This is a genomic window from Alteromonas sp. 4NH20-0104, assembly GCF_057547795.1.
On record NZ_BAAJLP010000001.1, the window covers coordinates 115,343 to 230,685 of the forward strand.

Annotated in this window: 113 protein-coding genes (2 of these 113 running past the window's edge); 41 read left to right on the top strand and 72 right to left on the bottom strand. The window is 48.8% G+C overall.

Going from position 1 to position 115,343, the window contains the following annotated elements:
• Nucleotides 1–90: the end of a hypothetical protein gene (locus AC27IB_RS00535; RefSeq protein WP_123324291.1), read on the top strand. It extends 144 nt beyond the left edge of the window; 90 of the gene's 234 nt are visible here — the last part of the coding sequence; its start codon lies beyond the left edge, outside the window; its stop codon occupies nucleotides 88–90.
• Between the two features lie 224 nt (nucleotides 91–314).
• Nucleotides 315–815: a prepilin-type N-terminal cleavage/methylation domain-containing protein gene (locus AC27IB_RS00540; protein WP_296044805.1), complete on the top strand. Its 501-nt coding sequence runs from the start codon at nucleotides 315–317 to the stop codon at nucleotides 813–815.
• 14 nt (nucleotides 816–829) lie between these two features.
• Here the strand turns inward: AC27IB_RS00540 and AC27IB_RS00545 are convergent, their stop codons facing one another.
• A complete protein-coding gene (locus tag AC27IB_RS00545; protein ID WP_487118467.1) occupies nucleotides 830–2,770 on the bottom strand; it encodes a cation:proton antiporter domain-containing protein in 1,941 nt (646 codons plus the stop codon).
• A 193-nt stretch (nucleotides 2,771–2,963) separates the two neighbouring features.
• Here AC27IB_RS00545 and AC27IB_RS00550 point away from each other — a divergent pair, with 193 nt between their 5' ends.
• Nucleotides 2,964–3,863, top strand: coding sequence for a GGDEF domain-containing protein (locus AC27IB_RS00550; RefSeq protein ID WP_487118157.1), 900 nt, complete (start codon nucleotides 2,964–2,966; stop codon nucleotides 3,861–3,863).
• 33 nt (nucleotides 3,864–3,896) lie between these two features.
• Here AC27IB_RS00550 and tilS read toward each other — a convergent pair whose 3' ends face one another.
• From tilS to rpsB, 17 genes are all read right to left on the bottom strand, one after another.
• Nucleotides 3,897–5,243: a tRNA lysidine(34) synthetase TilS gene (tilS, locus tag AC27IB_RS00555; RefSeq protein ID WP_487118159.1), complete on the bottom strand. Its 1,347-nt coding sequence runs from the start codon at nucleotides 5,241–5,243 to the stop codon at nucleotides 3,897–3,899.
• Between the two features lie 79 nt (nucleotides 5,244–5,322).
• Nucleotides 5,323–6,279 (bottom strand): acetyl-CoA carboxylase carboxyl transferase subunit alpha, encoded by a 957-nt coding sequence (gene accA, locus AC27IB_RS00560; RefSeq protein ID WP_296044796.1) that lies wholly within the window; start codon nucleotides 6,277–6,279, stop codon nucleotides 5,323–5,325.
• Nucleotides 6,280–6,323: 44 nt separating this feature from the next.
• Nucleotides 6,324–9,788: a DNA polymerase III subunit alpha gene (gene dnaE / locus AC27IB_RS00565; protein WP_487118161.1), complete on the bottom strand. Its 3,465-nt coding sequence runs from the start codon at nucleotides 9,786–9,788 to the stop codon at nucleotides 6,324–6,326.
• Nucleotides 9,789–9,794: 6 nt separating this feature from the next.
• Complete coding sequence (rnhB, locus tag AC27IB_RS00570) at nucleotides 9,795–10,394, bottom strand: ribonuclease HII (protein ID WP_487118163.1); 600 nt, start codon at nucleotides 10,392–10,394, stop codon at nucleotides 9,795–9,797.
• The gene (lpxB, locus tag AC27IB_RS00575) at nucleotides 10,387–11,541 is read right to left on the bottom strand and encodes a lipid-A-disaccharide synthase (RefSeq protein WP_487118165.1); all 1,155 of its coding nucleotides are present in this window, start codon (nucleotides 11,539–11,541) and stop codon (nucleotides 10,387–10,389) included. Before lpxB ends, rnhB begins: the two co-directional genes overlap by 8 nt.
• Nucleotides 11,542–11,544: 3 nt before the next feature.
• Nucleotides 11,545–12,315 carry an acyl-ACP--UDP-N-acetylglucosamine O-acyltransferase gene (gene lpxA / locus AC27IB_RS00580; protein ID WP_487118167.1) on the bottom strand — a complete coding sequence of 257 codons (771 nt, stop codon included), beginning with the start codon at nucleotides 12,313–12,315 and terminating at the stop codon, nucleotides 11,545–11,547.
• A 1-nt stretch (nucleotide 12,316) separates the two neighbouring features.
• Complete coding sequence (fabZ, locus tag AC27IB_RS00585) at nucleotides 12,317–12,766, bottom strand: 3-hydroxyacyl-ACP dehydratase FabZ (protein WP_105935054.1); 450 nt, start codon at nucleotides 12,764–12,766, stop codon at nucleotides 12,317–12,319.
• A gap of 226 nt (nucleotides 12,767–12,992) precedes the next feature.
• Nucleotides 12,993–13,508, bottom strand: a complete 516-nt coding sequence (locus AC27IB_RS00590) for an OmpH family outer membrane protein (protein WP_487118169.1) — start codon at nucleotides 13,506–13,508, stop codon at nucleotides 12,993–12,995.
• A 39-nt stretch (nucleotides 13,509–13,547) separates the two neighbouring features.
• Nucleotides 13,548–16,022, bottom strand: a complete 2,475-nt coding sequence (bamA, locus tag AC27IB_RS00595) for an outer membrane protein assembly factor BamA (protein ID WP_487118171.1) — start codon at nucleotides 16,020–16,022, stop codon at nucleotides 13,548–13,550.
• 52 nt (nucleotides 16,023–16,074) lie between these two features.
• Nucleotides 16,075–17,427, bottom strand: a complete 1,353-nt coding sequence (rseP, locus tag AC27IB_RS00600; RefSeq protein ID WP_487118173.1) for a sigma E protease regulator RseP — start codon at nucleotides 17,425–17,427, stop codon at nucleotides 16,075–16,077.
• Between the two features lie 3 nt (nucleotides 17,428–17,430).
• Nucleotides 17,431–18,609: a 1-deoxy-D-xylulose-5-phosphate reductoisomerase gene (gene ispC / locus AC27IB_RS00605; protein WP_487118175.1), complete on the bottom strand. Its 1,179-nt coding sequence runs from the start codon at nucleotides 18,607–18,609 to the stop codon at nucleotides 17,431–17,433.
• On the bottom strand, nucleotides 18,609–19,472 hold the full coding sequence (locus AC27IB_RS00610) for a phosphatidate cytidylyltransferase (RefSeq protein WP_487118177.1): 864 nt from the start codon (nucleotides 19,470–19,472) through the stop codon (nucleotides 18,609–18,611). The genes ispC and AC27IB_RS00610 overlap by 1 nt, the downstream gene beginning before the upstream one ends.
• A 43-nt stretch (nucleotides 19,473–19,515) precedes the next feature.
• The gene (gene uppS / locus AC27IB_RS00615; protein WP_487118179.1) at nucleotides 19,516–20,301 is read right to left on the bottom strand and encodes a polyprenyl diphosphate synthase; all 786 of its coding nucleotides are present in this window, start codon (nucleotides 20,299–20,301) and stop codon (nucleotides 19,516–19,518) included.
• A gap of 8 nt (nucleotides 20,302–20,309) precedes the next feature.
• Complete coding sequence (gene frr / locus AC27IB_RS00620; protein WP_487118181.1) at nucleotides 20,310–20,867, bottom strand: ribosome recycling factor; 558 nt, start codon at nucleotides 20,865–20,867, stop codon at nucleotides 20,310–20,312.
• A 20-nt stretch (nucleotides 20,868–20,887) separates the two neighbouring features.
• Complete coding sequence (gene pyrH / locus AC27IB_RS00625; protein ID WP_487118183.1) at nucleotides 20,888–21,631, bottom strand: UMP kinase; 744 nt, start codon at nucleotides 21,629–21,631, stop codon at nucleotides 20,888–20,890.
• A 184-nt stretch (nucleotides 21,632–21,815) separates the two neighbouring features.
• Nucleotides 21,816–22,688, bottom strand: a complete 873-nt coding sequence (gene tsf / locus AC27IB_RS00630; RefSeq protein WP_487118185.1) for a translation elongation factor Ts — start codon at nucleotides 22,686–22,688, stop codon at nucleotides 21,816–21,818.
• A gap of 135 nt (nucleotides 22,689–22,823) precedes the next feature.
• Entirely contained in the window at nucleotides 22,824–23,552 is a 729-nt protein-coding gene (rpsB, locus tag AC27IB_RS00635; RefSeq protein WP_105935044.1) for a 30S ribosomal protein S2, read from the bottom strand.
• A gap of 402 nt (nucleotides 23,553–23,954) precedes the next feature.
• On the opposite strand from rpsB, the gene map reads away from it, so the two are divergent.
• The 3 genes from map (at nucleotide 23,955) to dapD (ending at nucleotide 28,326) form a co-directional block, all read left to right on the top strand.
• Complete coding sequence (gene map / locus AC27IB_RS00640) at nucleotides 23,955–24,749, top strand: type I methionyl aminopeptidase (RefSeq protein ID WP_296048779.1); 795 nt, start codon at nucleotides 23,955–23,957, stop codon at nucleotides 24,747–24,749.
• 110 nt (nucleotides 24,750–24,859) lie between these two features.
• Complete coding sequence (gene glnD / locus AC27IB_RS00645) at nucleotides 24,860–27,505, top strand: [protein-PII] uridylyltransferase (protein ID WP_296048782.1); 2,646 nt, start codon at nucleotides 24,860–24,862, stop codon at nucleotides 27,503–27,505.
• Complete coding sequence (gene dapD, locus AC27IB_RS00650) at nucleotides 27,502–28,326, top strand: 2,3,4,5-tetrahydropyridine-2,6-dicarboxylate N-succinyltransferase (protein ID WP_296048784.1); 825 nt, start codon at nucleotides 27,502–27,504, stop codon at nucleotides 28,324–28,326. Before glnD ends, dapD begins: the two co-directional genes overlap by 4 nt.
• A 52-nt stretch (nucleotides 28,327–28,378) precedes the next feature.
• On the opposite strand, the gene AC27IB_RS00655 is transcribed toward dapD, so the two are convergent.
• A complete protein-coding gene (locus tag AC27IB_RS00655; RefSeq protein WP_487118188.1) occupies nucleotides 28,379–30,862 on the bottom strand; it encodes a PilZ domain-containing protein in 2,484 nt (827 codons plus the stop codon).
• A 441-nt stretch (nucleotides 30,863–31,303) separates the two neighbouring features.
• Between AC27IB_RS00655 and AC27IB_RS00660 the strand changes: the two genes are divergently transcribed.
• Nucleotides 31,304–32,221 (top strand): tetratricopeptide repeat protein, encoded by a 918-nt coding sequence (locus AC27IB_RS00660; RefSeq protein ID WP_487118190.1) that lies wholly within the window; start codon nucleotides 31,304–31,306, stop codon nucleotides 32,219–32,221.
• Between the two features lie 92 nt (nucleotides 32,222–32,313).
• Here AC27IB_RS00660 and AC27IB_RS00665 read toward each other — a convergent pair whose 3' ends face one another.
• The 4 genes from AC27IB_RS00665 to AC27IB_RS00680 form a co-directional block, all read right to left on the bottom strand.
• A complete protein-coding gene (locus tag AC27IB_RS00665) occupies nucleotides 32,314–32,922 on the bottom strand; it encodes a mechanosensitive ion channel domain-containing protein (RefSeq protein ID WP_296048788.1) in 609 nt (202 codons plus the stop codon).
• A gap of 85 nt (nucleotides 32,923–33,007) precedes the next feature.
• Complete coding sequence (locus AC27IB_RS00670; RefSeq protein ID WP_296048789.1) at nucleotides 33,008–33,457, bottom strand: flavodoxin domain-containing protein; 450 nt, start codon at nucleotides 33,455–33,457, stop codon at nucleotides 33,008–33,010.
• 4 nt (nucleotides 33,458–33,461) lie between these two features.
• Complete coding sequence (locus tag AC27IB_RS00675) at nucleotides 33,462–34,211, bottom strand: pseudouridine synthase (RefSeq protein ID WP_296048790.1); 750 nt, start codon at nucleotides 34,209–34,211, stop codon at nucleotides 33,462–33,464.
• On the bottom strand, nucleotides 34,204–34,533 hold the full coding sequence (locus tag AC27IB_RS00680; protein ID WP_487118193.1) for a YqcC family protein: 330 nt from the start codon (nucleotides 34,531–34,533) through the stop codon (nucleotides 34,204–34,206). The genes AC27IB_RS00675 and AC27IB_RS00680 overlap by 8 nt, the downstream gene beginning before the upstream one ends.
• Nucleotides 34,534–34,593: 60 nt before the next feature.
• Here AC27IB_RS00680 and AC27IB_RS00685 point away from each other — a divergent pair, with 60 nt between their 5' ends.
• Complete coding sequence (locus AC27IB_RS00685; RefSeq protein ID WP_296048794.1) at nucleotides 34,594–35,640, top strand: DUF3549 family protein; 1,047 nt, start codon at nucleotides 34,594–34,596, stop codon at nucleotides 35,638–35,640.
• Nucleotides 35,641–35,642: 2 nt separating this feature from the next.
• Nucleotides 35,643–35,954, top strand: a complete 312-nt coding sequence (locus AC27IB_RS00690) for a DUF3301 domain-containing protein (protein ID WP_296048796.1) — start codon at nucleotides 35,643–35,645, stop codon at nucleotides 35,952–35,954.
• 645 nt (nucleotides 35,955–36,599) lie between these two features.
• Here AC27IB_RS00690 and AC27IB_RS00695 read toward each other — a convergent pair.
• Nucleotides 36,600–37,301 carry an SDR family oxidoreductase gene (locus AC27IB_RS00695; protein WP_296048799.1) on the bottom strand — a complete coding sequence of 234 codons (702 nt, stop codon included), beginning with the start codon at nucleotides 37,299–37,301 and terminating at the stop codon, nucleotides 36,600–36,602.
• 25 nt (nucleotides 37,302–37,326) lie between these two features.
• Nucleotides 37,327–37,878 (bottom strand): type 1 glutamine amidotransferase domain-containing protein, encoded by a 552-nt coding sequence (locus AC27IB_RS00700; protein WP_296048801.1) that lies wholly within the window; start codon nucleotides 37,876–37,878, stop codon nucleotides 37,327–37,329.
• A 311-nt stretch (nucleotides 37,879–38,189) separates the two neighbouring features.
• Between AC27IB_RS00700 and AC27IB_RS00705 the strand changes: the two genes are divergently transcribed.
• Nucleotides 38,190–38,729 carry a cytochrome b gene (locus AC27IB_RS00705; protein WP_487118196.1) on the top strand — a complete coding sequence of 180 codons (540 nt, stop codon included), beginning with the start codon at nucleotides 38,190–38,192 and terminating at the stop codon, nucleotides 38,727–38,729.
• Between the two features lie 61 nt (nucleotides 38,730–38,790).
• Here the strand turns inward: AC27IB_RS00705 and AC27IB_RS00710 are convergent, their stop codons facing one another.
• The gene (locus AC27IB_RS00710) at nucleotides 38,791–39,534 is read right to left on the bottom strand and encodes an SDR family NAD(P)-dependent oxidoreductase (RefSeq protein ID WP_296048805.1); all 744 of its coding nucleotides are present in this window, start codon (nucleotides 39,532–39,534) and stop codon (nucleotides 38,791–38,793) included.
• Nucleotides 39,535–39,682: 148 nt separating this feature from the next.
• Nucleotides 39,683–40,519 carry a PhzF family phenazine biosynthesis protein gene (locus AC27IB_RS00715; RefSeq protein ID WP_487118198.1) on the bottom strand — a complete coding sequence of 279 codons (837 nt, stop codon included), beginning with the start codon at nucleotides 40,517–40,519 and terminating at the stop codon, nucleotides 39,683–39,685.
• Nucleotides 40,520–40,674: 155 nt separating this feature from the next.
• Between AC27IB_RS00715 and AC27IB_RS00720 the strand changes: the two genes are divergently transcribed.
• Entirely contained in the window at nucleotides 40,675–41,139 is a 465-nt protein-coding gene (locus tag AC27IB_RS00720) for an Lrp/AsnC family transcriptional regulator (RefSeq protein WP_296048810.1), read from the top strand.
• Here AC27IB_RS00720 and AC27IB_RS00725 read toward each other — a convergent pair.
• The 3 genes from AC27IB_RS00725 to AC27IB_RS00735 all read right to left on the bottom strand — a co-directional run bounded on the left by AC27IB_RS00725 (nucleotide 41,136) and on the right by AC27IB_RS00735 (nucleotide 43,078).
• Nucleotides 41,136–41,540, bottom strand: a complete 405-nt coding sequence (locus AC27IB_RS00725) for a ribbon-helix-helix domain-containing protein (protein WP_296048813.1) — start codon at nucleotides 41,538–41,540, stop codon at nucleotides 41,136–41,138. The two genes, AC27IB_RS00720 and AC27IB_RS00725, sit on opposite strands and share 4 nt — an antisense overlap.
• Before the next feature lie 21 nt (nucleotides 41,541–41,561).
• On the bottom strand, nucleotides 41,562–42,119 hold the full coding sequence (locus AC27IB_RS00730) for a DJ-1/PfpI family protein (protein WP_487118201.1): 558 nt from the start codon (nucleotides 42,117–42,119) through the stop codon (nucleotides 41,562–41,564).
• Between the two features lie 149 nt (nucleotides 42,120–42,268).
• Nucleotides 42,269–43,078, bottom strand: coding sequence for an oxalate:formate antiporter (locus tag AC27IB_RS00735; protein WP_487118203.1), 810 nt, complete (start codon nucleotides 43,076–43,078; stop codon nucleotides 42,269–42,271).
• Between the two features lie 231 nt (nucleotides 43,079–43,309).
• On the opposite strand from AC27IB_RS00735, the gene AC27IB_RS00740 reads away from it, so the two are divergent.
• The 3 genes from AC27IB_RS00740 (at nucleotide 43,310) to AC27IB_RS00750 (ending at nucleotide 47,621) form a co-directional block, all read left to right on the top strand.
• Nucleotides 43,310–44,317 (top strand): LLM class flavin-dependent oxidoreductase, encoded by a 1,008-nt coding sequence (locus tag AC27IB_RS00740; RefSeq protein ID WP_487118205.1) that lies wholly within the window; start codon nucleotides 43,310–43,312, stop codon nucleotides 44,315–44,317.
• 146 nt (nucleotides 44,318–44,463) lie between these two features.
• Nucleotides 44,464–45,114: a hypothetical protein gene (locus tag AC27IB_RS00745; protein WP_296048821.1), complete on the top strand. Its 651-nt coding sequence runs from the start codon at nucleotides 44,464–44,466 to the stop codon at nucleotides 45,112–45,114.
• Nucleotides 45,115–45,302: 188 nt separating this feature from the next.
• Complete coding sequence (locus AC27IB_RS00750) at nucleotides 45,303–47,621, top strand: FdhF/YdeP family oxidoreductase (protein ID WP_487118207.1); 2,319 nt, start codon at nucleotides 45,303–45,305, stop codon at nucleotides 47,619–47,621.
• Here the strand turns inward: AC27IB_RS00750 and fdhD are convergent.
• A complete protein-coding gene (gene fdhD / locus AC27IB_RS00755) occupies nucleotides 47,618–48,424 on the bottom strand; it encodes a formate dehydrogenase accessory sulfurtransferase FdhD (protein WP_487118209.1) in 807 nt (268 codons plus the stop codon). The two genes, AC27IB_RS00750 and fdhD, sit on opposite strands and share 4 nt — an antisense overlap.
• A gap of 867 nt (nucleotides 48,425–49,291) precedes the next feature.
• On the opposite strand from fdhD, the gene AC27IB_RS00760 reads away from it, so the two are divergent.
• On the top strand, nucleotides 49,292–49,711 hold the full coding sequence (locus AC27IB_RS00760; RefSeq protein WP_487118211.1) for a hypothetical protein: 420 nt from the start codon (nucleotides 49,292–49,294) through the stop codon (nucleotides 49,709–49,711).
• A gap of 302 nt (nucleotides 49,712–50,013) precedes the next feature.
• Complete coding sequence (locus AC27IB_RS00765) at nucleotides 50,014–50,595, top strand: HupE/UreJ family protein (RefSeq protein ID WP_487118213.1); 582 nt, start codon at nucleotides 50,014–50,016, stop codon at nucleotides 50,593–50,595.
• Nucleotides 50,596–50,670: 75 nt separating this feature from the next.
• On the opposite strand, the gene hypE is transcribed toward AC27IB_RS00765, so the two are convergent.
• The 24 genes from hypE to AC27IB_RS00885 all read right to left on the bottom strand — a co-directional run bounded on the left by hypE (nucleotide 50,671) and on the right by AC27IB_RS00885 (nucleotide 73,095).
• Nucleotides 50,671–51,717, bottom strand: a complete 1,047-nt coding sequence (gene hypE / locus AC27IB_RS00770) for a hydrogenase expression/formation protein HypE (RefSeq protein ID WP_487118215.1) — start codon at nucleotides 51,715–51,717, stop codon at nucleotides 50,671–50,673.
• A 17-nt stretch (nucleotides 51,718–51,734) separates the two neighbouring features.
• Entirely contained in the window at nucleotides 51,735–52,862 is a 1,128-nt protein-coding gene (gene hypD / locus AC27IB_RS00775) for a hydrogenase formation protein HypD (protein WP_296050881.1), read from the bottom strand.
• Nucleotides 52,862–53,566, bottom strand: a complete 705-nt coding sequence (locus tag AC27IB_RS00780; RefSeq protein WP_487118218.1) for a D-sedoheptulose-7-phosphate isomerase — start codon at nucleotides 53,564–53,566, stop codon at nucleotides 52,862–52,864. Before AC27IB_RS00780 ends, hypD begins: the two co-directional genes overlap by 1 nt.
• 5 nt (nucleotides 53,567–53,571) lie before the next feature.
• Complete coding sequence (locus tag AC27IB_RS00785; RefSeq protein WP_296050887.1) at nucleotides 53,572–53,853, bottom strand: HypC/HybG/HupF family hydrogenase formation chaperone; 282 nt, start codon at nucleotides 53,851–53,853, stop codon at nucleotides 53,572–53,574.
• A gap of 14 nt (nucleotides 53,854–53,867) precedes the next feature.
• Nucleotides 53,868–55,343 (bottom strand): sigma-54-dependent transcriptional regulator, encoded by a 1,476-nt coding sequence (locus AC27IB_RS00790; RefSeq protein ID WP_296050889.1) that lies wholly within the window; start codon nucleotides 55,341–55,343, stop codon nucleotides 53,868–53,870.
• A complete protein-coding gene (gene hypB, locus AC27IB_RS00795) occupies nucleotides 55,343–56,344 on the bottom strand; it encodes a hydrogenase nickel incorporation protein HypB (RefSeq protein ID WP_487118221.1) in 1,002 nt (333 codons plus the stop codon). Before hypB ends, AC27IB_RS00790 begins: the two co-directional genes overlap by 1 nt.
• 2 nt (nucleotides 56,345–56,346) lie before the next feature.
• Nucleotides 56,347–56,688, bottom strand: a complete 342-nt coding sequence (hypA, locus tag AC27IB_RS00800) for a hydrogenase maturation nickel metallochaperone HypA (protein ID WP_296050895.1) — start codon at nucleotides 56,686–56,688, stop codon at nucleotides 56,347–56,349.
• Nucleotides 56,681–57,829 (bottom strand): nickel-dependent hydrogenase large subunit, encoded by a 1,149-nt coding sequence (locus AC27IB_RS00805; RefSeq protein ID WP_487118223.1) that lies wholly within the window; start codon nucleotides 57,827–57,829, stop codon nucleotides 56,681–56,683. The genes hypA and AC27IB_RS00805 overlap by 8 nt, the downstream gene beginning before the upstream one ends.
• On the bottom strand, nucleotides 57,826–58,398 hold the full coding sequence (gene hybE, locus AC27IB_RS00810; protein WP_296050921.1) for a [NiFe]-hydrogenase assembly chaperone HybE: 573 nt from the start codon (nucleotides 58,396–58,398) through the stop codon (nucleotides 57,826–57,828). The genes AC27IB_RS00805 and hybE overlap by 4 nt, the downstream gene beginning before the upstream one ends.
• 2 nt (nucleotides 58,399–58,400) lie before the next feature.
• A complete protein-coding gene (locus AC27IB_RS00815) occupies nucleotides 58,401–58,622 on the bottom strand; it encodes a rubredoxin (protein WP_487118226.1) in 222 nt (73 codons plus the stop codon).
• A 9-nt stretch (nucleotides 58,623–58,631) separates the two neighbouring features.
• A complete protein-coding gene (locus AC27IB_RS00820; RefSeq protein ID WP_487118228.1) occupies nucleotides 58,632–59,495 on the bottom strand; it encodes a hydrogenase expression/formation protein in 864 nt (287 codons plus the stop codon).
• A gap of 9 nt (nucleotides 59,496–59,504) precedes the next feature.
• Nucleotides 59,505–59,936 carry a thioredoxin domain-containing protein gene (locus tag AC27IB_RS00825; protein WP_296050928.1) on the bottom strand — a complete coding sequence of 144 codons (432 nt, stop codon included), beginning with the start codon at nucleotides 59,934–59,936 and terminating at the stop codon, nucleotides 59,505–59,507.
• A 19-nt stretch (nucleotides 59,937–59,955) separates the two neighbouring features.
• Nucleotides 59,956–60,264 carry a HypC/HybG/HupF family hydrogenase formation chaperone gene (locus AC27IB_RS00830; RefSeq protein WP_487118230.1) on the bottom strand — a complete coding sequence of 103 codons (309 nt, stop codon included), beginning with the start codon at nucleotides 60,262–60,264 and terminating at the stop codon, nucleotides 59,956–59,958.
• The gene (locus tag AC27IB_RS00835) at nucleotides 60,264–60,893 is read right to left on the bottom strand and encodes a HyaD/HybD family hydrogenase maturation endopeptidase (RefSeq protein ID WP_487118232.1); all 630 of its coding nucleotides are present in this window, start codon (nucleotides 60,891–60,893) and stop codon (nucleotides 60,264–60,266) included. The genes AC27IB_RS00830 and AC27IB_RS00835 overlap by 1 nt, the downstream gene beginning before the upstream one ends.
• Nucleotides 60,894–61,089: 196 nt before the next feature.
• The gene (locus AC27IB_RS00840) at nucleotides 61,090–61,398 is read right to left on the bottom strand and encodes a HigA family addiction module antitoxin (RefSeq protein ID WP_487118234.1); all 309 of its coding nucleotides are present in this window, start codon (nucleotides 61,396–61,398) and stop codon (nucleotides 61,090–61,092) included.
• Nucleotides 61,399–61,487: 89 nt separating this feature from the next.
• On the bottom strand, nucleotides 61,488–62,246 hold the full coding sequence (cybH, locus tag AC27IB_RS00845; protein ID WP_296050939.1) for a Ni/Fe-hydrogenase, b-type cytochrome subunit: 759 nt from the start codon (nucleotides 62,244–62,246) through the stop codon (nucleotides 61,488–61,490).
• 35 nt (nucleotides 62,247–62,281) lie between these two features.
• Nucleotides 62,282–64,090, bottom strand: coding sequence for a nickel-dependent hydrogenase large subunit (locus tag AC27IB_RS00850; protein WP_487118236.1), 1,809 nt, complete (start codon nucleotides 64,088–64,090; stop codon nucleotides 62,282–62,284).
• Nucleotides 64,090–65,166: a hydrogenase small subunit gene (locus tag AC27IB_RS00855; protein ID WP_020745478.1), complete on the bottom strand. Its 1,077-nt coding sequence runs from the start codon at nucleotides 65,164–65,166 to the stop codon at nucleotides 64,090–64,092. Before AC27IB_RS00855 ends, AC27IB_RS00850 begins: the two co-directional genes overlap by 1 nt.
• 343 nt (nucleotides 65,167–65,509) lie before the next feature.
• Entirely contained in the window at nucleotides 65,510–67,816 is a 2,307-nt protein-coding gene (gene hypF, locus AC27IB_RS00860) for a carbamoyltransferase HypF (protein WP_487118239.1), read from the bottom strand.
• On the bottom strand, nucleotides 67,816–69,267 hold the full coding sequence (locus AC27IB_RS00865; RefSeq protein ID WP_487118241.1) for a nickel-dependent hydrogenase large subunit: 1,452 nt from the start codon (nucleotides 69,265–69,267) through the stop codon (nucleotides 67,816–67,818). The genes hypF and AC27IB_RS00865 overlap by 1 nt, the downstream gene beginning before the upstream one ends.
• A 32-nt stretch (nucleotides 69,268–69,299) precedes the next feature.
• The gene (locus tag AC27IB_RS00870) at nucleotides 69,300–70,295 is read right to left on the bottom strand and encodes an NADH-quinone oxidoreductase subunit B family protein (protein WP_487118243.1); all 996 of its coding nucleotides are present in this window, start codon (nucleotides 70,293–70,295) and stop codon (nucleotides 69,300–69,302) included.
• Nucleotides 70,288–71,616, bottom strand: a complete 1,329-nt coding sequence (locus tag AC27IB_RS00875) for a sensor histidine kinase (RefSeq protein WP_487118245.1) — start codon at nucleotides 71,614–71,616, stop codon at nucleotides 70,288–70,290. Before AC27IB_RS00875 ends, AC27IB_RS00870 begins: the two co-directional genes overlap by 8 nt.
• Nucleotides 71,617–71,744: 128 nt before the next feature.
• Nucleotides 71,745–72,383: a GNAT family N-acetyltransferase gene (locus AC27IB_RS00880; RefSeq protein WP_487118247.1), complete on the bottom strand. Its 639-nt coding sequence runs from the start codon at nucleotides 72,381–72,383 to the stop codon at nucleotides 71,745–71,747.
• A 349-nt stretch (nucleotides 72,384–72,732) separates the two neighbouring features.
• On the bottom strand, nucleotides 72,733–73,095 hold the full coding sequence (locus AC27IB_RS00885) for a DUF3192 domain-containing protein (protein ID WP_296049070.1): 363 nt from the start codon (nucleotides 73,093–73,095) through the stop codon (nucleotides 72,733–72,735).
• Nucleotides 73,096–73,309: 214 nt separating this feature from the next.
• Here AC27IB_RS00885 and AC27IB_RS00890 point away from each other — a divergent pair, with 214 nt between their 5' ends.
• On the top strand, nucleotides 73,310–73,594 hold the full coding sequence (locus AC27IB_RS00890; protein WP_296049068.1) for a hypothetical protein: 285 nt from the start codon (nucleotides 73,310–73,312) through the stop codon (nucleotides 73,592–73,594).
• Nucleotide 73,595: 1 nt separating this feature from the next.
• Here the strand turns inward: AC27IB_RS00890 and syd are convergent, their stop codons facing one another.
• Nucleotides 73,596–74,144, bottom strand: coding sequence for a SecY-interacting protein (gene syd, locus AC27IB_RS00895; protein ID WP_296049066.1), 549 nt, complete (start codon nucleotides 74,142–74,144; stop codon nucleotides 73,596–73,598).
• A gap of 125 nt (nucleotides 74,145–74,269) precedes the next feature.
• Between syd and queF the strand changes: the two genes are divergently transcribed.
• The 8 genes from queF to AC27IB_RS00935 all read left to right on the top strand — a co-directional run bounded on the left by queF (nucleotide 74,270) and on the right by AC27IB_RS00935 (nucleotide 82,167).
• Entirely contained in the window at nucleotides 74,270–75,112 is an 843-nt protein-coding gene (queF, locus tag AC27IB_RS00900) for an NADPH-dependent 7-cyano-7-deazaguanine reductase QueF (protein WP_487118250.1), read from the top strand.
• Nucleotides 75,113–75,155: 43 nt separating this feature from the next.
• Nucleotides 75,156–76,658 carry a GGDEF domain-containing protein gene (locus tag AC27IB_RS00905; RefSeq protein WP_487118252.1) on the top strand — a complete coding sequence of 501 codons (1,503 nt, stop codon included), beginning with the start codon at nucleotides 75,156–75,158 and terminating at the stop codon, nucleotides 76,656–76,658.
• A complete protein-coding gene (gene ppnN / locus AC27IB_RS00910; RefSeq protein WP_487118254.1) occupies nucleotides 76,655–78,019 on the top strand; it encodes a nucleotide 5'-monophosphate nucleosidase PpnN in 1,365 nt (454 codons plus the stop codon). The genes AC27IB_RS00905 and ppnN overlap by 4 nt, the downstream gene beginning before the upstream one ends.
• 106 nt (nucleotides 78,020–78,125) lie before the next feature.
• On the top strand, nucleotides 78,126–78,500 hold the full coding sequence (locus AC27IB_RS00915) for a DUF3192 domain-containing protein (RefSeq protein WP_296049061.1): 375 nt from the start codon (nucleotides 78,126–78,128) through the stop codon (nucleotides 78,498–78,500).
• Nucleotides 78,501–78,505: 5 nt separating this feature from the next.
• Complete coding sequence (locus AC27IB_RS00920) at nucleotides 78,506–80,128, top strand: hypothetical protein (protein WP_487118257.1); 1,623 nt, start codon at nucleotides 78,506–78,508, stop codon at nucleotides 80,126–80,128.
• A gap of 216 nt (nucleotides 80,129–80,344) precedes the next feature.
• Nucleotides 80,345–81,352, top strand: a complete 1,008-nt coding sequence (locus AC27IB_RS00925) for an isocitrate dehydrogenase (RefSeq protein ID WP_296049058.1) — start codon at nucleotides 80,345–80,347, stop codon at nucleotides 81,350–81,352.
• 120 nt (nucleotides 81,353–81,472) lie between these two features.
• Nucleotides 81,473–81,685, top strand: coding sequence for a hypothetical protein (locus AC27IB_RS00930; RefSeq protein ID WP_487118259.1), 213 nt, complete (start codon nucleotides 81,473–81,475; stop codon nucleotides 81,683–81,685).
• A gap of 62 nt (nucleotides 81,686–81,747) precedes the next feature.
• Nucleotides 81,748–82,167 (top strand): Dabb family protein, encoded by a 420-nt coding sequence (locus tag AC27IB_RS00935; RefSeq protein ID WP_296049056.1) that lies wholly within the window; start codon nucleotides 81,748–81,750, stop codon nucleotides 82,165–82,167.
• A gap of 48 nt (nucleotides 82,168–82,215) precedes the next feature.
• Here the strand turns inward: AC27IB_RS00935 and AC27IB_RS00940 are convergent, their stop codons facing one another.
• The 3 genes from AC27IB_RS00940 to AC27IB_RS00950 are packed head-to-tail and all read right to left on the bottom strand — an operon-like array spanning nucleotide 82,216 to nucleotide 86,767.
• Entirely contained in the window at nucleotides 82,216–83,532 is a 1,317-nt protein-coding gene (locus tag AC27IB_RS00940; protein ID WP_487118261.1) for a sensor histidine kinase, read from the bottom strand.
• Nucleotides 83,533–83,546: 14 nt separating this feature from the next.
• Nucleotides 83,547–85,097, bottom strand: coding sequence for a DUF3369 domain-containing protein (locus AC27IB_RS00945; RefSeq protein ID WP_296049054.1), 1,551 nt, complete (start codon nucleotides 85,095–85,097; stop codon nucleotides 83,547–83,549).
• An 8-nt stretch (nucleotides 85,098–85,105) separates the two neighbouring features.
• Nucleotides 85,106–86,767: a sensor histidine kinase gene (locus AC27IB_RS00950; RefSeq protein ID WP_487118264.1), complete on the bottom strand. Its 1,662-nt coding sequence runs from the start codon at nucleotides 86,765–86,767 to the stop codon at nucleotides 85,106–85,108.
• Between the two features lie 453 nt (nucleotides 86,768–87,220).
• Between AC27IB_RS00950 and AC27IB_RS00955 the strand changes: the two genes are divergently transcribed.
• On the top strand, nucleotides 87,221–87,535 hold the full coding sequence (locus AC27IB_RS00955; RefSeq protein ID WP_296049050.1) for a ComEA family DNA-binding protein: 315 nt from the start codon (nucleotides 87,221–87,223) through the stop codon (nucleotides 87,533–87,535).
• 96 nt (nucleotides 87,536–87,631) lie between these two features.
• On the opposite strand, the gene secF is transcribed toward AC27IB_RS00955, so the two are convergent.
• From secF to AC27IB_RS00985, 6 genes are all read right to left on the bottom strand, one after another.
• A complete protein-coding gene (gene secF, locus AC27IB_RS00960) occupies nucleotides 87,632–88,573 on the bottom strand; it encodes a protein translocase subunit SecF (RefSeq protein ID WP_296049049.1) in 942 nt (313 codons plus the stop codon).
• Nucleotides 88,574–88,584: 11 nt separating this feature from the next.
• Complete coding sequence (gene secD, locus AC27IB_RS00965; RefSeq protein WP_487118266.1) at nucleotides 88,585–90,426, bottom strand: protein translocase subunit SecD; 1,842 nt, start codon at nucleotides 90,424–90,426, stop codon at nucleotides 88,585–88,587.
• Between the two features lie 54 nt (nucleotides 90,427–90,480).
• Nucleotides 90,481–90,819, bottom strand: a complete 339-nt coding sequence (gene yajC, locus AC27IB_RS00970) for a preprotein translocase subunit YajC (protein ID WP_296049046.1) — start codon at nucleotides 90,817–90,819, stop codon at nucleotides 90,481–90,483.
• Nucleotides 90,820–90,840: 21 nt separating this feature from the next.
• Nucleotides 90,841–91,953 carry a tRNA guanosine(34) transglycosylase Tgt gene (gene tgt, locus AC27IB_RS00975; RefSeq protein WP_296049044.1) on the bottom strand — a complete coding sequence of 371 codons (1,113 nt, stop codon included), beginning with the start codon at nucleotides 91,951–91,953 and terminating at the stop codon, nucleotides 90,841–90,843.
• A gap of 95 nt (nucleotides 91,954–92,048) precedes the next feature.
• Entirely contained in the window at nucleotides 92,049–93,095 is a 1,047-nt protein-coding gene (gene queA, locus AC27IB_RS00980) for a tRNA preQ1(34) S-adenosylmethionine ribosyltransferase-isomerase QueA (RefSeq protein ID WP_487118269.1), read from the bottom strand.
• A gap of 464 nt (nucleotides 93,096–93,559) precedes the next feature.
• Nucleotides 93,560–93,796, bottom strand: a complete 237-nt coding sequence (locus tag AC27IB_RS00985) for a DUF6471 domain-containing protein (RefSeq protein ID WP_296049077.1) — start codon at nucleotides 93,794–93,796, stop codon at nucleotides 93,560–93,562.
• A 306-nt stretch (nucleotides 93,797–94,102) separates the two neighbouring features.
• Here AC27IB_RS00985 and AC27IB_RS00990 point away from each other — a divergent pair, with 306 nt between their 5' ends.
• The 9 genes from AC27IB_RS00990 to AC27IB_RS01030 all read left to right on the top strand — a co-directional run bounded on the left by AC27IB_RS00990 (nucleotide 94,103) and on the right by AC27IB_RS01030 (nucleotide 100,531).
• Nucleotides 94,103–94,492, top strand: a complete 390-nt coding sequence (locus tag AC27IB_RS00990) for a DUF2170 family protein (protein WP_296049042.1) — start codon at nucleotides 94,103–94,105, stop codon at nucleotides 94,490–94,492.
• 15 nt (nucleotides 94,493–94,507) lie between these two features.
• Nucleotides 94,508–95,188, top strand: coding sequence for a PspA/IM30 family protein (locus AC27IB_RS00995; protein ID WP_296049040.1), 681 nt, complete (start codon nucleotides 94,508–94,510; stop codon nucleotides 95,186–95,188).
• A gap of 113 nt (nucleotides 95,189–95,301) precedes the next feature.
• Nucleotides 95,302–96,354: a potassium channel family protein gene (locus tag AC27IB_RS01000; protein WP_296049038.1), complete on the top strand. Its 1,053-nt coding sequence runs from the start codon at nucleotides 95,302–95,304 to the stop codon at nucleotides 96,352–96,354.
• Between the two features lies 1 nt (nucleotide 96,355).
• A complete protein-coding gene (locus tag AC27IB_RS01005; protein ID WP_487118272.1) occupies nucleotides 96,356–97,000 on the top strand; it encodes a YjfK family protein in 645 nt (214 codons plus the stop codon).
• A 15-nt stretch (nucleotides 97,001–97,015) separates the two neighbouring features.
• Nucleotides 97,016–97,432, top strand: coding sequence for a DUF350 domain-containing protein (locus AC27IB_RS01010; RefSeq protein WP_296052875.1), 417 nt, complete (start codon nucleotides 97,016–97,018; stop codon nucleotides 97,430–97,432).
• A gap of 10 nt (nucleotides 97,433–97,442) precedes the next feature.
• On the top strand, nucleotides 97,443–98,063 hold the full coding sequence (locus AC27IB_RS01015) for a DUF1190 domain-containing protein (RefSeq protein WP_296052873.1): 621 nt from the start codon (nucleotides 97,443–97,445) through the stop codon (nucleotides 98,061–98,063).
• A 1-nt stretch (nucleotide 98,064) separates the two neighbouring features.
• Nucleotides 98,065–99,231, top strand: coding sequence for a glutathionylspermidine synthase family protein (locus AC27IB_RS01020; RefSeq protein ID WP_487118275.1), 1,167 nt, complete (start codon nucleotides 98,065–98,067; stop codon nucleotides 99,229–99,231).
• Nucleotides 99,228–99,779 (top strand): rhomboid family intramembrane serine protease, encoded by a 552-nt coding sequence (locus AC27IB_RS01025; protein WP_487118277.1) that lies wholly within the window; start codon nucleotides 99,228–99,230, stop codon nucleotides 99,777–99,779. The genes AC27IB_RS01020 and AC27IB_RS01025 overlap by 4 nt, the downstream gene beginning before the upstream one ends.
• Before the next feature lie 44 nt (nucleotides 99,780–99,823).
• Nucleotides 99,824–100,531 (top strand): VC0807 family protein, encoded by a 708-nt coding sequence (locus AC27IB_RS01030; RefSeq protein ID WP_296052867.1) that lies wholly within the window; start codon nucleotides 99,824–99,826, stop codon nucleotides 100,529–100,531.
• Between the two features lie 103 nt (nucleotides 100,532–100,634).
• Here the strand turns inward: AC27IB_RS01030 and AC27IB_RS01035 are convergent, their stop codons facing one another.
• A complete protein-coding gene (locus AC27IB_RS01035; RefSeq protein WP_487118279.1) occupies nucleotides 100,635–101,291 on the bottom strand; it encodes a spondin domain-containing protein in 657 nt (218 codons plus the stop codon).
• 362 nt (nucleotides 101,292–101,653) lie between these two features.
• On the opposite strand from AC27IB_RS01035, the gene AC27IB_RS01040 reads away from it, so the two are divergent.
• Both AC27IB_RS01040 and AC27IB_RS01045 read left to right on the top strand, forming a co-directional pair.
• Nucleotides 101,654–102,193 carry a helix-turn-helix domain-containing protein gene (locus AC27IB_RS01040; protein ID WP_296052863.1) on the top strand — a complete coding sequence of 180 codons (540 nt, stop codon included), beginning with the start codon at nucleotides 101,654–101,656 and terminating at the stop codon, nucleotides 102,191–102,193.
• 59 nt (nucleotides 102,194–102,252) lie between these two features.
• Nucleotides 102,253–102,699, top strand: coding sequence for a hypothetical protein (locus AC27IB_RS01045; RefSeq protein WP_487118281.1), 447 nt, complete (start codon nucleotides 102,253–102,255; stop codon nucleotides 102,697–102,699).
• 75 nt (nucleotides 102,700–102,774) lie between these two features.
• Here the strand turns inward: AC27IB_RS01045 and AC27IB_RS01050 are convergent, their stop codons facing one another.
• On the bottom strand, nucleotides 102,775–104,202 hold the full coding sequence (locus AC27IB_RS01050; protein WP_487118469.1) for an alkaline phosphatase: 1,428 nt from the start codon (nucleotides 104,200–104,202) through the stop codon (nucleotides 102,775–102,777).
• A 152-nt stretch (nucleotides 104,203–104,354) separates the two neighbouring features.
• The gene (locus AC27IB_RS01055; protein ID WP_487118283.1) at nucleotides 104,355–105,302 is read right to left on the bottom strand and encodes a chemotaxis protein CheV; all 948 of its coding nucleotides are present in this window, start codon (nucleotides 105,300–105,302) and stop codon (nucleotides 104,355–104,357) included.
• Between the two features lie 245 nt (nucleotides 105,303–105,547).
• On the opposite strand from AC27IB_RS01055, the gene AC27IB_RS01060 reads away from it, so the two are divergent.
• The 4 genes from AC27IB_RS01060 to AC27IB_RS01075 all read left to right on the top strand — a co-directional run bounded on the left by AC27IB_RS01060 (nucleotide 105,548) and on the right by AC27IB_RS01075 (nucleotide 111,738).
• Complete coding sequence (locus AC27IB_RS01060; protein WP_296052857.1) at nucleotides 105,548–107,140, top strand: isocitrate lyase; 1,593 nt, start codon at nucleotides 105,548–105,550, stop codon at nucleotides 107,138–107,140.
• A gap of 297 nt (nucleotides 107,141–107,437) precedes the next feature.
• On the top strand, nucleotides 107,438–108,376 hold the full coding sequence (locus tag AC27IB_RS01065) for a LysR family transcriptional regulator (RefSeq protein WP_487118286.1): 939 nt from the start codon (nucleotides 107,438–107,440) through the stop codon (nucleotides 108,374–108,376).
• A gap of 172 nt (nucleotides 108,377–108,548) precedes the next feature.
• Entirely contained in the window at nucleotides 108,549–110,723 is a 2,175-nt protein-coding gene (locus AC27IB_RS01070) for a malate synthase G (protein WP_487118288.1), read from the top strand.
• 166 nt (nucleotides 110,724–110,889) lie between these two features.
• Nucleotides 110,890–111,738, top strand: coding sequence for a patatin-like phospholipase family protein (locus tag AC27IB_RS01075; RefSeq protein ID WP_487118290.1), 849 nt, complete (start codon nucleotides 110,890–110,892; stop codon nucleotides 111,736–111,738).
• 13 nt (nucleotides 111,739–111,751) lie between these two features.
• Here AC27IB_RS01075 and AC27IB_RS01080 read toward each other — a convergent pair whose 3' ends face one another.
• The 4 genes from AC27IB_RS01080 to AC27IB_RS01095 form a co-directional block, all read right to left on the bottom strand.
• Nucleotides 111,752–112,768: an NAD-dependent epimerase gene (locus AC27IB_RS01080; protein WP_487118292.1), complete on the bottom strand. Its 1,017-nt coding sequence runs from the start codon at nucleotides 112,766–112,768 to the stop codon at nucleotides 111,752–111,754.
• Between the two features lie 30 nt (nucleotides 112,769–112,798).
• Nucleotides 112,799–113,923: a nucleotidyltransferase domain-containing protein gene (locus AC27IB_RS01085; protein WP_487118294.1), complete on the bottom strand. Its 1,125-nt coding sequence runs from the start codon at nucleotides 113,921–113,923 to the stop codon at nucleotides 112,799–112,801.
• On the bottom strand, nucleotides 113,913–114,776 hold the full coding sequence (locus AC27IB_RS01090; protein WP_487118296.1) for an HprK-related kinase A: 864 nt from the start codon (nucleotides 114,774–114,776) through the stop codon (nucleotides 113,913–113,915). The genes AC27IB_RS01085 and AC27IB_RS01090 overlap by 11 nt, the downstream gene beginning before the upstream one ends.
• A gap of 229 nt (nucleotides 114,777–115,005) precedes the next feature.
• Nucleotides 115,006–115,343, bottom strand: the 3' end of a protein-coding gene (locus tag AC27IB_RS01095) for a hypothetical protein (protein ID WP_487118298.1). The gene runs 466 nt beyond the window's last position; 338 of the gene's 804 nt are visible here — the last part of the coding sequence; the start codon falls outside the window, past its right edge — the gene reads right to left on this strand; the stop codon is at nucleotides 115,006–115,008.

A 115,343-nucleotide genomic window follows, 5' to 3' on the forward strand; every position in this document is an offset into this window, starting at 1 on the left:
CGTATTGTCACCCTGGAAAAAATTGTGACGGACCCTGGCTACGACCTGAAAAAGCAATTTAAAGATCTGGAAGACGACCGGGTTGCGTGATTGCCCATCAAAAAACTAACACCAGCAGTAAAATGCTGGTGTTTGATTATTAGCACGCCAAAATCACTCACACCATACCTGTTGTACCTGACTATCAGAGAAACTCCGTAACTCAACGCTAAACCTCCCGAATAATAGGCCATTATTCTTGCCAACAGCGGAGCTATAGAATATCTTTGCTAGCGGGTTTTATCGCGTTGCAAGCTGTTACATGGAGTTGTTGTATGCGTCAGTCATCAGGTTTTACGTTAATCGAACTGATTATTGTTATCGTACTAATTGGCGTATTGTCGGTAGTGGCCCTGCCAAAGTTTATTGATTTTTCCGGTGATGCCAGCCAGGCGACATTTCGTTCAACCGCCAGCGCGTTTAAGTCCGGGGTCGACTTCATTCACCTCAAGTGGCAGGTGGCGGGAAACAACGAAGCTCAGCAGGATTTTATTGCCATCGCCGATCCGGCGGTAGGTGGCGACCTTAGTGTAAATGCCAATGGCTTTCCTGCTGATACCCGAGGCTCCAGCCTAACGCTCAATAGCGACAACGATTGTCTGGATGTATGGCGAGCGGTTCTGAATAACCGTGATGCAAGCGTTGCAACCAACGACAGCGCGCTGTACGAGGCGCAGTACAATAACAACTTCACCTGCACCTACTCATTGGTAAGCAATCCGTCATTAACGGTTGATTATGATTCCACCACCGGTGATGTGACTATTAATTTCTAACCGGTTAACGTATTTCAGTAACCATCCAGAAGGTACCGCTCAGCACGTTCGATACGTCTCGGCTTGCCTGCAATCACCAGAATATCCCCCGGCGTTAAACGCTCATGAAAATCCTCGGCAGTAAATTCCTGACCGGCGCGCCGCACCGATTTAATCTTAACCTTATCAATCATTGCAGTCAGTTCATGCAGTTGCTTATCTACTGCAAACGCGTCGGTGCCCAGCGCTATGGCATGAATAAACTCCAGTTTATCTGCCGTGTTGTAGCTGATTTCTGTCGTTTCTCCGGGATAAAACCCATGCAGGTGATCGTAGCGGCCCTTACGCTCCTCGCGTACGCGCTTAAGAATTTTCGACATGGGCACCCCGGCATAATGCATCACCTGCGAGATAAGCATCAGGCTGCCCTCCTGAAGTTCCGGCACGACTTGACTTGCCCCGGCGCTGTAGAGCGCTTCCAGTTCCACATCGCGTGGGGTTCTGACCATCACCTCTACATCATCCTTTACCTGGCGTGCAGCGCTGATCACCAGCTTGGCCTTGTCAGCCTCGGCAAAGGTCACTAACACCAGCTTTGCCTGTTCCAATCTGGCACTGTGGAGTAAGTCTTTCTGGGTGGCGTCACCATAAATTACGTGTTCGCCGGCGCTGCGACTCTCAAACACCCTTATCGGGTCGACATCAATCACCAGGTACGGCACGTCTTCCATACTGAGCATTCTGGCAACCGATTGCCCTACCCGGCCAAAGCCACAAATAACCACATGATCGCGCATACCACTTACGTCGATAACCGGGACTTCAGGCTCAATATGATTGTGTGCGGCCGGGCTTAATTTCTGAGCCAGCTCAAGGCTGTGTTCTACTAACCAGGGAGTTAAAGCCATGCTAATCACCCCCATGGAGATCAAAATAGAAGATTGTACCGGGGTGATAACGTCGTGACTGCTGGCCAGTGAGGCAATAACAAAACTGAACTCTCCCACCTGACACAGTTTAAGTCCCGCCGACCAGCCATCAATGGAAGAAATGGCGAAAACACTGGCCGCCAGACGCACGAGTATGACTTTAGTGATCATTAATAAAACAACGCCCAGCACAATCCAATGGCCGTAGCTCATGAGCACTGACAACTCCAGCTGCATCCCCACAGTAACAAAAAACAGGCCCATCAGAATATCGCGGAAGGGGCGGATATCGGCTTCTAATTGATACTTATACTGGCTTTCACCAAGCATCATCCCCGCCAGGAAAGCGCCCAACGCCATCGACAAACCAAATGCGTAGGTTATTCCGCCCGCCAGCAAAGCGACTAATATAGTGGTAAGAACAAACAATTCGTCGGTGCGGGTTCGCGCCACTTCCCGAAAGACCCAGGGTAAAACCCATTTACCGGCCGACATTAACATACCTACAACCAGTATGCCTTTTACCAGTGCCAGGGTCAGCGCCATGGCCAGACTGGTATCACTCTGGCCGGATAGCAGCGGAATGACTATCAAAAATGGCACTACAGCCAGATCCTGAAACAACAGAATACTGACCGCCAACTGGGTACGGACATTGTTTAAAATGCCCATTTCGGTGACCTGCTTGATCACAATAGCGGTTGAGCTAAGCGCCAGCATACCGCCAATAACAATTGCTGCAGAGAGGGTCGTCTCCACCAGTACCCACACTGCCAGTGAGCCCAGTACGGTGGTCAGCACCATTTGCATCAGCCCGGCGCCGAACACCAGCGATCGCATTGCCATCAGTTTGGGTAATGAAAATTCAAGACCGAGAGAAAACAACAAGAAAACAATCCCCACCTCAGCGGCCAGATGCATGTCCTCCGGATGAGAGTAGAGAGCAAAACCACTGGGACCGGCAATAATCCCGGCAAACAAATAAGCGAGAATGGGCGGCAAATGAATGCGCTTAAACAAAGCCACACTGACCACTGCAATAAGCATCAGCAGTACAATTTGAACGAAACCGTGCTCTACCACTTAAATTCCCCGTAATGCATTTTGGGCATGTGTTTTGCTTTATAAATGGAAACGATACTATTAAGTCTAATCAAAGCACACATTTTCACAAGAAACGACATTTTTTTGTCATCCTTAAAGTGAAGTGAGTGTAAGACGTTGAGTCAAGGGGCAGCACTTGGATATATCAATGATTCAATTTGAGCAAGCTACAGCAGAAAGCAGCTTTCTTGGCACCATAGAGCCTGAAGTGCTGACCAGTGAGCAGGTCAATACTGTGCTAAACCAACTGACCTCGACGATTGAAATTTATACACTCGTCTCGCTCTATTTTACACAGGTAAACAGATATTTACCCTTGGTAGGTATCGATATGTCAGAGTTTGATGAGCAATTAAATGCCGGCTTACTACACAGCCACTCCGCGGTTAGTCTACCGGTTAGCGCTGTGCGTCTGGAGCAGGGTAAGCATGCCGCGTTTGTGCGTTATATTTTTGACGAAAACCTGTCGCCCTCTCAGCGTCGTGTACTGGCAACTCTGCATCAGCTGTTTACCCGCCCCTTAACTCACGCGATGGAATTCCAGCGTTTACGGTTGATGGCCACTAAGGATCCACTTACCAACCTGGGGAACCGAAATGGCTTTAATGAAGCGGCCCAGCGCCTGATAAACCGAAATACGCGCAACGGCCAGACCTTCGGACTTCTGGTGGTAGATTTAGATAACTTTAAACAGGTCAATGACAAGCACGGTCACCAGCAAGGTGATGTGGTGTTAGAAACCACCGCGTCAATCCTGACCGACACCATTCGTGGCCACGAAGAGGCCTATCGCTTCGGCGGCGATGAATTCTGCTGCTTACTGGATGTCAGTTGTCCACAAGAATTATCGGCCATTGCAGGCCGGATCCACGACGCCATGCATACCCACCCTCTGCTAAAAGCGCATCATGTCACTTGTAGCATAGGCGGTTCACTGCTGCGCGAGAACGACAGTATGGGCGACCTGTTCGACCGTGCTGACAAAGCGCTTTACGAAGCCAAGGAAGACGGCAAAGATACCTATCAGGCAGCCTGAAGCGGCAACGAATTGCCTCTGGCAAAGCGGGAATTAGAGTGGTCTCAGCTGGATATACAATGAATACTGCCCCGTGTTAGACAGCGGTATTACCTTTTCTTTGCTTATTAGTACCAGTGGCTGCTGTGCAGCGCTGAGTAATAACCACTCACTTCGTTCCCAAGGCGGAATATTCCACTGCTTTAACCACTGCTTCAAAGGCTTATGGTGTGCTGCACCGGCAGGCTTGAGTGCCACCGATAACACCGGCCTTTGCAATAGAAACTCGCTATGGGAGACAGCAGTATTCAGCACGAGCGTGGCGTCATTCGCCTGATGGCGGATGGATAAGCGCTGACCGACCGGGGCAATCCTAACGTCTTCCCCCACGTTAAATTCAAGGGACTCAAAAGACCAGTCACTTACCCGTTTGTGCAGGCAATACAATTCATTCTGGTAACGTCGTAACTCAACACGCCCAAGCACCAGATGTGGTTGAGCATCCGGCTTAGCCCTGAGCATGTGCTGAATTTGTTCGAGTTGCTTTGTCCCCGGCATGGCCACCTGATTACGCTCAAGCCAGCGGCGTAATAAGGCCCGTTGCCAGCGCGCCGAAAAGCTTTTGAGCTGCGTCACACTGATACGATCAGGTTGATAACACAAACCGTTGTTCAGGTGATCGTCACAAACCTCATCTAATAGTGCCTGCTGTTCGGCACATAAACCGGCACTGCGAGACACCGTCTGACCCACCGCTGGCCAACGGGCACTCAGCGAAGGGATAATTTGCTGACGCAGAAAATTACGGTCAAAACTGTCGTCCATATTGGACTCATCTTCAATCCAACGTAATGAGTGCTGTCTGGCGTAGGCAACAATTTGTTCTCGGCTAATCGCCAGTAACGGCCGGCTCAATATCACCGAATGCATCGTGCTGATAGCCGGTATTCCGGACAGCCCTTTCGGACCCGCGCCACGTTTTAACTGTAACAGCACCGTTTCCAGTTGATCATCCTGATGGTGGGCGGTCAGGATAGCGCCATTTGCTGACTTAGCATGCCGGGTTAATGCCGCATAACGTTGCTCTCTGGCGCAGGCTTCCAGGCTCTCCCGAGGCCCGGGTGAAACGTCCACCGGGTATGCGGTAAAAGGGACTCGTACTGACTCACAAAAAGTCGAACAAAACTGCTGCCACAGATCAGCATTAGGACTTAATCCGTGATTGATATAAACGGCGGAAATTTCAGGCATGTTCGGTTCGCAGCGCTGCACCACACTCAGTGCATGTAATAACACCACCGAATCAACACCACCACTTAACCCCACGATCAGGCATTGCGGAAGATGCTCCTGCACAACCGTGGCCAAATGCGTTTTGAGTGCGTGATAAATGGGATCCATAAAGGCGCTGTAACCTGATTAAAACAGAATAAAAAAGGGCCGATACGGCCCTTTAGTAAAGTAATCGATTTAATGTGGCCTAGCAATAACCAAATGACATCAGGCGCTCATAGCGCTCATCCATCAGTTTATCCACTGGCAACGATTGTAACTGGCTTAATTGCTGTTTCAGCGTGGCTTTCAGATTAGCTGCCATACTGTCGTGATCACGGTGCGCACCGCCTAATGGCTCTTCAACGATAGCATTGATTAGCCCCAGTTCTTTAATTTGCTGCGCGCTAACCCCCATGGCTTCGGCCGCCTGTGGCGCTTTATCGGCGCTCTTCCACAGAATCGACGCGCAACCTTCCGGCGAAATCACCGAGTAAGTACTGTATTGCAGCATATTCACGCGATCACCTACGCCAATGGCCAGGGCACCGCCAGAACCACCTTCACCAATAACGGTACAGATGATAGGCACTTTCAGCTCGGCCATTTCTTTCAGGTTACGGGCGATAGCTTCACTCTGGCCACGCTCTTCTGCGCCAACACCAGGATACGCCCCGGGGGTGTCGATTAAGGTAATAATGGGCAAATTAAAGCGCTCTGCCATTTTCATCAGACGCAACGCTTTACGATAACCTTCCGGTTTTGGCATCCCGAAGTTACGTTTAATCTTCTCCGGTACATCACGGCCTTTCTGATGACCGATAATCATTACCGGCTGGTCGTCTAATTTCGCCAGGCCGCCTACAATCGCCTTGTCATCCGCATACGCGCGATCGCCGGCCAGTTCGTCAAATTCCTGAAACGTGCGGCCAAGATAATCCAGCGTATAAGGACGCATGGGATGGCGCGCTAACTGAGAAATCTGCCAGGCACCAAGATTCGAAAATATCTTGCCGGTTAACTCAGCACTTTTCGTGCGCAGACGGGTGATCTCTTCTTCGATCCCCACATCAAACTCACCGCCCTGATTTACCAACCGCAGCTCTTCAATTTTTGCTTCTAGTTCGGCTATTGGTTGTTCAAAATCCAAAAACTGTATACTCATTACGTGTCCTACTTTTACTCCCCGATTAGCCCGACTTTCATCGACTAATGAAAGGTTAGCTTAACCGACTGCTCACCCAGGCACTGTTTTAAATCGTGCAATAATTGATCTTCGGGTGTAATAAACCAGTGCGCGTCACATTTTAATGAAACCGCCACATCCGGATGTAAAATATCTAACTGAACCGGGCAACTACCGCCCGCATAATTACGTAAAATCGACTGCAACGATGATAACTTATCTGGTTTACACCATTGTGTGTCGACTTGCAACGCCAGAGAACGCGCATTTTTCTCACGCGCCTGCACTATATCCATAGCATCCCGGGCGGTGATTGTATTGCCACCCGAGAAATCATCAAAGCTGACCTGTCCTTTGATGACCAAAATACGATCAGGTTCGAGCACTGATTCAAAAGTTTCATACATTTCAGGGAAGAACCTGACGTCCATTCTAGCACTTTTATCGTCAAGTGTAACAATTGCCCAGCGCCGGCCTTTCTTATTGGTCATTACCCGTACACCCAGCACCAGACCAACTGCCGTAGCCATTTGATCTTTACCGGTCGGACGCAGATCAACCAACCTTCCATCTACATAGTTACGAACTTCTTCGGCATATTGATTAATAGGATGGCCGGTTAAATATAACCCTAAGGTTTCTTTCTCACCATCGAGCCAGACTTTTTCCGGCCACTGTGGCACTTCAGCAAACGCCTGGCGTACCTGCTCAGGTTCAGTCGTCAATAATCCGAACATATCTGACTGACCGAAAGACTCGGCTTTCGCATGCTGATCGGCCGCTGCTATGGCTTCTGGCAACGACGCCATAATGGCCGCACGATGCGGGCCAAGGTTATCCATTGCGCCCGCCAGTACCAGCTTTTCCAATACCCGCTTATTCACACGCTTAAGATCAACTTTGGCACAAAAATCAAACAGGTCAGAAAATTCCCCCTGATTCTCACGGGCTTCAATAATCGCTTCAATAGGACCTTCGCCCACGCCCTTAATAGCACCGATACCATAAACAATCCGACCTTCGGTATCGACAGTAAACTTATAACGACCTTTATTCAGATCCGGCGGAAGTATCTTCAGGCCCATACGGCCCACTTCATCCACCAGGGTAACAATTTTATCCGTGTTATCCATATCGGCAGACATAACCGCCGCCATAAATTCAGCAGGATAATGCACTTTCAGCCACAGCGTTTGGTAAGACACCAACGCATAGGCAGCAGAGTGAGATTTGTTGAACCCGTAACCGGCAAATTTTTCTACCAGGTCAAAGATTTTCATGGCCAGATCCGGGTCAATATTGTTGTTTTTTGACCCTTCGGCAAACACCGCCCGTTGCTTTTCCATTTCTTCGGGCTTTTTCTTACCCATGGCCCGACGAAGTAAGTCTGCTCCACCCAGCGAGTAGCCTGCCATTTCCTGGGCAATCTGCATTACCTGCTCCTGATAGAGGATAATGCCGTAGGTGGGTTCAAGGATTTCCTGTAAGCACTCGTGCTGATAATCGGCATCCGGATAGGAGATATCCTCACGGCCGTGCTTACGGTCAATAAAGTTATCTACCATGCCCGACTGCAAAGGCCCGGGACGGAACAAGGCCACCAGAGCGATAATGTCTTCAAAACAGTCCGGCTTAAGGCGCTTAATCAACTCTTTCATGCCGCGGGATTCAAGCTGGAATACCGCGGTGGTTTCGGCCGCCTGTAAGGAGCGAAAGCTTTTCTTGTCTTCCAGCGGAATGGCAGCAATGTCGACGTCTTTGCCCTGCCCTTCCTTAACCATATCCAGGGCCCACTGAATAATAGTCAGGGTCCGTAAACCCAGGAAGTCGAACTTAACCAAACCGGCGGTTTCAACATCGTTTTTATCAAATTGTGTAACCGGGTTTTTACCCTCGTCATCACAATACAGAGGCGCGAAATCGGTAATTTTGGTGGGGGCTATAACCACCCCTCCGGCGTGCTTACCGGCATTACGGGTGACCCCTTCGAGGATCCGCGCCATATCAATCAGGTCGCGAACTTCTTCATCCTGATCATAAAGTTCAGGTAGTCGCGGTTCCGCTTCAAAAGCCTTGGCCAGGGTCATGCCCGGATCGGGCGGGATGAGTTTTGAAATGCGATCAACAAAGCCGTAAGGGTGACCCAGTACCCGCCCCACGTCACGCACCACCGCTTTGGCCGCCATGGTACCGAAAGTAATAATCTGCGATACCGCATCCCGGCCATAGAGTTCGGCAACGTGGTCAATAACCTCATCGCGCCGATCCATACAAAAGTCAACGTCGAAGTCGGGCATGGAAACCCGTTCCGGGTTAAGGAAACGTTCGAAAAGCAGGTCGAACTCCAGCGGATCCAGGTCGGTGATCTTAAGCGCATAAGCCACTAATGAACCGGCACCGGAACCCCGTCCGGGACCTACCGGTATATCGTTATCCTTACTCCACTGGATAAACTCCATTACAATAAGGAAGTAACCAGGGAAGCCCATCTGGTTAATAACACCGAGTTCAATTTCAAGACGTTCGTCGTAGGCGGGTCGCTTTTCCCGGCGCTCATTTTCATCGGGAAATAAGAACGCCAGACGCTCCTCAAGTCCCTCTTCTGAAACCTTCACCAGAAAGTCTTCGGTAGTCATTCCGCCGGTAGGAAACTGCGGCAGAAAATACTCGCCCAGACGAACCGTTACATTGCAGCGTTTAGCAATCTCTACGGTGTTTTCAATAGCCTCGGGAATGTCCTCGAACAAGGCCACCATCTCATCGCTACTGCGCAAATACTGCTGTTCACTGTAGTGTTTGGGCCGGCGTTTATCATCCAGCGTATAGCCATCGTGAATACAAACACGAATCTCATGAGCGTCGAATTTTTCGCGATCGATAAAGCACACTTCATTGGTGGCAACCACGGGCAACCCGTGTTCCTGCGCCAGAGCAAAAGCTGCATGATTATAGTCTTCTTCGCCCCGCCGCCCCGTACGTACCATTTCCAGGTAAAAACGATCGGCAAAATGATGCGCGTAAAATGCCAGGTTATCCTGCAGCATTTTGGGATTGTTCTTTCCCAGTAACTGGCCAATGTCCCCTTTTGTTCCCCCCGAGAGAACAATTACGCCTTCGGCATGCTCGGCCAGCCATTGTTTGTCGATGACCACCCGATGGTGAACGTGGCCACGCAAATAGGCTTTAGAAATCAATAAGGTAATATTTTTATAACCTTCATTGTTCATAGCCAGCAGCGTAAGGCGGAAGGGGTCATCCTCAAAGTCTTCGCTTTGCACCCAGAAATCGGTGCCAATAATGGGTTTAATTCCACGGGAGTGGGCTTCTGAGTAATATTTTACCAGGCCACACATATTCATCTGATCGGTGATGGCCACCGCTGGCATCCCCAGCTCTTCCACTTTGGCAAGAATAGGCTTGACCTTGTTCAGGCCATCCATCATGGAATAGTCACTGTGTACCCGTAAATGAACAAAGTTCGCTGACATTTTTTATTAACCTTTAGTTGTCACCGATGGTTCTGCAGCAGACAGTACTGCCTGAACCGGTTTAAAACTTTTTCGATAGCACGATAATACACCGTTGTCGGCCAACGCTGCAAAGTGTGCTTTGGTGGGATAGCCTTTATGTGCCGCAAACCCGTAAGCCGGGTATTGCCGGTCGAGTTCAATCATATCATTATCCCGTTCGACCTTGGCCAGAATTGACGCAGCGGAGATCTCAGGGTGCAGACTGTCGCCTTTCACAACGGCTTCAGCGGCATAAGACCAGGGCGGTAAACGGTTGCCATCGACCAATACAAATTCAGGAGTAAGCAACAAATTATCCACGGCTCTGGTCATGGCCAGCATCGTGGCATGCAAAATATTCAGTTTGTCGATTTCTGCCGGCGTAGCGCGTCCAATGGCCCACGCTAATGCTTTTTGTTTTATCTCAGCCGACAGTAAATTGCGCTTTTTTTCGCTTAACTTTTTAGAGTCAGTCAGTCCCTCAATGGGATTGTTGGGGTCAAGAATAACCGCTGCGGTTACCACGTCGCCGACCAATGGGCCGCGACCCACTTCATCAACACCGGCAATATATTTACTACTCATTGATTACTTCCAGCACGGCGTCGGCCGCTCGCTCATCAGCATTTTGTTTTAATGATTGGTGCAGCTCAACAAAGCGCGCTGTTAACTCTGTGGTGTCAGTGTCAAACAGGGCTAGTAATTCGCTGCTCAGTCGTTGTGGGTTGACCTCTTCCTGCAGCAGCTCAGGGATTAGCGGCTCATTCGCCAGAATGTTCGGCAGTGAAAAGTAAGCGGGTTTGTACAATCGCATCATCATTTTATGCGTTAACCAGGATAGCAGGTATGCCGACACCATCGGCCGCTTACAAAGCATGGCTTCCAGGGTGGCGGTACCGGATGCCAGTAAAATAACGTCACTGGCGATCATTGCCTCACGGGACTGTCCTTGCAACAACAGCACCCGTTCATCGGTTAGCCAGGCGGGGTTATGCTCAGCCAGGTAGTGTTTTATTTGCGCATAGCGACGTTCATTTGCCGCCGGTATGACAATCTGACACCGGGCTTTTTGTTGCCAGAGGCGTTCAACCGTTGCGATAAATACCGGTAGAAGCTTAGCTACTTCACCACCGCGGCTTCCCGGCAACATCGCCAGACAAGCAGATTGGCTAGTCAGGCCCAGTGTTTCTCTGGCGGCAGCCTGGTCAGGGACGAGGGGTATAATATCGGCCATGGTGTGGCCAACAAAGGTATAGGGTACCTGATATTTATCGTAGACATCCTGTTCAAAAGGAAATATACCCAGCACCCTGTTTGTCGCCTTGGCAATTTTGAAAATTCGTTTCTCGCGCCATGCCCACACCGTTGGACTAACATAATGCACGGTCTTGATACCCTGTTGTTTCAGGGCGGTTTCTACACGTAAGTTAAAATCCGGAGCGTCCACGCCGATATACACATCGGGAGGATGCTTAATGAAATGAGCGACGAGTGCGTTTTTAACTTTAAGAATGGGACGGATGCTGGATAAAACTTCAACTAACCCCATAACCGAGAGGGTTTCAATGTCGAACAGGCTGGTGCAGCCGGCAGCCTGCATATTCGGGCCGGCAATGCCTTCAAATACCACGTCAGGATAGCGCCTTTTCAGCGCACTGATTAATCCGGCGGCGAGAACGTCGCCGGAAGCTTCACCGGCAACCACGGCAATGCGTAGCGGTTTACCCGTCATGGGTTAACGCACGATGCCGCGTTCTGAACCTGCCAGAAACGTAATTAACATGCCAACTTCAGGATGGCCTTCAGCCATTTCAGTCAGTTTTTTAATCGCTTCTTCAACCGTATTATTATCACGGTATATCACTTTGTAGGCGCGTTTAATCGCCATGATAGTTTCTTTACCAAAACCGCGACGACGCAAGCCTTCAGAGTTAATTCCCTGAGGCACGTGTTTGGTGCCACTTATCATGACAAATGGCGGAATATCACGCAGTACAATAGCACCGCCACCGGTAAACGCGTGTTTACCTATTTTACAAAACTGATGAACCGCTGTAGTACCGCCCAGAATAGCGTAATCGCCTATTTCTACGTGACCGGCTACCGCAACATTGTTAGCCAGGATAGTGCCGTTACCAATCACACAATCGTGCGCAATGTGGGCATTTACCATCACCAGGTTGTCATTACCAATACGAGTTACGCTCTGGTCCTGAATCGTTCCACGGTGCACCGTTACGCCCTCGCGAAACACGTTATTGTCACCAATAACGAGTTCAGTACGCTCACCGGCATACTTTTTGTCCTGGCAATCTTCACCGATAGACGTGAACTGGTAAAAATGATTTTTGCGGCCAATGCGGGATGGCCCTTTAATGACAACGTGTGACTCTACCCGGCAGTCATCGCCAAGTACTACGTCATCACCAATCACCGAAAATGGGCCAACTGTGACATTTTTACCAAGTTTGGCATTGGGGGAAATCACAGCAGTTTCATGAATCACGTTAATCTTTCTCTCTCATTGCACACATAAATTCTGCGCAGCAGGCTTCTTCACCGTCGACGCTTGCAACGCCTTTAAATTTCCAGATACCACGACGCTCTTTAACAATACAGACGTCAAAATCCAGTCTGTCACCGGGCGTTACCGGGCGCTTAAAGCGCGCGTTATCAATACCGGCATATAAGTATAGCTTATCGTTCTTACCTATTGTCTTAAAGCCTAAAACGCCGGCGGCCTGCGCCATTGCTTCAAGAATCAACACCCCAGGGAAAATAGGATAATCAGGAAAATGCCCGGTAAAACAAGGTTCGTTCAGGGTAATATTTTTATACGCTTTGATGCTAACGCCCAGCTCGTAATCTGTCACTCTGTCTATAAGCAGAAACGGATACCGATGAGGCAGCAAATCCATAATTTCACGGATTTCTATAGTGTTAAGTGGGTTGGCCAAAAATTATCTCCTTCGACACGGTACAAGCAGACAACTCCCTTTATGGTGACTTTGTCGCTATAACTTCATATGGGCCGCAACCTTACGCGTTAATCACTTAAAAACAAATCAGACCAACACACTGCGCTGGCCTGATTGATTACGATTAGATACTAGTTGTTGCTGTAAGTACCTGCTGACTTACAGAGCAGTATTGAGATACTGCTCTGTATCAGGTCGCTGCAAATTAGTTTAACTTGCTAAGCTGGTCCAGAACTTTTTGTGACAGGTCGTTGCTTTCGTCAGCGTAAACGACAGCCGGTGCATCAAGCACCAGATCATAGTCGTTATCAGCCGCTACAGAGTCAATCGCCTGCTTGATTAGCGCTAAGATTTTGTTGCGCTCTTCATTCTGACGACGCTGAATGTTTTGCTGTAGTGGCTGTACTTTCTGCGAAAGTTGCTCACGAACAGTCAGGATTTTGTCTTCCAGTTCTTTCTTTTCGGTTGCGCTCATGGTCGCCGCGTCACGCTGCAATTTCTCAGCATATAACTGGCCGTCACGCTGTAACATGTTAACTTCGTCAACCTGCTCTTTGAATTCCATTGAAATGGCATTCTGGATTTCAGCCGCCTGAGGCAGCGCCTGAAAGATACCCTGCACGTTTACCACGCCGATTTTTTGCTCTGCCATAGCAGCAGAACTGAACATCGCACTACCTAGCATTGCCGATGCAATTGCGTATTTTGCCAATTGTTTCAAAAGGTGCTCCTTTTATTTTCTGGTCTGTGCCAGCTAATATTAAAATGTTTGACCAATATTAAATGTAAAGAATTTCGCATCATCGCCTTCACGTTCTTTAAGTGCCCGCGAGAAGCTGAAGACCATAGGGCCCATAGGTGAAATCCATTGTACAGAAATACCTGCTGAACTGCGAAATAATGTCGGATCAGAATAATCCAACAGTTCGTCACGACCTCTGTTATCTAACTGCAGATATTCGTTATAGTCAAACTCTGTATCCCAAACGTTACCCACGTCAACGAACACACTGGTACGAACAGAGTTAGACGCATCTTCTTCGACGAACGGTGTAGGGGTAATCAGCTCAAGGCTACCAAGCGCCATGGCATTACCACCTAAACTACGACGAGACAGCACATAGGAATCGCCCGTTGGACTACCAGGAATAACTGTACCATCCGGTAAAGTTACCGAGTTTGAACCACTTACACGCTGTATACCACGCGGGCCTACCGTGTTGTTTTCAAAACCACGAAGGGTGTCCGCACCACCCGCTGTGAAGTTCTCAGTAAACGGCAGAATTTGATCTTCACCGCTAATATCACCATAACCATTACCATAGCCCAGTCTTACTTTAGTCAGTACTGACCAGCGCTGATCGCGGCTCAACGGGAAGTAAAAACGGCCATCATAAATGGTTTTGAAGAAGTTCACGTCTGAATTCGGCGTTGTTATGCTGAATGAAGCACGCTGTGATGAACCAGCAGTTGGGAACAAACCTCGGTTTAAGGTGCTACGACTCCAGGATACCGAGCTTTGCAGGCTGGTATAGTTAATTGGCGCATCCGGATTTTGATCATCAGTAAACTGACCGTAGAAACGGTTAGTTTGCTCATAGTAACCCCGGTTAGACAATTCTACATCAGAGTAAGTCAGGCCAAAGTTAATACGGTTAAATTCGTCAATGGGATAACCAATGTTAGCGCCTACAGACCAACGCTTTGAGTTATATTGAATAACGTTAAAGCTGGAACCATCAAATTCACTGAACGACACTGTTCCACCCAGACTGATCCCGTCAATGGTGAAGAACGGGTCAGTATAAGACAACTGTGCCGACTTCTGGTACGAAACAGTACTCACATTAACGCCGATACGCTTACCGGTGCCCAGGAAGTTATCCTGTTGAATACCCGCCTGTAAGCCAAGCTTGGTTTGGTCACCGTAGCTGATGCCGGCATTGAAAGAGCCCGACGGCTGTTCTTTTACTTTAAACTGCACATCGACCTGATCGTCTTTACCAGGAATACGCACCGTTTCAAATTCAACTTCTTCCATGTAGGTTAAACGCGACATGGCATTTTTCGAGCTTTCCAGCAGATCGTTGGAGAGCCAGGTACCTTCCATTTGCACTACGTTCTGACGTAACACTTCATCGGCGGTAATGGTGTTACCGTTAAAGTTAACCCGACGAACATAAATACGTTTACCCGGATCCACCCGCAGGGTCAGCTTAACGGTTTTATCTTCATCGTTAATCTCCGGCACGGTAGTAACCGTAGGATAAGCATAACCAAAGCGGCCAAGGTACTTACTGATAAACTCTTCGGTATAGGTCACTTCTGCCTGGTTGTATAACTCACCCGGGGTTAAGGGCAATACCCGCTCGATGTAGTTTTCATGACCCAGCATCTCACCTACCAGCTCTACTTCAGAGATGGTGTACTGCTCGCCTTCGCTAACATTTAATGAAATGTAGATACCGTCTTTCTCAGGCGTCATGGCCACCTGGGTAGAATCCACGTTGAAACGCAGGTAACCGCGGTCCATGTAGAAGTTCCTCAGGGTTTCCATATCGCCTTGCAGCGTTTGCTGCTGGTAACGGGTTTCAGACAGAAAGTCATACCACGCAGTATTAAACTGCAGCTCAAAATCTTCCAGCAATTCCTGGTCTGAGAACAGCTCGTTACCCACGATGTTGATTTGCTTGATATCGGCGGCATCGCCCTCTTCAAACAATAGCTTTAAATCAACGCGGTTACGTGGCAGTGGCGTGATAATCGCTGTGACATCAGCGTTGTACTTACCAATACTGTAAAAGAAATCCTTCAGGCCGTTTTCTATAGAGGTCAGCACGGTTTTATCCAGTGGTTCACCCACCCGAATGTTGCTGCCGTCCAGGCTTTCCTGAAGCTGTTCGTCTTTTATGTCGTCGTTGCCGTCGAAAATAATGTTACTGATAGTCGGACGTTCGGCCACTTTAATGACCAGCGTGTTACCGTCGCGCAATACCTGAATATTTTCAAAGTGTGTTGACGAATACAGCGAGCGAATCAACTGTGTAATTCGAAATGAATTGACTTCGTCACCTTTTTGCACCGGGATATAGGTTAGCGCGGCGCCCAAAGCAACTCGCTGCAGGCCTTCAACCCGGATATCTTCTACGACAAACTCACTGTTGCCTGAAGCAGCGTTGGCTAAGCTAGCACTGGAGCATAACAATCCGGCTACTACTAACTGATTAAACTTCATCTATTCTTTTTCTTCCTGCTGCGTTCGCTTATTCTTGCTGACGTCTGCATTCTTACGACAAACGTGTAATATCATTAAATATGGCAATGCTCATTATGGTAAATAACAGCATGGCACCAATTCTAAATCCCCATTCCTGAACTTCCTCAGGTACCGGGCGGCCGGTAATCCACTCAATGGTAAAGTACATCAGGTGACCACCATCTAACATGGGCAGGGGCAATAGATTAACTATCCCCAAATTCACACTGATTAGCGCCAGAAAACTCAAAAAGTAAACCAGGCCATATCCTGCACTGTTACCCGCGCCCTGCGCGATAGCAATCGGGCCGCTCAGGTTTTTAACTGATACATCACCGGTAATCAGTTTCCCTATCATTTCGACACTTAAGGTCATTAAGCGCCAGGTCTTATCGACCGCTTTGCCCACCGCTTCCAGCACTCCGTACTGGTGGGTAAACACATAACCTTCCGGCCATGGTTCGGCAAAAGGACTGACTCCCAGGTAGCCGTCCTGCCCCTCAGGGGTATCACGGCGCCCAATTGTGGCAGAAAGGTCATAGGTTTGACCAGCCCTGTTTACCTGAATCTCTACCTGTTCGCCCGGGCGGTTCTTAATTTCTGCCACCAGATCAGCCCACGCAGTAACCGGTTTGCCGTCCAGCGCCACAATGACATCGTTTTGCTGAAGACCGGCGGCACTCGCTGCTGTCTGTTCGGCTACGTAAGCAACGGTTAACGTTGCTCCTGGCCTGAATGGCGAAATTCCCAGACTGCGTAAAGGAGACTCCGAATCCGGATCAAAGTTCCATCCGGCAATATCTAAAACGCGTTGTCGGGCGCTTTCGTCTTCTGAAACGACGGTAATCGCCATAGTGTCCTGGCCAATGTGCGACATCAGCTCCAGGTTAACTGCTTCCCAGTCCTGAGTAGCTCGTGTGCCCACCGCGGTAATTTCCGTGTTGCCGGTTAAGCCCGCTCTGGCGGCGATACTGTCAGGCGTCACCTCACCAATCACCGGCTTAATCGTACTTATGCCAATTAAAAACATGGCGTACAGAGCAATGGCGGCGAAAATAAAGTTTACGCCGGGGCCGGCCGCAATAATAGCCATGCGCTTACCCACCGACTTATTATTAAAAGCCTGCGAGGCCATTTCGGGAGGCACTTCGTCAATCCGCTCATCCAGCATTCGCACGTAGCCACCGAGTGGAATAGAAGCCAGGGCGAACTCTGTGCCATGCTTATCGACTCGGCTCCAGATGGGTTTACCAAAGCCAATTGAAAAACGTTTTACGTGCACTCCACATAAACGCGCTATGTAGTAATGCCCCCACTCATGTACGGCAACCAAAATACCTAAAGCAATAATAAAAGCACCGGCATTTCGTAAAAATTCAAACACGCTCTAACCTTCCTCTACCATTGCTAATGCAGCCAGTCTTGCCTGTTTGTCTAATTCAAGCACTTGTTGGATGGACGAAACCGCGGTTGGTTCAAAACGATTTAGAATTTCCTCGTTTATTTGTGCTATTTGATTAAAGCTTATGCGATTGTCTAAAAAGGCGGCTACTGCAATTTCGTTAGCGGCATTTAAACGCGTGGTAGCGGCCTGGCCACTTCGACAGGCTTCGATAGCCAGGTACAGGTTGGGAAACCGCTGTTTATCGGGGGTTGCAAAACTTAAATCACTCAGGGTAGCAAAATCCAGTGGCTTCACGCCGGCTTCAATGCGCTTTGGATAACCTAATCCATAAGCAATTGGCGTGCGCATATCCGGATTACCCAGTTGCGCAACCACGGATCCGTCAATGTACTGCACCATGGAATGGATGGTACTTTGAGGATGCAGGACTACCTGAATGTCGTCTGGCTGCAGGCCAAAGAGCCAACAGGCTTCAATAAACTCCAGGCCTTTATTCATCATAGTGGCTGAGTCTACCGATATTTTCCGCCCCATATCCCAGTTGGGGTGGGCACAAGCTTGCTCTGGTGTAATGTTGGCAAAAGTCGCCGGATCACGTTCTCTGAACGGACCACCGGAACCGGTCAGTAAAATTTTACTGATCCCTGACGCAGCTAATTCGCCGTAGGCAAAATCTGCAGGTAAACATTGGAATATGGCGTTGTGTTCGCTGTCGATGGGCAGGATTTCAGCCTTGAACTGGCTGGCGGCATCGATAAATAATGCGCCCGACATCACCAGCGACTCTTTATTCGCCAGCAAAACCCGTTTACCAGCTTTAACCGCAGCAAGTGTCGGTTCAAGACCGGCAGCGCCAACAATGGCGGCCATTACTGAATCGACTTCAGGCGCAGAGGCAACCTCTTCCAGCGCTCGTTTACCACTTAACACTTCGGAAGACAGTTCGTAATCCTGAGCCAGTTTAATGGCCTGCTCGTAATCGGCATCGCTGGCAACCACCAGAAACCTGGCATGACAAGCCTTCGCCTGCTGGACCAGTTTTTCAATCTGGCGGTGGCCCGTGACCGCAAACACCCGGTATAAATCCGGGTGTCGGCTGATAACATCCAGTGTACTTTGACCGATGGAACCGGTCGCACCAAGAATCGTAACCGTTTGCATTATGCCATCCAGGTGACGTAGCAATAGGCAAATACGGGAAAGGCGGCCGTTAGGCTATCAATACGATCCATCAGCCCACCATGACCGGGCAAAATACGCCCGCTGTCCTTGATGCCAGCGCAACGCTTGAACATACTTTCGTTGAGGTCGCCCAGCGCGGATACGCCAACCGTTAAGCCACCAATCAATAAGTGCAGCCAGATACGTGAGGATTCCACCTGATAATGCAGCGCGGCAAAGGCAATAATAGCAAAAGACGCCATGATGCCACCGAACAAGCCTTCAAAGGTTTTCCCCGGCGACACATTTGGGCGTAATTTGTGGCGGCCAAATTTTACGCCAACAAAGAAAGCGCCGATATCGGCTGCCCAGACAATCCCCAGCACATAAAATATCAGTGACGCGCCATAGAAGGTGTCTACGTCATATAAACTGGAACGCAGGGCGATTACAGCAACCCAGGTAGGAATAAGGGTTAACAGGCCAAACAAACAGCGAATTATCCAGCTTTGACGCCAGAATGCAGAATACCGCGGATACGCCAGAATCATAAAGAAAGAAGCCAGCCACCAGACTGCCGCAACCGACAGGATCCAGTGATAAAACTCATTAAGCGCGCCCTGAGACCAGATCAAGTTAACATCCACAATGCTAATCAGGGTGAGACAACAAGCGAGCAGAATCAGTCCAAAGGCAACCTTATAAGGTCGGCCTGTAATGCCCGACATATTTGCCCATTCATAACCGCCCAGTGCAACCACACCGGCAATAACATACTGAAAGATGTTCATGGGCAAAAACAAGATAGCCATAATGGCCAGTGGCGCCAGAATCAGCGCCGTGATAATTCGTTGCTTTAACATGCGATGGGTCTTTTATAGGCAAATTGCTGGCAGCAGGCGGTCATTAGGAGTTTGCAACCTCGGTGGTATCAACTTGTTCGCCAATAAGACCAAAGCGGCGCTGACGCTCACTGTAATCCTTAACGGCCAGATAAAAGGCTTCTTCATTGAAATCAGGCCACAGCACATCGGTAAAATACAACTCGGCGTAGGCACATTGCCACAACAGGAAGTTGCTAATGCGATGCTCGCCACCGGTTCGTATCAACAAATCCAGTTCGGGTAAGCCCTGGGTAGACATGTGCTGATCAAAAACAGTTTCATCAATCTGCCCGGCGGTAAGACTACCATCCTGTACTTTATCAGCCAGTTGTCGGGCGGCATTAACGATATCCCAACGGCCGCCGTAGTTGGCCGCAATGTTAAGAACCAACTCCTGATTATCGGCGGTCATGGCTTCCGCTTTGTTGATTTTATCAACCAGCTTGCGGTCAAAGCGTGAGGTATCACCCAGCACCTTTAATCGCACGCCGTTTTTATTTAATCGTTTGGCTTCACTGTTTAACACCAGGTTAAACAGGTCCATTAAAACACTGACTTCTTCTTCCGGACGTTTCCAGTTCTCGCTGCTAAAAGCAAACAACGTGAGTGACTGGATGGCATTTTTGCGTGCAAAGCGCACAGCAGCGCGCACTGATTCCACACCAGCACGGTGCCCGAAAGTACGAATCTTCCCTTTCTTTTTGGCCCAGCGGCCGTTGCCATCCATAATGATGGCAACATGCTTGGGCATATTCAGCAACGCCAGTCTTTCGTCCAGCGTTGCTTCGTCAGTCTGCGATCGCGACATGATCTTATTTATACTTCCATTAACTCAGTTTCTTTATCAGACAGCATGTTATCAACTTTTTTGATAAATTCATTGGTTAGTGTCTGGATATTTTCTTCACCGGCGCGACTTTCGTCTTCGCTGATTTCTTTTTCTTTGAGTAATTCTTTGATGTCGCTGTTGGCATCACGACGGATATTACGAATAGCAACCCGCCCCTGCTCGGCTTCGTTTCGCACCACACGAATAAGGTCTTTACGACGTTCTTCCGTTAATGGTGGCAGTGGAATACGGATTGTGGTGCCGGCACTCATCGGGTTCAAGCCCAGATCGGCCTGCATAATGGCCTTCTCAACCGCTTGAATTGAGCTCTTATCAAAGACGGTTAACGCTAACGTGCGGCTGTCTTCGGTAATAACGTTTGCTAACTGACGCAGCGGCGTGTCAGCACCGTAATAAGACACCTGAATACCATCGAGTAAGCTGGGATGCGCACGACCGGTACGGATTTTACTCAGTTGGCCTTTTAACGCAGTGATACTTTTTTCCATGCGCTCTTGCGCATCTAATTCGATTTCATCAATCACGGTAATATCTTCCTGTATTTTTATTCGGTTACGCTTTCGACGTGGTCGATCAAAGTGCCTTCAGGTTCGCCCATGACGACCCGCTTCAGGCAACCAGGTTTGTTCATATTGTACACACGGATAGGTAAGCTGTGATCCCTCGCCAGCGTAAAGGCTGACAGGTCCATTACTTTTAATTCTTTTTCCAGCACGTCCTGATAAGACAGCTGCGAGTACAGCTTTGCTTCGGGGTTTTTCACCGGGTCATCACTGTAAACACCGTCAACTTTAGTGCCTTTTAAAACAGCGTCGGCCTCAATTTCGATGCCGCGTAAGCATGCTGCTGAGTCAGTCGTAAAGAAAGGATTGCCGGTACCGGCAGAGAAAATGACCACGCGGCCAGACTTCAGTAGGCTAATCGCTTCTGCCCAGTTGTAGGCATCACAAACGCCATTAAGAGGAATGGCAGACATCAGACGCGCATTAACAAAGGCGCGATGCAGGGCGTCTCGCATAGCCAGCCCGTTCATCACGGTTGCCAGCATACCCATGTGGTCACCCACCACCCGATTCATACCCGCTTTGGCGAGTCCTTCACCACGAAACAGGTTACCACCGCCGATAACCAGTCCAACCTGAACACCCAATTCTACCAGTTCTTTGATTTCCTGGGCCATGCGGTCGAGCACTTTGGGATCAATACCAAAGCCTTCATTCCCCATTAACGCTTCGCCGCTAAGTTTAAGCAGGATGCGACGGTAGGCGGATTTTGGTGCGATGCTCATTGTTGTTTTTTCCTCTTGATTCGGCTTGGGTCATATTTTGTACACAAACTATGAGCCAAACCGACTTAATCGGTCGTCATCTTTGGATATCACTGATTCAGCCTTTTCAGCTATAAAAAAGCACCTCCGAAGAGGTGCTCGTAGTGTATCCGACATTGGCCGAATGCAAAAGTCAAACCGCTAATTATTTCTTAGCAGCTGCCATTTGCGCAGCAACTTCGGCTGCGAAGTCTTCAGACTTCTTCTCGATACCTTCACCTACTTCAAAGCGAACAAAGTTAACGACGTCAGCGCCGTTAGACTTCAGTAATTCGCCTACTGATACAGAAGGATCTTTAACGAAAGGCTGGCCAGTCAGGCTGATTTCGCCAGTGAATTTCTTCATGCGGCCAACAACCATCTTCTCAGCGATTTCAGCTGGCTTACCAGACTGCATCGCGATTTCGATTTGGATAGCTTTTTCTTTCTCTACTACTTCAGCAGGAACCTGTTCAGGCTTAACAAACTGCGGGCTTGAAGCCGCAACGTGCATTGCTACGTCTTTTGCCAGATCTTCTTCACCACCGGTTAAGATAGCTACTACGCCAATACGGCCACCGTGCACGTAGGCGCCTAAGTTGTCACCTTCAACAGTCAGTACACGACGTGGAGAGATGTTTTCACCGATTTTAGCAACCAGTGCGTCACGTACGTCGCTAACAACGCCGCCTTCGATTTCAGAAGCGTTCAGCTCTTCGATGTCGTTCAGGCCTTTTTCGAAAGCAACGTCCAGCAGTTTGTTACCAAACGCCAGGAAGCCTTCATCACGTGCTACGAAGTCTGTTTCACAGTTAACTTCAAGCATGGTCGCTTTGCCTGCTTCAACTTTAGTCAGGATTACACCTTCAGCTGCAATACGACCGGCTTTTTTAGCGGCTTTCGCCTGACCAGACTTACGCATGTTTTCGATGGCCAGTTCGATGTCACCATCAGTTTCAACTAACGCTTTTTTGCAATCCAGCATGCCGGCGCCAGTACGCTCACGCAATTCTTTTACGAGTGCTGCAGTCACTGCCATTTTCAATTCCTCAGCAATATTTAAATTCAGAGTAAAAGGGGCGAACGCCCCTCTTAATTAATTCTTAATCATCGATCAGATTCGATCGGTACAACTAATCTGAGGCTCAGATGAGCCTCAGATTAAGCAAGCAGATTACTCAGCTGCTTCAACAAACTCGTCTTCAGCTTGTACTTCCAGGTTGCTGTTGCGACCTGCGCTTACTGCGTCAGCAGCAGCGTTTAAGTACAGTTGAACGGCACGAATTGCATCGTCGTTACCAGGGATGATGTAATCAACACCATCTGGGTTTGAGTTAGTATCAACAACAGATACAACCGGGATACCCAGGTTACGGGCTTCAGTTACCGCGATGTGCTCGTGATCGGCATCGATTACGAACAATACGTCAGGCAGACCGCCCATGTCTTTGATACCACCCAGGCTGCTTTCCAGCTTGTCCATTTCACGCTGAAGCATCAGCGCTTCTTTTTTGGTCAGCTTTTCGAAAGTACCGTCCTGGCTTTGCTGCTCAAGGTCTTTAAGACGCTTGATTGACTGACGAACAGTTTTCCAGTTAGTCAGCATACCGCCCAACCAACGCTTGTTCACATAGAATTGGTCACATTTCTGTGCTGCTTCTTTTACTGCATCACCGGCTGCACGCTTAGTACCAACGAACAGAACTTTACCTTTCTTGGCAGAAACGCCAGACAGGAAGTTAAGAGCTTCGTTGAATAAAGGAACAGTTTTTTCCAGATTGATGATATGAACTTTGTTACGAGCGCCAAAGATGTAAGGTTTCATCTTAGGGTTCCAGTAACGGGTTTGGTGACCGAAATGCACGCCGGCTTTCAGCATGTCACGCATAGAAACGTTTGCCATGTTTAATTCCTCAATTGGGGTTAGGCCTCCATACACCCTTTGTATCGATCCGCTGTCACCGGCTAGGTAACGCAGACACCCCGACACGCAGTCACAGTGTATGTGTGTTTTAATTTAAGTAATGTACTTATATAAAGTAACCACAGCCATTTATATGGACAAAATCCACAGTAATGACACGGTTAATTCAAAAAGCGCGCGCTTTATACCATGTAGCGCCCGCCATCTCAAGTTAAAGTTAGGTTTCAAGGCGCTGAACACACCATTTTAAGCACGCTAAACCCCACAGGCGCTATACACAAGCAGCGGTATTCGCTAACATACAGCCTTTTGAAAATGACGAACGAGTAGCAAGTCTTTATTCCGTCATTTATTCAACCGTCTAAAATAAAGAGGACTCAGGTGGCAGCAATAATTAAAACCGCTGAAGAAATCGAAAAAATGCGCGTAGCCGGAAAGCTGGCTGCAGAAGTATTAATGATGCTTGGCGAACACGTTAAAAAAGGCGTGACAACCGAAGAGCTTAATACTATTTGTCACGATTACATTGTTAACCAGCAACAAGCGATTCCAGCGCCACTTAATTACGGACACCCGCCGTTCCCTAAATCGATCTGTACTTCGGTGAACCATGTTATCTGCCACGGTATTCCCGCTGATAAAAAGCTCAAGGACGGCGACATTGTTAATGTCGATGTTACTGTGATCAAAGACGGCTATCACGGCGACACGTCAAAAATGTTTATGGTAGGTAAGCCCAGCATTATGGCCGACCGTTTGGTGAGAGTGACTCAGGAATGTCTTTATAAGGCTATCAAGGAAGTCAAACCCGGCATGCGCCTGGGCGATATTGGCCATATTTGTCAGACTCACGCTGAAGCGCACAATTATTCGATTGTTCGCGAGTACTGCGGACACGGCATTGGAGCAGGCTTTCACGAAGAGCCGCAAATCGTTCATTACGGCCGTCCAGGTACCGGTGACGAACTGGTCCCCGGCATGTGCTTTACCATTGAACCCATGGTGAATGCCGGTAAGCGCTATTCGAAAATACTGCCCGACCAGTGGACAGTAGTCACCAAAGACCGCAGCCTCAGTGCACAATGGGAACATACCCTGCTGGTCACCGAGGATGGTGTTGAAGTGCTGACCCTTCGGGACGATGAAGATCTCGAGAGAGTTTATCACCACAGTTAATTGCTAATGCCGCCTCAGGGCGGCATTCGCTTGCTTAAGCGGCAAAAAGTGCCGGGTTAATCCCTGCGGATTAATTCACAGAGTGTTCTGAAGTATTCATTGGGTGAGTTGTGAAATTAAAATCGTTATGTGAAGAAATCGCTACCATCGACGCTGTCGACGACATCAAATCGATCAAACATCTGGTGTCACAAAGTTACAAGTGGTTAGAATCAGCCTTTACACTGCAGCCCATCGACGAACTGGTGACCGGTCGCGCGATATTTATCGACACCCTGCTGCAGCGCCTTTGGTCACTGTTTGGTCTGGCCAATGAAAAAGGCCTGACCCTGTGCGCCGTAGGCGGTTATGGTCGTGGGCACTTGCAGCCCTATTCAGATATCGATTTGCTGATTGTCAGCAAAAAACCTCTCAAGCGGGATGTACAGGAAAAAGTCGGCCAGTTTATTACCCTGCTGTGGGATATTAAGCTCGATGTCGGGCAGTCGGTGCGCACCATAAAAGAAACGGTAAAACTGGCCAAGGAAGATATCTCCATTGCGACCAATCTGGTGGAAAGTCGTATGCTCAGTGGCTGCGACCAAACCTTTGTGGACATGTGGCACGCCGTAAACGAAAAAGATACCTGCTGGACCAGCAAGGCCTTCTTTGCCGCCAAATACGACGAACAAAAAGCCCGCCACGCGAAGTTCAATGGAACTTCATACAATCTTGAACCCAATATTAAGGAAAATCCCGGTTGTTTACGGGACATTCAGTCGATTGGCTGGGTCGCTAAGAAGCATTTCAAAGAATACGATGGCAAAGGCCTGGTGGGGCATGGCTACTTCACCAAAGACGAGCTCGATGAGTTAGTCGAATGTCGCATGTCCCTCTGGCGCATTCGCTTTGCCCTGCATCTGGTCGCCGGACGCAGCGAAAACCGCTTATTGTTCGACTATCAGCCGGATGTAGCCGCCATGATGGGTTACGGTGACGACAGTAAAACCGCGGTTGAAAAAATGATGCGGGCCTTTTTCCGCACTGTACGTCGCATCAGCGAACTTAACCAAATGCTGCTACAGCGTTTTCGCTATGACATGCTGAATCAGACTATTCAGAGTCGCAAAACCATCAACGACGATTTTTGTTTGATCGACGGCAATATTTCACCCACGCATAATAATGTGTTTGAATCGCCCGAAGCGATTCTTCAGTTTCTGAAAACTATTGCGGATACACCAGAGACGCAGGGCCTCGATACCAATTGTATCCGCCAGTTACGGAATGCCCGCCGCCGCTTTCAATCGGCCTATTATGTAGAGCGACCAGCTTGCCGAACGCTTATTCTGGAACTCTTCAAGCACCCGCACTTTTTTGATTTCGCCTGGGACATTATGCATCAGTACGGCATTTTGCAGGCCTACCTGCCTGAGTGGGATCACATTGTGGGCATGATGCAGTTTGATTTGTTCCACGCCTACACGGTGGATGAGCATACGCATCGCCTGGTAAAGCATGTTAATCACTATTTTCAACCACACAATACGGAGTTCCCTCGCTGTGGCCGCATAGTACGGAATTTCGACAAGCCTGAGTTGATTTATATTGCCGCAATCTTTCATGATATTGCTAAAGGCCGCAATGGCGATCATTCTACGCTGGGTGCGAAGGACGTCGCGATTTTCTGCGAAGCCCACGGTATTGAAAAAGCCGATGCTGAACTGATTGCCTGGCTAGTGGAAAACCACCTGCTGATGTCGGTGGTGGCGCAGCGCCGTGACATTTACGATCCGGATGTCGTTAACGACTTTGCAATGGCCGTGCGCAGTCATGCTCACCTTAATCTGCTGTATGTACTTACTCTGGCGGATATTCGTGCAACTAACGATAACCTGTGGAACGACTGGAAAGCATCGCTTTTAAGAGAGCTTTACAGTATGACCCAAAAAGCGTTGGATAATGGCCTGCAATGCGGTGTTACGATGCGCGAGCGGGTTGATTCACACAAATCAAAAGCCCTTAAAATGCTGACGGCCGCCAAAGCAGACCCGGCTGGCCTGGATACCTTATGGTCGCGCTTTGAAGACGACTATTTCGCGCGCTTCAAGCCCGAACAAATCAGTTGGCACACCCAGGAAATTCTGGCTTTTGAGCTCGACCACGAAGCTGGCGAGATGCTGATCAAAACCAACAATGACCTGGCCAAAGGCGGCACAGAGCTATTGTTATACGGCGAAGACCGCCCGGCCCTGTTCGCTCAGATTGCTTCAGTGCTCGATAGCCGCAATTGCTCTATTCACGATGCCCATATCGCAGTTACCCGCGATGGTCACGTGTTTGACAGCATTCTTATTTTAGAAAACGACGGTTCGCGCATTGAGGGCGAATCACGACTACGCTCCATAGAACAGGCCATTGACGAGCAATTGTCTAAGCCCGGACGCAGTCATAACAATACCCGCAAGCTTTCCCGCCAGCACAAGCAACTGGATGTGCCGGTTAAAGTGCGCTTCTATTCTTCACAGGATGATGCCACATTAATTGAGCTGGAAGCATTGGACGCGCCGGGAATTCTTGCTAAAGTCGGTCACGCATTCGTAGACTGCAATCTCACATTAAAATTAGCCAAAATTGCCACAATCGGTGAACGCGCGGAAGACGTGTTTATCGTATCGAATGAGCATGGCAAAGCCCTGACGCCGGAAGAACAGACGACGCTTAAAAAGCGGATATTGTTTAAACTCGATCAACTTGAAGATATCAACATACCATGACTGAATTAAAAGCCATTATTGAAGCGGCCTTCGAAGACCGCGCAAGTATTACACCTTCCGCTGCACCTGCTGAAGTTAAACAAGCGGTAAGCGATGCCATTGCCTTACTCAACAGCGGCGAAGCACGTGTGGCCGAAAAAATTGCCGGTGAATGGGTTGTCCACCAGTGGCTGAAAAAAGCAGTATTGCTGTTTTTCCGCCTGCACAATAATGACGTAATGGAAGGCGCAGAAAGCCGCTTCTACGACAAAGTGCCACTAAAATATGCCGATTACACTGCCGAGCAGTTTGCTGCTGACGGCGTTCGTATTGTGCCACCAGCGGCAGTACGTACCGGCTCTTTCGTAGGCAAAAACGTAGTGGTCATGCCGTCTTATGTCAACATCGGCGCATACGTTGGTGAAGGTAGCATGGTTGATACCTGGGCCACGGTTGGGTCTTGTGCACAAATTGGTAAAAACGTACACCTTTCTGGTGGCGTTGGCATTGGCGGTGTACTAGAACCCCTCCAGGCTAACCCGACCATCATCGAAGACAACTGCTTCATCGGTGCCCGTTCTGAAATTGTAGAAGGCGTTATCGTTGAAGAAGGTGCGGTGATTTCAATGGGCGTTTACATCGGCCAGTCTACCCGTATTTATGACCGTGAAACCGGTGAAGTCCACTATGGCCGTGTTCCTGCTGGTGCGGTTGTTGTGCCAGGTAACCTGCCAAGCAAAGACGGCAAATACAGCCTGTATGCTGCCATCATCGTGAAAAAGGTGGATGCAAAAACCCGCGCTAAAGTAGGGATCAACGCCCTGCTGCGTGGCGCTGAATAAGCATTTAGCGGTTACGGTAAAAAGGCGCCTGACGGCGCCTTTTTACTTTTATTTAAACAGCGGTACTAACCGGTTGTACTGATTTATTCTTGTAGCCAAATCGCAAGAGTACTTCGCCGGTTACATCTACAACATGCGCCGTTGCCGCAATACTCCAGATTTGTTCCTCTATGGCCTTGGCCTTATGCAATGCATACAGGCTAACGTATTTTAGTTCTGCACTGATTAACGTCATGTCGGGCTTAGTTGTCGGCGTCAGGTATATTTCTACCGCCATAAACTCGCCACGGTACATAGCTTCTTCAATAAAACGCTGGCAACTTTGCGCGTCATTAAAGCTATTGGCCAAACGGGCAATTATCGCCTTCTTCCCCTGCTTGGCAGTGGAGTCATAGCTCAGCATCACTAATTCCCGCATTGGCAAAGCCACTGATTTAATAGAGTTTAAAGTACAACTTTGCAGGATGCTGTCGCCACTACTATCCCGGAACAAAAACTCAATATTGGCACAATTGTTTTCACCGTTATGGCAAACCAATTGATTTAACTGAATATCACTATCGCTTAATATTGCCTGCGAGGGCACTAACCTGACCCCCTGGGCTGACAGTAAAAATGCAAAGTTCGGATTATTACGGGCATTGATACAGCGCAATGTCAGTGTAATGCCTGGCACGTCCTCTTCTGTTATATAAGAATCCAGACTATGAGCCTGACGTTCAATGACTTTATCGGCAAACTGCCGGGCGGTTTCGCCCAAGACACCTTCTGGAGGGCTCAGGTTCAATAATTTTTGCTCTGCATTGATAGCCTTAATTTCAAAGATCAAGGCGGCACTTTCTGTTGTACCCTGCAAGCTGACGGATTTTGGGCACATCAGCCTGACCCGATCGCCAACATTACCGCCATAAGTCGAGGTTAACTCCATGGTGATGTGGTCAACTGAGACCTCATTAATTAGGCCTTTGGCTAACTCATCTTCACTCTCAGCAACCAGTTTGGAAGGCGCTCGTAGCAAATAAGCGGTCTTCTTTTTGTGCTCGTACAGTCGGTATGGATAAACATTAACGGGATGAAGCGGTTGATTCCCTTTACCTGAAAATACTTTCAATTCTGCAAGCCTGCTCCTATCAATCACGTGGGTAGCATAATGCTCCTGAGCAGATTGTGAAGTGACATCCGTGATATGAACCGTATATCGCAACTGTTTTAAATGAGACTGTAATCTGGCAGACGGCGCAATATTCAGGCCTTTCACCTTGTCGTTAAAGCTGCCCGGAATCGAGGAAACGATGTTAGCCTGACTAAGGTTAATTTCGGTCATGCTCAGCTTAAAGACCCTCCAACTGACCTTTCTGGCACCAAACCCCAAAAACAGGGACTTTAACTGGCTATCCCTGGCAAGTTCGGTATCCGATGCCGAATAATACTGAATGGCGCCAGCATTAAAATGGATAAACGAATACACAAAGAGTGGTTTGGATTCACTTAAGGTTATTTTGAGTTGGGAAAGACGACTTGCGGTGAGCAAATAGCTTATCTTTAAATCATGATTTTCATCTTGCCAGTAATCCAGAACGCCCCGATTGATACCATTTACGAGAATATAACGGGGTATCAGCGATTGTTGCGTCTCATCAATGAAAACAGGTAACGTAGGTGTATCAGAAGAGATATACTGCTCTGCTGATTTATTATTAATCGCCTCAGTAGTGTTAGCCAGGTTTACCTTATAGCGCCGCTTATTCCCATGAATAAACTGCTCCAGAAACTTATCAAACGATGGCGAAGATAAACTGTTCTCTCGATGCAGGATCAAATAATGCGTGTCGTTTTCAACTCGACTGGTAATTACTGAATAAGCGATACCATTTTGCTTATCCATTGCAAACTCGTCTTCCAGCCCTCGAAAGAAAATCATTAATCGTTGCTGTGGCTGAAACTTGAGTCCGTTGGGAATTTTAAGGCGCAGGGCAACCTGCGAAATATCAATACTGGTGACATGAAAGCTATTCTCGGATTCATCCTGAATCTCAATAGCTACAGCAAAATTCATCCGTTCATGACTACGATTTGCATAATTAAGCAGTTCAATAAGCGGAATATCGAAAGGTCTCAGTAACGCGCTGTCGGCGTTTTGTAATGACGCATTTTCTTCCTCTTTAGCCTGCTGCTCAGATACCCTGCGCATAACTTTAAAATTATTTTCGGTTTCCATTACCGCTTCATAGACACCAAAACAATACAGGCCGTAGATTTTCAGTTTTGCATGAAATTCAGCTTCACCAACAGGATCTAAATAGTGTTTTCGGCCTTCGTGTTCAAAGAGTCGGCACTCTCCGTCAACCAACCCGCGTAAATCTATATTTCGGGTACAGGGTTTGGCTAATCGTTTGAGCTCCATCTTAATCAGGAAGCGTTTACCCGGTGGAATATCTTGGGTCAACTTTTTGAAAATTGCGTCAAATTCCACAGTATTTACCAGTGGTTTCAACTTATTGAAAATATCCTTGTATTCGATGAGTTCCTGATCCATTTCACTTCTTATACTGCGATTGCAGTGTTGTAGAACAATGCTCATTTATGCCGGATGCATAATGCAATTAGTACAAATTCAAATCTACTATTGCTATTGAACCAATTGCAATACACAATTCGTATAATTCCTATAAGTTATCAAACAACACAACGGATTGATGTTGCCCTAACCGCCCAATATCCAGCTTAAAAACTCTTCAATTATTGTTCATATTTGGTTGCCCATTTTCTCGTGCTAACGATAGTGTAGATTTTCGAATCACGCGAATTATTTGCGTGGCGTTATCAAAAATATATAAGGCTACCCGGAACGGGCGCAATTTGCTCAATTCATGCACAGTGCTAGTATAAAGTTCTTGTTATTGCATGTTTCATGAAGTATAGTGGAACAAGGATTACTGCGTAACATCAGTCTAAAACTAAAATTAAGGATGATAGTATGCGATTACCTCAAATCGTCAGCGCCACATCATTAGCGCTGCTACTGGCATTTAGTCAGGACGCTAGCGCATTTTCTGGTACGACTGAAACCACGAAGTACTGTGTTGACGAAGACTGCAAAACACAGTTGCGTAACTTGGTACAACTGGCCAGAAATGGCAGTGGTCGGGCAGCCGCCATTGTTGCCATGGCTTATGCCTCCGGCGATGGCTTTGAGAAAAACCTCGATAAAGCCGAACACTATATAATTCTTGGCGCACGCTTTCGCGATCCGGTAGCCGCTTATCTCATGGCGGATTGGTTGCGCAATGGTTTTGTACTCGATCAGGACATTGCCAAAGCCGATGAAATGCTCGATCTTTCCATTAAATATGGTTATGCGCCGGCCATGTATGATAAAGCACTGAAGATTCTGAAATCCGGCGATAGCGATAAAACGGATCAGGCGGTGGCTTTACTCGAGAGTGCTGCTGAACAAAGCAATATGCGAGCGATGTTTCTGCTCGCACGTATGAAAGAAACCGGCACAGGTGCTGCCAAAGATGTAGAAGGCGCAGTGGATTTATTTCAGCGTTTAGCCCGGGCCCGAGATCCAGAAGCCATGGAATACCTGAAAGATCTGGCCGAGCGTTCTACTAATGCTAAACAGGATTCTGCCATCCTCGCTAATCTGGAATTAGATAAAAACATGGAAGTCATTGAAGTAAGAGGCGAAGCCTTTGAAGTAACACTGGTACTCGATGGCCTGGTGGATACGTTGGTAAGCAGCGGAAAGTACGATCAAAATTCAATTGGCAGCCGGATCCGTGGCGTAAGCTGCAATGAGTCTATCAAATGCGGCAGTATAAAACCCAGCGATGACCCTGCAGCCAGCACGATATGGGAATTAATTAGCGGACGTAAACGCTGGCGGTAACAGATGCTTTAGTAACCCCAGCCCAAGATACTTTTAAACTGCATTCAAAGAAAAGGCGCCATGTGGCGCCTTTCGTGTTTGAGTCTGCTACTTTAATCTTTCTGAGCCTCGCGGGCTTGCTCAGGTTGAACAGGCACTTGTTTATCAGTGGATTTACCAATCCCCTGCCAGTGCTGTTTAGGGTTAATAATCACAGGCCGGGTGAGCACCAGGTTATTCGGGTATGCGATCTCTTCATCATCTTTGGTAATTAAACGCGTGGTGAATAAGTTAATCTCAGCGATATAGCCTTCCATGTAATTATCACCATCGATAATACGAATGAAATTGCCCTTGGTATAAGAGTTCTGAAACAGCAACACAAAGTAAGAAGTGATATTGCTCAGCAGCGACCAACTGGCAAACAGCGCAACCCCGGTAAGCGCAATAATAGACGTGGAAAGTACAATCAGGCCACTAAAATCAACACCCCACACCAACAACAAGATTGCAATGGTGATAACGCCGGTGATTAACCTGGCCGTATGATAGGTTTTCTTCCGAGCTTCTTCACTCAGCTTGCTACTCGTAGCCAGTTTCTCGATTTGCGGTAACAGTAACCGGTTAACACCCATAAAGATAATAAGCACCAGTACAGTGACAATCAGATTGGACATGTAAAATGTTGCCCAGTCGGTAAAACGACTCATCACATCATTCATAATAAAGCGAATCCTCAGGCGTGCTGGTATAAGCGCTGTTAACCGAGCAAACGAAAGGCGCCGGTCAGCGCCTTTCAAAGAAAGTTTAAGCGATCAGTTTATCCTGAATGCCTTTGAACCAGTTAAGTACATCCTGCTCCGGTTCCAGTGTTTCCATTGCATCCACTTCCAGCATGTCTGCTACCGGAAAGCCCTGTAATTCTGTTAACAGTTCCTGGCAAATTCTGCCGCCGCCACAGTAGGAATCACCGTAACTGCTATCGCCTAAGGCAGCTACCGCGAAAGGCTTTTGTTCAAGCAGCGGGAACTGAGTGCGTAGCTCATCAATGGGAAACTCCAGGTTAGGCGGTAAGTCGCCGGAACCGGTAGTTGAGGTTATCACTAACAATGCCTGTGGATCGGTAAAGTCGCTGACATCCGGATCCTTCAATACTTCAGCCTCAATGCCTTGATCTTCGCAATAAGCCTGTACTTCTTCTGCTACATTTTCTGCGTTACCGTAAACCGAACCGACGATGATATTCAGGGTTGTCATGGACCTACCTTACTTTTTGACTCCAGGTTAAAAACGGCTGCCAGCTTACCAATAACTGCTCAATTTCGCTATCGACTTGCGTCTTAATAGTTAGCCATTCACCGCTAACCGGATGATAAAACCCCATGGAAATACAGGTCAGCATTAACCGATGATTAGAAAACTGTTCACGCAAAAAACCATTTTGCTTACCATCACCATGAGTCGTATCACCCACAATGGGATGACGCAAATGTTGCATGTGACGCCGCAGCTGATGTTTGCGCCCGGTATGAGGCGTTAAGCCTACCCACGAGTACCTGGCCGTTGCGTAACGTCCTACCGCAAACGGTAACTCGTAATGGGCCAGCGGCCAGTAATCAGAGTGGGCGGTTTGCGGGGCAACCTGTTTAGTGCGATCGGCATCGGCATATTTATCCCAGCGGTATTTCAATGCGTAATCCACCATCCCGGCCGACTTTACATAGCCCCTGACCAGCGCCCGGTAAGACTTTTGCATTCCATTGCTCATCATTTGCGCATTCATTGCCGAAGCCGTTTCGCTATCCAGTGCAAATAACAGTAAACCAGCGGTTGGCCGGTCCAGTCGGTGTAGCGGATACACATGCCGACCAAGCTGGTCACGCAGCAACTGCACTGCGAAGCGGGTTTCGTGCTTATCAATCGGGCTGCGATGCACCAGTAAACCGGCCGGCTTATAAATGGCCACGATGTACTCATCCTGATACACCACGTTTAATTCATTGTTAGCCATGTTGTGACTGACTCCAGCTATCGAAACGCACCAGAACCCGTTGCACAGACAGGTGATTACCCTGCCAGGTGACTTCGGCCATAGGCTGAATTTGCATGGGTGGAGGTACGGTATGAGTTTTCAGCAAAATCTGTAAACGTGGAATAAAGATAAACTGTAGCCACTGCTCAAAAGCAAGCGTGTCACAGGCGAAGGGCTGCTGGCTGGCCAGCGCTTCCTGTGAAGGCGTAATCGCCGACCACAAACCCGCAGCTTTTAAACTCTCTTCCAGCTCAAACAACAAATCTGAGCCCTGCTCAATGGATTTGGGATCATGAATCATTACGCGCTTACTCCAATGCCTGTTACACTATCGGCAAATTTTGTCATAGTAAAAATCAGCATGAATTCAAAAAGTATTCACTCGCTGAGCGAGTTTTTATTACATGCGGGCACGGATTATCGCATTTTTGATTTAGGTCGTGGAGTTTATCCTGTTGCCTCGCAAACATTTTTAGATATCGAAAACGGTAAAGTATGCCCTCCCCGCCCTCGTCAGCAACACGCCTGGTATGCCGTGGTGTTCTGGCAAAAAAACCCTCAGGCGCAACGCTATATCTGGTTTGTTAAGTTTCCGCTGGATGAACAGGGTTTACTGATTCAGGCTTCGCGCAACCATTTTTTACAAATCATCGTCGATGCGCTGGGTAACCAGATTGCCGGAGAGCAAGGCAGTGATGAATTGCCGGATAACCCCTATACCTTTGTACCCAGTCAACAGCTGATGGCGCAATTTTCAGCCATTGCCCGCCAAGCGCTGGACGATGCCAAAAGCGAGGCACTCGAACAAGCCAAGCAATACCTGCAAGCGCCAGCCATTATCGACTGGCAGCAATTACCGGTTCAGGCGATTGCCGATCTCGCGGTGGCTATTGATGAAAAACAGGCTGCACACATTATCGAAAACTTCGGACACTTCAGCGAGCCGTTTTTAGATACGCTGTTCAGCAGTCTGGAAAGCGTATCGCTGCCTGACAACCTGCAAACCTTTTTTATAGCGCAGCTCAGTCTGGTAGCCGAAGATGAAGCGCAGAAGCACAGCATGCTGGGCCTGCTCAGAGCGTTAAGCACGCCTGAGTATCATCCGCAAATCAACCAGGCGCTGAATGAGTTGTTAGACAAAATATCGCAGCCTGATATGCATTTACTGAGCGTGATCGCCGGGCGACATGATGCGCAGTTAGATACCTTAACCGCGCAGCGGTTTTTAGAAGCTGCGGCTAAGGCGGATGCCGATGGAGCCTATAAGCATGAGTTATTTATTGGCCTGTTTAGCGATTTGGTGCAAATTCCAACGCTGCGACGCACTATGTTAACCCTGGCCCGCGCCCATCAGGAAAACCCGCTAATGCAAGCGCCTCTTAGCGCACTCTTTAACAAGGCTGGATAAGTTTGAATTTATTTGATGTTCTGTTATTGGTGTTACTGTGTGCCGGCGCTGCTTTTTTCTGGCGGATCCGTACGATTTCCGAGTGCGCGAACCAGTACCTTCAGCGTTATTGTGAACAGCAACGTTTGCAACTGGTAAGTGTGGCCAGAAAATCCACCCGCCCTATGTTTTTCCGGGGAAAGCTGGATTGGCGTAGCGAATTCCTGTTCGAGTTTTCATCCACCGGTGATGATTGTTATCAGGGGGAATTAGTACTGAATGGTTTAACGGTAGTGAAAACCGAAACGCCGCCTCACCGAATTAATACCCACTGACTTTCAACCATAAAAAAACGGTGGCCTAAGCCACCGTTTTCTTTTGGAATTTTGAGACTCCTTCTCAGCGTAAGTGCAATAATAAGCCATGCTTAAAATCCCGCACGCAATTCCTTCTTATTCTGCTTCACAGCAGACCACCTTTCCCTAGGCGTATCCCTTTCCGTTTTCCCTGATAATCTTTACATCCTGTAAAGCATTCTCCAATCCCGGAGTTGTCCTTCGCCATCCTGGCTTATTCCATTCCTACTGGCATCCCAGCCTCTTCCGTAAATCCTCAAGGTTCATTCCATTAAACCGGATTCCATTTATCTTCCTGATATCGTCATCCTGACGCGTATCCTGTTGCCACTTCCTGGCATTGCCTTCCTGGCAAATCGCATTTCCTTGCGACAGGTTTAGAATACGCCGATGAGAAAAACCTGCCACCGGTGGATTACACCAATGAGGCGATTTTTCCTTGTAGGGTTTCATGAATAATTCAATAACCTATATATTTCATAGCCTTATCCAAAAGTGTAAGGTTAAACCGGGCAAAACAAACCGCTTATTCGTACATCTGTGTAGGAAATGTCTTACACGATGTGGGTACAGTTTGCCGGGCGGCTCATTTTCCTGATGCTAAGGCTGAGTTTGCGATGACATTTATGGCTTGTCTGCTGGCATCACAAAAACTTCTCTTACACAGGCCGTCTTGCTGCTCGACAGCGCATAGATCACCGCTTCAGCAATATCCTCGGGGGCGATTTTGTCTTTTTTCGGTTCGTCAAAAAACGGTGTATTCACCATGCCCGGGCAGATGGTGGTGCACTTGCCGCCCCACTCACGCATTTCCTCCGCCAGGTTCATGCCAAACCCGTAGGCAAACCATTTGGTAGCGCCATATACCGAGCCTTTAAGTGTCATGCGACCGGCTGCGGAACTGGTTAACAGAAAGTGCCCTTCACTGTCTTTCAGATATGGCAAACTGGCTTTGGCCGTATAGAGCAAGCCATTAATGTTGGCACCCAACATGGTAGACCACTCGTTAACGTCGCCTTCTGCCACGCCCGGAGAGTTCACGCCGGTACCGGCATTGGCGAAAACACCGTCGATGCGGCCAAATTTGCTATGGATGTCTGCAAATGCACTGCTTAACGTATCAAAGTCGCTGACATCCGCTTTTAGCGCATAGGCCTTGTCTTCACCCAGTTCACTAACCAGATCGTTAAGCTTATCCAGACGTCTGGCCAACAAGGCAACGTGATAGCCCTTTGCCACCAGCGCCCGGGCGGTTGCCTCACCGATACCACTTGAAGCACCGGTTATGGCGATGACTTTTGTTTTGGTTTGTTGTGTTACTGACATTATGACTCCTGCCTGCTAATTCGATTTACGCTACCAGCTCACTGATTTTGCCCACAAACGCGGGAATGTCGTCAGGATTTCTACTGGTTACGAGCTTTCCGTCGTGGACAACCTCGTTGTCTTCCCAGGCAGCACCGGCGTTAAGTAAATCGGTTTTAATACTTGGAAACGACGTGACTTTGCTGTCGCGGGCCAGTTCTGACTCAATTAACAACCAAGGGCCGTGGCATATAGCTGCAATCGCCCGAACCCGAGTTTCAGCGTGTGCGCGTTTAATAAATGATACGGCTTGCTCGTTATTTCGCAGAATATCCGGGTTAATCTGACCACCCGGCAACACTACCGCGTCGTAATCGCCTGGCGCAGCAGCGTTAACCTGTTTATCAACGGCCACTTCCTCACCCCATTTGTCCTGGTCCCAACCGGTTATTGTGGTCTGCTCGTCAATAGAAAGCACGTCTACCTCAGCGCCCTGCTCAACAAGCATTTCTTTGGGTTTGATTAATTCACTCTGCTCAAAGCCACTGGTTGCCAGAATCGCGATCTTTTTACCTTGCAAATTAAATTGATTGCTCATATTAAACACTCCTGTGACAAGTTAGTTTTAAAGTTTTGCCTGACTGACATTGCAGCAACATTTGTTCCAAACGCATAAACATATGATTTAAAATAAAATTTATAAATTTATGCGTTTTCAAAACGGTCTCTGGAGGAAAGTTTTGCAGTCAGTGTGAAGGACTTACAGGACCAGGCTATTAAAGTAATAAGTCACTGGTCACGCTAAGTTTATGCGGATATCCGGTAGTAAAATAGCACCTTCTGCTGTGCGCGAAGCAGCATAATAACTGTATAGCTTTTCACAATAATAACTCTGGCAGACCGTAGAAAATGGCACTTCACTATCGTCCGCTCGTAATTTGGTTGCACTGGCTGATGGCCATAATGCTGGTTATTGTCTGTTTATCGATGGAATTTATTACCCTTTACCCAAGAGGGAGCAGTGGTCGAACACTGATGTTATCCACCCATTACCTGTTAGGTCTGGTTATCCTTATTCTGGCAGTCATCAGGCTGTGGTTATGGTGGCGCAGTGAGCCGGTTGAAAAGCCCGACCAGGCACGCGTGCAAAAGTTTGTGGCGAAGGCGGTTTTCATACTGCTATATGGCCTGATGATCACTTTACCGATAATTGGCTGGGTGGATATTGGTTTGTGGAATGTGTCGGTTTCAGCTTTTGGCTGGCAACTGCCACAAATAGCCTCGCCAGACAGCCTCATGGCGGAAGAGCTATCCCAGGTTCATATTTTAATGGCAAAAGCCGGCTATGGGCTCGTTGGGCTGCATGGCGCCGCCGCCCTTTATCATCACTTCATATTAAAAGATGCCACACTGAAAAGGATGTTACCACGCTTCCGCCAGCGGGCTTAGCCGGCAGCCAGAGCCTGACTAACGCCAGGCCCTGATGATATCGCTGCCATAAAAACGGCTATCAGGGCAGATATGCACCGCCACAAACCGGATTATAAGTGCCAGTAACGTGAGATGCTCCCTCACTGGCCAGGAAGCGTATTGTATTAGCCACGTCTTCCGGCTGCGCAATACGTTGGTTTGGCGTAATGCTGCGAATAAATTCTTTAAACTCTTCCGGAGCCTGTTTAGTGGCATCTGTTTCAACCATGCCCGGCGCAACAATATTGGCGGTGATCCCGTAAGGACCAAGTTCCTGAGCAAGGTATTTATTGAAGCTGTCCAGTGCGCCCTTTGCTGAACCATGAGCAATAAAGCTGGGGGCTGGCGCTTCTGAAAGCGTACTGGAAATAAACACAAGCCGTCCGAACTGCTTCTCTTTCATGCTCTTAGCAGCTAATTGCGCAGTAACATACGAAGCATGCATTTCATCATTGAGTTTCTGGGCAAATTCATCCCAACTCTGATCAAGAAACGGCTTGGGTGTAAAGTTCATGTTGGCGTTGGATACCAGTACATCCACCCCACCGAATTCATCGTTTATTTTACTAAACATGGCCGCCACCTGAGAATCATCCCGCACATCGGCCTGTATAGCTACCGCTTCGCCACCTTGCGCAATAATACTTTGCGCCAATTCTTCGGCAATGGCAGCGCTATTTACATAGTTGATAAAAACACGGTAGCCCTCTGCAGCCAGCGCCTTCACCGTTGCGGCACCAATACCTCTTGCTCCACCAGTCACCAATGCGTTACGAGTTGTCATTTTTTACTCCTTTATATCAGTTCGGTTTACCTGTTCTCACGGTGCAATGATACCTTATCTCAATTTTACCAGCCTGGTATGGATCAATGGATTAGCTTACGGCTTGTGTGCAATCAGTACTTTACTAACGAATTATTCGTAGTAAAAATCAGAGCTTGCGGGTGTGCCCTGAAACAGACACAGGACTGCCTTTTTCCTCAGACAGGCTAACCCTGATCACTGAAGGTGCTCCCATATCTTCGCCCTGACGGATAGTAAACTGGCCGTTGTGGGGCCATTTGGCATCACGCAGATAACCAGCGAAAGCCGCCGCTGCTGCGCCGGTAGCCGGATCTTCAATAACGCCCCCCGAGGCAAACGCGTTTCTGACTACAAACACCTGCGGACTCTCAGTATACACCAGCATAATGGTTACCAGCCCCAGCGCTTCCATAACCGCTTTGCCCGCCGTCAGGGAGTACGCCATGCTGGCCAGGGTTTGCCTGCTTTGCAGCGGCAATACAATGTGGTTTGAACCGCCATGGATATAAGCCGGTGATAATCGCTCGTCGAGATCCTGCTCAGAAAGGCCGAAAAGGTTAAGCGCCTGTGTGAGCTCATCTTTAGTAACCGGCCGACTATGAGTAGGTGGTGACGTTAGCGTAGCCGCCACGCCTTGCTCGGTTTGTACTGTATTAACGGCTATTTCTGCGCTGTTGATAGTGAGTTGATACTCGCCGGCACCTGCATATTCACCCAATACTGCGCCCAGCGCTATGGTGGCATGACCGCAAAATGGCACCTCGGATTCAGGCGAAAAATAACGTACCCGCCAAGCTGATTCACCCTCTGCAAGAGGATAAGCAAAAGCGGTTTCGGAATACCCCACCTCAGTTGCAATGCTACGCATCTCACTTTCTGCCATTGGGTCTTTTAGTAACACCACACCGGCGGGGTTGCCACCTTTGTTGCCATCGCTGAATGCGGCAATGCGTTGTACATTCATAACTGTTCCTTACGCGGTAAATTAACGGGCTGATAGTTTTTATAGAATATCACTGGCCTCACTCTCTTTTCACTGCCATTCGATAAGCGCTTTCTTGCTTTTTCCTTTCATATACAGGTAAATTAAATCAATAACCTTCAATTTAAAAATCAGTTATGACAAAACAGATTGACCACCTCGATAAAGCCATTTTAACTGTGCTGGATAATAATGCCCGGTTGAGTCTGGCAGAAATAGGTAAAGCGGTAGGCTTATCTGGCCCCGCCGTTGGCGAGCGAATGAAAGCGTTGCGACATAAAGGCGTTATCGATGGTTTTGGCGTGCGGTTGGATATGCGAGCACTGGGTTACAGCATTCAGGCGCTGGTAAGAATAAAGCCGAAGTCGGGGCAGATAAGAAAAGTGGAAAAACTGATTAGCGACGAGCCCCGCTTTATGGCCTGCGACCGGGTAACCGGTGAGGACTGCTTAATCGCACGCCTGGCCCTGCGGGATATCGCAGAACTCGATGACATCATGTTTCCGTTGCATGAATGTGCTGATACCAACACCTCTATCGTTAAATCGTCGTTGTTCGAACCCCGGCTGCCGCAGATCAATATCAGTAAAGCGGTCCGCTAATGTTTATTGCCCGGTCGGGCTGATTGCTGCTCAGGCAGTTGGTTCAGTCTTGTAGCCATTGTATCGGCTTCATGCTTGATCACACTATCTGCGTCAATATCACTGAGAGGCTCAAGCGTATCCCGCTTCAGATAGCCGTCAGTAATCATAGATAAATAACGGCCACAGCAAACCCGCAAAAACGACGTGAAGTTGCCAACGTCATGGTCGGCATCGAGTGACTCCAGATACAGTTTTGAAATCAACTGACTCACGCTCAGTTCATCCCGGCTGGCGATTTCCTGCAGCACATTCCAGAAAAAAGTCTCCATGCGGATGGAGGTCACTACGCCATCTATTCGCATTGAACGGGTAGTACTCGTCCACAAAGATGGATCGGCATTAATGAATAATCCACACACAGACTTTTCCCTCTATTTTACTTAAAGCAACGCCATAAACTGGCTTAATAACGCCGGATGCGCAGGCCAGGCCGGGCCTGTCACCAGCTTACCGTCGGTGATAGCTTCATCCATATTCACGGTAACATAAGTGGCCCCTGCCAGTTTAATTTCCGGCTCGCAGGCCGGGTATGCAGACACTTGCTTGCCTTCCAGCACATCGGCCGCAGCCAGTAACTGTGGGCCATGACAAATCGAGCTAACCGGTTTATCCGCCACAAAAAACGCTTTTACCAACGCAATGACATCCGCATTTAACCGCAGGTATTCTGGCGCCCGGCCGCCGGGAATATACAATCCATCATAATCCTCGGCCTTAACATCTGCAAAAGTCGCATTTAGCGTAAAGTTATGGCCCGGCTTCTCGGTATAGGTCTGATCGCCTTCAAAGTCGTGGATGGCCGTTTTAATGGTATCCCCTGCCGATTTATCCGGACACACCGCATCAACCTGATGGCCGCAGGCCAGCAGAGTTTGAAATGGCACCATGTTTTCGTAATCTTCGACAAAATCACCCGTGATCATCAGGATCTTGCTCATAGTGTTACCTCGATAGTAAGTTAACGAATGCTGGTTGTTATACAAACACAGTTACATCACGGGCAGGTAACAACATAGTACTACATGATTAATATGCGTGTGGAAAAGCGGGAACGTCAGGGAGATGTGAGCATCTCCCTGGCGGTCAATCAGGCCTTGAGCTCATTGTTAAAATAGCTGATAGCCAGCTGCTGAGCCCGGCTATTCACTTTTGCTGTCGTTTTGTCACGTAACCGGATATACAGGGCGATACAGGCTTTAAAGGCTGGGATCAGGGGATCTCTTTCAGCTGTAGCAACTGTTTGTTTGAGCTCAGCGGCAAATGCCGGCAGGCGCTTTTCGATGGTTCGCACACCCGATGGAGTGAGCCCGGTCTGTTGTAACGCCAGCGGCGATAACACCACAGTACGTAAGAAAGACAAAAACTCCAGTGCCTCAAAGTATTCCCCCCGGGCAATTTTTCCTGCGCCGTAGTGCACCCAAATCCAGAAGCGATCTTCTATCCACTGGCAATCCGGCTGCGGATACCCGTACTCAGTGCTGGCATAAATGTCTGAAAGCGAAGACGAGCGCTCCCAGATAACCTGCGTATTGTCGACCCGCTGTGCAGCATCCGCTAGCGACACAAATTTAAAATCGACGTGCACGAGCGACGGGTTACTTTGAGGTAACTCATACAGAGCAATAATCAGTCTCGGCTCCCCCACATGCTCGCCGGTAAAGCCTTCAATATACCCTGGTACAGAGTTTACCAGTTTAAACCGCTCGGCCATCACTTCATCAGTAAACGACGGTTCAATGACAATAACCAGATCCAAATCACTGTACTGATCCATCTGATTGCTGGCGAACGAACCACTCGCGCCGATAGCGTTTACGCGCTTATCGCCCGAAAAAACATGAATAATGTCGGTTAACAACTGCTGATGTGCTGTGGGGAGGGTGCTTGGATATTTCATATTTTACCTATCAGGATTGATGTTAAGAACTGCCGGAGGCAGTTAGTGCGGTAAAATTAGCGCAGCATTACAATGTAAGGGAATTAGTGCCCTGATTCAATAGTTGAGCGATTCCTGCAAGAGTATAGAATGACTGAATGTGACCTCATAGTTATGCAGCTAGTCGAATCGCCCTTTTGATTCGCTGCGTCATCCCAATAATACTTGGTATGCAAACTAACAGGTATTTTCATGACTGACTCCTTACCTCTGTCGATTCTCGACCTCGCCCATGTCGCCGAAGGCAGTTCTGTACGCGACGCCCTGCTACGCAGTCAGGCCATCGCGCACACGGCTGAGCAAGCCGGGTTTACCCGTTACTGGCTGGCTGAACACCATGGTATGCGGGCTGTGGCCAGTGCCGCGACGGCGGTATTGTTATCAAGTGTGGGCGCAGTAACTAACCGTATTCGCATTGGCTCTGGTGGCGTCATGCTGCCCAATCATGCGCCACTGGTGATTGCCGAACAATTTGGCACACTGGCTGAGCTTTATCCTGACCGAATCGATTTAGGTTTAGGCCGGGCGCCGGGCACTGATATGGCCACCGCCCGCGCACTGCGCCGCGATATTCAGGGCGATGCGGAGCGCTATCCCGAGGATGTCGCCGAACTTCAGCGGCTACTGGGCACACCTGAAGAAGGCCAAAAGCCTATTGCTGTACCTGGCGCCGGCACCAATGTGCCTATTTGGTTACTCGGTTCCAGCTTATATTCAGCCCAGTTAGCGGCTTACATGGGTCTGCCCTTCTCTTTTGCATCACATTTTGCCCCCGATATGCTCAGTGATGCCATTAGTATTTACCGGGCAAACTTTAAACCGTCTGCTCAGCTAGCCGAGCCTTATGTGTCGGCAGGTGTGATGGCGGTCATCGGCGATAGCGAAGACCACGCCAAACAGCTATTTACCTCGGTACAGCAACAGTTTGCTAACCTGCGTCGTAACGCTAACAAGCCCATGCCGCCGCCGGTGGAAGACATTCGTCTTGAGCTTAACGAAATGGAAATACGCGGTATTAACAGTACGTTGCGCTACGCCCTTGTGGGTGATAAGCCTGCAGCAGAGGAACAGCTTAATCGGTTTGTAGCGGCATTCGGCGTGGATGAGGTGATCCTGTCATTTCCTATTTTCGAGCAAGCCCGGGTATTAAAGGCTATAGAGGCAGTAGGTTCTATGCACATCAGATCACCGGTGATATAACAAAGTATTCATCGAACTGAATTTCTGCCACTCAGTAAGCGACATCATGATGGTTATTTATTAACCAATGAGCTATATTTTGCTTCGCAGACATATATTGTCTCACGCAATCTGGCTTATCACCGATGGACTCGGGACAGAACACGATGGATACGTTTGATACTTTTATTGTTGCAGTAGGTGTAGCACTGGTTTTAGTGGGGCTTTACCTGTTTATCTCCGGTAAACAGGGCGACGGCTCCCGCAATAGCAATGTGGAAGGTTTTGGCATCAAAATTAATGTCAGTAACCCTTCCATCATTCTTGTTGTCATTGGTATAGGGCTTATCTTATTGCCCAAATTTTTACCCAATGCCCCGGATCTTAATCCTTATATTCCGCCCGACCCAATTGACGGTCCTGGTCCCGGACCTGAACCCATCACCCCCGTGCAGCCTACGGTATATTATCCCGAAGGTGACTGGTATTTAGTGGGCTACACGCAAAATGGCGTCGATATTTCCATGGCGGTGGAAGCCAATGCAACCTTTAGCGCAAAGTCGTCTAACGGCGTGTCCTGGCGAATGGAATTTGTTGCTACAGACATGTGGGGCAATATGTCACAGTATTTCTATTCGGGCACAATCTCCCACGCCGATGAAGGCTATTATTTCACCATTAAACAAACTAACGATCCGAGTATCCCAAGTGAAGTACGTTCGCCACTGGTAATGAATCTTGAAGATAATGGCCAGTTGCATCTTGAGTACGCCATCGGCGTTAACAACATCATTATCCACTGGATGAAGCTGAATTAAGGCGTGCTATTCACACGTTATACGCCAAACAGGCCGTGATATTTTCACGCAAAGCAGGGCACTGGTCGTAAAAAGATACAGGACTGACGGATATACGTTTGCTTAACCTTATAAATTTCTGTTTTACTGTGCGCTAAAGAACACAATAACACTGCCGGACCCTGAACCAGGCAGGAACAGGAAGTGCTATGGCTGATAAATCTGTTCAACGATATACTGCGCCTGCCGGTGGCTGGGGTGCCTTAAAAAGTGTTACCAAGAGCTGGATTGCCAGTGAAAAGCCCCTCAAGAATCTGCGGGCCATGCTCAAAACCAATCAGGATCACGGCTTTGACTGCCCCGGTTGTGCGTGGGGAGAATCGCCGGAAAATGGCCTGGTCAAATTTTGCGAGAACGGCGCGAAGGCAGTTAACTGGGAATCCTCTGGCCGCCAGGTAGGGCCCGACTTTTTTAACCGCTACACGGTGTCCAAACTCCTGGAACACAGTGATTACTGGCTCGAAGACCAGGGCCGTTTATCCCACCCTATGCAATACGATCCGGCCACGGATAAATATACAGAAATCAGTTGGGACGATGCGTTTGCTCTCATTGCCAGTCATCTCAACCAACTGGACAGTCCTAATCAGGCAGAATTCTACACCTCCGGGCGCACCAGTAACGAAGCCGCTTACCTTTACCAGCTTTTTGTGCGTGCTTTTGGTACTAATAATTTTCCGGACTGCTCAAACATGTGTCATGAAGCCAGTGGGAATGCCATGAAACAGTCGGTGGGCGTAGGCAAAGGCACCGTGGTGTTCAACGATTTCGCCAAAGCCGATGCGATATTTGTGCTTGGCCAGAACCCGGGGACGAATCACCCCCGTATGCTGGAACCGTTAAGGGAAGCTGTAGAGCGTGGAGCCCAGGTAGTCTGCTTTAACCCCTTAAAAGAGCGAGGGCTGGAACGTTTTCAACATCCGCAACACCCGCTGGAAATGCTCACCAACGGTGACGCTCCAACGAATACCGCGTATTTCCGGCCGGCCTTAGGCGGCGACATGGCCGTAATGCGTGGCATTGCCAAATGCTTATTGGAATGGGAAAGAGAAGCCAAGGCGAATAAGCGCCCGGCCATTTTTGATCACGATTTTATTACCCGGCATACTCATGGCGTTGATGACTATCTGGCATCAGTAGATGCCACTTCGTGGCAGGATATTATTGAGCAGTCGGGCCTCAGTAAAGAGGATATTTACCTGGCAGCCAGTATGTATTGCCGCGCAGAGCGGGTCATTATGTGCTGGGCCATGGGGATCACGCAGCACAAGCATTCCGTTGCCATCATTCAGGAAATTATTAATGTGCAATTGCTGCGCGGCAATGTTGGCAAACCCGGCGCAGGGCTTTCACCAGTCCGTGGTCACAGTAATGTGCAGGGTGACCGAACCATGGGTATCGATGAGAAGCCGCCACTCTGGTTACTCGAAGCTCTTGAAGAACGGTTTAATTTCACAGTACCTCGCGAACCCGGCCACAATGTGGTGCAGGCGATTCAGGCGATGGAAAAAGGAAATGCCAGGGTCTTTATTGGTATGGGCGGCAACTTTGCGCAGGCCACACCGGATACACCACGAACTCACGCGGCCCTGAAACAATGTGACCTCACGGTTCATGTTAGTACTAAACTCAATCGTTCTCACCTGATCACCGGTAAGGCGGCGCTGATCCTCCCCTGCCTTGGCCGCACCGAAGCCGATATTCAGGATGGTCAACCCCAGGGCGTTACCGTAGAAGACACCTTTTCAATGGTTCATATTTCCTATGGTCAGTTACCGCCAGGCTCAGCACTGTTGCGATCAGAGCCGGCTATTGTTGCAGGTATTGCCCGGGCCACTTTGGGCAATCACCCGGTGGATTGGGATGCACTGATCAACGACTACAGTCGCATTCGCGATTTGATTGCCGACACGATCCCCGGCTTCACAGACTTTAACGTGAAATTATCGAAACCTGGCGGGTTCCACTTACCGAATCCGGCCGCCTCCAGAACCTGGAAAACCCCGGATCAAAAAGCGGGATTTGCAGCTAATTCCTTGCCCGGCGAGCTGCTCTCAGCACAATTGCCCGAAGGAGTAACCCCCGACCTTATTCTGCAGACATTGCGCTCACACGATCAGTATAATACTACGGTGTACGGTCTTGATGATCGCTACAGAGGGGTATTTGGCCAGCGCTATGTCGTGTTTGTTAACGCCGGCGACATTGCCCGACTGGGCTTTAGTGATGGCGACAAGGTAGACATGGTTTCACTCTGGCATGATGGCAGAGAGCGCCGCGTAAACGGGTTCACTCTGGTGGCTTATGATATTCCACCAGGCCAGGCCGCCGCGTATTTTCCGGAAGCAAACGGGCTGGTCCCACTGGAAAGCTATGGAGACGGTTCCTTTACCCCTACCTCAAAATACATTGCCATTAAACTGACAAAAGCGCAGGCTGATAATCGTATCCCGATTACTCAGGGCTAAACCGCACCGCTCGCTGTTGAGCTATGGTACACCCGTGGTGCGCTGTGATGGGGTAAGTGGATCAGGTTAAGCTGATAACGTTTAGCCCACTCCACTGCCATGGAGGTGGGCGCAGACAAAGTCACCAGCGTTGGCAGACCAATGCGTATTGCCTTTTGCACCAATTCCAGTCCACACCGACTGGTCAGCACCATAAAACCATTATTTAACTCAGTGCTGGTTAAAGCCAGCGCGCCAATGAGTTTGTCCATGGCGTTGTGACGGCCAATATCTTCTCGGCACATCGTTATGCCACCCTCGTTAGTCACAAAAAATGCAGCGTGTTGGGCGCCACCTGAATAGAGTGCCTGCTGGTATTCTCGAATGCGATGGCGCAGGTTGGTGAAGGCACACACTTCAGGCAAGGGCGCATCAGGTAATTTGGAAAGTTCAGGTAACGCTGATTTCAGCGCATCTGTACCGCAGATACCGCAACCCGAACTGCCAGCCAGGCGGCGTTGATAAGACTTTAATTGCCATTGAGCCCGGGGACTGAGCTGCACATCAGCAACCCCCTGCTCGCCATCAAACGTGACACTGATGCTTCGAAATTGGCCCGGCGAATCAATTATGCCCTGAGTCAGGCTGAACCCTACAACAAAGTCCTGCACGTCATCAGGGCTTACCATCATCACCGCATAACTAATGTCGTTATAGCTAATAGCCAGGGCACATTCGGTTGGCAGCGTACTTTCTTCTTCCAGTTTCTCCGCGCTTACGGTCTGGTAGCGATACACTTCAGCTGTCTTTGCTCGGTCTGCCATGGTCACGGTACATATCTGTTAAATTTAAGAGGGATGATAGTATAACCTGGCAGGGTTAGACACCGGATTTTATGCATTTTATGAAGGCTGGCAAACCCGCTTTGATTATCATGAGATTTTCAGCAGACATAAAAAAACGATGACCGAAGTCATCGTTTTCTCTGAATTTTGAGCTTCCTTCTCAGCGCTCCCTTGCGACTAAAATCTTCCCGATTAAAATCCGTATACGCCCCTTTCCTTCTTTTCTCGCCTCATCCTGTGCGAGCTGTTCTTCCTGAACAGATCCCTTTCCGTTTATCCATTGTAACTGTACATCCTGCTACAGTATTTTCCGTCCTGGAATTGTCCCTATTCGGCCTTCCCGACCTGTCCTGCTTCCTTAAACAGAGTTCCTTACCCTGTCTTACTCATCCTGAGCAATCCTAAGTGCTTCCTTGTGTCTTCCTGACTCGTCGTGTTTCCTTGTGACACGTTCATAGTACGCCTCTGGAGGCGGAATACTAATGCCGTGATGCTAATTTCTTACAACAAATGCAAAGACACTCACCCTCTCAAATGAACTTAACCTCTAAAAATCATAAACTTAAGTTATTTTAAGGGTGTTTACATATAGCCTTAAACTGACAATATCTCACAGATTTGTAAGATATTTCGTACAATGAGTTAGGGGAATTGTCTTATCCTTTTGGCTAAGAACCAATCATCGGTTAACAGCCTAGGAATAACGGCAGACGCAACATGCAGTAATGATAGAAAAAATGTTTGTTTAGCCTGGCTACAATACGATATAAGTATAGCCGGGCGCCGTGCTCCTGCCAGCCTAGGCCCAAATTAAGCAACAAGCATTTGTTAAAACGGACTTTATCAATGACATTATCCAAACCCGTCGACAAAAAAACACTAGTGAATGGTGCATTGGCCGCTCTCTGTTTTGGTTTGATACTCTGGATTGTGAGGCAGGAAGTAAATCTGCTGTTGATGCTTGGTGTTTTTAACCTGTTTTGGATAGTGAAGTGGTGTAAATCCATGCCAGACACCACGGTAAAGGACCCGGTAAACTATGTAACGTTTAACAATGGTCATATTCAGTTTGGCTCTGCATCTATCCCCATCCATAAAGTCACCAGGGTAGCGTTAGAGACCATCAGGGAACATTGCTACTTTTCCTTACCTTATAATCCAACAACGCCAGGAAACCCGCCAGGCTTTGTTTTTCCCGCCAGCAAAGTCGCAGAGTTTAAGCACTATCTACAGGCAGAACTCGGTGATATCACCTTCATCCATTAACGGCTTGTGCAGCTAAGGGATGAACAGTTTCTGACCTTTACGCTCAGCACAGGACGTTGCAAATTGCTTGATAAGTGGCAAGCAAGTTACCAGTTACGAAGCCTCATGCCAACCTTAAAAAAACCATAATAATATTATTTTTCATAGACTTACTTAAATTTAAACGTTAAATTTTAGTTTGGCACCCGTTTTGCAAATCTTAGAAATGCTAAAACAGTAGTCAATACAATAAAGTTTTCGTCAGGCGCTTAAGCCAGCGACAATACTCTAATAACTGTTCGATTTCGCAGTAAGGTAAATACATGACACGTACACAAAAAATATCCAGCGGCCTGCTATTAACGCTGGCTACCGCAGCACCGGCGTTAGCCCATACTGGTCACGAAACGGTTCAAAACGCTTTTTTTGCCGGTCTGTCACATCCTATGATGGGTATTGATCACCTGATAGCCATGGTAGCAATGGGCTACTGGGCTTCAGGCTTTGCCGGTAAACAAAGCCGTGCCATGCTGGCGGCCTTCTTTGCTTTATTGATTGGCGGTTTTTCGCTGGGATTAGCAGGGTTTAGCTTCTCCTTTATGGAGACCGGTATTGTAATGACATCCATTATCACCGGCTTACTGATAGCCACTCGTAAGAACGTAACTCAGGGGCTGGCGGTTAGCCTGGCAGCTTGTTTTGCGATGTTTCACGGTTTTGCCCATGGTCTCGAGACCGCCGGCTCCGTCCCTTTTCTGTTTGCTTCAGGTTTCCTCATTACCAGCGCCACACTGGTAATGACGGGCTTTGCTGTGTCGAAACTGGTCTCGCGCAGCATCCCTTCAGCGAACAGATTCATTGGGCTGGTAATTGCAATGATGGGAGTATCGTTGTTTTCAATTTAGGTGACCCACACCAACTATTGAATGCCATGGGCGGAGATCGGGCACTATGCCCGATCTCTTTTTAGCAATTAATCACTAGCAAATCCGCGGCAATTGCTCACCCACCAGCATATCCAGAATACGCTCTCCGCCAAAGTGAGTTTTCACCAGCACCCGGTTATAATTCGACTCAATAACTTCACCAATAATGGCTGATTCTTTCCCGGCCGGGTGATTGCGCATCGCCGCAAGCACCGCCTCAGCTTTATCGGCCGGAACCGCAGCAACAAGTTTACCTTCATTAGCAAAGTACAGTGCATCGAGCCCCAGGATCTCGCAGACACCGCGCACGGTATCTCTTACCGGGATCTGTTCTTCCTGCAAACGAATGCTCACTTCAGACGACTCGGCAAATTCACACAACACAGTGGCCACGCCCCCCCGCGAAGCATCACGAATAGCATGGATATTCGGGCAAGCTCTCAACATGGTTTGCACCAAATCATTTAACGCCTGGCAGTCGGTTTCCAATGCAACATCGAGCGCCAAATCGCCCCGGGCATTGAGAATAGCGGCACCGTGATCGCCTATCAGGCCATTCACAATAATTTTATCGCCTGTCCGGCAGTTAGACGCTGAAATATCGACGCCTTCAGGAATAATCCCAATGCCACTGGTATTGATAAAAATTTTATCGCCTTTGCCTTTAGGCACTACTTTGGTATCGCCGGTAACGATGGTCACTCCGGCCTTATCTGCGGCGGCTTTCATAGACGCCACCACACGCCGCAGAAGCTCAACGTCGAGCCCCTCTTCTAATATCATGCCGCAGGACAAATACTTCGGGATCGCGCCAGACACGGCAATATCATTAACTGTACCGTTCACTGCCAGCGAGCCAATATCGCCGCCCGGGAATTCAACCGGGTCTACTACGTAAGAATCGGTGGTAAAGGCCAGTTGCGTACCGCTTTGCATTAGGTCAGCCAGTTCAAAGCGCGCCTGATCTTCCAGTTGCTCCAGATTCGGATTAGCAAAAGTGCCCACAAAAACATCTTCAATAAGGTCACGCATAGCTTTTCCGCCTGCGCCGTGAGCCATAGTAATGGTTTTGGCCCGCAGGGTCCGTTTAGGTTTATTCATACTGCTTACTCGGTCGGTTATACGGCTTGTCTTACATCAATTTTGCCGTAGCTGTAGTAGGCTGAACAGGCGCCCTCGGTAGACACCATTAGCGCGCCAATAGGTGTTTCCGGATTACACTGCTCGCCAAATAATTTGCATTCCCAGGGTTTCAGTACGCCTTTAAGTACTTCCCCACACTGACAGGCTTTGGGATCCGCTACGTGGGCTGGTTCCACAGCAAATAAACGTTCGGCATCGAAGCGGGCATACTTTTCCCGAATGCGAACGCCTGAGTGATCGATTGAGCCCAGGCCCCGCCACTCAAAAAATTCGCGTAACTCAAACACTTCGCCAACGGCATTAAGCGCATTACTATTGCCCTGCTCTGGTACAATTCGTTTGTACTGGTTTTCCACCTGAGCGCGGCCATCACGGATTTGCTCAACGACCATCAGCATCGACTGCAGGATATCCAGCGGTTCAAAACCGGCAATCACCAGCGGGCGTTTATAATGGCTGGCGATAAACTCATAAGGCGCTTTACCAATAACCATCGACACATGGCCAGGACCAAGGAAACCATCAATCACCATATCCGGTGAGTCCAGAATCGCTTTGATGGTAGGAATGATTGTGATGTGGTTGCAGAACAGCGAGAAGTTTGTGATGCCTTCCCTATCCGCCTGCAGTAGCGTTAATGCGGTGCTTGGCATGGTGGTTTCAAAGCCCAGGCCAAAGAACACCACATTTTTAGTTGGGTTTTTCCGCGCAATATCCAATGCATCCATGGGCGAATACACCATGCGTACATCACAACCATCGGAGTTTGCTTGCTGCAGGCTTTTCTTCGAGCCTGGCACACGCATGGCGTCACCAAACGTGGTAAATATCACATCAGGTTGTTCAGCAATGGCAACGCAGTCGTCTACTCTTCCCATCGGCAGCACACAAACCGGGCAGCCAGGACCATGCACCATTTCAATCTTATCGGGTAATAATTCTTCCAGTCCGTAGCGAAAAATGGAGTGCGTATGGCCCCCGCACACTTCCATTATTTGTAACGGTCGTTGGGCGGTAGTGGGAATTTCCTCTACTACAGCATGAATACGCTCAAGCACACGCCTGGCCATATCCGGATCGCGAAACTCATCAACAAACTTCATTATTTCTTCTCCTGAGACAACCGGCTGTCAGCCAGCAGGCTGTGTACCAGATCCCATAAAATGTGATAACAGGCCAGGTGGCACTCCTGAATGCGGTGAATACTGTCGCTGGGTACGGTAATACAAACATCGGTTAGCTGTTGTCGCTGCAGCTCTCCGCCGGTTTGACCGGTAAAGGCAATGACACTCAGCGCCATCGCGCGGGCTTTTTTACTGGCCTCAATCAAATTGGCCGAATTACCACTGGTTGAAAAGACCACCAGCGTATCTCCGGCATTGGCCAAAGCTGATAACTGGCGGGTTAATACATGTTCGGTACCCACATCGTTGCTCACCGCCGTCATCATCGCGGTATCCTGCGACAAGTTTATTGCTGGCAACGCTCTGCGCCCGGTCGTAACCGGATGCATAAACTCCACCGCGAGATGTGCCGCATCGCAACTTGAGCCACCATTGCCTGCCGTAAGCAGTTTGCCCTGCTGTGCGTAAGTCGTTGCAATGCGCTTTGCCGCCGCCAGCAATGTTTCGCTGTGCCTGGCAAAAAAAGCCTGCTTTACAAAAATACTGTCGCTAGCTTTGGCCTGTACAGACGCCAACAGGGCCCTTTCCAGCTCGTCTTTGTCTGCGGGTTTATCGGCGGTTGGGTGGCCGGTAAAGGGATACAGAGCAGATAAAACCGACTGGTTGTCGATAGGCTTGCTCATTGCAATTATCCCTGAGCACCGTGCTGCATCGCATCGAGCTCTTCCTGCAATTCACCTATTTCGGCGAGAATTTCCAGCGTACGCCTGGCCTCTTCCTCGTCGATAATGCTCATGGCAAACCCCACGTGCACCAAAGCCCAACTGCCAATTAATGATTGCAGGTTGCCGTCGGGTGGTACCACACAACTCAGGTTTGCCTCACGCTTAACGCCTGATACTTGCACAATACCGGTTTGTATTGCCTCGTCGCTGATAGCGATAATCTGGCCTGGGATCCCTAAACACATAACTGCTACTCCGCTTAATGCTGTTTACTGGTTTCTGAATCGCCTGATTTCTCAAGCTCGTAGCGCTCCAGTTTGGAGCGTAAGCCTACCCGGGACAGACCCAGTTCCAGTGAGGCACTGCTTTTATTCCAGCGATGGCGGATCAGCGTTTCGCGCAGAATACGTTTTTCCAGCAGTTCGACCTTTTCTTTGAGCGTACCTTCCAGCCCGGCGAACACGTCGATATCTTCATCCTCACCTCCCGGTGCGGCTCTGAGTACCCGCGCGTTCAACAAGTCGGCAGTCAGCCATTCGCCCTCGCACATTACCAGCATACGGCGCACTTCATTCTGAAGTTCGCGCACATTCCCTGGCCAGCTGTAGCGTTTCATGCAGGCAATGGCTTCTTCGCTAAAGCCCTTCACCGGCTTGTCGAACTGGTGCATAGCGGTTTGTAAAAAGCTGTTCGCCAGGACCGGAATATCTATGGTACGGCGGGATAACGCCGGCAACTCCAGGGTAACTTCGGCGAGGCGAAAATACAGATCCTGACGGAAACGTCCGGCCCGGACCTCTTCTTCCAAATCACGGTTGGTTGATGCGACTACCCTGACATTCACCTTGCGGCGTTGCTGTTCTCCAAGGCGACGAATCTCCCTTTCCTGCAGAACCCGCAAAAGCTTGACCTGAAATGCAGGGCTAATCTCGCCGATTTCATCGAGAAAAATAGTGCCGCCATCGGCCTGTTCAAATAAACCAACGTGGTCGGTAATTGCTCCGGTAAACGAGCCTTTTTTGTGACCAAAGAGTTCAGATGCCAGCAGTTCATCCGGCATCGCGCCGCAGTTTTCCACCACAAAAGGACGGTCTGCACGCAAACTGTTGTAATGCAGCGCACGGGCAAATAATTCTTTACCTGCGCCGGACGGACCGGTAATTAATACCGATACGTCATAAGGAGCGATTTTACTTACCTGGTCACACACTTTGTTCAGCGGACTTTGGGCATGTCGTTTTATTTCTTCCAGCTGAAAACTGTTACGCAGATGCACTTTTTTCTCATGTACCTGTGTCTCAGCCTGTTCTTCGGTAAGACGCATCTCCATATTCAGCAGCGCATTTTCACTTTGTAGAGCACACATACGACAAGCACTGCGAATGATCATCAACAGACTTTCAGGATGCCAGGGTTTGGTGATGTACTGCAAAATACCGGCTTCATTGAGCCCTTTGATAATATCTTCTGAATCGGTATAACCAGACAGAATCAAGCGGGCAACCTGCGGCCAGCGTTCACGAACTTCGGTTAACAGCTCTACACCGGTGCGGTCAGGCATTCTCTGATCGCACAGGATTACCTGTACGTCATGGCTTGCCAGTAATTCCAGCGCCAGATCGGCACTGTTAGCCGTTAATACGTCAAATTCTTCATCCAATGTACGCTCAAGGGTTTCCAGCGAACGGACTTCATCATCAACGCATAACACTATGGGACGTTGAGATGTGGTCATTATAAAATTGCCTTAAACTGCTCTATCTGTTGCTGTAGGAGGTTAATCCGCGATTCAATGATTGCCGCCCGTTTGGCGTTGATCCATTCAAGCCATTCCTGCATGCCCTCACCACTCTTGGCTGAAAGCTGAATTATGTGAATATCCGGGTTGACTCTTCTGGCGTATTCCATGCATTTGTCCACATCAAAATCCAGGTAGGGTAACAGGTCTGTTTTGTTGAGGATCATAAGTTCAGATGCATGAAACATATCCGGATATTTAAGCGGTTTATCTTCTCCTTCGGTGACTGATAAAATCGACACCTTCGCCGCCTCACCCAAATCAAATGATGCCGGGCACACCAGATTCCCGACATTTTCTATAAACAGCACGCCGCCATTCAAGCCTGTGAAGTTTTCCATCGCATGGCCCACCATATGCGCATCCAGGTGACAGCCTTTGCCGGTATTAATCTGAATCGCCTGAACGCCGGTTTCGCGAATGCGGTCGGCATCGTTGGCCGTCTGCTGGTCCCCTTCAATTACCCCTACCGTGTAGCGGTCTTTTATATGATTCAGCGTTTCGGTGAGTAACGTGGTTTTACCTGAACCGGGGCTCGAAACCAGATTCAGAACAAACAGGGATTGCTGCTCAAACCTTACCCGGTTTTGCGCGGCATACTGGTTATTCTTGCCCAGAATATCCTGCTCTATTTGCACCATTCGGCTTTGGCTAAGACCCGCTACATGAGCGTGTGCAGGCCCTTTACCAAAATGAATGTTATCACCATCACTTTCGATACCGCTGTGATCATGCTGGTCATCATGACTGTGCGAGTGAGAATGTGAATGCCCGTGACTATGTTCTCCATGATGGTCGCCATGATGATGATCATGCTCGTGATGATGGTGATGCCCATGGGAGTGGTCATGGGAATGCCCGTGACTATGCCCGTAGGCGTGATCTTCTTGTCCTTCTATCCGCACTTCACCTTCTGAACAACCGCAAACCGTACACATGTTTATGCCACCTCTAATTCTTTTATTCTCATTTCTTCACCCTGCGTTATCTGCAAATGATAACTGCCACAAACAGGGCAACTGTCATAACGTTGCGTGACCGGGACGGTATCCAGACACTGCAAACAGAAAGCTTTTCCCGGCATTTTGATAATATGCAGGCTGGCGCCCTCAGCCAGACTTCCTCTTATTACTGCATCGAAACAAAACGTTAGCGCGTCGGCTTCAATGGTCGCGAGCGGGCCAATCTCAACCCACACCGCCTTCACTTTATCAAAAGACTGGCTGACCGCCTGTTCTTCCAATACCTGCAGGATCCCCTCTGCAATCGACATTTCATGCATGAACTAACTCCAACTGCCAGTCCACACAGGGATCGAGCAGTTTTATCAATGTTTCCGCCACGGGAGTCACCTGTTCCCAGGGTAAATATAATCCTTCCAGCTTCGTTTTCAGACTGCCCTGCGGATGAAAATTCCATTCGGTTGGTGCGATAATCTGATACCGCTCCACGCGGTTTTTCTCATCCAGCGTCACTTTGTGTAGCAACGAGCCCCGGGCGGTCTCTACTATCGAGCAGCCACGTATGCCGATATTTTCAGACGAGGAACCCTCGGTAAACTTTGCCAGCGCCCTGAGCCGCGCCGGGGCAGTAGTGATTTCACGGTAAAGCGAGCGCAGCCGACTTTCAATAACAAATCCACTGGCTGCCATATTCTGGCGCGCCCAACAACCTGTTTCAGCAGGCACTCCGCTTACCGAAGGCTGGTGGCAAAATTGTTCAGCATTAGCACCATCCAGCGCCGAAAGGACAGCAATACACTGTTGCTGGTCGCCGAAGTTTAACGTTTTTGCGGCCAGACCTAACGGATATTCACCGCATTCTTTCAGCAGTTGGCATACCGCTTCAGACACCCCCATTACCGGCAAGGGTGCAAACCCTTGATGGGCCGGTAACAATGGCTGGATAACCCCTTCTAACTGGCGGGCCAGTGGTTCAATCTCTACCCGTTTGCTAGCCTCACCTAACGAGGTATGGGCCAGGGTTAAACTCCAGCCAAGCTGTTTTCGGCACTGATTAAACCAGTCAACCACATGGCTCATTCTGGATTTATGCTGTGGTGCCCAGTTTGTCACCCAACTGAATACCTGCTCTCTTAAAGACTCGGCAAATAATAAGGTATCCCGGGCTTGTCTGGTTGCCAGTGATTCAGTCATACCAGAGGCACTCTCTACGGCCCTGAGAGCCGCAATTAACTGCCCCATTCCGCAAATATAGAAGAGCGATGGCATCATCGCCAGCACACGTTCAACGGGCTTACCTGCAAACAAACGGGTTACCGCAAACGGACGAGTGTTAGTAATCTCAACGGCTTTAATATGATCCCGGTTATAACAGACACTCACCTTAATTCCGCCGGTAAGCGAAGGCTTTGTCGCACCACTAACGTGTTTACTGGCAGCCAGTTCAGCAGTTATATTCATGGCCTGCTGTCCTCCCGACCGGCAAAGCTGCCGGTTAAGAATGCCCGGCGACTCACCTCTGCAGAATCATTTGCCGGCGCTTCCCGCTCACCATCGGCCTCGTTATCAACCTGCTCAGGCTGGGCAGCTTCTCGCATCTCACGATGTGCAACAAAACTTTGGTGACGCTCTGTAGGGCTGACATTTTGCTCATCGAACAAGGCTGTCAGTACTTCCTGAGCGGTTTGCATCGCGATGATCTGGGAGGGAAATTCGAACATCGGAGAAAATACTGAGCAAGAGGCAAAATCGCCACAGTCTTCGGCATAAGCACGAATAAACTCATACCGGCCGGATGGCAGCGCCTGATAAAACTTTGCGCCCACCTGCTGCCTGTTATGACGCGATAATTCGCCCGGGAGTATCACAATGTTCATACACCAGGGCGTCACAATAATACCCAGCCAGTTGTCTTGCCAGGGCAAAAAGGTGGTCGCATCGACTTCAAGCTTGTGATTATAGACCGGCAGGCCTGCCATGTTGCGGGCCGCCGACCGGTAGAAAGCTAAGACTGCTGCACCATTTGACATTATTAGTCCTCTATCACCATAAACTGGTCGCGGTCGCCGTCACATTCAGGACACCGCCAGTGATCGGGTAACTCTACAAACGCCGTGCCCGGGGGAATTTGCCAGACTTCATCACCGGCTGCCGGGTCGTAAACATACCAGCAAATCTTACATTCCAGTTTGGCCTGTTTATCAATTCGGCTGGCGTCGCCTAAATAGCTGCCTTCAAACCCCTGAAAACTCATAATCCGGTCCTATACCAACGCGTCGCGAATTTCAGCCAGTCGCACGGCCGAATCGGCCAGGTCTTCCGGGGCCGCGCAGGCAACCGCCGGAATAGCAACTATTTCGAGTGTGTCCAGAATGAGCTGATCGGTACTGTTGTAATACTGCACACGCCACAAACCATCCACCTGAGTGGAGGTAATTCGGCAATTGCCGTAGCCCCGGGACAAAATGGTAACGCAACCGGTTCCGGTGGTTTCGGTCAGGCAGTAATGATCCTCCGGTGAAAATGGCAGCAACGACAGATTAATCACGTGTGAGGCGATGCCAGGTTCACGCTGATAATCCGCTGAAGTATCCGCTATCTCCACTAGCACTGAAGGGGCATTCAGCAGGCCTTCAGGCAATGCGGCAATACGCGATGGCAAATCTACTTTGGTGGCAAATGCATGGTCTTTTACGCACTCGGGTATCTCGGCTACCTCAATCGCTTCAGCCGTCACGTTGCCCTGCTCATCGAAGGTCCGTAAACGCCAGATACCTGCCATCACAGTTTCCTGAATGCGGATTGGCTTATCACCATCAATAAGCACACTGACCTCACCTTCGCCAAGAATTTGATTAAGCAGTTTCAGATCCTCTTCCGGTAACGCAGTCAGCGTTAAAATGCTGCTCTGACCCTGTTCATTAATCTGGCCCAGCATAAGCTGTATATCAGCCAGAATCGCCATGGCCTGCGGACAGCGTTCAAGTTCGCTTTCTTCCGGAAATGACGGAACGTCGTAGGTATTCATTTCCGACGGCATTTTCATGTAATCAAGCACCATATCGCCTTCAGACTGACTACCCGGGCCGATAGATACATTTACAACATTAATACTGTTATCACGCATGAGCTTCTCCTATTGCCCGCAACTTTTACTTACCGGGTTAAATACAACCGGTATCCCTATCCCCGGGTCTGGGCGGGGTGTTAGCGTTAAAATTCGATTGATTTGGTGCACGTAGTCATCCCAGTTTTGCACTTTGGTTATCGCATCGAGATACTGACCGTGTTTGAGAAATACCAGCGCCGGCCAGGCCATAAAATTGTAACGACCACGACAGGCGGTTTGAATGTCCTGAGATACCACCGCCGGGGTAAGCTGAGGAAACTGTTTGATCAGCTCCGGGAGGATCACAGCCACATCCAGACTCTCCGGGAAGCGCTTAGGATCTTCGGTTAAAAACAGCACGCTTATTGGCGTTTGTTCAATAAAATGCTCAAAGTTATCATCGTCGAGTAAGGGATACCCTAACTCATCGATAAGGCGATTGATCAGCGGTGAATTCATAGCGTTCTCTTATCTTGTATTATTTTAAAAGCGGTTTTAAATGGTCAGGTAACTGGGGTTCACGCTCGACCAAATCTTTGAAGCAATCGTCCAGATCCACACTTTGGCCGGCCATTACCCGTTCAATGGCACTCACAGCTTCTTCTACCTGTTGTGCCCTGGCCGCGGTCAGTACTTCCCGGGCGGCATCTAAAAACACCAACAACCAGTCTCCCGGTGCCACTTCGCCAACCAAAGAAGTATCTATCCAGCGATGTTCGACACCGCGCTGACAATACGCCTTGTGGCGTTCAGTCTGAATAACCTGAAACGGTAATCCAATACACATTACTTGCTACTTCCCGAAGCAGCAGGCGCACCAATCACCCGGCTATCGCCGGTGCGGCAGGCCGCTTCTTCGTCGGGCCTGCCCTGTTCATAATCACTCAGGTTTAACTGGCCGGGCGCCAACGCCTGCGTACGACCGTTGCTACGCTGCACAGTGACACCAAACTGCTGAAGGTATTCCAGCGCAATGTCGATGGCGGGTTGAACCTGAGCTTTGACCTCGTCACGTAAACTGCCACCAAAGTCTTCCAGTTCCACCGGCTGACACCCAACCAGCAACAGATCAGCAGGATAATTACCAGTGAATTCAGCCATGGCCAGAACTTCCTGAAAACCAGTCTGATGCAGGCTAATTTGCTTAGCGCCCATGAATTTTGGCACTTCATCGTTATAAATAGTTTTTAATGTGCCCGGTGCCAGTCCGTAGTCGATGGCGTCAAACACCACCAGCACATCGGCTTCCTGGACATGCTGGACCAGATAAATTCCCTGAGTACCGCCATCCATGATCCTGACGTTCTCATCAAACGCGTAGTGCTGGTTTAACAATTCAACACAGCGAACGCCAAACCCCTCATCGGCCCATAAAACGTTGCCAATGCCTAAAATAAGTATTTGCTTTTGATTCATATGATTTTGCACTGCCATAAAACTGAGATTATTTGGCGCTTGCGCTAATTACATTTCATTTACATATAACAAGTAGCATGCCAACTTCTTAAAAAATCAGGAATCGCCGTATGGCGCGGTGTCACGGGGGGCGTTACAAGTAACCACAATTAAAAGAAGGAAATAGATATAACAAAACTAACCACTAAATGGAAAGTTACTTACCAGTCTCTTTTGTGAATCGGCGACTGGCGTCGTACAACTCCCAAAGCTGTTGTTTTTCAAGCCAAAACATTGGGGTAGTCTGGAAGTAATGGGCGAGTCTGATGGCACTGTCGGCTGAAATGGCGCGTTGACCTTTGATAATTTCGTGTACACGTCGTCGGGATATGCCTAGCACGCGGGCTAACTCAGACTGGCTGATATTCAGCGGTTGCAGATAACAGCGTTGCAGAAAACGGCCGGGATGCTCAGGCTTACGACGACTTAAGCAGTGGCTGCTAACAGTGAGGTTGAAGGCGGTCATCCGGTTGCTCAGGCAAAATTAACAAAACAGGTTAAAAGAAAAAGGGACGCAGGCGGGGTCAACAAATGCCTGCATCCCTCTGAGGAGCCTTAGTCGGGCTTGTCATCCTTAAACATACGCCAGCCACTGATCATGGTGGAGATCAAGCTTTGGCGTGACATGATGTCTTCACGAATGGCCACATAAACATGGATCATTATAAAAGTGATCAGATACCACATGCCCAGGCGGTGCCAGGTGTGTACATCCTGACTCTGACCAAATAGCGGGATCACCCAGCCGAATAATGTATCCTGCCAGCTGCCCTGCCCGGCACCTTCGCTGTAAAGGGCAAAGCCGGTGAAGATCATAAAGATCATGCCGAGGATAAAGAAAAAGAACATGCCAAGTTGCGCCAACGGATTATGGCCGATGTACTTTTTCGGCGTTTTTTCCATAAACAGATACCAGCGCACTTCATGCAGGACTTCTTTCCACCAGGCTTTAACAAAAAACTTGGGGAAGAACAGTTCTCGGGAATGATGATTACCCACCAGCGCCCAGTACAAACGGCCTATAAAGCCAATGGTCACCACATAAGCGGCGGCAAAATGCGCAAAGCGAATGTAGCCCATCAGAAAATTATCGCTCGCTTCACCCGGTAAGGTGGGTAATGGCTGGCCGATAAAATAGCCCGTCACGCAAAGCGTGATAATGGAAAACACGGTTATCCAGTGCCATAACCGCACCGGTGCTTCGTAAACGTATACCGCCGTTTGGCGACGGGTAATAACCTTTTCGTCGCCATGATGATGGTTATCCGTAAGCTGACTTCTTTCAACAGCTTTGCTTTTCACTGACGTAGACATAATTGAGTCTCCAGCGAGAGCACCAGGGTGCTCTCTTAACGAATTTTCACTTTAGTCAGTTCCTGACCGTCTTCACTCATTACGTGTGTGGAACAGGCCAGACACGGGTCAAAGCTGTGTAAAGTTCGCAGGATTTCAACCGGTTCATCTGGGCGCTCCATGGGCGTATTAAGCAATGACGCTTCAAAAGCCCCGATATTGCCTTCTGAATCACGAGGAGAACCGTTCCAGGTGGTTGGTACCACCGCCTGGTAGTTTTCAATTTTACCGTCTTTAATTTTAATCCAGTGACCCAGTGCACCGCGCGGGGCTTCGTTGATTCCAACCCCTTTGGCTTCTTTAGGCCAGGTTTTAGGATCCCATTTTTCCACATTGGCGGTAGAGGAATCACCGTTTTTAATGTTGTTCACCAGCTGATGCCAGTCGTCCAGCATAGAATCTACACACAGTTCTGAATCCAATGCCCGTGCCAGTGTGCGGCCCAGGGTAGATGGCAGGAATTGCTTTAAGCCAAGGTCCATGCCAGTGGCCTGATTAAACGCCGACAGTGACCGGTCAACCTGATCCTGTACGTACTCTTTGCCAGAAGCATACGCCACGATATAACGCGACAGTGGGCCAACTTCCATCGCATGCCCTTTCCAGCGTGGTGATTTAATCCAGCTGTATTTGGCGCTTTCATCGAGTTCTTTGATATTGGTTTTGGTGCCCTTAAAGTTTGGCCCCAGTTCAAATTTTGCTTCCGTTTCACCGTCCCAGGGATGCAGTCCTTTAGCGCCGTTGGCGTACTGATACCAGCTGTGATCGACAAACTCCTGAATTTCATCCGGGTTACGCACATCAACCGGATGCACTTCATCCCAGTTGCCGTTAATAATGGCACCGGCCGGGATCAAATCAGTAGATTTATCACCGGGCACCACCGTATGAGTACCATAGCTCAGTACGTTTGTCGCAGACAGACCGCCGCCATACAACCAGTCTTTATACAAGGTAGCAATGGCTATGACATCAGGGATGTACACGTTCTTAATAAAGGCTTCTGCTTCACGAATACGTTCCAGCACAAAGTTCAGGCTGGTCATATTCACCGGCGCGCCGGATGAGCCGGTACCGTCCAGATTAATCGCACAGGGTACACCGCCAACCATAAAGTTAGGGTGCGGGTTCTTCCCGCCAAAAATAGTGTGAATTTTGACGATTTCTTTTTGCATATCGAGCGCTTCAAGATAATGCGCTACCGCCATCAAATCGGCTTCCGGTGGTAATTTGTAGGCCGGATTACTCCAATAACCATTAGCAAATAAACCTAACTGACCGCTTTCGATAAACTTCTTTATGCGGGTTTGCACGTCGCGGAAATAACCCGGGCTGGATAATGGATGTGACGACGATATTTTCTGCTGTAGGGCAGAGGTAGCTTTCGGATCAGCTTTTAATGCGTTAACCGGGTTCACCCAGTCCAGCGCATGCAGGTGATAAAAATGCACCACGTGATCGTGGATATTCAGGGTTTTGTCCATCAGATGACGGATAAGGTGGGCATTCAAAGGGATCTCAATGCCCAGCGCATCCTCTACGGCGCGCACACTGGTGAGTGCGTGACAGCCGGTACACACCCCACAAATACGTTCAACAAAGGCCCAGGCATCACGCGGGTCACGGCCTTTTAAAATCACTTCCAGTCCGCGCCACATGGTACCGGTGGAAACCGCATTGCGGATAATATTATTATCGTCAACGTTCACTTCGCAGCGCATGTGACCTTCAATACGGGTCACCGGGTCCACCACAATACGGCGGCCTGAACTGTCGAGTAATTTAGAATTTAACGGCGTGTTCATTATTCTTGTTCTCCCTTATGCTGCGCGCGTTTTACCGCACTCACGGCAGCATGGGCAGCAATTGCTGCACCGACACCACCCGCAACGGCGGTGCCTACTTCATCAGCGTTCGATTCGATACCGAACTGGTTAATGTCAGTCAGACGGTCATAGAAGGAGCCCTTGTCCCAGAACCCATCTTCTGAACAACCAATACAACCGTGGCCGGCCTGAATCGGGAAGGACGTGCCTTCATTCCAGCGCACCGTTGAACAGGCGTTATAAGTGGTTGGCCCTTTACAACCTACTTTGTACAGGCAGTAGCCTTTGCGCGCGCCTTCGTCATCCCATTGCTCAACAAACTGGCCGGCATCGAAATGCGGACGACGGTAGCATTTATCGTGAATACGCTGACTGTAGAACATTTTCGGACGTCCCTGACGGTCCAGTTCCGGCACTTTACCGAAGGTCAGCATGTACGTAATTACGCCGGTCATAACTTCCGCAATCGGCGGGCAACCTGGTACCTTAATAATCGGTTTGTCTTTAATCACTTTGTGGATCGGCACAGCCTGTGTAGGATTAGGTCGAGCGGCCTGCACACAGCCCCAGGAAGCACATGAGCCCCAGGCAATAATGGCCGCCGCGTCTTTAGCGGCGTGCTTGAGCTGGTCAAGGAATGGCTTACCACCAACAATACAGAACATACCGTCTTCATTCAGTGGCGGATTACCTTCTACAGCAAGGATGTACTTACCCTTGTACTTCTGCATGGTCTCTTCAAGGATCGCTTCGGCCTGATGGCCTGCTGACGCCATTAACGTATCGTCGTAATCCAGTGAGATCATCGACAACACCACATCTTTCACCAGGGGGTGAGCAGAGCGGATAAAGGATTCAGAGCAACAGGTACATTCCAGTCCGTGCAGCCACAGCACGGGGGTACGTTCCTTGGTTTCCATAGCATTGGCAATACGCGGTGCAAACGCGGGGCCAAGGCCTAATGCCGCAGCAGTCAGGCTACAATACTTCAGGAAACTGCGACGGGTAATTCCCTGTCGCCGCATGACTTCGTAAAAGGTCTCTAATTGGGACATTCGGTCCTCCGGCAGTGATACCGCTGAAGTTACACTTACCTCAAATTTGCACGGCCAATTGGTCTTGGTTTTAGTTCTGATGTAAGTTGCGTTCAGCTATTATTTTTTTAATGACACAGCGTGATGTTTTGTTAGTACACCAAAGCTTAAATGCAAACAACAGACCAAGTGCAAAATACAAATAATATCAATAATATAGGTGTTTACCGAAGGATTGAAAGTGAAGTCTACTTACCACTGGGGGTAGAAAGCGGAAAGTCTGTTTACACTGTGTTAACGGGCTTTCCGGACCATCGGAAAATGGTTTTCACAGGTTGGAGGTAAACTTGAATGAGGTTGAATTTCAGTCTGATTTTGCCAGTGCAACTAAAGCCTGCCCAAAGGCTATTCCGCCATCATTAGCAGGCAGTTGCTGATGCCTCAGCACCTCAAAACCGGCCACCAACAATGCTTTGTTAAGCGGCTCAGAAAGCAGTAGATTTTGCATTACTCCGCCAGATAAAACCACAGTATTAAAACGGTATGAGCGACCCAACAGCACCGTCATCCGGGTCAATGCAGTGACCAGCCCTTTATGAAAGGCCAGCGCCATGGCGGCTTTGCAGCGCCCCTCTCTGACATCAGCTACGACCTGTTGCCACATACTCGCAGGTATCAGTTGATTATCTTTAATCTCAAGCGGATATGGCTCCACTGCTTCCTGGCAGGTCAGAGCCAGTGTTTCCAGGCTTATGGCGGCCTGCCCTTCGTAAGTAATTTGCACAGGTGCACAGCCAAGGACTACAGCCATGGCATCAAACAAGCGGCCGGCTGAACTGGTCATCGGACAGTTGATTTGCATCGCCAGCATTTTTTCGAAACTCTTACACATAGGATCGGCAAACTGCGGGCATATATTCGTCATCTGAGCCACTTGCTCAGCACTGAAACTTTGTCTTAGCTGAGCATAAAGCGAACGCCAGGGGGCTTTGATAGCCTGAGCGCCGCCGATCAATGGCACCGGTGCAAGCGAAGCTACCCGACTCATCGCAGCATACCCGCCATATAAAAACTCTCCCCCCCACAGCGTATGGTCGCTACCATACCCGGTTCCATCCAGACAAATACCCAGCACCGCATCACCGCTCAATGGATACTGATTATCACCCAGACAGGCAGCAATATGGGCATGATGGTGTTGTACCCGGGTCAGGCTATTTCCCTGCTCTTCCAGGCTCACCCCCTGTTTGGTTGAAAGGTATTCCGGATGCAGGTCGCACACATAATGTGTGGCAGCATTATCGTATAAGCCCCGATAGAGCTTAAGGGTGTGTAAATACTCATCGAAGGTACTGGCGTCATGCAAATCACCGAGATGCTGGGTAACAACAGCCCGATTCTCTTTTACCAGACATAAGGTGCTCTTTAACTGGCCGCCTAATGCAATAAGCGGTTGGCCAGCGGTAAACCCTTCTGGTAGCGGCATACTGGTTGGAGCATACCCGCGAGCCCGGCGCAGAACCTGAGAGCCGGCGTCGCCAGCCACCACCACCGAGTCATCCAGACGACTGTGAATCGGCCGGTTATGTAATAACTGCAGGTCGGCGATATTGTTTAACTGGTCACGGGCCGCCTCATTAGTGATAGCCTGAGGCTCGCCGGAGCGATTGCCGCTGGTCATCACCAACGGAAAATCCAGCGCTGCCATCAACAAGTGATGGACCGGCGAGTAAGGCAACATGACACCTATCCTGGCATTATCCGGCGCAACAGAAGCTGCAATCCGTTGCTGATTGGAACAGTTTGCTGCACGTGAAAGCAACACCACAGGCGCAGCCGGATGGGTTAACAGGGCTTCGTCCTGTTCGGTAACCGTGGCGAAGTCCCTGACTGCGCCAATACTTTTAGCCATCAGAGCCAGCGCTTTGTGGGGCCGCTGTTTTCGTTCACGTAAACGCTTAACCGCTTCGTCATTAGTTGCATCACAGGCCAGGTGAACACCACCAATGCCTTTTACCGCAACAATCAGCCCTTGCCGTAAAGCGTCACGGATTAACTGAAAAGGCGTTTCGGTGGCTACCTTGCTGCCGTCAGGGGCTTCCAACCAACAGTGCGGGCCACAATCAGGACAAGCATTCGGCTGGGCATGAAAGCGACGATCAGCGGGGTTTTCATATTCCTCCTGACAGGCCACACAGAGGGTAAAATTCGCCATTGTGGTGGCGGCCCGATCGTAGGGGATTTTACGGATGATACTCAGCCGCGGGCCGCAATTGGTGCAATTGATAAAAGGATAGCCGAACCGGCGATCGCCAGCCTCGTTAAACTCTGCAAGACAGTCGGGACATGTCGCCGCATCCGGCGCGCACCCGGTTGTCACCGTACCCGATTGTGATACATCGATTTCAAACGTGGTAAATGGGGGTAAGTTTGTCGCTTCCAGATGCGTCGCATCTATTCGGGCCAGAGGCGGCAGTTGCTGCGCCATCAGATCAACGAACTCAAGGGCCGTCGGCTCACCACAGTTAAGTTCGATAGTTACCCCGTTAGCATCGTTAAACACCCGTCCGGTGAGTTGCAGATCCGTCGCCAGACGCCAGACAAAAGGCCGAAAGCCAACGCCCTGCACAATTCCGCTAACCCTTAAGCGCACTCCATTGCTGCCTGACATTAATGCACCGTACAGGCCATACAGGGGTCGAAAGAGCGCACGATATGTTGCACCGAAATGGGCGTTTTTTCTCCGTTCATTACCGGAGCGCCCACCACCGCCTGCTCCAGCGCACCAGGCTGTTCCTGTTGATCCCGGGGCGAGAAATTCCAGCTGGTCGGGGCGATGATCTGATAGTTACTGATTTTACCGTTTTTCACTTCCAGCCAATGGCCCAGAGCTCCGCGTGCCGCTTCCACCAGGCCAACACCAGAGGCCTCGGCAGGCATTTCTCCGTGATGACAAAACGGCGCTGTCGGATCAATTTGCTTTATCCACTGCTCCATTTGCGGCACCACTATGGCGACTTCCAGAAGTCTGGCTACCACACGGCTTAACACGTTGCCCCCATGGCGGCTGATCATGTCTCGCAGCAGTGGATGGCCATTGACCGCCTGTCGGGCAAGCGGGCCCACTTCCACCACCTCATTACCTAACCGGGGGGCTTTACACCAGCTGTAACCCGCTTCATTGTCGAGTGTTGGCTGAGTAATTCCCTGCGCCGGCGGATGCGGATGGTCGGTCTCACTCATCCAGCTATGGGAGTGATCTTCGACAATCAGGCCAATATCCAGCGCACTGGTTTGGCCGTTACGGTAGCTACCAGCAGCCCACATTGGCGCATCGGCCCCACCGTAAGCACCAAAACTGAGGAAGTGATCCGTTGCCCTGCCCAGCAGATGTAACTGCTGTACTTCGGCAACATGTAAAAAACGCCGAAAATCCGAGGTCTGCCAGGGTTTCTCACGATACCATTGCCAGAGCTCTGCTTCGCTTTTGAGCTGGCTGATGGTGGCCAGGCTATCGCCAAACAGCGTGGTTTCTAAAAAGCGCTTAAAGCTGGCAACGATGGCCAGTAAACGCATTCGTTCTTTCGCTTCGATGGCTTTAGCGACGCCGCCCGGTTGCAAACTCAGCGTATGTGGCCACTTACCCGCCATGAGCCCCATCAGGTGCAGAAAGTCTGCCCTGGCCGGTAACATCTGCGCCGCGGCTGAACCAGCAGTGGCTTTAAAACGGCCCTGAATATCACCAAACCAGGGGGATGCGGCATAGCTGTCGCGGGCAAAATCCGGCATAAAGAAAAGATAGAAATGCGTAATCAGATCGGTGATGTTCTCACTGGCCAGCACCAGATTGGTACACAGTTCGCCGTTCTTCGGCATGGTCAACGCCATCGCATCGGCCAGCGCCCGGGCACTGGCTACCGACTGAGTTACTGAGCATATTCCGCAAATTCGAGGCGTATAAACCAGCGCATCCATGGGCTTGTGGCCAAGCAGTATGCGCTCAAATCCGCGGTAAAGCGGGGAGTTAACCTCAGCACTTTGCACCTGATGATCTCCGGTTTCAAGGGTGATCTCTAAATCCCCTTCCACACGATTAAAAGGGCCAGCAACAATTCGGCTCATATTGATACTCTTTTACTGCACAGGCTGATGATTCAGCCTTTACGTTTATGGATGGTGGGCGGATAAATTAATTGTTCAGCAATGGCATTCTTTTTTAACCGCTCGGGCGTGGCCGCTTTAGACAGTTGTGCCAGTGCCACAAACCACGCCTTGGGCATGTCCGTTGGCAGCCCAACCGGGATACCGGCGATTTTAGGCGTCTTACAGAAGCTGTGTCCCGGCTCTTCAAATTCCGGTGCAGTGCAATTGATACATGGGTAACCACCGTTGGTACAGGAACCCTGTCCGTTCCAGGGACGGCTATTACAGTCAGCATGGGCCTGGGTGCCTTTGCAGCCCATATTCTCCATCATACAACCGCGATCGCCCATATCCACGGCACTCGCCTTATACTCATAAAATTCGTTGCGGGAACACCCATGGTGTACCAGGTGATCGGCGTACATCCTTGGCCGACCGAATTTATCCAGTTGCTCATCATTGTGTTCACCTAACGCAATACTCATCAGGGTTTCAGTGACCCAGTCCGGGTGCACCGGACAACCGGCAATGTTGACCACCTGATCGCCGCTTTGTGAGGTAAATTCCCGTCCCAGCAGGCCGCCGGCCACTTCACCATCAAATTGCAGGCCTGTGGCATCGGTATCATTAGCGCCTGCAGCGGTTATCCCACCGTAAGCTGCGCAACTACCAACGGCAATGGTATAGCGGGCTATATCAGCCAAATCCTTCACCCATTCAATCATAGGTTTGCCGGTGCCGCCCATAATATGAAACTTACCGGTGCCCAGCGGACCGGTCATCATAGAGCCTTCTATACATAGAATATCCAGCGCAATATCCCCTGCCAGAATGCCCTCAAGCATGGCAATACACTCATCACCGGAGGCTTCACTTAACGAGGGGTGCCACAATAAATTGATACCGGCATTCTCAAACAAGGACAGCACGTCGGGAGACTCAGCATTGAGCAACGACATGGAACAGCCGCCGCAACCGCCGGATTGCAGCCATAACAGATTAAACATCAGCAGACTCCCGATTGGGTAAAAACAGACTTGCGATAGCACCGCCATCGGTATGGTTGTCGATGGATAACTCGCCATCATGTTGCGAGACAATACCATAACTAATTGATAAACCTAAGCCTGTCCCCATTCCTACGGGCTTAGTTGTATAAAAGGGTTCAAAGATTTGCGGCGCATCTTCTGCGCTGATGCCGGGTCCGGTATCGCTGATGGTCAACAACACCCCATCCTTATCGGCACCAGCGTTAATGGTTAATCGACGCCGCTCAGATGCCGCCATGGCATCCACCGCATTCTCAATTAAGTTAACGACCACCTGATGAATTTGCCCGGCATGGCCGTAAGCCTCCAGCGGTCTTGGAATATTATCAACAACCTCTACAGGGTAATCACACTCTTTCATGATCCAGTGCAAAGCCGTGTGCACCGCGTGACTGAGGTCAAAAGGCGCTTTCTCTGAAACCTGAGCTGATGAGAACTGACGTAAATCATTAACGATTTCTTTCACCCGATCCGCGCCTTCCATGGTGCCATCTACCAGCGAATTAAGATCTTTAATGGCTTTTTCAAGACGCATGTTTTCACGCATTTCGCGCAGGGTATCGCGGCTTTCGCCATTGGCAACCGCATCAAAATACGTACTGAGTTTATCGGTGTAGCGTCGCAATACGTGCATGTTGCCATACACAAAGCTAATGGGGTTATTGAGTTCATGAGCAACCCCTGCGACCAGGCGTCCCAGAGAGGCCATCTTTTCCGACTGGATTAGCCGTTGTTGAGCAAGTTGTAACTCCGCATGGGCAATATTGAGCTCTTTATAGGCACGTTGCAGTTCACCTAACGGTCTTCCCACCAGCACCATGCCCACCGATTTACCACGGTGATTTAGGCGTGCAGTGCAGTTAACCGATAGCGGCACGTTACCCGACTTACCCTGTAGCTCGAGTTCGTAATCCCTGACGGATTGCACTCGAAGTCGATCGCGAAAAGCCTGAACCTTGTCATGCAGTTCTGGCGCAATAAAAGTAAGAATAGAGCGCCCGATGAGGGCCGATTCAGACTCCCCTACCAATTCGGTGAGCGCCCGGTTAACGCCTTCGATAATGCCATCGTTATCACAGACAATTAGCACGTCGTTCATGGCACTTTGGATGCTGTCAGAAAAGCTTTTCGCCTCTTCCAGTTCGACGTTTTTCTCTTCGACTTCCACCTGAGAGTGCACTAAATCGGCGTAGGCCTCATCCATTTTCTGGATGACACTTACCCAGGCATCTTCATTCTGAATGGTGGTAACCGGATCAAAATCTAAGGAGTCGGTCATATCGGCAGATTATGATTATCAATACAGGCACTATACCTGACGGGACTCACCCCGCAAGACCAGCATTTAAAAATTTGACTAAAGGCAAGGCACTGCATTCGCCCTGCCTGACATGATAGCGAGCTAAACTAAGGCCGTGGACGAAACATCACCTGACCAGTTTTATTGGCAATTTCTACCTGTGCCACTTTCTGATAGAAACCATCAGCGAAAAAGGTTTCATATTTAGGCACAGTAACAAACACGCCTACGCCTTCGGAGTCCCGGTGCTCCAGTAACACACTGTCGATAGCCCGCATCAGCAGATGGCCCAGACCATGTGACTGGTAATCCGGATGGACGGCAATAAAAGACAATAAATGATACTTTTCAGCCGGCATGGCTGAACGAATTTTTTCTTCTTTCTCAAGCATTTGCCGAGTACCGTAATAGCCGGTTGTCAGCAACATTTTTAACCGCCAGTGCCAGTATCTGCCTGCGCCGGCAGCGTTGTCTGGCCCGGTGAGGCAAGCCACCGATAATAAACGCCCCTCATCAAACAAACCAATGATAGGTTGCTCTGCTTCCCAGAATGCCGTGAGCTCCTCCCGAATAGCCGAGCGCAGGCGTGATTCATAGCCCTCTTTTTCACTTTGGAAAATCTGTAAAAATATTGGATCGTCGTGGTAGGCGTTATAAATAATTGATGCTGCGATTTTCAGATCTTCCGCTGATAAATACGCTGCTCTGATTTTATCCAGGTTCTGTTGAATTTCCGCTTGTACCATAGCCTGTCTCCCGTGTTGTGGTGATGCGTAAACGCCATATTTTGCGACCCAGGCCGCCCTCTCACTCAACCACTGCTAACTGCGCTGCAGTGAACTGAAAACAACAAGATTGGTTTAAAGAGTTACGTAGTAGACGCACAAAAAGTGCATCAGTTCCCAACTCTAGCCGAAAAAATAACACCCTGTAAATATGTTGTTAACAATATTTATACATTTAAACAAAGGAAGTTAAACAAACAGACTGTGGTAGCGCCAGGTCAAACCATAGCCACCAGCATGGCAAAACGCATCAAGCCTGATAAACAGAGGTCTATCAGGCTTGCCAGGATAAGTGGGTTACGAGCTTGAGTTAGATTTTACGCACGGCCTCTTCGCCCCACCCAATTAAGCGGTTGTCTTTAAAGACCAGCGGCGTGCACTCGTCTTTCGTTGTGATACCGTCATCCTCGGTACGCTGAGTGCGGTAGTAAAGGATACGATAAACATGGTCACCTTCGCCGACCATTTCGTTGAAATCTGCTACACCCATTTTGCGTGTGACATCTTCAAAATGTGCACTCACTTCGAGATTGCTGATATGTTTACGATTGTTATATTCGCGCTGCTCCCAGCTGGCCTGATAATGTTCACGATCATCATCCCCTACTGAGATAATACAGCCAGACAATAACATTGGTGCCAGCAGCGCAGTACAAAGCATTAATTTTTTCATAGTGGTTCCCTGTTGAAAAATAATAAGTCACTAATGAACTTCTGGTAATCAAGAATAAGGCCAATTATAACCCTTTGATTTTTATAGAAGTTAAAAAATAACCACTTGGCGCAACGGCCAACTATAGGTATGATTAGCGAAATTTTCGTTGTTTTGACTAACCTTCAGTTGGCGTGCCAGTCTGAGGTTGACGCCATCAGTTGAGAGTGACTCCATGACATCCAAAGAAAACCATAAATCCCTGGTCGAAATCTGCCATGCGCTGGCTGCCGATGGCTTAACTCCGGGGGTCGGCTTACTGCGCGGCAGAGCGCCTTTTAAGGTCAGTGTGCTGGATGCCATTGAAGCGATAAAAGTCTTTAACCAGCAGAACGAACTAGCCAAAGCCGAGCCCAAAATAGCCAGTGAAAAAGAGCGAATCACAGCGCTGGAGAAACGGGTGGAACAGTTAGAACAGGCGCTCGCGGTAATGGAAAGCCGATTAGCTAAGCTAAGTTAACTTAACCTGCTGCCGACAGCCCGTCGATAAAGGTCGCCAGATCCGGAGCCAGACAGCGGCTTGGCAGTTTACCAACCTGTTCCAGTACGACTTCCCCCGAGGCATTGTCGACAGACAAAATAAAGTCATCCTCATCGGTCAGGCCGAAAAATAACGTTGGCGGCTGTTTCAACCGTTGCTTCATTAACAGATGACCAATCAGGTTTTGTTGCAGCCGCTCGAAATCGGCTTCACTGCAAACCTGCAGAAGTTCGCAATTGCCCTGCTCCGCTTTAACCGGCAGGTTAAAGCTCCAGTATGTTGTAAAGTATTTACAGAACTGCTCGTTGAGGGTTATGTGCAGCGCGTTTTCAATATTGGCAAAGGTGTATTCCTTTTCCATTGGCACCGGCTGCCAGGCACAAAGCTCCCCCTCACTGGCATTGCCGATGTAACAGGGTGAGGTTAATTGCGGCTCGAACTCAGTCATCATTAACTGTGGAGAGGCTGCCGCAGCCTGTTGTAAATCGCGCATTAATTTATGCAATGATTGTTGAACTATATTCTCCATTGCTATTCCATATCAGTTATACTAAACCTCTATAGTAAAGAATTTATGGCACTTTAAACACCAGCTTGGCATATTGAATGCGCGTGCCATGATCAATCAGTGATAAAAAACCGTTACAGGACAGCATGACAGTAAAGCACTCTTCGTCACCGTCTCTTCCCGCCAACCTGACACTGGGTCAGAAGGTTGACTACATCGAGCAGTACACCCCCGAACTGTTACAGGGCGTGCCTCGCACTCTTAGCCGCGATCAAATTGGCGTTTCCCAGCCTTTACCGTTCGTTGGCGTGGATATCTGGAATGGCTATGAACTTTCCTGGCTCAACCCCAAAGGCAAGCCACAGGTGGCTATTTTGCAATGCCGGGTGCCCATCGACTCGCAAAACCTGATCGAATCCAAGTCGTTTAAACTGTATCTCAATAGCTTCAACCAGTCTGTTTTCACTTCTGCAAACGAAGTGGCAGAGCATTTAACGGCTGATTTATCGGCCTGCGCCAAGGCAGATGTAGACGTGCAATTATTTAGCGCGGGGCAATTCCATGAGCTCAGTCTTGGTGAACTCGAAGGCACCGTTATTGATGAATTGGATATTGAAGTTAACGATTACCAGCCAAATCCCGGTCTGCTGAAAACCAGCGATACCCTGGTCAGTGAAACCCTGGTCAGTCATTTACTGAAATCGAATTGCTTGATCACCAGTCAGCCAGATTGGGCCAGTGTACAAATTCATTATGAAGGCGCAGCCATCGACCATGCAGGGTTGCTGGCTTATCTCATTTCATTTCGTCGCCATAACGAATTTCATGAACAGTGTATCGAGCGAATTTTTTGTGATGTAATGAATCACTGCAAGCCGCAAAAGTTGGCAGTCTATGCGCGCTACACTCGCCGGGGGGGGTTAGATATCAATCCGTTACGTGCGAACTTTAATTATACCGTGTCGAATAACCGGCTGGCGCGGCAGTAGCATGCCGGCGGTTTTTTTTGCTAACAAGGAGCTTGCATAACACATGGAAGCGAAACAACTCCAATCGTTGCGTGCCCACAGTGAGCAACTTGCAGGATTCATAGTCCGGCTCACCAGCTATTATGAGGGACTATCGGCTGAGATAGATAAAGAGTTACAATCTCTGCGCGGTCATTTGAGTGGCAAAATTGATTTTACTTTAGCCACGCTTGCGATGAATAAAGTCAGTCAGCTTATCATGCTGGAACCCTACTCAGTGAAAACCCTGACCCAGGCCTGGTTACGGCAACTGGAAGAAGATGTGCAGGCTTTTCAGCGCCTGGTCACTGAACCGACGGCCCGCAGTGAAGCCGCCAAAGCCAGTAGCGCCTTGAAGAAACCGATAAAAGGTATCAGTGGGGTTTTGCCGCTATATCAACAAGTTTTAAAATGCTACAAGTCCGGTATTGGCAGCGGCGAAGACGCAACCGCCGAAAGTCAACCAAACAGTAGAACCGTCCAGCTCAAGCAAAATTTAATCGACGAATTAGGCCAGTTGGTTCAAACCTATATCCGGGTCAATCCGGAAGACGATTATATCGCCTCTCTGCAGGAAAGACTGGGGCAAGGCCTTACCGAAGAAGAGTTACTTAACAGTTGTCTTATTCTGATTCGGGTAATGGTTCAGGAAACGCTCACCGAGGCCAATACTGCCGGAAAAATCATCCAGCGCCTGAACAATGCCCTGGGCAATATTAACGGCGATGTACAATCCAGTATTTCTAAAAGCGCCGAAAGTTTCGAAGCTCGTCAAAGCCGTAACCAGGAATTGCGAAATGTCATTGAGGACATGGAAGACGCGCTGGAAGCCGAGCAAAATGTCGATGACTTAAAACAGCAAGCGCAGCATTACCTGGGCCAGATGGCCAACTCTCTGAGTGCCGGTGAAGAGGCTGAACGCCAGGAGCAGGAAGGGCTGATGTCGTTATTGGTTTCCATGCAACAACAGCTGTCCTCACTACAGAAGCAAACCGACTCCTATCGTAAAAAACTGGTTGAGCAACGCATTAACATGTATACCGACCCACTAACCCGGGTCCCCAACCGTATGGCTTACAATGAGCGGGCCGCCAAAGAGTGGGACCGCTGCCAGGCCCAGGATAAGCCGTTGAGTATTGCGGTAGTGGATGTGGATCATTTTAAACGGATCAACGATAAATACGGCCATGCTGCGGGCGACAAAACCTTGCAGGCCATTGCCCGACATCTTAAAACCAACCTTAACAGTAATGAATTTGTGGCGCGTTGGGGCGGTGAAGAATTCATCATTTTGTTGCCTGAACATGCCAATGACAAATTGCTAAATCGCCTCAATGAGTTGCGCGAAGGGCTGGCTAAGCTACCCTTTAAGTTTAAACAAGAGCGCCTGACAGTGACTGCATCCATAGGCGGCACCCAATGCCGTAATGGTGAGAAACTCGACACTGCCTTTGAGCGGGCAGATAAAGGGTTGTATAAAGCAAAATCCGGTGGTCGGAATCAGGTGGTCATTCAGGATACCGAATGAAAAAAATTCAGCTAAACCCTGTAGGTTGGATGAGCCAGCTCTCCCAACTTGAAGTCAGCAAGCTTGAAGACACCACAAACAGTCATTTGTACCAACTCTTTCGCAACTGCTGCCTGGCAGTGCTTAACAGCGGTGTCGATGAAGATAACTACGAAATGTTATTTGCCCCCTATGAATCGTTCGATATTCGATTGATTAAGCGGGAACGGGGCGTCAAACTCGAACTGATTAATCCCCCGGAAGTCGGCTTTGTTGACGAACGATTGGTAAAAGGCGTCCATGAGCACCTGTTCTCTGTGTTGCGTGACATGCTTTACATGGGTAACAAGTATGCCTTTGTACATGAAAACGCCCCCCTGGACAGCGGCAGCATTACCGACATGGTATTTGACATGCTGCGACACGCAAAAGTCATCGAGCGCAATAACGAACTTAACACCATTGTTTGCTGGGGAGGCCATTCTATTGGCCTTAAAGAATACAAGTACACCAAAGAAGTGGGCTACCAGCTCGGTCTGCGTGAAATGAACATTTGCACCGGTTGCGGGCCTGGCGCCATGAAAGGCCCGATGAAAGGTGCGGCAATTGGCCACGCTAAACAGCGCTATCGTGACGGCCGTTATATTGGTATTTCTGAGCCCAGCATAATTGCTGCCGAGCCGCCTAATGCGATTGTCAATGAGTTGGTCATCATGCCTGACATTGAGAAGCGCCTGGAAGCTTTCGTGCGTATCGCCCACGGTATCATTATATTCCCCGGTGGCGTGGGTACCGCTGAAGAACTACTTTATTTACTCGGGATCCTGATCCACGAGCGCAATACTCAACAGCCCTTCCCAGTCATTTTAACCGGCCCTGCAGGCAGTGAATCTTACTTTGAAGCTATCCATGAATTTGTCGGCGCAACCCTCGGCTCCAAAGCACAGAACCGCTATCAGATTATTGTTGATGATCCGGTGGAAGTGTCGCGAGTACTTGGACAAGGCGTTAAAAAAGTCGAACAATTCAGACTGGCCATGGGGGATGCGTTCAGTTTCAACTGGTCACTGAAAATAGAGGATGATTTTCAGCACCCCTTTATCCCTACCCATAAATCCATGGCAGCGCTCAATTTACACCGGGACCAGCCATTGTCTGATTTAGCCAATAATTTACGCAAAGCCTTTTCGGGCATTGTGGCTGGCAATGTTAAAGCCGAAGGGATCCGTCAAATCCGCGATTTTGGCCCGTTTAACCTGTCCGGGGAAGCCGACCTGATGGCCCGTATCGACGCCTTGCTAAAATCATTTGTAGGTCAGCAACGCATGAAATTACCGGGCACTGAATACCGGCCCTGTTACAGTATCAACCGCGATTCATAATCAGTAACATTGTTGAGGCTGACAGTACCGTGTTAATTGGATAGACTACCCATGGATAAGGTCCGGAAGGGGCCATTTGAATTAACAAGTAAAACGACAAAGATAAATGAACAGTAAAGCAATCCGACTTATTTTGATCGGCGTAGCCTCTTACGCGATCCTTGCTTTCTCGCTCATCGCCTTTTATCCGGATAAACCGGAGAACATGGATTGGCAGGACCGGGAAGAGTATAACAAAGTGCAGATATCCAAGCTGGAGCTGGGGATCACCCGGGCGGAAGTCATGGCTTTACTGGGTACGCCGGATATTACCGAGGCAAAAATGCAGGATAGCCGTGAAATACAGGTCATGTTCTATCGCACTCAGCATGTTCGGGCCGATGGCATGACCACTCAGGATGAATGCACGCCACTGTTATTCGAAAACGAAGCCCTGATTGCCTGGGGTGATGGGGCTTATCAAACCTACCTGAGCAGTTAATTAGTTTGACAGCGATGCTGGCAACCTTGCAGGACCTGGTGCGAGACACGGAGGCTTTGCTGCCGTTGCCGGCGCAGGAGGCAGCTCAACTCTCATTATATCTCGATACCAGCGCCCGCTGGCTGGATTTTGCTGAAGCCAATCTACCGCTTATCACCGTTCTTGCCAGCCGCCCTTTCAACCTGTCAGACCCTGCTCAAAACCTTTGGCTACGCCATCTTTCAGTGTACTTATTACTGGGATTACGCAATCGGGTTAATCATCACACACTGCAACAGGGTATGGCGGCGTTACTGAGCTATTACCAGTTAAAGCAACAGGCTCTGTTAACCAAACCGCGACTCAGCAGCACTATCAAACAGCTCACGCGCTGTGGCCAGTTTTACTGGGCAGCGCATATTCTGCCAACCACTCACCGCACCATACTTTATCGCGACTGTTTTGACATCGCCTGGCTGTGGCAGCGTTATCTGCAGCGTTCGCCAACCAGCAGTTTTAATGAGATCTTACAAAAACTGGCGGTATTGCTGCCACCAACCGGGCAGCATCAACTGCATGCCCTGATTGAATACCCGGGTCTGCTGCATGAAGGCATGGTGGTCGGCACCGCGCAACATATCGGCCCGGTGCTAAGCCAGTTACCAGAGCAGGTGTTGATTTATTCAAACACCGAGCAACGCTTTTGCTGGCTCGGGAAAACACACCTAAGGGTAATGCGCCAGCAATCGGTAGGTGTCGAAGACTGGAGCAAACTGCTTGGCAGGCTTACTGCACTTCCCGATGATGGAGAAGTGATTCGCCCCGGCGATCATCGCTGGGCGCTGCCGGTCAGCTATCCGACAGCTCGTCCACCAGTGAGTTTACAAACCTTGTTAAAAGCACTGAATGATCCGGATGTCGCGGTAACAAAAATAGTCAGTATGGTGGAGATCGAGCCCGCTTTTAGTCATTTTTTGACCGACGCGGCCTCCAAAGACAACCGGATGCAGCTACCGGTGCAAAACGTTAAACAAAGCATTCTCACCTATGGCCTGGAAAGAGTGGGTCATATGCTCGTGCAATATGCGCTTTTTCAGCGCTTAACCCAGCACTGGTTCCCTTTGCACGATTGGTATTCACGATTAGCCCAAATAGCTATCCTGTTGAGCAGCGAACTGGCACACGGCAGCGCACGGATAACGCCTCAGTACGCCAGCCTGGTCACGACCGTAGCCATTTCACCGTTATTTACTTCAGCTCAGGAAAAAGGCAAAACCGCCATCAACCGCCGCTCACAACGGTTGTTTGATATGACGACCCTTTTACAGGGAGACGGGGAACAGGGCAAGAGTTCAATCCGGCAACGCTTGTTGTCTCTCGCTACCGCCTGGGAACAGGACAAAGGTCAGTCACGCCTGATAGCCTGTTGTGGCCGCATGCCTGAAGAGGTCCCGGGTTTATTACGGTTACCCCACTGCATTACCGGTCTGAGCCTTATCTGGGCAAGGCAGTGGTTACTTGACCAGTCGCCCTGTGAACAAACGAGACGGTTCATAAAACAAACCGAACAGGCATTTCCGGAGTTAACGGTGATGCAACGACCACTGCAGACCAAAGTCAGTCACCTGCTAAATTGCCCTCTCCCCTAGTCCGCTAAGCGGCCCTTAATAAACGCTGTTTATAAGCACTATGGCCTATTTAACTACTCATTTAGTCTTGCTTCATATACACTTACGCCTGTGTAAATACACCCTACAACTGAATACAAAATCGCCAGAGAAAAAAAGCTCTTGCGCAAAAATTACGCTACACTTATCAAAAAGCAATCGACCTAACGAATCAGTAAAAGTTATTAAGGATCTCTGATGACTCAACAACGCATTACTGTCATCCGCGGAGATGGTATCGGCCCTGATATTATTGATGCAGCAACTCAAATTCTGGATAAAGTAGGCTGTAACTTTGCCTATGACTACGCCGATGCAGGCCTGATGGCGCTGGAAAATCACGGTGAACTGCTACCGCAGGAAACACTCGATTTGATCGCCAAAAACAAAGTGACGCTGAAAGGCCCACTGACTACGCCGGTAGGCGAAGGCTTTACGTCGATTAATGTGAGCCTGCGAAAGCAATTCCAGCTCTATGCTAACGTCCGTCCGGTGCTGTCTTTCAAGGGCACTAAAGCACGCTATGAAGACATCGATATTATTACCGTACGCGAAAACACTCAGGGCATGTACTCCGGCTTAGGCCAGGTCGTCTCTGAAGACGGTACTGAAGCAGAGGCCCGCAGCAAAATTACCCGTGAAGGTGCCGAGAAGATCGTCACCTTTGCCTATGAGCTAGCCCGCCGTGAAGGCCGCAAAAAAGTCACTGCCGTGCATAAAGCGAATATTCTCAAATCCACTTCCGGTTTATTCCTGAAAGTAGCCCGTGAAATTGGTGAGAAATATCCGGACATCGAGTCTACCGAAATGATCGTAGACAATGCCTGTATGCAACTGGTTATGAACCCGCATCAGTTTGACGTCATTGTAACGACCAACCTGTTTGGTGACATTTTGTCAGATCTGTGTGCCGGCTTGGTGGGTGGTCTGGGTATGGCTCCCGGTGCCAACATCGGTGGTGAATGTGCCATTTTTGAAGCGGTTCATGGCTCAGCGCCGGATATCGCAGGCAAGAACCTGGCAAACCCAACCAGTGTGATTCTGGCTTCAGTTCAGATGCTGGAATACCTGGGTATGGCAGACAAAGCCGAAGCCATTCGTTCAGCTCTCAAAGACGTGATTGAAAGTGGCGACCGCACTACCCGCGATCTTGGCGGTCAGCACGGTACTACCGAATTTACTCAGGCCATGCTGGAACGTCTGTAAACAGCACGCGTGATTAAGTCAGATATCAAGCAAGTCTTCGGACTTGCTTTTTTTTGTCTCGCAGAAAGTGAACTTTTTCCTTACACCAGCCGAATCAATTAACAAATAAAGGAGAAAGCTATGCCTCAGACGACCCCTCAAAACACTATCGCCAACATGGCCGCAGTTCAGACGGCCATTGCCAATCAAAACAGGGCTGAACTAAAGCAACTGCTCGGCGCACAGCCTCTCGATCCATTACAAAAAGCTTATCTGAAAGAACTGGCGGAAATGGGTAGCGACGCTGAAATTCAAAACATTATCGACAGCGCCCCACAAAAAGATAAGCCTTAAACGTAGCTTAACAGCGATGAGTTGTGTAAAGATGGATTAAGGACAACTGACAGAGAATACCCATGACTAAGTCGCATATACCACGCCGACAATTTTTGCTATCGGCAGGTGCTGCTGCCAGCGCCGCAGCTCTGGCTCCCGTAACAATAGCTTCGGCGGGCGAAGTGACGCTACCGGCTATTCGCCACAGCGTTTTCTTCTGGTTAAAAAAACCCGGCAATGAGGCCGACCGAGATGCCCTGATTGCGGGACTGAAAACACTGGGAGCAATAGAAAGTGTCAAAGGGATCCAGATTGGCGTGCCAGCATCCACCGAAAAACGGGATGTCGTAGATAACAGCTTCGACGTTTCTGAAATGCTGATGTTTGATGATGTGGAAGGGCAAAATAGCTATCAGTCACACCCGATTCACCTGAAGTTTGTGGAAGACTGCGAGCATCTGTGGCGCCAGGTTGTCGTTTACGACTCCATCGCAGTTTAAACCACCTGATTATTCAGTCACCCCGGAGGCCGACTTATGGTGACCGCATCACAGGTTTTCCGGGCTGATATCCAATGGCAGGGTAAAGGCAAATTCAACGCCCTTTTCGGAGGCCGATTTAAACGCCAGGTCGCCTTTTAGTTTATTTTTTGCCAGGGCCTTAACAATGGATAAACCCAGACCACTGCCGCCCGCTTCTCTGCGAGTGGTAAAATACGGTTCAAAAACAGCTTGATGATCTTGCTCCGGGATACCGATACCGTTATCCCGATAGGTCAGTTTCAGCGCCTGAGCGTTTTGATCAAGTTCACTGTGCAAAGCAATTTGTTTTTCATCCACGCCGGAAAAGGCATGGTTAATTGAATTAAACACCAGGTTGGTAATAATTTGTGACAACGCGCCCGGAAAGGACCTCAGCACACAAGGCGGGATTTTCCCCAGGTGTAGCTTAATACCATGGCGCCTGAGCTCGGGCAAAATACTGTTGGTAGTGCTATTGAGGACGGGCTCCAACTCAAACCTGACAACCTGATCAGCGCCCTGATTCACCGCATTGGCTTTAAAATCGCCGATGAGTTTAACCGCCCTCTCCAAATTAAAAGCCAGTAAATCGGCCACATCACGCGACTCCTCGACAAAATGACGGAAAAACGATTCAGTCAGTTTTCCGGTAGAAAAATGCTTATTGAGCTCCTGTATTGACTCCTTCAGGTGAGATACGCCGGTTATGGCCACCCCGAGGGGGCTGTTAATTTCATGGGTCACACTGGCCACCAGCCTGCCCAGACTCATAAGACGTTCCTCTTCTGCCAGGGCATCATAGGTTTTTGTTTGCGGTAATGGCGCCGTTGAAAAGGTTTCTACCGAAAATAAAGGAGACTCAGTTATGCGGCAAATCGTCGGCAAAAGACTCTCTACCATCTTTTTGATTTCATTCAGCACTACGCTTTGGGGCTCGCTTCCGCTGAGCGCCAGTATGCCAATATAGCCATCACCTTTGCCACACAACCAATGCTGCAGCCAAGGTAGCTCAGGCGCTTCGCTGGCCAGTAACAAAGGATGACTCTGCCCTTTGGTTTCACTACACAAACACAGCGTCCCCTGACTCATAAGCTGTTCAGTATATTGCTTTGTAACCGCCGTTTGCGAGCGCCAGGGAAGCTCTCTGAGTAGGTTTTGGCGGCCGAGCATTATCGGCATCCATTCCCGGCTATCGGTCGACAACACCCACAGGGTGCAGATGTAATCACCCGGCAGCCGCTGCTGTAGCGCATCAATGGCATACTGCAACAGCGTGGTGCTTTCGGTATGACAACGAATAAGATCTGCCCATTCATAAGACCAGTCAAAATGCTCTGTACTCATTGAATTACCTTACCCTAGTCCGGATAGCGATTACGAATTCCCCAGAAGTCCTCGAAGTTATCGAGTAATAAATCCACCAGCTTTGGGTCGAAGTGCTCGCCTTTTTCTTTGAGCAGCTCGGCTCGCACGTTTTCCTTGCCCCACGGCTCCTTGTAGCATCGTTTAGACCCCAGCGCATCGAATACATCAGCCAGTGCGGCAACTCGTCCGGCAATCGGAATATCAGCCCCTTTTAAGCCCAATGGATAGCCTTTCCCGTTCCATCGCTCATGGTGAGTCATACAAATCATCGCGGCAACTTTGAGAATGGGCTTGGTTGATTTACGCAAGATGTCATGACCAACTGCGGCATGGGTTTTCATGGTTTCCCACTCTTCCAAATCCAGCTTGCCGGGTTTGTGCAGGATACGATCAGGAATGGCTACTTTGCCAAAATCGTGAAGCGGTGCAGCCCGCTTAATCACCAGGCATTCTTCTTCTGGTAAACCATACAATTGCGCCAGACGATAACTCACCAGCGACACCCGTTTTACATGGGCGCCGGTTTCCTTACTGCGCATCTCAACCGCATCTCCGAGCAGATAAACCAGCTCTCGCTGAGTATCCAGAATTTCCTCTCCCTTCAGTAAGCTGGCGTAAGTCAGTGCCACGTTAAAACAGTAGATATCGAGTAATTCCTGCTGCGCATTGGTTAGTTTGCCGTTAGTATCAACGTATAAAAGAGACTGAAAACCACTTTCTGTTTCGGTGTAGAAAACATAACCTTCTTCACTGTATAGCGAGCGTCCTTCGCTAAGCGCCGTATCAAACAAACGCTGCACAGACTCGGGTAACCCAGAAGAGTCATCTTCAGCAATAACATCTGCCATTGAGCCCGTAGCCGCCAGGATCCGCCGCTGACCGTGTAGGCCTTTTTCAGAAAAGGTAGTGCAATATACGGCGCTGGAGTCGAGCTGCAGTAAGTTCATAATCTCTTTGAGTACTGCCGTTGCGAACTCGCTCATAGAATTGGGCTTGAGCATTTTGCTGGTACTTTCGATGACCTGTCGCAACCCTTTGCGGTGCATATCAATAGTCTGAATATCCCGATAAGAACGTAAGCCGCTATACATAAGAGTTTTGAGCTTTTGACTGGTCAGTTCGGTTTTTTCTTTATAGTCGTTTATGTCGTAGCGTTCTATTACCTCATGTTCAGGCGCCTGGCCTGGCTGTCCGGTTCGCAACACCAGCCTAACCAAATGATTGCCCAACTCATTGCGAACTTTATGTACCAGGTCCAGCCCGGCGTGATCGGTTTCCATCACCACATCAACCAGCGCCAGAGCAATATCATCGTTGTCAGAAAAAATTTGCAGCGCCTCCCTGGCAGAATAAGCATGCAGAAAGCGGATCCGCTTACCATCAAACCGAAAGCGTTTAAGGGTCAGGTCGGTCACCTTATGCACCTCGACTTCGTCGTCAATGATTAACACGGTATAACCGTACTCTGCTTCAGCCTCGGTATTACTGGCTTTATCGGAAGATACTGTTTGCGATTGTGATGCAAAAAGTGGATTGGATATCACCGCTGACCTCACTTATTCAAGTCATGTAATTCAAAGGTCAACGCCAGACCTTCATCAACATAGATGTTTAAATCGCTGTTTAGTTTACCCTTAACCAGATTATAAACCACGCTCAACCCAAGACCGGCATTTCCGGCCCCACGGCAGGTTGTGAAAAACGGATCGACAATGCGTTTTAGCAAGGCTTTATCAACGCCGGTGCCATTGTCTTTAAACAGCAGTAAGTTGGTTTGTTTGTTACCCTCTCTGAATGGGTAAGTAATGCTAATTTCGCAATGCTTTTGGCTCGGTTCAAAGGCGTGACTCACCGCATTGCTGGCGAGGTAGTTTAGAATATCCATAATGACATCAGGATAGGTATGCACCAGTACAGACTTATCTATGTCGGCCTTTATTGTTACCAGGGAGCCAGGGAATTCGTTGTAAAACCGAACAATAAAATTGTCCACCAGTTCGGCAATAGCCACCGTCTCAAGGCTCATACTGGCATCGGCGCTAATCACATCCACTTTCTTAAAGCGGGCAACCAGGGCCGAAGCTTTATGCATGTTATTAAGCGACAGGCTCACCATTTCATCGCCGGACTCCATAAACTCTTTAAAACGGTCGCAGTCTAGACGGCCCTGATCATAATCATCACGCAGCTCTGCCATGATTTCCTGCAGATGAGACAGACTGGTAATGCCTATCCCCAACGGGGTGTTTACTTCATGGGCAACGCCGGCGACAAGGCCTCCCATTGCAGAGAGTTTTTCGTTTTCGACCAATCGTTGTTGAGCAAACTGCAAATCCTCAAAGGCGCTTTGTTTTTCACGGTTTACAGCCCTCAGGCGCTGTGCCTGTAGCACCAGATAAACAACCAGTAAGCTCAGCGCAAACGCGGCGATGGGGATGATTGAATAAGCCGCTTTATGATGAAAGAGTTTGTTTTGATAAGTAGACACCAGCCATTGGCGGTTAAAAAAATTCAGGGTCCCTACAAAATCCCCACTGGTAACATCTTCCTGCCCCCTGATTACCTGCTGATGTTTGCTGAAAACCAGGCTGGGCAACCCCGACTCCCGCTCAAATAGTGAGTAACCATTGTTAATTTGATTATCCAGGGTTTGATCAAGCGTATACCCGGCATCCACCAGAATGCCCACAAAGCCCTGCTGTTCAGCCACCCGTTGTAATACAAACGCGTAATAATGACGGTTTTCTGCGAATGTGAAAATCGGCGAAGCAACAGCCTCGCGAGGGTTGGATAAGCGTTTATAAAGCTTGTTAACGTCTGCTTTTTCCATAAGTTCAAATGATTTTACATTCTCTATAGATCTCGCCGCCTGCCAGTAAGTTGACGTTAACTTTTGCGTTGCCGGGTTATCCGGCTCAGCCAGATAAGTCATGGCAACTATATTACCAAACTGACTCATCAGCAGACTGGTATAGCTGGCAAATTCATGTGCCTCTACGGATTCGGAAGAACGAAAAAGCTGCGCCAGCGAGCTCAGCGCATAGGCGTTGTAATCAAGCTCCCTGCTCAACGTATCGATAAATTCTTGCATCGGGGCTTCGAAGCTGACTACCTGATCCTGTTTCAGTAATGTTTGGCTGACTAAGGTACCCATTACGGTAATCACTACTACGAATATTCCCCCCAGCAAATAAGTGGTCAGCTGACTGGGCATTGATGATTCCTGGATTTTTAATAACTATAGGATAGGAATGAAAAGAGCGGTAATTAATGTGCCGCAGAACGCCTGGCGAGCCCCGAACCAGACGTTATCATTCAGGACCTATTACACCTGCTTTACTAACAAGTGTTATCACTGGTATCGCAATCGCTGTTAAACAGAAATCATTAACCTTCTGTTTTTAATATAAATTTACAGGCTAAAAGTGCAAATTAAGAGCATAACTGGATAGACCATATTAAGCGCACGCAGAGCCTCCGGGCCAGATTGCAACTTTAGTATAAATTTAATGCTGAACAGCCTGAGGGGTGAATTTTCGGTATTTTGCCGGAATAAAAGGCAGTGCACTGAAGTAAAACTGGCCATTTTCTGTACTGCCACTTTTTGTGTCTGGTGAGTAAAGTAAAGGAGATGATTGTCATCATTCACTACTTTTAGGAGCTACACATGAAACTATCTATCGTTAAAATTTGTATGATTATGCTGGCACTGCTTGCTGGCTTTAATGCCGCTAACGCAGAGTCTTTAAAAATGACTGACAAGGTCGCTCAGGTGGCAACGACTGAATCTCTGCTAAACCTTAACACTGCCTCGCTGGAACAACTGATGGCGTTACCTGGAATTGGTAAAAGTAAGGCTGCGGCCATCATTAACTACCGGGAATCAGAGGGCCCTTTTAGCTCTGTGGATGAATTGACCAGGGTCAAAGGCATCGGCGTTAAAATGTTGGCGAAGCTTACCGGCAGTATCGAGGTGCGATAAGCCTGTTACACTATGGCAGCAGGTTATTTTCGGCGCAAAAAAAGCCGCGGATTGTCACCGCGGCTTTTAATTTAACGCAAGCTGGTAACTTGCGCGCTATGGCATTGCGTCCAGATCTTCGCCTTCTTTCTCTACCTGCGGTGGCATTAGGTCTTCTTTACTAATGCCTAATGACAGTGCAACAGAACTGGCGATGTAAATGGATGAGTAAGTACCTACCACCACACCAAATAACAATGCTGTGGCAAAGCCATGGATGAGTGCACCGCCTTTAAAGAACAAGGCAAGTAATACCAACACCGTGGTTAATGAAGTAATAATGGTTCGGTTTAACGTTTGGGTCAGTGAAATATTAATAATTTCCACCGGCTCGCCCTTGCGGATCTTGCGAAAGTTTTCGCGGATCCGATCGGAAACAACAATGGTATCGTTCAGCGAGTAACCAATTACCGCCAGCACCGCTGCCAGCACTGTCAGGTCGAATTCAAGCTGTAAGAACGAAAACAAACCCAGGGTGAGCAACACGTCGTGTACCAGAGCCGAAACAGACCCCAGTGCAAACCGCCATTCAAATCTTGCTGCCACGTAGATAAGGATACAGATTAGTGCTACCAGCATCGCCAGCCCGCCCTGCTCTGTTAACTCTTCCCCGACGTTAGGTCCGACAAACTCAATACGGCGTTTCTCAACACTGCTGTCCGCCTGTTGCAGAATCGCAATAACCTGATCGCCAATGGTTACGGCTTTAACCCCATCACGCGGCGCAATGCGGATGAGCACATCAGTACTACTCCCAAAATTTTGCACCACGGCATCAGGAAATTCGTTAGCCGCCAGAGACGAGCGAATTTCGCCCAGGTCTGCGGCCTGCTCATAACCCACTTCAATCAGCGTACCACCGGTAAAATCCAGGCCCCAGTTCAGACTGTTTGTCGCCAGTGAGAACACGGAAGCAAGGATCAGGATTGTAGATAACACCATTGCGGCCATCCGCAATTTCATAAAGTTAATGGTTTCGACTAGTTTCAATAATTGCATATCAGACGCTCCTATATCGCCAGTTTGTTAACACGGCGACCACCCCAGACGGTATTTACAATCACCCGGGTCACAATAATCGCGGTAAACATAGAGGTGGCAATACCAATCATCAGCGTGATAGAGAAGCCTTTAATCGGACCAGTTCCAACAGCAAACAATATAAGACCGGCTATAAAGGTCGTAATATTGGCATCGAGGATAGTAGAAAACGCACTGTCATAGCCCTGATGGATAGCCTGTTGCGGGCTGCGACCGTCACGAATTTCCTCGCGAATACGTTCAAATATCAGTACGTTGGCATCCACCGCCATACCGACTGTCAGTACGATACCTGCCATACCCGGCAGAGTAAGTGTAGCACCGGGGATCATCGACATAATACCCACGATCATCACCAGGTTAAGTGCCAGGGCTATATCAGCCACAACGCCAAAGGCTTTGTAATACACCAGCATAAAGACCATCACCAGGGCCAGACCCCAGATAATTGCCTGCATACCTAAATCGATATTTTCCTGACCGAGGCTTGGACCAACGGTACGTTCTTCAACAATCTGAATAGGCGCAATCAGTGCACCGGCGCGCAGCAGTAAACTTAAATCGCGGGCTTCTTTCGGTGAATCAAGGCCGGTAATCTGGAAGTTACTGGCAAACTGACCACGAATGGTGGCCACATTGATCACTTCTTCGTGACGTTCAAAAATCAACTTGTCGTTGGCGTCCCGCTCACCTGTCGCTTTATATTCAATAAAGACAGTAGCCATCGGCTTACCCACATTTTCGCGGGTATTGCGCGACATTTTATTACCGCCTTCGCTGTCAAGTGAAATGCTGACCTGAGGCAAGCCGTATTCATCAACACCGCTGTTGGCATCAATAATGTGGTTACCGGTAACGACTATGCGTTTATCCAGCAGCACCGGACGCTCACCTTCATACAGCAGTTGTGAACCCGGCGGCACCCGACCGGCAATGGCGTCACGGACATCGTTGTCCTGATCCACCATTCTGAATTCGAGGGTCGCCGTGGCATTCAGAATTTCTTTTGCCTGTGCGGTATCCTGAATCCCTGGCAGTTGCACAACAATGCGCTCTGCACCTTGTTTTTGAACAACAGGTTCGGCAACACCGAGTTGGTTTACCCGGTTACGGATAATGGTGATGTTTTGTTTGACCGCATAATCTCTAATTTCGGCAAGTTTAAGCTCGGAGAATCGCGCTCGCAGTACCAGATCGTCCATTTCCTGGTAGGTCAGGTCACGGTTACGGTTTTCCAGAAAAAACTCGGCTTTATCAAGCGTCTCTTCGTCGCGAAACTGGATATCAATAAATCCATCGCGGACGTTAACTGACCGATAACGGAGTTTTTCTTCACGCAGCGCCGTACGGAAATCGCTTTCGGCATCTTCCAGTGACTTACTGATGGCTTCGTTCATGTCCACTTCCATCAGGAAATGGACACCGCCACGTAAATCCAGGCCCAGTTTCATGGGTGTTCCACCCAATCCCTCAAGCCACTCTGGTGTATCAGGGGCGAGGTTCATAGCCACAACATAGTCAGTGCCAAGTTCACGATCGAGAAAATCCCGCGCTTTTAACTGGCTGTCTGAATCCGGCAGACGAATCAACAACTGCTCATTGGCAAATTCTACCGATTTAATGGGTATATTTTGCTCAGCCAGCGCGGTGGTGATTCGGGTTTCGAGTGCTGCAGTAACAGTGGCATTGCGCGAGCCGGAGATTTGTACGGCGTTATCTTCACCGTATAGATTTGGCAACGCATATAAGCCGCACATCAGTACCATAAAAAGTACGATCAGCACCTTAAAAAATGAGTTTTGGTTTAACACAAAAATTCCCTTCGACGGGCTGCAGTCAGTTACTGAGCCCGTTAAGCTGGTTACTTAGATAGACTTCATTGTGCCTTTTGGCAGCACAGCGCTCACGGCACTTTTTTGTACCACGATGTTGGTCTGGTCGTTCAGCGCAACTTCGATAAAATCCTTTTCGTCAGACACTTTGGTCACTTTGCCGACCATGCCGCCCTGAGTCAGAACTTCATCACCTTTGGTCAGTGATGACACCAGCGCTTTGTGTTCTTTAACACGCTTTGCTTGCGGACGATAAAGCAGGAAGTAGAAAATCAGGCCAAACACGCCCAGCATGATCAGCATTTCTAAACCGCCACTCTGGCCACCGCCGCCTGCAGTTTGTGCGTGTGCATCGGAAATAAATAAACTCATAATGTTCCCCGTTATAAATTGTTATAAAGCCGGTACCGGCATGTTTTTCTGTGCGTAAAATTCGCTGACAAATTCATCCAGAGTATTACTGGCAATCGCCTCCCGTAATCCCTGCATAACCCGCTGATAATATCGCAGGTTATGGATTGTGTTCAGTCTTGCGCCAAGTATCTCATTGCACTTGTCGAGATGATGTAAATATGACCGAGAATAATTTTTGCAAGTGTAGCAATCACAATTTTCGTCCAATGGACCCGTGTCATGCTTATGTTTGGCGTTGCGGATTTTTATCACACCTTCCGTGACAAACAAATGACCGTTCCGGGCGTTTCGGGTTGGCATGACACAATCGAACATATCAATGCCGCGGCGTACCGCCTCTACTATATCTTCGGGTTTACCAACGCCCATCAGGTAGCGCGGTTTATGCTCCGGGATTTTAGGCGCGGTATGTTCGATGATGCGGATCATGTCTTCTTTCGGTTCACCGACCGATAACCCGCCAATGGCATAGCCATCGAAGCCAATATCCTCAAGACCGGCCAGCGAGACATCCCGTAAATCTTCGTACATGCCCCCCTGAATGATACCAAACAGGGCTGAAGGATTGTCACCATGCGCATCTTTACTGCGTCTGGCCCAGCGTAGCGACAGTTCCATAGAAATGCGCGCTTCCTGTTCGGTGGCCGGGTATGGGGTACACTCGTCGAAAATCATCACAATATCCGAGCCGAGGTCGCGTTGCACTTCCATGCTCTTTTCCGGCGTGAGTAATATCTTTTCGCCATTAATGGGCGAGCGAAAGGTAACCCCTTCTTCGGTGATCTTACGCAAATCCCCCAGGCTGAATACCTGGAAACCGCCTGAGTCAGTAAGAATGGGCTTTTGCCAGTGCATGAAATCGTGCAGGTCACCGTGTTCTTTAATAATGCCGGTCCCCGGACGCAGCATTAAATGAAACGTATTACCCAGGCAGATATGCGCGCCGCTATCGGCAAGCTCTTCTGGCGTCATTCCTTTAACGGTACCGTAAGTACCCACCGGCATAAACGCCGGCGTTTCCACTTCGCCGCGTTCGAACACCAGTTTTCCTCGTCTGGCGCGACCGTCGGTATGGAGCAGTTCAAATTGCATGAGAGTTAATATCCTGTCTGATCATGGGGGCTAATTGCGCAGGCCCTCTGTCTGAGCTCAATTGAGGGCGGATTATACCAGCTATACCACAGAGATCATGTGTTAATGCTTTTTTCAATAAACATGCTGTCGCCATAGCTGTAAAACCGGTATTCCTGCTCTATGGCTTCAGCGTATGCCTTAAGCACATTGTCACGTCCGGCAAAGGCGCTAATCAGCATAATGAGGGTAGACTCCGGCAGGTGGAAGTTCGTAAACATGGCATCTACTACTCTGAATTCAAACCCCGGGTAAATAAAAATGTCGGTATCTGCCTGGAATGGTTTGATAACGTCTGTTGCACTGGCGTTAAGGGCAGCAGACTCCAGCGAGCGAACCGAAGTGGTGCCGACCGCTATAACCCGTTTACCGGCAGCTTTGGTTGCCCTGACGGCCTCCACTACATTCTGCGGTACTATGGCGTATTCGCTGTGCATCTTGTGTTCGATTACATTATCAACCCTGACCGGCTGAAAAGTTCCGGCCCCGACGTGCAGCGTAACATAAGCCAGGTTAACCTGTTTTTCAGCTAGCGCTTGTAAGATGGCATCATCAAAATGTAGCCCTGCGGTGGGTGCCGCAACTGCACCAGGCGCCTGATTGTAAACCGTTTGATAGCGTTCTTTGTCGCTGTCTTCATCGGCGCGATCAATGTAGGGCGGTAAAGGCATATGGCCATGAGCCTCGAGTTGCTCGAGGACCGAAGTCTCGCCACCAAAGTACAGTTCAAATAAGGCGTCCTGACGGCCGGTTACCGTAACTTCGACGGCCCCTTCTAACCACAGTTTGGTACCGGGTTTGGGCGCTTTACTGGCCCTTACATGGGCCAGCGCATTATGCTCATCTACAATTCGCTCAATCAGCACTTCCACTTTGCCGCCCGAGGCTTTCTGCCCCAGCAATCGAGCCGGAATAACCCGGGTATTGTTAAACACCAGTAAATCGCCGGGCTCTACCAGGTCCAGCATATCGCGAAATTGCTTATGCACTACCTCGCCCGTTTTCCCATCAAGGTGTAATAAACGGCTTGCAGTGCGTTCAGCAGTGGGATGTTTAGCAATCAAATGCTCGGGCAGTGTAAAACTAAAATCTGATAATTTCATGAAGCTCATATGTCGTATCAAATTGATCTTTAATCACTCGGAACACGCCTACAGCAAGGGGGTCCGGCAACATAGTCAGGTTTGCAATAAAAAACGGCGGGAGTGTAACACATCTGCGCTAAAAACGCTGCGCTGCCGGTGCAAATTACACGATGAATATAACAGAGTGAAAACGGCGGTTACTGACTCTCCACACAAGCAGAGGCTGGCAAAAAATTCTTTGGGGCACTCCACTGCGCCATCCTTTTACCAACTTTCACTGCAATTCCCTTACCAACTTTAGGTATTTATATTTATACGAATGGATACAGTCCGATACATAGTATTTCTTTTATATTTTTGAAATGAGGCTATTATTTAACCAAAGCGATGATGTTCTCCCATCTTCCTTATTCGACCCAGTCAATTTGACTGGGTTTTGTTTATGTGCCGTCCGGCTTTTATATCCCTGGCTTTTCGACTGTTTATTGGTCATCACTGGCCGCCAATATCTCTGCCATCATTTCGACAGACAGGGGTCTTGCCTTCAGCACGTAGAGGATTTGTAGCAACAGATCAGCCCCCAAAATGCCTTTATTCACCTTATTTCGCAGATTATCAGCCGTTTGCGTTACACCAATCTCTGCCAGTTTGTCACTGAGTCCCTGGTACTTAACGCCACGCAGCGACATTTCTGAGCGAATGATGCGTTGGACTACCATCCGCCATTGATTTTGCCCTTTCAAAAAACACCCCTTTGTGAATTATAATTTACATTGACACACTTTTTTACACATATAGACATAATTATTATTGACTATTGCCACTGTAATTGTCTACACTTTTCCTCGTTCAGGCAGATTTGCAAAGCCTTATCGGTCTGAACGGGCAATGAGAACACAACAGACTATCGGTTTAGTCACACTTTGTTGCACTAATTAACGCAAATTAACGCAAAGTCGTTGCAACAGTGTAGTAAATCTGACTAGAGTTAACGGCATTTAGCTGATTCGGTAAGGAGATATAGTATGGAATGGGATCTTGAACAACTTGAGGCCCTGTTTAAAAACATGGATGACCTGGTCGTCACCCGCGAAAAAGAATGTTTACTGATTGCAAATCAGGACGGGCTGGATGCCTGGCTGGCAATCAGCGGTGAACAAATTATCGTTGAGAGTTTACTGTTTAACGCATCGCAGGTTGCCGACAAAGCTGCTCTGGACCACGATATTCTGTCAACTCACATGCTTTTCCCACTCACAACAGTGGCCATATCCAACGTTAATGGAGAGGAATACTACACCGCATTTGGCGCGCTAAGTGCGCAATCCAAAGCAGAGAGTATTCAAATTGAAGTCACTACGTTATTCCAGAACGTGGCTGCTTTCCTTGACGCTTATGAGTCACATTTGAAGTAATTTAAGGAGAAATTTATGTCTGTTTGGAAAAAACTGATCACAGCAGTGAAAGGTGGTGCCAACGAAGCGGCCCAGTCAGTGGTAGATAGTCAGGCAATCAGAATTCTTGAACAGGAAATTCGGGAAGCAAAGGAAGAGTTGCGCAAATCTGATCATGCCCGTACTCAAATTCTGGCGAAGTGCAAACTGTCTCAACAAAAGGTCGATGGATTTAACCAGTCGATTGAAGAGTATGAAGCTCACGCCCGTAAGGCAATAGACAATGATCGCGAACTGGCATTGGACTGCGCACGCAAGGTAAGTGATTTAAAAGCCGAGCGCGACCAGGAACAACAGTATCTGGATCAGTTTAATGCATCTGAAAAGCAGCTGGCCAAAAACATTCAGCAAGCCAAAGCCAACCTACGTCGCTTAGAGCAACAGGTTGATATGGTTAAAGCGACTGAAAGCGTGCAAAAGGCTCAGGTTGCGGTATCTTCGCGTCATATGGGCGCAAACAGCAAAATGAAGACGGCGACTGAATCACTGTCGCGGATTCAGGAAAAGCAGAAAATGCGCACCGCGGAGCTGGAAGCAGCGGAAGAACTGGCTTCATCGGAATCGTCTGACGATTTAGAGAAGCGCCTGGCAGCGGCAGGTATCAAAGGCGGCCAGAGTTCGGCCGACGATGAGCTGGCACGCATTTTAGGCAAGTAAATAAAATCAAGCGGTTAAGACTCGGGTCTGCCTAAGGCGGGTACTTGTACTAACCGCTGTTTTTTTGCGAAGATGGAAGCACATAAATAACAAGGATTGCCAGTGGCGCCATTATGTGGATAAAAATCCGACGCGTAATGCTTAACTATTTTGCTGAATCGAGATGGTACACCATAGTCCTGGCCACGCTGTTCTATGCATTATCATCCTGGTTACTGCTGTACGCATTTGATGAACAGGCGCTGACCGAAAGCGTAGACTTTATCTACTGGCTCGCAGTGACCGGCTCTACGGTAGGCTACGGCGATCTCTCACCGCAAACCTCCGCCGGTAAACTGATTGTTGCACTGTATGTGATTCCGCTGGGATTAAGTATCTTTGCGATGATTGTAGGCCGGGTTGCCGCCTTTGTGGGAAATCAATGGAGAAAAGGTATTATGGGGTTATCCAGTCTTGATGTTAGCAACCATATTCTGGTCATTGGCTGGAATGAACAACGCACGTTACTACTACTCAAACTACTCCTGCAGGAACGTCAGTCCCTGGCTGAAAAGCCCGACATCGTGCTTTGTGTCAGAGCCGACATTACCAATCCCATGCCCGGTAGTATAGAATTCGTTCGGGTGGAATCGTTTAATAAAGATGAAGACATGGACAAAGCCTGTATCAGCGCGGCCTCCACCATTCTTATTGATAATCCCGAAGACGACTTAACCATGACCACCGCGCTATATTGTGCCCAAAAGAATCCGTCGGCCCATCAGGTTGCTTATTTTAATGATGAAAGTCTGGTCCGGCTGCTGCAGATGCACTGCCCACAGGTAGAATGTACACCCAGCGTTGCGGTTGAAATGCTCGCCAAAGCCGCTTTTGACCCCGGTTCCAGCACGCTGCACCACGATTTATTAAGCGTGGATGACGATGGCCAGGCACAATTTTCTCTGACTATTCCCCACTCGGTTGAGCCGGTGAGCTACCAAACCTTATTTATGGCGTTTAAACGTCAGTATGATGCCACCTTAATAGGTTGTGCCGGCGCTGAACGCGGCCAGTCCGTTACACTCAACCCCGCACTGAAAACGGTTATATCACCGCAGGATAAACTTTATTATATCGCCAAAGCCCGCATTACCGATATTAACTGGAATGCGCTCACGGAGCAGTGATATGTTTAAAAAATGGTTTAAATCAGATTCCCCCAAAAAGCCTGCCGCACCGGAGGTGATGGGTCTGTACTTAGGCGGCTCCTTTGAACTGGATGCGCTTAAGCTCAAACTACTCACGCCACAACTGTGTATAGAAGGCGCTGCCAGCCAGCATTTGATTCAGGCGGTGGGACAGGCAGAACTTGACAGTGGTGGCACGCTACTGCGTTTTTATACCGATGACGATGCTTTTTTGCAGGTGGTGCTAGATGGGGGCATGAGCGAAAATCACATAACTGATGTGAAGCTCTGGTATTTCTACTCCACCACTACCATTGGCAATCAGTCTCAGTGGCAACAATGCCTCAACCAACAGATTTCATGCCCCACCTATGAGCTGGAAGGCCATAGCTTTAATCGCGTATGGGATGCCGTGGGCGAAGAATCACCGCCGGTAGCCGTGACCGAGAAAACCTGGGAAGAAGACGGTGATGTCAGTGAGACTGATCAGTTTATGATGCTTTACGAACGTGAAATAGATAACGACAGAACAGAATCCCTGCTGGTCGCAGGTGAAGAGAAAATCGTAGGTTCGAATGCTGATCGGTGTTTAGTGATCAGTACGGGTTTTGATATTCACCCTTCCGACATTCGCATAAACGGCTAACAATAAGGAACACACATGGAAATGATTACTCAGTCGATGGCCGGACTTTTAAACTTCGCGCTGTATTTTGCGGTCTCCATTATTTACCTTTTCATTTTCAAAGTGGTGTACGCCATGGTGACGCCCCACGACGAATGGAAATTAGTAAAACAGGAAAAAAACGTGGCCGCGGCAATTGGCTTTGGCGGGGCAATGGTAGGCTTCAGCCTGGCGCTGGCGAGCGCCGCATCAAATTCACTCGGGCTAATCGATTTCACGCTTTGGGGTGTAGTAGCGGTAATAGCTCAAAGCCTGGCATTTGCATTGTTGCGCTTTAGCTTTATGCCGAAAATTGCTGAGCGAATTAACAACAATGAAGTCTCTGCCGGTATCATGCTTGCTGCCATGTCGATTGCCGTGGGTATTTTGAACGCCGCTTGCATGACTTATTAGGAGTTTTGCGATGAGCCATTCACAAAAACGTTCTAAAAGTATTCACCTTCACCAACTCCGTAAGGCGTTTGCCCTGAAGCCATTGGCCGTTGGCGTAGCCGGTATTATGCTATCGGCTTGTGGCGGCAGCCGGGAACAATCGAATATTTATGTGACTCCTGAAGATTGCCAGCAGGACAACCCGGAAGCAACCGGACAATGCCTCGCAGCTTACGAGTCGGCGCTGCAAGAGCATAATCGCACCGCGCCAAAATTTAATTCGCAAAACGATTGCGAATATGAGTTTGGTAATGACCGCTGTCAGTATGTGCAAAACTCTTCTGGTAGCTTTTTTATGCCCTTTATGGCCGGTTATATGGTTAGCCAGTTATTGCAACCGCGCCCTTATTACTCGCAGCCTTTATATACTTCATTTTCTCCTTATTCGCCGTTTCGTTCGCGGTGGGTTACCTCAAATGGCTATGTGTTTGATGGTGATATCAGAAGACGATCCTATAACGCTCCGTCGTCTGTGTTTGAGAAAAAACCAACGGTTAACCGAACTATAAAGCGCGGCGGTTTTGGCAGCTCCGTTCGGGCTAAATCCAGTTGGGGCAGTTCAGGCAGTAAGTCCAAGGGCTGGGGCGGCTAATATGTTCAGGATGGCCAGTCAGCCGCGGCACAACTGGCAACAGTTAGCGGCTGAATATGGTTTTCACTTTCACACGATGTATGGCGAGCCCTACTGGGATGAAAGTGCTTACTATCAGTTTACCTTACCGCAAATAGAGCAGGACATTGAAGATCCCAGTGCAGAATTACATCAAATGTGTTTGCATGTGGTGGATAAGGTCGTCAATTCTGAAGCCCTGCTTACACAATGCCAGATCCCGCAGCAACACTGGGATTTAGTCGCCACCAGCTGGCGTGAAAAACAGCCGTCTCTTTATTCACGGCTGGATCTGGTGTATGACGGTCAGTCACCGGCCAAGCTGTTAGAAAACAATGCAGATACCCCCACTTCTCTGTACGAAACCGGCTTCTGGCAATGGCTATGGCTGGAAAATCTGGTGGATGCTGGCAAGATTGCCCGCCATGCTGACCAGTTTAATTCTTTGCAGGAAAAACTGGTCTATCGCTTTGAGCAACTGCGACAACAATATGGCTATCAGCGCATTCATTTTAGCTGTTGCGAAGACTCAGTTGAAGATCGCGGTACCGTGCAATATTTGCAGGACTGCGCCAGCGCCGCGGGCATAGACGCGCCGTTTCTCTTTATAGAAGAGATTGGTCTTAGCGATACCGGCTATTTCACTGATTTAGACGACCAGGCCATCACCCATGCTTTTAAATTATACCCGTGGGAGTTCATGCTTCGGGAAGAGTTTGGTGATGCCCTTGTCGCTGCCGATGTGGGCTGGCTGGAACCTGCCTGGAAATCAGTTTTGTCTAATAAGGCATTATTGCCGTTATTATGGCAGGAGTTCACGAATCACCCTAACTTATTGCCAGCGTTTTTTGAAACAGATAAAAACCGGGCCAGCGGCGGACAATGGATTAAAAAACCATTATTTTCCCGCGAGGGCGCTAACATATCGTTACTTAACGATGATGACTCCCCAACTACCCTATCTGAGGGGCCATATGGTGAAGAAGGGTTTATCCTGCAGCAATACCATCCCCTGCCCCGCTATGGCGAACAGTATGTCTTAATCGGGAGCTGGCTGATAGATGATTTACCTGCCGGAATCTCAATCCGGGAAGATCGTTCACTTATTACTCAGGACCTGTCGCGCTACTTGCCACACATTATTTTATGAGACAGTTTACTTTATCCCAACAGCTCAAAATTTTAGGCGTACTCGCTCTTGGATTACTGGGAACCGAGATCATTAATCTAATACTCTCGAACTGGTTAAATCAATTTGGCATTCGCCCTCGCGCTCCAGGCAACCTGCCGGGGATTTTCCTGGCCCCGTGGTTACACGCAAACCTGACGCATTTCGCCAGTAACTTTCTGCCCCTATTGCTGTTTATGTGGCTGAGTATGCAATGGGGTAAGATGACTTTTATAAAATCTACCCTACTCATCTGGCTGGGTGCAGGGCTGCTGGTGTGGTTATTGGGTCGCAATGCCATGCATATTGGCGCCAGTGGCATTGTTTACGGTTATCTCGGTTTTTTGATTCTGGGTGGCTTTTATAGCAAAAAGTTACATTTATTGATTATTTCGGTAGTGATAGCCGTGCTATATGGCGGTATGATATTCGGAGTGTTGCCCTTACAGCGTTTTGTCTCATTTGAATATCACTTGTTTGGCTTTGTCATGGGCTTATTGAGTGCACATTTATGGGCAAAATCCTCTTAACATGCGGGCATTGAGCCTTTTCTATTCAATAAAGAAGTTACCTTATGTCAGACACCTCCCAGTCAACCGCTAAACCTCAGAATCAGGGGTTTCTGCCGAATCTGGCATTTAATATTGTTATTCCCGTTGTATTAATGAGTTATGCCAGTTCCGAAGACTATCTGGGCCCGGCCTGGAGTATTGTGGCAGCACTGACTTTCCCGCTGGGCTATGGCTTATGGGATTTAAAACAAAGCGGCAAAGTGAATGGGTTTTCCGTGCTGGGGATTGTCAGTGTGTTACTGACCGGTGGGATCAGCTTATTAAAATTACCGGCGGAATATATTGCCATAAAAGAAGCGGCTATTCCGGCCCTGATAGGCATTGCGGTGCTGGTAACGCAGGCAACAGAGAAACCCCTGGTTAAAATGCTCATTCTGAATGATCAGATTATCAACTGGCCAAAATTAAACGAAGTGCTGGATCAACAAAACAAGCAGCCACTGTTTAAAGAAAAAATCCGTCATTGCTCTTACATTGTTGCCGGCTCATTTTTCTTATCCTCGACCCTTAATTACATTCTGGCCAAAGTGATCCTGGTCAGCGAACCTGGCACCACCGCATACACTGAAGAACTGGGCCGCATGACGGCGCTGAGTTATCCGGTAATTGTTATCCCTTCCATGGTGTTGTTGATTGCTGCGCTATGGTATCTGTTCAGCCAGATTGGCAAGATCACCGGCGAAGACATTGAGATGTTCATCAATCAGTAATCAACAACCTGATGATTTTAAGACCGGGTATGACTTTAACCTAGCTCTTGCTGGTTTAGAACCACACCCGGCAATCGCACTGCGCGACAGGGTTTACACTGCTTTAGTACACACGCTTTATGGTTACAACGGCCACCGGGCCTTGCCAGTCATAGACCGATTGAGCCAGATCGGCTTCTCCGTGGATCCCCGCCGAAGGAAAGACATATCCCTCGCCTAAATCGGTATCCGAAAAGGCTTCTCCACCACAGTCAGGTCCGGGAATAAACGCGCATTCCTCAGAATTTGTTTCGGTACCAGCATCGTATGCCATTGCCATTACCGTTGTTTCAGACCTTACCGCCGACGGTAACTCTGCGGCCTGCACGGCGACGATGTTATCATTGGTTGGCAGCAACATTGAAACCAGGCTGAGCTTATTCTTGCCCCCACGCGCATCGATAGAAACCGTGACTGACTCACCCGGCCCTAACAGTCCAGCGGAATTAGTAGTTTGATAAACGCCACCCGACGCATCCAGCTCTGCCTGTAGAGCTGCGGTATCACCGCCTTCAGCAACGTTGCCCAAAGCCAGGGAGGCAGGTGCGCCCAGTTCAAACAGGCTCACTCTCTTGTTGTGCGTGGCAACTAAAAAAGGCGTAAAACTGATACCGGACGTCACATTCTGGATCGTGACCTCATAAGTTTTTGCCCCAGCCATCGCCGGGGGGGTAAATGTCAGTACTGCAGGAACCACTAATGAAAACAGTATTTTTTTCATTTTCTTTCTCTCCGTATTAGTCAATAGGTTGGGTTGTTTAGCCTGAAACTGCATCGACTCCTACATCCACAAAGCAGTAGATTAGAAGCTTTGTTTCACACCTTAATCACGGAAGTATCACGAAACTATCACGGTCAAATTTCCATCAGCCTGGCTGGTCCTCATGACTTCAGGCAACATCCGGTTACCCGAAATGTGCAGTAAACTGATTTTTATTACCGCCATACGCAAAAAGAAAAAACCAACTAAAATAGTAAGTTGACACCAGGTGTCGTACTGGTAACGTAGTCGTTACGGGTGAATTTCGTCAGGGATCAGGGGGACTTCTGTTAGCTTGTAATCGAGCCAACGGAGACCCTCAAATGCAATTGAAAATTAACGCAGATAAACTTAAACAACTCAGGGAAAGCCGCTGCTGGTCTCAGCAACAGCTCGCTGACATGGCGGGGTTGAGTTTAAGAACAGTGCAGAGAATTGAGGCTAAATCAGTCGCGTCTCAAGAGAGCATAAAATGCCTTGGCGCCGTGTTTGATATTGCCATTACAGAACTGTTTGCCGACAACGCGTTAACGGACAATCCTGCACCCGACTCTCCGCAACCCGACGAGGAAGCAATCTCTGCTCCCTCGTCGATTGAAAATGACCACAATAAGTCCCTGCAAACTGAACAAGGCAAGCTGGAAATCAGGAAGTTACATATCGCATTTTGGATTGTACTCGCCAGTCACCTGTTCGGTTTTTACGGTATTTTTAGCGCCTTTGGCGAACAACGCATTGATGAATCCACATTTCAGCTGTTAAAAAATACGGTTTCCATTGCGCTGGTCTTTTCCGCTATCGTTTTTTTCTTTAAGCATACCCGCCTGAAGAAAAAATACGGGCTTGGCTCATCTTTACTTTAAACCACCATTAACAGGCAGATTGCCGTATTGCTGCGCGCTTTGCCGTAGAAGGAAGAAAGATGAACACTCAACCACTCAGCGTAAAATCGTTAGTTATTGCATTTTTGATCTATGTTGTTACTACTGTCATTCTGGCCGTGGTGCTGTCGGTATTCTGGCAATCCGGTATTGATACCTCGGCCTACTCGCAACAACATTTAATCGACATGGCAGCGCAGTCAAACCTGTTGACGGTCGGCTCTATGATTATTGGCAGTACGATGGCGGTAATTTGTGCCTATTTTATTACCCGGCGCACGGGCAGCGACGGCTATAAACATGCTATGTATTTTGCCGGAGTGCTAATCCTGTATGGCATCTTAGGCATTTTTCTACATCCCGAGCACCACATTATTCAACAAGCTGCCAAACTACTCGCACCTGTCCCTTTATGCTTACTGGGCGCTTGGCTAGCATTAGCAAATACGAATAAGAAACACGATAACATCTCGCACGGGGCGTGCTAATAAAGATAAATGACGAACAGGGAACTGTTCGTCATTTTTAATGGTTCAAAGATTAATCTCTGAAATAGCGATGAATTACTCGCAGCGCCAGTCGGTTTCAAAGTCGCACTGGCTTTTTTCTTTTTTAGGAACCGGTGTGGTTGCCTCAGCTTTGACCGCTGATGTCATTTTTGGCAACAAGCCGAAGAGCTTTTTAGCGATGTCGGTATTGTCGTACTGACCGTAAAACTGGCGACTCCCCGCCCCGAAAGCAAAAACTTCCACATCGACCCCCGTATGACCGGTGGTGGTCCAGCCTGTATTTGAGCGGATATCGAGTAAGGCCTTAATACCAGCGAATCGTGCTTTAAGGTCGTCCTGTTTTGCGAGCTCTACTACCTGTTGTGATTCTTTTTCGTTTAGTTCAAAGCCCAGTGCGTCACTAACATACACTAAAGGTGAGTCCACCTCGGTTATATTCTGGGAAATGGTTGCTGGCGATTGCTTGAGGTTTTGCAGCCATTCAGGTGCCCAGCGATATTCGCCGCGCGCACCAATAGTTAACCCCCCGGTACTGTGATCTGCAGTGAGAACCACCAGCGTATCCGGATGCTCTTCCACATAGCTAACCAGATACTCCAGAGCAAGATTCAGGTCGTGCATTTCTGCCATCGCTGCGGCAACATCATTAGAATGACCTGCCCAGTCAACCTGGCTGGCTTCCACCAGCAGAAAGAAGCCCTTATCGTTTTCTAAATGCTTGATCGCATGCTCAGTAAGATAAGCCAGACGATTTTTACGCAGGTCATCGAGTGCCCATGGCAGGCCTACTTCGGCAAAGAGTCCCAGCACTTTTTCGCCGGCAGGCAGCGTGGCCAGTTTGTTGTAAGTATCCACATAAGCATAGCCAGCATCGATAAATTCAGCGGTGACATTGCGGTCTTCGCGCTCGAAATAGCGGGTGCCACCGCCCAGCATCACATCAGCAACAAACTGACCATTGATACGATCGTCAAAAAAGCTATCGGCCAGTTCATTATAATTCTGCCGGCTTTCATTGTGCGCCACATAAGAGGCTGGTGTGGCGTGCACAATTTGCGATGTGACGGCAACGCCCGTGCGCATGCCCAGCTGCTTTGCTCGCTGTAAGACAGACGTCACCGGTTTTTTATCTTTATCGACGCCAATCGCACCATTATAGCTTTTCACGCCTGAAGCCAGTGCCGTAGCCGAAGCTGCAGAGTCTGTCACATAGCCGGAGACCTTATCAGGATAGGTACTCGCGTTTCCAACAAAGATATCGTCTAACACGACCTTTTCCACTGCGGGTGTTGCAGGGTTGTCACGAAAATTACGATAGGCAGTGGTATAGGCTGGTCCCATGCCATCCGAGACAATCATAATGATATTTTTCGGCGTCGATGGGGTTTGTTTTTCTGTGGTGGATACGGTATCGGCAGTATTAACGCAAGCCGACAACGCAAACGTTGCGGCCACTGCCACAAGCAATTTCTGTCGCACGATAGGTTCCTTTTTATATTCTTAATATCGCAGTGTAACGCTGCTATCTTACATCCGCATGAAAAACCGATAAGATGTAAGAACAACAGGTTGATTAAATCTGGAGGCTAATTATACCGTTATACTCAGCAGTTGCCCATGCCATGGCCCTGTCTCTAGAGCAACTCTCGCATTCGTTGTTGAACCACCTCCACCAACATGTCTGGCTGGAATTTTGAAATAAAGCGGTTACAACCCACTTTTTCAACCATGGCCTGATTAAAGCTGCCGCTCAGAGAAGTATTCAGGGCAATAAACAAATGTGCCATCCGAGGGTCTGCCCGAACTTCGGCGGTTAAACGGTAGCCGTCCATTTCCGGCATTTCGGCATCAGTGAACATCATTAATATTTCATCGGTAACGGTTTTGCCTAAATCAGCCCATTCCTTGAGTAACCCTAACGCCTCTGCACCGTTATGGCATTCGAGGATATGTAAACCGAGCTGTTCGAGCGTATCGCGGATTTGCTTTCTGGCTGTTGATGAGTCATCCACGATCAGGACTTTACGACCTTTAAGATGATCGACAACCTCATGATCGAGGACTTCTTCAGAGATTGAGACATCATATTCAATGATTTCAGCAAGCACTTTTTCCACATCGATAATCTCGACTAACTCTCGCTTACCCTGAATATCAATTTGAGTGATGGCGGTTAGAAAATTAGACTTACCAATAGATTTCGGGGGTGGCTGAATATCTTCCCAAGAGGTATTAACAATACTCTCCACATTGCCAATTAAAAACCCCTGCACGGAACGGTTATATTCGGTAATGATCACGTTACGCTCTGTGGCCGCGGTGTCATTGTCAAGCGCCCGCATTCTTATTGCCTGGCGTAAATCAATCACTGGAATAGTCAGCCCGCGATAGAGGGTTACGCCTCTGAGATTCCCATGCGTACCGGGCATCATATTCAGCTTAGGCACGGTGATCACTTCTTTCACTTTAAAAACATTGATCGCATAGGTATGACGGGTGCCCAACCTGAATAACAATAACTCCAGGCGGTTCTCCCCCACTAGCTTGGTCCGCTGATCAACTGACGAAAGTATTTCACTCATGATTTATGGCCTAACGACTATCTTTTCCTAATAATAGAATTTTTTTGTACATTTTGCGCGGAAAATCCTTAGTAATCACGCTGTTTAGAATTTCACCAACAAACATTCATAAGAGTTATTACGATAATGAGGATTATATATTTCTGTTATTGAGCCGACCGCTCTAGGATGGAATGGAAGTCGATGACAACCCAAGGGTGTTATCAGCAAAAGATTCATTCTATTTTCGGGAAGGAGAGACAGTCATGTCAGAATACCAAAATGCAATCGATCAGGTTGCCACGCTTAAGAGTCAATATAACGGTACTTGGGATGCCATCAGTCCAGATTTTGCTGCACGTATGGTTGTTCAAAACCGCTTCAAAACCGGTTTAGATGTTGCTAAGTATACTGCCAAAATTATGCGTCAGGACATGGCCGAGTACGATGCAGACAGTACTCAATACACGCAATCTTTAGGTTGCTGGCACGGGTTTGTTGGTCAGCAAAAAATGCTGTCCGTGAAGAAACATCAGGGCACTACCAGTAAGAGCTATCTTTATCTGTCTGGCTGGATGGTTGCCGCACTGCGTTCTGAGTTCGGCCCACTGCCGGATCAGTCAATGCACGAGAAAACCTCAGTTGCCTCATTAATCGAAGAACTATACACCTTCCTGCGTCAGGCTGACGCACGTGAACTGGGTGACCTGTTCAAGCAGTTAGACGCTGCTAAAGCAAACGGTGGCGATGTAGCGGCTATCCAGGCGCAAATCGACAACTACGAAACACACGTTGTGCCAATCATTGCCGACATCGACGCCGGTTTCGGTAACGAAGAAGCCACTTACCTGCTGGCTAAGAAGATGATTGAAGCGGGTGCGTGCTGTATCCAAATTGAAAACCAGGTATCTGATGCCAAACAGTGTGGTCACCAGGACGGTAAAGTTACTGTTCCCCACGAAGACTTCCTGGCCAAAATCAACGCAGTGCGTTATGCCTTCTTAGAGCTGGGTGTTGACGACGGTGTAATCGTTGCCCGTACTGACTCATTAGGTGCTGGCCTGACGCAGAAGATCCCGGTCTCTACCAGCGAAGGCGACCTGGCTTCTCAGTACAACGCATTCCTGCAAACTACCCCGGTTAACTCAGTAGCCGACCTGAACGAAGGTGACCTGGTACTGAAGCAAAATGGTGAACTGGTTAAGCCTGAGCGTTTGCCTAACGGCCTGTTCCGCTTCAAACCTGATACCGGTGTAGCGCGTTGTGTACTTGACTGTATCACCAGCCTGCAAAACGGCGCTGACCTGCTGTGGATTGAAACTGAGAAACCTCACGTTCGCCAAATTGGTGACATGGTTGACCAAATCCGTGAAGTGGTTCCGAATGCCAAGCTGGTTTACAACAACTCGCCATCTTTCAACTGGACACTGAGCTTCCGTCAGCAAATATTTGATGCATGGTCAGAAGCCGGTAAAGACGTGTCAGCTTACGACCGCGCTAACCTGATGTCTGTTGAGTACGACGAGACAGAGTTAGCAGCCGAAGCGGATGCGAAGATCCAAAGCTTCCAGGCTGATGGTGCACGCGAAGCGGGTATCTTCCACCACTTAATCACGCTGCCAACTTACCACACAGCGGCACTGTCTACCGACAACCTGGCTAAAGGTTACTTTGGTGAAGAAGGCATGCTGGCCTACGTTAAAGGTGTACAGCGTCAGGAAATCCGTCAGGGTCTGGCTTGTGTTAAACACCAGGCAATGGCCGGTTCTGACTTAGGTGATACTCACAAAGAGTACTTCTCTGGTGAGCAAGCCCTGAAAGCCAGTGGTAAAGACAACACCATGAACCAGTTCGACTAATTCGACTCATTCCCAACTGAAACAAGTCGATTCGTGTTAAGCCTCCTTCGGGAGGCTTTTTTTATGACCATGCGAACTTAAAAAATAGTCGTTTTATCGGTTTTATTCACCATAATTATTTATTTTAAATCATTCACAAAAAGCATTCGCATATCAAAACACCAACATTAACTAATTAAATCATTTAGTTAACGGCAAAAAGCAATAAAGCACTACGACCAAAGGCCTATCTGACAAGCACTGAGACTATGAGTATAATAGCGGCGTTTAATAAAACTAATACAGGCTATTACAGTTATGAATATTGCAAAGGTTGATTTGAATTTATTGGTATATTTGGATGTCCTTTTGCGAGAAGGCAGTGTTACCCGCGCAGCAAATCAACTGAGCATCACGCAGCCAGCAATGAGTAATGGCCTGAAACGGCTGCGAGACTTGTTTAAAGATCCCCTGCTGGTGCGCACCAGTGATGGCATGACCCCTACTAAACGCGCTCTGGAACTTCAACCTGTCATTCGTGACGTACTCAGTAAACTGGAAAGTTCAATTCAACCGGAAACCGATTTTAACCCGGCCACCAGCGCACGGACATTTCGAATAATGACCAGTGACTATGCCGAATCCACCTTACTGTTAGAATTGCTTGGCAAACTGGCGGACTGCGCACCGAACATTACCCTGGACTTAATTACCCCCAGCGACGTGACCTTCCACGATGTGGAGCAGGGGAAAGTCGATATGGCCATTAACCGTTTTGATGAATTGCCCCTATCCTTTCACCAAAAAGTGATTTGGTACGATAACTTTGCCTGCGTGATGAATAAGAAGCACCCGCTGGCCAGCCACTACGATCTGGAGACCTACCTGAAAGCCCAGCATATTTGGGTCAGTAAAACCGGTTTCGGAGTGGGCGTAGGCATCGACCCGAATGAAGTGCAAAAGCTGGGCTGGGTAGACGCAGAACTGACCAAAATAGGTAAGCAACGTGATATTCGGGTATTCACCCGTCACTATCACGCCGCCTTACAAATTGCTAAACGCCAAAGCCTTATAGCGACGCTTCCCAGCAAAGCAGCAAAGATCTTTACTGATGATCCGGACATCGTATTGCGTGAACCCCCTTTCGATATTCCACCAATCGCTCTGAAAATGGCATGGAGTGCACTGCTTCATCATGATGCCGGCCATATCTGGCTGCGCCGCCTGATCGGTGACGTAGCGGCCGAGATGCAATAGTTCATCAAATCCATCCCCCGCTTTGAGCTGCTCACTGGTGCTATGCCGGTAAGCAGCCTGTATTAAGCCGAGCACATTCACACCGCTTATGACAGCAATAAAAACCATAAACTAAAAATTTACCTCGCATCCCTCTAGACTGAGGGCTACTAACCGTAGACAGGGGACTTCTATGCAGGATTATATTCAGCGCGGCCGTATGCAGGTTGCGACGATTTTAGACAAGTTTATCAATGAGCAAGCATTACCTGGCTCCGGCGTTGAGAAAGATGGTTTCTGGCAAGGGTTCGAAGCCATTCTGGCTGAGTTTGTCGGTCAGAATAAGGCGTTACTCGCCACGCGTGACGAACTACAGGCCCAAATAGATGATTATCACAAAGCAGGTAATTCTCCAACCGGCCCACAGTACAAACTGTTTTTGCAGGAAATTGGCTACTTACAGCCAGAGCCTGAGAACTTCGCCATTGAAACCGCCAATGTGGATGCTGAAATGGCCACTATGGCTGGTCCGCAACTGGTAGTCCCAATTAACAATGCACGCTATGCACTTAACGCAGCCAATGCGCGCTGGGGCAGCCTTTATGATGCACTGTACGGCACTGACGTTATCAGTACAGACGGCGGCGCTGAGATCTCAAAAACCTTTAATCCGGTTCGTGGTGAAAAGGTAATTCAAACTGCCCGGGAATGGCTCAATACCATGCTGCCATTATCCACCGGCAGTCATCAACAAGCTGTTGGCTACGCCATCGATGGCAATAAAATAGCTGTAAAATTAGCTGACGGTGATGTCGCCACTCTGGCTGACAGCACACAATGGCAAGGCTATCAAGGCTCAGCTGATGCACCTACAGCATTGTTATTTGTGCACAACGGATTACATTTTGAAATCCAGATAGACAACTCTCATCCGATCGGAAAAACCGACCCGGCGGGTGTGAAGGATATTCTGGTTGAAGCAGCCCTAACCACCATTATGGACTGTGAAGACTCTGTTGCCGCGGTAGATGCTGAAGACAAAACGCTGGTCTATTCAAATTGGCTTGGCCTGATGAAAGGCACCCTGAGTATCGAAATGAAAAAGGGTGAGAGTTCCTTTGAACGTAAAATGAACCCGGACCGGGAATACACCTCACCAACTGGCGCCAATTTAGCGTTGTCGGGCCGCAGTCTGATGTTTGTGCGTAATGTAGGGCACCTGATGACCAACGACGCCATTTTGTTCGACGGTGAGGAAGTACCTGAAGGCATTATGGATGGGGTAATCACCTCACTGATAGCCAAGCATGACGTACTCGGTAACGGTGAATTCAAAAACACCCGTACCGGCAGTATCTATATCGTAAAACCCAAGATGCATGGTCCGGACGAAGTCGCATTCAGTAACGCGTTATTCGGCCGTATTGAAGACGTGATTGGCCTTGAGCCATTTACCCTGAAAATGGGTATTATGGATGAAGAACGCCGCACCAGCGTAAACCTGAAAGCCTGTATTGCAGCGGCTAAGCAGCGCACTGTGTTTATTAACACTGGCTTTTTGGATCGCACTGGTGATGAAATTCATACCTCTATGCTGGCAGGCCCCTTTGCGGATAAAGCCAGTCTGAAAACAATGAAGTGGATTCAGGCCTACGAGAAAGCCAATGTAAGTACCGGTCTGGCCTGTGGTCTATCTGGTAAAGCCCAGATTGGTAAAGGGATGTGGCCGATTCCGGATCAAATGGCGCAAATGATGGAAGCTAAAATTGGTCACCCTAAATCGGGCGCCAATACGGCCTGGGTCCCCTCCCCGACTGCGGCAACGCTGCACGCGCTTCACTACCATCAGGTAGACGTGTTCGGTTTGCAAAAAGCGCTCGCCAGCGAGCGCTTTGATGGGATTGATGACATCATCACGCTGCCATTGCTGGAAGAGCCATCATCGCTGACAGAGCAACAAATTCAGCGCGAAGTAGACAATAACGTTCAGGGTATTCTCGGCTATGTTGTACGCTGGGTTCACCAGGGCGTTGGTTGCTCCAAAGTACCTGATATCAATGATGTGGGCTTAATGGAAGACCGTGCAACACTGCGGATCTCCAGCCAACATCTGGCCAACTGGCTGGCTCACGATATTATCTCAGAGGAAATGGTGAAAGCTTCTCTGGAGCGCATGGCTAAACTGGTTGATGAGCAAAACGCTAACGATCAGGAATATATCGCGATGACGCCGGATACCGCCAGCTCCATCGGCTTCCAGGCGGCTAGTGAACTGATCTTTAAGGGTAAGGAACAGCCAAGTGGTTATACTGAGCCTTTATTGCATCAAAAGCGCAAGGAAATGAAAGCGGCACTGCGAAACCGTTAAGCATTACCTCGCTTCTTATGCGTAAAGCAGGCCTGAGGCCTGCTTTTTTTATTTCAAGCCAGTGAATAGCCCTGGGCAGGTTTAATTTATTTTTGAAAGGTTAAAAATCCAGCGTTATTAGTAAATTGGTATATGCTAATAACATCAGAATTTTTTTGAAGAAACTATGGCAACACAACAAATCGTGCCCATTTTCTCCGGCGGCGGCACCCGACTGCTCGCCCATATTGGTATCCTGAAAGCACTAAACGAGTTAGACGTTAATTTTAATTCACTGGTGGGGATTTCAGGAGGCTCCATAGTGGCTTCATTGCACAGCTATGGAATGACTAACAAAGCATTGTACGATTTAGCGGTACATACGGATTTCCGACAGTTTCGGGACTTTTCAATACTCAGACTGCTGCGCCATGGCGGACTCTCATCCGGAATAAAATTTGAACAATGGATGGATCAGCAACTTGATGGGATGACGTTTAGTGAAGCCCCTATTCCGCTGCATATTCTGGCCACAGACGTGAACGGTGGTGGCCCGGTGATATTCAGCAAGGAAACCAGCCCGAATATGAAGGTTTCGCATGCCGTGCGCTGTTCTATGTCTATTCCGCTTTTATTCAGTTACACGGTGTATGAACAACACTTACTCGTCGATGGTGCAATATTATCTGAAGATGCGTTATTCAGGGACTGGCAACAGGACGGCACACCTAATATCTGCTTTCGACTCCGCAGTGAAGCCCGTGAACAGCCGTTTAACCCGAAACGCCGGTTTATGTTGCCTCAGTACATCGGCATGCTAATTCGCACCTTCATGACCGCCCTGTCGCGTGAATATGTGCACGCTGAACACTGGCATAATACTCTGGTCATCAATACGGGGGCCGCTTCTTCGGTAGACTTTGATATGTCTTGCGAAGATAAGCTGGCACTGTATAAACAAGGCTACGAAACCGCAATGAACTTTTTACCGATAAAACTGAGCAAGTTAACGATCCCTCAGCCGAGCGCCACTTAGACCGGGGTAAAGGCTAAACGTTATAGTATGTACGATACCATTTAACAAATTCACCAATACCGTGCTCAATGCCAACTGATGGACGATAGCCGGTATCGTTTACCAGACTCTCCACATCGGCATAAGTATCGGGCACATCGCCAGGTTGCATCGGGAGTAACTCTTTATTGGCTGTCATTCCCAGAGCCTGTTCCAACGTTTCGATAAACTTAAGCAGATTTACCGGATTTTGGGCGCCGATATTATAGACCCGCCAGGGGGCTTTACTGGTGGCAGGATTGGGCTGTGTCCCCTGCCAGCTTTCATCAGACTGAGCGGGACGATCCAGTGTACGGATAATGCCTTCCACAATATCGTCGATGTAAGTAAAGTCGCGATGATGATTACCGTAGTTATAAACCTGAATAGTCTCACCGGCCAGAATGGCCTTGGTAAACTTAAATAATGCCATGTCCGGTCTGCCCCAGGGGCCATAAACCGTAAAAAAACGTAACCCGGTAGTGGGCAGTCCATACAAGTGACTGTAGGTATGAGCCATCAATTCATTGGCTTTTTTACTGGCTGCGTAAAGGCTTACGGGATGATCAACGTTATGTTGTTCTGAGAACGGCATGGTTTCGTTGGCACCGTATACTGAGCTTGATGAAGCATAAACCAAATGTTCGACCTGATTATGTCGGCAACCTTCGAGGATATTCATAAAGCCAACCAGGTTGGCGTCAACATAGGCATGCGGATTTTCTATGGAATAGCGAACACCAGCCTGAGCGGCCAGATGCACAACGCGATCAAACTTCTCACTGGCAAACAGTTCGGCGCATACATCACGCTCTTCAACGCCCATCTTTTGAAAACGAAAACTGCCCTCGAACTCCGCTGATTCAAGCTGTTCAAGGCGGCCATACTTTAAATTCACATCGTAATAGTCATTTATGTTGTCGATACCGACAACATCATCCCCACGCTTTGCCAGGTATCGGCTTACCGCTGAACCAATAAACCCGGCAGCGCCGGTGACCAGAACTTTCATGTAATTCTCCGCTTGATAGTAGATTTCGACTTAGCGCTTGAAGGCGGCGCCTAAATCGACGGGTTTAGAGTCTGCCGTAGCGTCACCACGTAACCAGTTTCGAAAACCCAGCCAGAGTTTAATCGAAAAATGTTTCACTAGTACAGTAAACGGCATTTTAATACTGTGCCCGCGCACAAACACCATAAACCTGGCAACACCAGACCTGACTGAGTGTAAAGCAGGATGGTCCGGTATCAAAGCGTATTTATAAATTCGCGTCAGCCACTTTAGCTTAGTGCGTTGTGATCTGCCGACTGGCTGAAGCACGGGGTAATTACCGTCAAACCAGGTGTTCAGCAGCGTTAAAACCACTGTAAGCTCCGTTTCAAAATGGCTTTCAATGGCCAACTGCTCAACCCGTTGCCAGAATGGCTCACTGTTAAACTGTTCTGCGAGACACTTTAAATCCACCATATCCCGAAAGCCATGAACCACTTCCTCATTGAGCATGAGGTGAATAATACTATGCATAAACATAGCCGCAGGCTCAAGCGTGTAACGACCGCTTTCCTGAAGTACCACTCCCTCCCAGAACTGTTCTAATGGTGGCGCTTTTCCACTGACAGGCAAAAACAGGTTGTGGTGCAGATCGAGTACCGTTCCCCGGGTTAGATGATAAAGCGGAGGAATTTCATGCGCATATTCACGGTAATACTTATCATCATAATCGGTGATAGATTTATGATACCAAAAGTTATTCAGTAAGGTCGCTTCACTCACTGCCAGGACATCTTCCTTGACCAGCAAATCAATGTCAGAACACAGCCGGCCATTTGCATTTTTAGTCGCTGCGACAATATAAGCTGCACCTTTTAAAAAGACAGGCACCACACCCTGAGCCATCAGCAATTCATGAATTTCCTGCCCTTCATGAAACACTTGATCATTTTGTCGCTGAGCGTAAACCATGGCTGCGCTAAAATGCGCCCTGACCTGTGTGGGGATATCGTCCCATGTGTCTGAATCATGTAAAACAAACGCCAAATAGGCTTCCAGGCGGGCAGTTTTTAGCACAAATAACAAAACCTCCCAATCAGACAAAGATAATCGGGTTAGCTGTGTTGGCGCCCTGACCGCCTCGATAAGTTGTTCAAAGGAAAATCTATGAGCCATATCCAACAATCTCATCGAGCAGGAACTCATCCATAAAATTCAGGTTACTGTAATGCACTTCAAACACTTTGACTTTATCAAGTAAGCGCCACACCGTATCGAATGCCTGATATCCTAATACATGGTAATTGAATGCATGTTGGCATAACTCTTCGAAAACCTGCGACTTAGCGATGGTGTAGTACTGCTCTTCTGCCAGATTGCCATCGTACTTGGGAAATATAATGCCGGCTATTTCTACCGGCTCCAGAGTTGAATATTCCGCCCAGGTCTGAAACTTAGCATGGGCAACATCGCCTTTCGCCGTATCACTGCATACGTTTGTGACCATCGCGTCAGGCTGCCACGTTTTCACCAACTCTATAGATTGATTTTTAATACAGGCTGGCCGGTAAAGCGGCTCAGCCGTCAGGGTATCCGGATTTATTACCGCCATTTCATCCGAATAGAGCTTCCAGCCATGAATTGCTAACCAGCAGGATAAGGTACTTTTCCCCGAGCCGGGCAATGCCGGAAACAAAATAGCTTTGTTATTTTTAACCAGTACCGCCGAATGCAACAGTAAATGATTGAAATCATGGGTAGCGAGACACCAGTTGAGTCCCCACTCCAGTAAGGCATAGGCCTGTGAAAATGGTAAAGGCTTGAATGGAATACGGGTATTGCTTTCAAATACAATTTGTGGCCTGAGCCATTTACGGATAATACTGCCTGGGGCCAGATTCACGCTGAAATCAGACATTTCTTTGGGCTGACAATCACCGTAAATTAAATCAAGTGCAGGGCTTATAGAAGAAGGGTAGTTATTTACTTTGGCCTGGAATAGGCCCATGTTGATAAAAAATGGCTTCACACGCGTACCAATAAACCCCGTGCTTCGAGCTCTTTAACTATGGTCAACTGCCCATCGTGAAAATGATCAATAAATTCATCAACTGACATTTCATCGTCGGCTTCAACAAAGTTAATAGAGCGTTTTAAACATTGGTGAACAAAGAAGGTCTCACATGTCCGGGCAGTAAAGAAAACTAACCCGGACAAATCGCTAAAGGTTCGGCAATAGACGCTATCTTTTAGCCTTATTAACGGCCCTTCCATTTTCCTGGCTTACCTTTGTCCTTGTCTTTGTCTTTACCACCGGAGCACGCCTCATCAAAAACGTCACTAAACTCGGATTCAAAGGTCGACTGGATAATCCGGCTGTGTCCGTCAGTATAACCCAATTGGGAATCCGTCATCTCAACACCGCCGTTTTGCTTCATCTCAACCATCTTTGCCATTACCACCTGAGCTGTTTCCTGAGCAGCGGCATGATTCAATGGTAAGTTAACGCCGTTGTACAAGCCATAATAAACATTGAGGTACACAACAGCAGTATGCTTTAGTATATTTTTTCTGTTCGAAGGTAGATCTGTACCTG

Excerpts from the sequence above, each read along its gene's own strand:
- AC27IB_RS00540 (WP_296044805.1), top strand. The coding sequence starts at position 315 with ATGCGTCAGTCATCAGGTTTTACGTTAATCGAACTGATTATTGTTATC.
- AC27IB_RS00545 (WP_487118467.1), bottom strand. The coding sequence starts at position 2,770 with ATGCTTATTGCAGTGGTCAGTGTGGCTTTGTTTAAGCGCATTCATTTG.
- tilS (WP_487118159.1), bottom strand. The coding sequence starts at position 5,243 with ATGGATCCCATTTATCACGCACTCAAAACGCATTTGGCCACGGTTGTG.
- accA (WP_296044796.1), bottom strand. The coding sequence starts at position 6,279 with ATGAGTATACAGTTTTTGGATTTTGAACAACCAATAGCCGAACTAGAA.
- dnaE (WP_487118161.1), bottom strand. The coding sequence starts at position 9,788 with ATGTCAGCGAACTTTGTTCATTTACGGGTACACAGTGACTATTCCATG.
- rnhB (WP_487118163.1), bottom strand. The coding sequence starts at position 10,394 with ATGAGTAGTAAATATATTGCCGGTGTTGATGAAGTGGGTCGCGGCCCA.
- lpxB (WP_487118165.1), bottom strand. The coding sequence starts at position 11,541 with ATGACGGGTAAACCGCTACGCATTGCCGTGGTTGCCGGTGAAGCTTCC.
- bamA (WP_487118171.1), bottom strand. The coding sequence starts at position 16,022 with ATGAAGTTTAATCAGTTAGTAGTAGCCGGATTGTTATGCTCCAGTGCT.
- ispC (WP_487118175.1), bottom strand. The coding sequence starts at position 18,609 with ATGCAAACGGTTACGATTCTTGGTGCGACCGGTTCCATCGGTCAAAGT.
- AC27IB_RS00610 (WP_487118177.1), bottom strand. The coding sequence starts at position 19,472 with ATGTTAAAGCAACGAATTATCACGGCGCTGATTCTGGCGCCACTGGCC.
- uppS (WP_487118179.1), bottom strand. The coding sequence starts at position 20,301 with ATGTCGCGATCGCAGACTGACGAAGCAACGCTGGACGAAAGACTGGCG.
- pyrH (WP_487118183.1), bottom strand. The coding sequence starts at position 21,631 with ATGAGCATCGCACCAAAATCCGCCTACCGTCGCATCCTGCTTAAACTT.
- tsf (WP_487118185.1), bottom strand. The coding sequence starts at position 22,688 with ATGGCAGTGACTGCAGCACTCGTAAAAGAATTGCGTGAGCGTACTGGC.
- rpsB (WP_105935044.1), bottom strand. The coding sequence starts at position 23,552 with ATGGCAAACGTTTCTATGCGTGACATGCTGAAAGCCGGCGTGCATTTC.
- dapD (WP_296048784.1), top strand. The coding sequence starts at position 27,502 with ATGACTGAATTAAAAGCCATTATTGAAGCGGCCTTCGAAGACCGCGCA.
- AC27IB_RS00655 (WP_487118188.1), bottom strand. The coding sequence starts at position 30,862 with ATGGATCAGGAACTCATCGAATACAAGGATATTTTCAATAAGTTGAAA.
- AC27IB_RS00660 (WP_487118190.1), top strand. The coding sequence starts at position 31,304 with ATGCGATTACCTCAAATCGTCAGCGCCACATCATTAGCGCTGCTACTG.
- AC27IB_RS00665 (WP_296048788.1), bottom strand. The coding sequence starts at position 32,922 with ATGAATGATGTGATGAGTCGTTTTACCGACTGGGCAACATTTTACATG.
- AC27IB_RS00670 (WP_296048789.1), bottom strand. The coding sequence starts at position 33,457 with ATGACAACCCTGAATATCATCGTCGGTTCGGTTTACGGTAACGCAGAA.
- AC27IB_RS00675 (WP_296048790.1), bottom strand. The coding sequence starts at position 34,211 with ATGGCTAACAATGAATTAAACGTGGTGTATCAGGATGAGTACATCGTG.
- AC27IB_RS00680 (WP_487118193.1), bottom strand. The coding sequence starts at position 34,533 with ATGATTCATGATCCCAAATCCATTGAGCAGGGCTCAGATTTGTTGTTT.
- AC27IB_RS00685 (WP_296048794.1), top strand. The coding sequence starts at position 34,594 with ATGAATTCAAAAAGTATTCACTCGCTGAGCGAGTTTTTATTACATGCG.
- AC27IB_RS00695 (WP_296048799.1), bottom strand. The coding sequence starts at position 37,301 with ATGTCAGTAACACAACAAACCAAAACAAAAGTCATCGCCATAACCGGT.
- AC27IB_RS00700 (WP_296048801.1), bottom strand. The coding sequence starts at position 37,878 with ATGAGCAATCAATTTAATTTGCAAGGTAAAAAGATCGCGATTCTGGCA.
- AC27IB_RS00705 (WP_487118196.1), top strand. The coding sequence starts at position 38,190 with ATGGCACTTCACTATCGTCCGCTCGTAATTTGGTTGCACTGGCTGATG.
- AC27IB_RS00710 (WP_296048805.1), bottom strand. The coding sequence starts at position 39,534 with ATGACAACTCGTAACGCATTGGTGACTGGTGGAGCAAGAGGTATTGGT.
- AC27IB_RS00715 (WP_487118198.1), bottom strand. The coding sequence starts at position 40,519 with ATGAATGTACAACGCATTGCCGCATTCAGCGATGGCAACAAAGGTGGC.
- AC27IB_RS00720 (WP_296048810.1), top strand. The coding sequence starts at position 40,675 with ATGACAAAACAGATTGACCACCTCGATAAAGCCATTTTAACTGTGCTG.
- AC27IB_RS00730 (WP_487118201.1), bottom strand. The coding sequence starts at position 42,119 with ATGAGCAAGATCCTGATGATCACGGGTGATTTTGTCGAAGATTACGAA.
- AC27IB_RS00735 (WP_487118203.1), bottom strand. The coding sequence starts at position 43,078 with ATGAAATATCCAAGCACCCTCCCCACAGCACATCAGCAGTTGTTAACC.
- AC27IB_RS00740 (WP_487118205.1), top strand. The coding sequence starts at position 43,310 with ATGACTGACTCCTTACCTCTGTCGATTCTCGACCTCGCCCATGTCGCC.
- AC27IB_RS00745 (WP_296048821.1), top strand. The coding sequence starts at position 44,464 with ATGGATACGTTTGATACTTTTATTGTTGCAGTAGGTGTAGCACTGGTT.
- AC27IB_RS00750 (WP_487118207.1), top strand. The coding sequence starts at position 45,303 with ATGGCTGATAAATCTGTTCAACGATATACTGCGCCTGCCGGTGGCTGG.
- fdhD (WP_487118209.1), bottom strand. The coding sequence starts at position 48,424 with ATGGCAGACCGAGCAAAGACAGCTGAAGTGTATCGCTACCAGACCGTA.
- AC27IB_RS00760 (WP_487118211.1), top strand. The coding sequence starts at position 49,292 with ATGACATTATCCAAACCCGTCGACAAAAAAACACTAGTGAATGGTGCA.
- AC27IB_RS00765 (WP_487118213.1), top strand. The coding sequence starts at position 50,014 with ATGACACGTACACAAAAAATATCCAGCGGCCTGCTATTAACGCTGGCT.
- hypE (WP_487118215.1), bottom strand. The coding sequence starts at position 51,717 with ATGAATAAACCTAAACGGACCCTGCGGGCCAAAACCATTACTATGGCT.
- hypD (WP_296050881.1), bottom strand. The coding sequence starts at position 52,862 with ATGAAGTTTGTTGATGAGTTTCGCGATCCGGATATGGCCAGGCGTGTG.
- AC27IB_RS00780 (WP_487118218.1), bottom strand. The coding sequence starts at position 53,566 with ATGAGCAAGCCTATCGACAACCAGTCGGTTTTATCTGCTCTGTATCCC.
- AC27IB_RS00785 (WP_296050887.1), bottom strand. The coding sequence starts at position 53,853 with ATGTGTTTAGGGATCCCAGGCCAGATTATCGCTATCAGCGACGAGGCA.
- AC27IB_RS00790 (WP_296050889.1), bottom strand. The coding sequence starts at position 55,343 with ATGACCACATCTCAACGTCCCATAGTGTTATGCGTTGATGATGAAGTC.
- hypB (WP_487118221.1), bottom strand. The coding sequence starts at position 56,344 with ATGTGTACGGTTTGCGGTTGTTCAGAAGGTGAAGTGCGGATAGAAGGA.
- hypA (WP_296050895.1), bottom strand. The coding sequence starts at position 56,688 with ATGCATGAAATGTCGATTGCAGAGGGGATCCTGCAGGTATTGGAAGAA.
- AC27IB_RS00805 (WP_487118223.1), bottom strand. The coding sequence starts at position 57,829 with ATGAATATAACTGCTGAACTGGCTGCCAGTAAACACGTTAGTGGTGCG.
- hybE (WP_296050921.1), bottom strand. The coding sequence starts at position 58,398 with ATGTCAAATGGTGCAGCAGTCTTAGCTTTCTACCGGTCGGCGGCCCGC.
- AC27IB_RS00815 (WP_487118226.1), bottom strand. The coding sequence starts at position 58,622 with ATGAGTTTTCAGGGGTTTGAAGGCAGCTATTTAGGCGACGCCAGCCGA.
- AC27IB_RS00820 (WP_487118228.1), bottom strand. The coding sequence starts at position 59,495 with ATGCGTGATAACAGTATTAATGTTGTAAATGTATCTATCGGCCCGGGT.
- AC27IB_RS00825 (WP_296050928.1), bottom strand. The coding sequence starts at position 59,936 with ATGAATTCACCGCTGATCAATCGCCTTATCGATGAGTTAGGGTATCCC.
- AC27IB_RS00830 (WP_487118230.1), bottom strand. The coding sequence starts at position 60,264 with ATGTGTATTGGATTACCGTTTCAGGTTATTCAGACTGAACGCCACAAG.
- AC27IB_RS00835 (WP_487118232.1), bottom strand. The coding sequence starts at position 60,893 with ATGAATCAAAAGCAAATACTTATTTTAGGCATTGGCAACGTTTTATGG.
- AC27IB_RS00840 (WP_487118234.1), bottom strand. The coding sequence starts at position 61,398 with ATGACCGCCTTCAACCTCACTGTTAGCAGCCACTGCTTAAGTCGTCGT.
- cybH (WP_296050939.1), bottom strand. The coding sequence starts at position 62,246 with ATGTCTACGTCAGTGAAAAGCAAAGCTGTTGAAAGAAGTCAGCTTACG.
- AC27IB_RS00850 (WP_487118236.1), bottom strand. The coding sequence starts at position 64,090 with ATGAACACGCCGTTAAATTCTAAATTACTCGACAGTTCAGGCCGCCGT.
- AC27IB_RS00855 (WP_020745478.1), bottom strand. The coding sequence starts at position 65,166 with ATGTCCCAATTAGAGACCTTTTACGAAGTCATGCGGCGACAGGGAATT.
- hypF (WP_487118239.1), bottom strand. The coding sequence starts at position 67,816 with ATGTCAGGCAGCAATGGAGTGCGCTTAAGGGTTAGCGGAATTGTGCAG.
- AC27IB_RS00865 (WP_487118241.1), bottom strand. The coding sequence starts at position 69,267 with ATGAGCCGAATTGTTGCTGGCCCTTTTAATCGTGTGGAAGGGGATTTA.
- AC27IB_RS00870 (WP_487118243.1), bottom strand. The coding sequence starts at position 70,295 with ATGTTTAATCTGTTATGGCTGCAATCCGGCGGTTGCGGCGGCTGTTCC.
- AC27IB_RS00875 (WP_487118245.1), bottom strand. The coding sequence starts at position 71,616 with ATGACCGACTCCTTAGATTTTGATCCGGTTACCACCATTCAGAATGAA.
- AC27IB_RS00880 (WP_487118247.1), bottom strand. The coding sequence starts at position 72,383 with ATGGTACAAGCGGAAATTCAACAGAACCTGGATAAAATCAGAGCAGCG.
- AC27IB_RS00885 (WP_296049070.1), bottom strand. The coding sequence starts at position 73,095 with ATGAAAAAATTAATGCTTTGTACTGCGCTGCTGGCACCAATGTTATTG.
- AC27IB_RS00890 (WP_296049068.1), top strand. The coding sequence starts at position 73,310 with ATGACATCCAAAGAAAACCATAAATCCCTGGTCGAAATCTGCCATGCG.
- syd (WP_296049066.1), bottom strand. The coding sequence starts at position 74,144 with ATGGAGAATATAGTTCAACAATCATTGCATAAATTAATGCGCGATTTA.
- queF (WP_487118250.1), top strand. The coding sequence starts at position 74,270 with ATGACAGTAAAGCACTCTTCGTCACCGTCTCTTCCCGCCAACCTGACA.
- AC27IB_RS00905 (WP_487118252.1), top strand. The coding sequence starts at position 75,156 with ATGGAAGCGAAACAACTCCAATCGTTGCGTGCCCACAGTGAGCAACTT.
- ppnN (WP_487118254.1), top strand. The coding sequence starts at position 76,655 with ATGAAAAAAATTCAGCTAAACCCTGTAGGTTGGATGAGCCAGCTCTCC.
- AC27IB_RS00915 (WP_296049061.1), top strand. The coding sequence starts at position 78,126 with ATGAACAGTAAAGCAATCCGACTTATTTTGATCGGCGTAGCCTCTTAC.
- AC27IB_RS00925 (WP_296049058.1), top strand. The coding sequence starts at position 80,345 with ATGACTCAACAACGCATTACTGTCATCCGCGGAGATGGTATCGGCCCT.
- AC27IB_RS00930 (WP_487118259.1), top strand. The coding sequence starts at position 81,473 with ATGCCTCAGACGACCCCTCAAAACACTATCGCCAACATGGCCGCAGTT.
- AC27IB_RS00935 (WP_296049056.1), top strand. The coding sequence starts at position 81,748 with ATGACTAAGTCGCATATACCACGCCGACAATTTTTGCTATCGGCAGGT.
- AC27IB_RS00940 (WP_487118261.1), bottom strand. The coding sequence starts at position 83,532 with ATGAGTACAGAGCATTTTGACTGGTCTTATGAATGGGCAGATCTTATT.
- AC27IB_RS00950 (WP_487118264.1), bottom strand. The coding sequence starts at position 86,767 with ATGCCCAGTCAGCTGACCACTTATTTGCTGGGGGGAATATTCGTAGTA.
- AC27IB_RS00955 (WP_296049050.1), top strand. The coding sequence starts at position 87,221 with ATGAAACTATCTATCGTTAAAATTTGTATGATTATGCTGGCACTGCTT.
- secF (WP_296049049.1), bottom strand. The coding sequence starts at position 88,573 with ATGCAATTATTGAAACTAGTCGAAACCATTAACTTTATGAAATTGCGG.
- yajC (WP_296049046.1), bottom strand. The coding sequence starts at position 90,819 with ATGAGTTTATTTATTTCCGATGCACACGCACAAACTGCAGGCGGCGGT.
- tgt (WP_296049044.1), bottom strand. The coding sequence starts at position 91,953 with ATGCAATTTGAACTGCTCCATACCGACGGTCGCGCCAGACGAGGAAAA.
- queA (WP_487118269.1), bottom strand. The coding sequence starts at position 93,095 with ATGAAATTATCAGATTTTAGTTTTACACTGCCCGAGCATTTGATTGCT.
- AC27IB_RS00985 (WP_296049077.1), bottom strand. The coding sequence starts at position 93,796 with ATGGTAGTCCAACGCATCATTCGCTCAGAAATGTCGCTGCGTGGCGTT.
- AC27IB_RS00990 (WP_296049042.1), top strand. The coding sequence starts at position 94,103 with ATGGAATGGGATCTTGAACAACTTGAGGCCCTGTTTAAAAACATGGAT.
- AC27IB_RS00995 (WP_296049040.1), top strand. The coding sequence starts at position 94,508 with ATGTCTGTTTGGAAAAAACTGATCACAGCAGTGAAAGGTGGTGCCAAC.
- AC27IB_RS01000 (WP_296049038.1), top strand. The coding sequence starts at position 95,302 with ATGTGGATAAAAATCCGACGCGTAATGCTTAACTATTTTGCTGAATCG.
- AC27IB_RS01005 (WP_487118272.1), top strand. The coding sequence starts at position 96,356 with ATGTTTAAAAAATGGTTTAAATCAGATTCCCCCAAAAAGCCTGCCGCA.
- AC27IB_RS01010 (WP_296052875.1), top strand. The coding sequence starts at position 97,016 with ATGGAAATGATTACTCAGTCGATGGCCGGACTTTTAAACTTCGCGCTG.
- AC27IB_RS01015 (WP_296052873.1), top strand. The coding sequence starts at position 97,443 with ATGAGCCATTCACAAAAACGTTCTAAAAGTATTCACCTTCACCAACTC.
- AC27IB_RS01020 (WP_487118275.1), top strand. The coding sequence starts at position 98,065 with ATGTTCAGGATGGCCAGTCAGCCGCGGCACAACTGGCAACAGTTAGCG.
- AC27IB_RS01025 (WP_487118277.1), top strand. The coding sequence starts at position 99,228 with ATGAGACAGTTTACTTTATCCCAACAGCTCAAAATTTTAGGCGTACTC.
- AC27IB_RS01030 (WP_296052867.1), top strand. The coding sequence starts at position 99,824 with ATGTCAGACACCTCCCAGTCAACCGCTAAACCTCAGAATCAGGGGTTT.
- AC27IB_RS01035 (WP_487118279.1), bottom strand. The coding sequence starts at position 101,291 with ATGAAAAAAATACTGTTTTCATTAGTGGTTCCTGCAGTACTGACATTT.
- AC27IB_RS01040 (WP_296052863.1), top strand. The coding sequence starts at position 101,654 with ATGCAATTGAAAATTAACGCAGATAAACTTAAACAACTCAGGGAAAGC.
- AC27IB_RS01045 (WP_487118281.1), top strand. The coding sequence starts at position 102,253 with ATGAACACTCAACCACTCAGCGTAAAATCGTTAGTTATTGCATTTTTG.
- AC27IB_RS01055 (WP_487118283.1), bottom strand. The coding sequence starts at position 105,302 with ATGAGTGAAATACTTTCGTCAGTTGATCAGCGGACCAAGCTAGTGGGG.
- AC27IB_RS01060 (WP_296052857.1), top strand. The coding sequence starts at position 105,548 with ATGTCAGAATACCAAAATGCAATCGATCAGGTTGCCACGCTTAAGAGT.
- AC27IB_RS01065 (WP_487118286.1), top strand. The coding sequence starts at position 107,438 with ATGAATATTGCAAAGGTTGATTTGAATTTATTGGTATATTTGGATGTC.
- AC27IB_RS01070 (WP_487118288.1), top strand. The coding sequence starts at position 108,549 with ATGCAGGATTATATTCAGCGCGGCCGTATGCAGGTTGCGACGATTTTA.
- AC27IB_RS01075 (WP_487118290.1), top strand. The coding sequence starts at position 110,890 with ATGGCAACACAACAAATCGTGCCCATTTTCTCCGGCGGCGGCACCCGA.
- AC27IB_RS01080 (WP_487118292.1), bottom strand. The coding sequence starts at position 112,768 with ATGAAAGTTCTGGTCACCGGCGCTGCCGGGTTTATTGGTTCAGCGGTA.
- AC27IB_RS01085 (WP_487118294.1), bottom strand. The coding sequence starts at position 113,923 with ATGGCTCATAGATTTTCCTTTGAACAACTTATCGAGGCGGTCAGGGCG.